We start from the raw sequence: 112,904 nt of genomic DNA, 5'->3' as shown, positions 1-112,904 counted from the left end.
CCAGTGCGCCGCCGAGGGGCCGGCGTTGAGCGCGTCGTAGTCGAAGAAATTCTCGGGATCATAGGGCACCAGGTGCGGCGCGAAGATTGCGATCGCCACCAGCAGCAGCACGAACACCCCGGCGCCCAGCGCCAGGTGCTGCTTGCGGAATTTGCGCCAGAACTCGGTCCAGGGCGTGCGCACGGCCTCCTGGGCGGTGGCGGGAGCGGCGGCGTTGCCGTCGGCGGGCGTGGAAAGCTGGGTCATGCCGGCCTCTCTTTATTTGTAGCGGATGGCGGGGTTGATGACGGTGTACAGCACGTCGACCACCAGGTTGATCAGGATGAACTCGAGCGAGAACAGCAGCACCTCGGCCTGGATGACCGGGTAGTCGCGCATCTCGACCGCGTCCACCAGCAGGCGCCCGAGCCCGGGCCAGTTGAAGACCTTCTCGACCACGATCGAGCCGCCCAGCAGGAAGCCGAACTGCAGGCCCATCATGGTGACCACCGGAATCATTGCGTTGCGCAGGCAGTGCTTGGCCACCACCAGGAACTCGCCCACGCCTTTGGCGCGCGCGGTGCGCACGAAATCTTCCTGCAGCACCTCGACGAACGAGGCGCGCGTGAAGCGGGCCATGACCGCGGCCACCGCGGCGCCCAGCGTGATCGAGGGCAGGATGTAGTGCTTCCAGGAATCGGCGCCGATGGAGGGCAGCCAGCCCAGCTGCACGGAGAACACTTCCATCAGCAGCATGCCCAGGGCAAAGGCCGGGAAGGAGATGCCGGACACCGCCAGCGTCATGCCCAGGCGGTCAGGCCAGCGGTTGCGCCAGACCGCGGAGGTGACACCGATCACCATGCCGAAGATCACCGCCCACACCATCGAGGCCAGCGTCAGGTACAGGGTCGGCATGAAACGGTCGCCGATCTCCTCGCTGACCGGGCGCTTGGTGCGCAGCGAATTGCCGAACTCCCAGCGCACGGCGTTCGAGAAGAATTGCACGAACTGCTCGGGCAGCGGCTTGTCCAGGCCGAGATCGCGGCGCACCAGCTCCACCGTGGCCTGGTCGGCCTCGGGGCCGGCCGCGAGCCGGGCGGCATCGCCGGGCAACAGGTGGACGAACATGAAGACCAGCACTGCCATGATCAGCAGTGTGGGAATCACGCCCAGGAATCGTTTGAGAAAGTAATTCAGCATGATGCACCGGAAAAATAAAAGACCGCGGGCCGCCCGCCCTGCCCCCGCATCTGTGGGCAGGCGGCCGTGCACGGCTTGCTGCGCTGTACTGCCGGGTTACTGCGGAGGTACTGCCGGGCCCGGCCACGGGCGCGGCGGCGAACCGGACGCGCCCGCATGCCGGCGACCCTTATTGCTTGATGTCGATCTCGTCGAAGTTGAACGAGCCATCGGGCATCACGTAGGCGCCGGTCAGGCGCTTGGCGCGCGCGAACAGCACCTTCTCGGTCACCAGGAAGGCCCACGGCGCGTCCTTCCAGATCTGCTCCTGCGCATCCTTGTACAGGCGTGCCTTCTCGGCGCGGTCCGTGGTGCGCAGGGCGCCGGCGATGTCGGCGTCGACCTGGTCGTTCTTGTAGTAGGCGGTGTTGAGCAGCTTGGGCGGCATCGATTCGGAAGCCAGCAGCGGGCGCAGCGCCCAGTCCGACTCGCCGGTCGACGACGACCAGCCCACGTAGTACATGCGCACGCCGGCGTCTTCCGGCTTCTGCACGCTTTCCACCTTCTCCACGCGCTGGCCGGCCTCGAGCGCCTGCACCTGCGCCTTGATGCCGACCTGCTGCAGCTGCTGCTGCACGAACTGGATCACCTTTTGCGCGGTGGTGTGGTTATAGGCGGACCACAGCGTGGTCTCGAAGCCGTTCGGGTAGCCGGCTTCCTTGAGCAGCGCGCGCGCCTTGGCCGGGTCGTACGGCCACGGGCCCAGCTTCTCGGCATAATCCACGCCCGCGGGCACCACGCCGTCGGACGGCGTGGCGTAGCCGGCGAATGCCACCTTGGCCAGTGCGTCCTTGTTGATGGCGTAGTTGATGGCCTGGCGCACCTTGGGGTCGTTGAACGGCTTGACCGTGGTATTCAGGCTCAGGTAGCGCTGGATGATCGACGGCGAGGCGATCAGGTCCACCTTGGGATTGCTCTTGAGCACCGCGGCCTGCTCGAACGGGATGCTGAAGGCGAAGTCCGCCTCGCCCGTCTGCATGATGGCCGCGCGCGTGTTGTTGTCCACCACCGGCTTCCAGGTGATGGTGTCGATCTTCGGATAGCCGGTCTTCCAGAAGCCGGCGAACTTCTTGCCCTTCAGGTGATCGGGCTGCTTCCACTCGACGAACTCGAACGGGCCGGTGCCGACCGGGTGGAAGGCGATGTCCTTGCCGTACTTCTGCAGCGCGGCGGGCGAGATCATCACGGCCGACGGGTGGGCCAGCACGTTGATGAACGGCGAGAACGGCTCTTTCAGCGTGACCTTGACGGTGTTGGCGTCGATCACGTCGGTCTTGGCCACGCGGTTGAACAGCGTGTAGCGCTTGAGCTTGTTGGCCGGGTTGGTGACGCGGTCCAGGTTGGCCTTGACGGCGGCAGCGTCGAAAGTGGTGCCGTCGTGGAACTTGATGTTCTTCTTGAGCTTGATGGTGTACGTCAGGCCGTCCTTGCTGGCTTCATAGCTTTCGGCCAGCACGTTGACCAGCTTCATGTCCTTGTCGAGGCCGAACAGGCCCTGGTAGAAGGACTTGGTGGCGGCCTGCGACAGTGTGTCGTTCGAATCGTACGGGTCCAGCGTGGTGAAGGTGGAGTACACCGCCATCACGGCGTCCTTGGCGGCAAAGGCGGGGCCTGCGCCGAGCGCGGCCAGGGCCAGGCCACCGGCGATCAGCTTGGAAGGGGCCAATCGGGTCATCATCCGGGTCATCTTGGATTCTCCTTGGGAAATGCGTTGGTTCACTTCGGTTCGGTTCAGTAGGCGCCGCCGATGGCGTGCCGGGCGACAAAATGGCGGGAGGCGTTGCTGCCGGCGACGGCCACCAGCGGCTTGACCAGCGGCTCGTCGCCAAGCGCGCGGATGGGGCTGGGAATCTCGTCGGACAGCGGCTCGCGCTGGAGGTGGCGGCGCGCCGGGTCGGCGATCGGCACCGCCGACATCAGCTTCCTGGTGTACGGGTGCTGCGGGTTCTCGAAGATCGCGCGGCGCGGGCCGATCTCGACGATCTGGCCCAGGTACATCACCGCCACGCGGTGGCTCACGCGCTCCACCACCGCCATGTCGTGCGAGATGAACAGGAAGGCGATGCCCATTTCGCGCTGCAGGTCGAGCATCAGGTTGACGATCTGCGCCTGGATGGAAACGTCGAGCGCGGAGACCGACTCGTCGGCCACCACCACCTTGGGGTTCAGCGCCAGGGCGCGCGCGATGCAGATGCGCTGGCGCTGGCCGCCCGAGAACTCGTGCGGGTAGCGCGACGCATGCGCGGCGGTCAGGCCCACCTTTTCCAGCAGCCATGCCACGCGCTGCTCGGCTTGCTTGCCGCTGGCCACCTTGTGCACCAGCAGCGGCTCCATGATCGAGTAGCCCACCGGCACGCGCGGGTCGAGCGAGGCGAACGGGTCCTGGAAGATGAACTGGATATTGCGGCGCAGGGTCTGCAGCGCGCCGCCCTTCATCTGGCTGATGTCCTGGCCGTTGAATTCGATGGTGCCGCTCTGGCTGTCGACCAGGCGCAGCAGCGAGCGGCCGGTGGTGGACTTGCCGCAGCCCGATTCGCCCACCAGCGCCAGCGTTTCGCCCGGGTACAGGTCGAAGCTCACGCGCTCCACGGCGTGCACGCGGCGCGCCACGCGGCCCAGCAGGCCGCCCGGCACGTCGAAGCGGGTCACCAGGTCGTGCACGCGCAGGATCGGCGAAGCGCCGGCCGGCACCGTGTCCTGCGGCACTTCGGGCGCGGGCGGCTCGCCCTGGTCGAGCTGCACCAGCGGGAACTTGGCCGGCCAGTCGGTGCCGCGCATGGCGCCGAGCTTGGGCACGGCGGACAGCAGCGCGCGCGTGTACGGATGCGCGGGCCTGGCGAAGACCTGCTCGGAGGCGCCCTCTTCGACGCTCTCGCCGCGGTACATCACCARCACGCGGTCGGCCACCTCGGCCACCACGCCCATGTCGTGGGTGATGAAGACCACGCCCATGTCCATCTCGGCCTGCAGATTGCGGATCAGCTGCAGGATCTCGGCCTGGATGGTGACGTCGAGCGCGGTGGTGGGCTCGTCGGCGATCAGCAGCGCCGGCTTGCACGACAGCGCCATGGCGATCATCACGCGCTGGCGCATGCCGCCGGAGAGCTGGTGCGGGAAACGGTCCAGCACGCGGCGCGCCTCGGGGATGCGCACGATCTCCAGCATGCGCAGCGCTTCGGCGCGCGCCTCGGCGCGGCTCTTGCCCTGGTGCAGGCGGATCGACTCGGCGATCTGCTCGCCCACCGGGAAGACCGGGTTGAGCGAGGTCATCGGCTCCTGGAAGATCATCGCCACGTCGCTGCCGCGCACGCCGCGCATGGTGGCACTGTCGGCGCTGGCGAGGTCGAGCACCTGGCCGTTGCGGCGGCGCAGTTCCATGCTGCCGCTGGCGATCTTGCCGCCGCCATGCTCGACCAGCCGCATCAGCGCCAGCGAGGTCACCGATTTGCCCGAGCCGGATTCGCCCACCACGGCCAGTGTCTCGCCGCGGTCGACGTGGAAGCTGAGGTTGCGCACGGCCTCCACGGTGCGTTCCGAGGTGGAAAAGCGCACGGTGAGATCGTTGACGGAAACCACCCGCTGCGGTGGCAGGACGATGCCCGACTTGGAAGAGGATGCTGCAGCCACTTGGCCCCCTTGATACCTGTTGATGCCTGTTGATGCCGAGGTTGTTGCTTCGCGCGCCCCGGCGTGCCGGCGCGCGCTGCCTGCCCTAGCCGTAGATCCACACGTTGACCGCCTCGCCCACCCGGGCGAAGCCGCGGTACATGCCTTCGGTATTGAACGGCAGCGTGACGTTGCCGGCGCGGTCCACCGCGATCAGGCCGCCGCGGCCGTCGATGGCCGGCAGCTTTTCCATCACTACGCGGCGCGCGGCTTCTTCCAGCGGCAGGCCCGCGTAGCGCATCTGCGCCGCCACGTCGTAGGCAGCCACGGCGCGGATGAACATCTCCCCGGTGCCGGTGGTGGAGACTGCCGCCACGTCATCGGCAAAGCAGCCGGCGCCCACGATGGGCGTGTCGCCCACGCGGCCCACCTGCTTGTTGGTGACGCCACCGGTGGAGGTGGCCGCGGCCAGGCGCCCCTGCGCGTCGCATGCCACCGCGCCCACGGTGCCGAACTTGTTGTCGGGGTCGATGGGCTCGGCTGCCCTGGTGGCGGCCAGCGTGGCGGCATCGTGGTCCAGCGTCGTGCCGGTGGTGGCGCGGGCGCGCTCCCATTGCTCGTGCCGCGCCTGGGTGAAGTAGTACGCTGGCTCCACCAGTTCCAGGCCCTGCGCCAGGGCAAAGGCCTCGGCGCCATCGGCGGCGAACAGCACGTGCTCGCTTTTTTCCATCACCGCGCGCGCGGCCAGCACCGGGTTGCGCAGGCGCTTGACGCAAGCCACCGCGCCGGCGCCCAGCGTGGCGCCGTCCATGATGGCGGCGTCCAGTTCGTAGGTGCCGGCGTGGGTCAGCACGGCGCCGCGGCCGGCGTTGAACAGCGGGCAATCCTCCAGCAGGCGCACGGCCTCGGTCACGGCGTCGAGCGCGCTGCCGCCATCGGCCAGCACGCGCTGGCCGGCTTGCAGCACGGCGGCGAGCGCGTCGGTGTATTCCGCCTCCTTGGCGGGGCTCATGGCGGCACGGGTAATGGTGCCGGCGCCGCCATGGATGGCGATCACGGGGGTGTTCATGGTGTTCACGATGCGTTCGGGGTTGTCTTCTTGCGGCGTGCGGGGGCGCTCCTGGCGCGCCCTTCGGCTGCTTCGTCGGGGCGTGGCTCGCGTGCGTCGCGGCCCTGCCCGGGCGGCGCGCCGTGCAGCCACGGCAGCAGGAATTCGGTCATCTCGGCGGCAGCCTTGACCGCATGCGCGGCGCGGTGCGCCACCGCGCCGCACAGGCCTTCGATAAAGGCCAGCACGGCTGCGTCCGAGTTGGCGGAGAGCTGGCGGCCGGTGTGCGCATACAGCGCGATGTCGGCCAGCGCCGCCAGCGGCGAAGTAGGTCCGTCGGTCAGCGCCAGGATGCGCGCGCCGTGCGAGCGCGCGCGCCGCGTGATGGTCACGGTGTCATACACATAGCGCGGGAAGCCGATCACGATCAGCAGATCGCTGGGCTGCAGCTTGAACAGCGCGCGCGCCGCGGTGGACGCGCCACCCGAGCCCGAGACCGAGATCACGGTGCGGCAGGACAGGTCCAGCCCATGCTGGAGCAGCCCGGCCAGGAAGCCGCTGGCGCCGAAGCCCACCACGAAGATGCGCTCGGCCGCCAGGATCGCTTCGACGGCGCGCTCGCAGGTCTCGGCGTCGAGCGCGCGGCGCGTGGCTTCGAGATTGCGCACGTCCTCGTCCAGCGAGGCGGCGATGACGGCGGCCACCGTGGCCGGCCGCTCCAGTCCGGTGCGCAGTTTCTCGACGGGTGCAAGCGTGGCTTCGAAACCGCGCACCAGCTCGGTGCGGAATTGCGGATAGCCCTCGAAGCCCAGCGCATGGGCGAAGCGATTGGCGGTGGCGACCGACACTTCCACCGCCGCGGCCAGCTCGTCGATGCGCATGGTGGCGGCGCGGAACTGATTGCCCAGCACGTATTCGGCCATGCGCTGGTGCGCCGGCGTCAGCGCGGGCAAGGCGCGGGCGATGCGCTCGGTGATCGAGCCGTTGCCGTTGCCGGTCTTGCCGGAAGTGCCGCTGTTACCGTGGTTGCCGAGGGACATGGGATGTTGCTGGGTTGGCCGGGATGCGTCATGCACGAAAACAAAGCATGCAAAGGATGCGCATCAATGTAAATAAATTTACACGCAAAACACGCGCCATGAAAATAGAGTTTTACGTGGCCAAGGGTTTGTACCTAGACGAACCCCCGTCCCGGGGCCCTTCCGGACCGCATGCGGGCCCTTGGCGTCACTGCCGGGCGGCGTGTCCGGCATGCGCCGTCCATTCGCGGGCATCGCCATGCGAAGCGGCTACAATGCCGGGTTGACCCGTGCCATGCCGGGCCGGACCGTCCGGCCACGCCGGCCATCGCTCCCTCTCCAGCTTTCCCCTCCCGTGATCCGAATCGACCAGCTTGTCCTCCAGCGCGGCACCAAGGTGCTGTTCGACCACACCAGCGTGACGCTGAATCCCGGCGAGCGTGTCGGCCTTGTCGGCGCCAACGGCAGCGGCAAGTCGACCCTGTTCGCCATGCTGCGCGGCGAGCTGCATGCGGATGGCGGCGACGTCTTCATCCCGCCGCAATGGCGCACTGCGCATGTGGCGCAGGAAACCCCGGCGGTCATGCGCAGCGCGGTGGAATACACCATCGACGGCGACACCCGCCTGCGCGACATCGAGGCACGCATCACGGCTGCCCAGGCCAGCGGCGACGGCACCGCTGAGGGCGACGCCCACGCGGCGTTCGCCGATGCCGACGGCTACACCGCGCCGGCGCGCGCCGAGGCGCTGCTGCTGGGGCTGGGCTTCACGCTGGCGCAGGTATCGCAGCCGGTGGCCTCGTTCTCGGGCGGCTGGCGCATGCGCCTGAACCTGGCGCAGGCACTGATGTGCCCGTCCGACCTGCTGCTGCTCGACGAACCGACCAACCACCTGGACCTGGACGCGATCGTCTGGCTGGAAGACTGGCTGGCCCGCTACCCGGGAACGCTGGTAATGATTTCGCACGATCGCGAATTCCTCGATGCGATCTGTAATGTCACGGTGCATATCGAGAACCAGCAGCTGCGCCGCTACGGCGGCAACTACACCCAGTTCGAGACCCTGCGCCTGCAGCAGATGGCCTTGCAGCAATCGGCCTACTCGCGCCAGCAGAAGGAGATCGCCCACCTCGAATCCTTCATCACCCGCTTCAAGGCCAAGGCCACCAAGGCGCGCCAGGCGCAGAGCCGGGTCAAGGCGCTGGAGAAGATGGAGCGCCTGGCGCCGGTGCATATCGCCGCCGGCTTTGCCTTCGAGTTCCGCGAGCCGGACGCCGCGCCCAACCCGATGATGGTGCTCGAGGGCGTGGACTGCGGCTACCCGCCGCCCGCGCCGGATGCGCCGCCCGTGACCATCCTGCACAACCTGTCGCTGTCGATCCAGACCGGCCAGCGCATCGGCCTGCTGGGCGCCAACGGCCAGGGCAAGTCCACGCTGGTGAAGACGCTGGCGGACACGCAGGAGCCGCTGGCCGGCAAGATGCGCCAGGGCAAGGGGCTGCAGATCGGCTACTTCGCCCAGCACCAGCTGGAAACGCTGCGCGACCATGACTCGCCGCTGCAGCACCTGGCGCGGCTGGCGCCGGACACGCGCGAGCAGGAACTGCGCGACTTCCTCGGCAGCTTCAACTTCCGCGGCGACATGGCTACCTCGCCGATCGAGCCGTTCTCCGGCGGCGAGAAGGCGCGCCTGGCGCTGTCGCTGATCGTGTGGCAGAAGCCCAATCTGCTGCTGCTCGACGAGCCCACCAACCACCTGGACCTCGACACCCGCGAGGCGCTCACCATGGCGCTGGCGCAGTTCGAGGGCACGCTGATCGTGGTCTCCCACGACCGTCACCTGCTGCGCGCCACCACCGACCAGTTCATGCTGGTGGGCGAAGGCACGATCAAACCCTTCGATGGCGACCTGGACGACTACCGCGACTGGCTGCTGCAGCAGGCCGCCGCCAAGCGCAACGCCGCCACCGCGGACCGTGCCCCGGCCGGCGGCGACAGCGCGGCGGGCGGCACCAACCGCCGTGACCAGCGCCGCGCCGAGGCCGACGAGCGCCAGCGCCTGACCCAGCTGCGCAAGCCGCTGACCAAGGAACTGGAAAAGGTGGAAAAGCGCATGGCCGTGCTACAGCAGGCCAAGGGCGAGATCGATGCCTTCATGGCCGACGAGGCCAGCTATGCCGAGGCCAACAAGAGCAAGCTGATGGAGATGCTCAAGCGGCAAGGGGAAGTCGGCGGCGAGCTCGATACGCTGGAGGAGCGCTGGCTCGAGCTGCAGGAGCAGATCGAACAGATCGTCTAGGGTCGCCTGGACGCGCAAGGGAAGGATCCCGGGGGCGCCCGCCCCCGGATACGCCGCGGCTGCGCGCCGTTGCGCAGACGATGCCGGCGCTCAGCGGTAGTTCTTCTCGCGCCGGATCATGCCGATCGCCAGCGTCGCCGTCAGGATGAACAGCCAGATCAGCGACCAGGCCGGAATCGACAGGCCAAAGATCGGGGGCAGCGGCGTGGTGCACATGCCGTCCGAGAAAAACACCTGCGGCAGCAGCTTGGCCGTCGGCAAGCGGTTGACCCAGTTCTCCAGCGGGTCGATGCCGCAGCTGGCCTTGGGGTTCAGCAGCAGCGACACGTGATAGCCGGCCACCGCGATGCCACCCACGCCGGACAACATGCCCAGCCCCTGCCACAGGCTGCGCGTGTTCTGCGCGATGGCGGCCAGCAGCGAGAACAGGCCGATGGCGACGAAGGCGAAACGCTGCATCACGCACAGCGGACACGGCTGGTAGCCTTCCACATGCTGCAGGTAGAGGGCATAGCCGACCAGCCCGAACGAGATCGCGGCGATCAGCAGGAAGAAACTGCGGGAATTGGCTTGCATGGTTCAGTAGCAAAAAGGGCCGGACGATGCCACCCGGGCTGATCCGTCGGGATCCGTTGCCGCGGGCCCGTCCATTGGTGCGCCGCCCGGCCATTTGCCGGACGTGCGCAATGCGAGGCTCATTATTACCGATTTTGTGTTGCACGCCTTGCCATTCCGGCGCGGCCGGCGGCGTGCCGCTTGCGGCGGATTGACGCAGATCATGGCCTTGCCGCGCGCGCTCGCACGCCCGCGCGCGGCGGGCTCAGGCGGACGTCGGGCCGCCTTGCGCCCGCCACCGCGCCGCGGCCAGGCGGTACAGCCAGTGCGCCCGCAACGGGCTGCCCTGCGCCACGGCCGGATGGTCGAAGGTGCCGTCGGGCACCATGCCGACCCGCTCCATCACAGCCCGCGAGCGGACGTTGGGCAGTGCCGTGAACGAAACGATTTCCGCCAGGCCCAGGCGCCCGAACCCGAAGCGCAGCGCGGCCCGCGCCGCCTCCGTGGCATAGCCCTGCCCCCAGTATGCATGCGCCAGGCGCCAGCCGATTTCCACGCAGGGCGAGAACGGCAGCGTGGCGGCGGGCTCGTGCAGGCCGACGAAACCGATGAATGCCCCGTCCGCCTTGCGCTCGGCCGCCCACAAGCCCCACCCGCGTGCCGCGATCAGGTCCTGGCAGCGCAATGCCATGGCATCGCTGGCAGCGCGCTCCAGCGGCGCCGGGAAGCAGGCCATCACCAGCGGGTCCGCATTGAGCGCGGCGAACGGCGCGAAATCCGCGTCGCGCCACTGGCGCAGGCGCAGGCGCGCGGTCTCCAGGGTCACCGGCCCGGCTCCGCTTGCGGAGCCGGCTGGCGCCTGATCGTGCTGGCCCGGCATGGCGTTCACTCGAGATGACGGACGCGGTCGATGGCCTGCTCCAGCCGCTCCACCGCCAGCACCTCGAGGCCGTCGATCTTCTGCTTGGGCGCATTGGCCTTGGGAATGACCGCCGTGGTGAAGCCGAGCTTGGCGGCTTCGCGCAGGCGGTCCTGCCCGCGCGGACTGGGCCGGATCTCGCCGGCCAGGCCGACTTCGCCGAACACCACCAGCCCGCGCGGCAGCGGCTTGTTGCGCATGGAGGAATGGATGGCCAGCAGCACGGCCAGGTCGGCCGCCGGCTCGGCGATCTTGACCCCGCCCACGGCGTTGAGGAACACGTCCTGGTCGAAGCAAGCGATGCCGGCATGGCGGTGCAGCACCGCCAGCAGCATCGCCAGGCGGTTCTGTTCCAGCCCCACGGCCAGGCGGCGCGGGTTGGGCACGTGCGCGGCATCGACCAGCGCCTGCACTTCCACCAGCAGCGGCCGCGTGCCCTCTTGCGTGACCAGCACGCAGGAACCGGGCACGACCTGCTCGTGCTGCGACAGGAACAGCGCCGAGGGATTGCTGACGCCGCGCAGGCCGCGCTCGGTCATGGCGAACACGCCCAGTTCGTTGACCGCGCCGAAGCGGTTCTTGAAGGCGCGGATCAGGCGATGCGAGGAGTGCGTGTCGCCCTCGAAGTACAGCACGGTGTCGACGATATGCTCGAGCACGCGCGGGCCGGCCAGCGCACCTTCCTTGGTCACATGGCCGACCAGGATGATGGTGATGCCGCTGCTCTTGGCGATGCGGGTCAGCTGCGCCGCGCATTCGCGCACCTGCGCCACCGAGCCGGGCGCCGACGTCAGCGCATCGGAGTACAGGGTCTGGATCGAGTCGATCACCGCCACCTCGGGCTTCTCCACCTCCAGCGTGGCCTGGATCTTCTCCAGCTGGATCTCGGCCAGCAAGGCGAGCTGCGGGCTGTCCACCCCCAGGCGCTGCGCGCGCAAGGCAATCTGCGCGCCCGACTCTTCGCCGCTGACGTAGAGCACGCGGCGCTCCGAGGCAAGGTTGGCCAGCGCCTGCAGCAGCAGCGTGGACTTGCCGATGCCGGGATCGCCGCCGATCAGCACCACCCCGCCGGCCACCAGCCCCCCGCCCAGCACGCGGTCGAATTCATCGATGCCGCTGGAGAAGCGCGGCACGTCGGCCGCGTCGATCTCCGACAGCCGCTGCACCATGGCCGAGGCCGCCAGCGGCGCGAAGCGCTTGGCCGACGGCGATTCCGCCACGCTCTCTACCAGCGTGTTCCATTGCTGGCATTGCGGGCACTGGCCCTGCCAGCGCGGCGAGGTGCCGCCGCATTCGGTGCAGGTATAGACGTTCTTTGGCTTGGCCAACTGGGGTCCCCGGAGAAACGATGGATAAGAAGCGGTGGATGAACAATGGCCGGCGCCCGGCAGGCGGCAGCCGATCGCAGGCTGGCTTGCAGGCGGCGCCCGGGGCAGCGCACGCCACCCGGATATCGCCAGGCGGCGGCCCGGGCAGGCGTCAGCCTGCCCGCCGGCAATCAGGCCAGCGCGGGCTGCTCCGGCGCGGTCAGGGTCGCCACCGTGACCGGCACCCTGGGCGCCAGGGCGCACATCAGCTCGTAGCCCACGGTGCCGCTGGCGGCGGCCACGTCGTCGATCGGCAGGCCCTGGCCCCACAGGGTGACGGCGCTGCCCACGCGGGCCTTGGGGCAAGGCGTGAGGTCGACGCAGATCATGTCCATCGACACCCGGCCCACCAGGTGCGTGCGCACGCCGTCGACCAGCACCGGCGCCGGGTTGTCGCCCCAGCCGGCGGCATGGCGCGGGTAGCCGTCGGCATAGCCGCAGGCCACCACGCCGATGCGCATCGGGCGCTCGGCCTTGAACAGCGAGCCGTAGCCGACGGTATCGCCGGGCTGCAGGTCCTGGACGGAGATCAGCTCGCTGTGCAGCGACATGGCCGGCTGCAGGCCGAAGCTGGCCACGTCGCCGGACAGGCCGGTGGGCGAGGCGCCGTACAGCACGATGCCCGGCCGCACCCAGGTGCGGTGGGCCTGGGGATGCCAGAGCGTGGCGGCGGAATTGGACAGGCTGGCCTCGCCCGGCAGGTTGGCCGTGGCGGCGTCGAAGACCTCGAGCTGGTGGGCGATGCCGCGCGGGCCGTCGGCGTCGGAGAAATGCGTCATATGCACGATACTGCCCACACAGGACAGGGTGCGCGCGCGTTCCCAGGCGGTGCGGTACTGGTCCGCACGGAAGCCGAGGCGGTTCATGCCGGTATTGAGCTTGAGCTGGATGCCCAGCGGCCCCTTGGGACGCGCGACTTCCAGCATGCGCAGCTGTTCTTCGCAATGGACGGCGGTGGTGAGGCGGTACTGCTCCAGCAAAGGCACGTCCTGGGATTGGAAGAAACCCTCTAAAAGAAGGATCGGGCCTTGCCAGCCCAGTTCGCGCAGCAGCACGGCTTCGTTCAGGTCGAGCAGGCCGAAGCCGTCGGTGGCGCGCAGGCCGGCGAAGGCGCGGCGGATGCCATGGCCATAGGCGTTGGCCTTGACGACGGCCCAGACGCGCGACGCGGGTGCACAGCGGCGCACGATTTCCAGGTTATTGGCCAGGGCCGGTTGATGGATAACGGCGTGAATGGGTCTAGGCATGGGATCGCTGTTGCTTCTGGAGGGGGCGGCGGCGGGTTGGCATGGCGGGGCTCCCGGCCGGCTGGCCGGTCCGCGCCCCGGGTCAGGGATGCACCATATAGGGGAAGACCCGGTGCGCGTGGCTCGCCGCACAGACGTTATTTGAACACACTCGAAGAATCATTTAGGGAATCGCAGCGCATCTGCGCTGTCAAACCGGCGGTCCGCAGATGCTCGGAAACGCCCTACTTTCGTGTTATAAAGCCGGACGTTCCGGCCATGTTTTAAAAGTGATGCAATATGTCAAACAGGGTCAGGCGGTTTGCGCGACACTCGGAAGACCGGCATGGGCATCACTTTGACAGCGGTGCGGGCCCAGGTTCCCTACAGGTAATGACAGTGGCAATGACAGCGCCCGGCAGCGTGCTGGCGCCCGTCTTGCAAGGCTTGAGCGATGGAGAAAGAGTCCAAAGTATGAAGAAGGGTTTTTATACCATCATGGCGGCGCAGTTCTTCTCCTCGCTGGCCGACAACGCGCTGCTGATCGCCGCCATTGCCCTTCTTACCGAACTGCACTCCCCGCAGTGGATGACGCCGCTGCTCAAGCTGTTCTTCGTGCTCTCCTATGTCGTGCTGGCCGCCTTCGTGGGCGCCTTCGCGGACTCCATGCCGAAGGGCAAGGTGATGTTCATCACCAAYACGATCAAGATTGCCGGCTGCGCGATCATGATGTTCGGGCTGCACCCGCTGCTGGCCTACGGCATCGTGGGATTCGGCGCCGCCGCCTACTCGCCGGCCAAGTACGGCATCCTCACCGAACTGCTTCCCCCGGAAAAGCTGGTCGCCGCCAACGGGTGGATCGAAGGCCTCACGGTAGGCTCGATCATCCTGGGCACGGTGGTCGGCGGCGCGCTGATCTCCGTGCATATCTCCAAGATGCTGCTCGGCTTCGACGTGCCCTTCGTGGACACCGGCATCAACACCCCGGCCGAGGCCGCCATGGTGGTCATCATGCTGTTCTACGTGATCGCCGCCATCTTCAACCTGTTCATCCCGGAAACCGGCGCGCGCTATCCGCAGCAGGAAAAGAATCCGATCAAGCTGATCGCCGAATTCGCCGACTGCTTCACCGCGCTGTGGCAGGACAAGCTTGGCCAGATCTCGCTGGCCGTGACCACGCTGTTCTGGGGCGCTGGCGCCACCCTGCAGTTCATCGTGCTGAAATGGGCCGAGAAGTCGCTCGGGCTGAACCTGTCCCAGGGCGCGCTGCTGCAGGCGGTGGTGGCCGTCGGCGTGGCGGTCGGCGCGATCCTGGCCGCCATGCGCATTCCGCTGCGCAAATCGCTGTCGGTGCTGCCCTTCGGCGTGGCGATGGGCGTGGTGGTGATGCTGATGGCCTTCTACACCAAGCACAGCCTTCCCGAGATCTCGTTCGACGTGCTCGGCATGCACATGCCGCTGTACATGGCCATTGCCTATCTGTTCCTGATGCTGGTGGGCGGCATGTCCGGCTACTTCGTGGTGCCGATGAACGCGCTGCTGCAGCACCGCGGCCATGTGCTGCTGTCCGCCGGCCACTCGATCGCCGTACAGAACTTCAACGAAAACGTCTCGGTGCTGCTGATGCTGTGCCTGTACGCCCTGCTGATCAAGCTCAACGTGCCCATCGGCATCGTCATCGTGGCGTTCGGGATCTTTGTCTGCGTCACCATGGTGCTGGTGATGCGCCAGCACCGCTACAACGTGCGCAACTTCAACTCGCTCGCCATGATCGGCGAGGACAAGCACCACTAGCACCACTAACACCACTGACGGCCGTCGCCCCGCGGCGCGGCCGCGGGCGGCTATTCCGGCAAGGCTGCAACGCGTTGCCGCGCCCGCTCCTCCCAGCCCGGCGGCACCACGAAGCCGCGCGAGCACTCGCGCCACAGCCCTGGCGCGCTCGCTCCGGCAGGTTCCAGTTCGCACAGCATCACCGGCGCCTCGCGCCGCCAGACCTTGTCGTGCTGGGTTTCGGCAAAGCGTTGCGCCAGCGCTTCGCGCACGGCCTCGAGCGGCTCCGTGTGGGCCTGGGCGACCATGGCCGGCGCCATCCAGGCCGAGCGCGGCAGGCGATACCAGCGCGAGCCCGTGCGCGTGGCGGCCCACGCCGACCAGTCCTGCAAGGCGGACCACCAGCCATGCAGGTGATCCGGCGCAATGCCGAGGTCGCGCACCCCGGCGGGGACGACGCCGTTGCGGTAGAACAGCCAGCCAAGCAGGTAGACCTCGCTGCGGTCCACGGTGCGCCCCAGCAGCGCCAGCGCCTCGGGCGCGCGCGACAGCGGCAACTGACGGTGGACCAGATGGCCGAGCTTGTCGCCCAGYCTGTCCACCAGGTTGGGACCGACGAAATGATGCAGGCGCGGCGGTGCGGCGTCGCCGTGCCCCGCCGAGGCGTCCGGCCCGACCAGCAGGTAGAACTTGGCCGCCATTTCCCAATGGACGGTCGCCCCGCTGCGCGTATCGCGCCAGACGAAGTCGAGTTCGCCCAGCGTCTGCACACCGTGCGCGGCGGCGCGGCGTACCGGCAGGTTGGCCGCCAGCAGTTCCAGGCCGGCAGTGTGTTCGAGCGTGAACTGGAGCAGGCGCTCGGCATGGCGGCCCAGCCGCAGGCTGGGCGCATGCGCGGGGCCACGCGCGCGCGGATGCTCGCGGCCCGCCGCCAGTTCGGCGATGGTCAGCGGCAGCGAGGCCGGATCGGCGCACAGCAGCCAGCGCTGCCAGGCGGCCAGCGCGCCATCAGGCCAGTGCGCCAGGCCAGCGGCGATATGCGCGGCCGGCGTATCCGCGCTGGCGCCCTGGACGATGCTGCCCGGACTGCCGTCGGGGACACCGCCGAGAGCGCCGCCGACGCTGAGATTTCCGTTGAAGTTGCCGTTGATGCTGCCATTGACGTGACCGTTGATGGCCCCATCGGCCCCATCGCTCCCATCGGTCCCGCCGCCCACATGGCCGGCCGGCAGGAACGCCAGCAACGGCGGCGACAGCGAGCACCACGCCAGTTCGCGCAGGCGCTGCGAGACGGCATGGCGCCACAGCGACGCCATCTCGATGGCGCCGCCGGGGCTCAGCGCGGCGTCAGGCCTTGGCTCCCGCACGGGCATGCACCTCGCGGGCCAGGCAAAGGTCTTCCCAGGCACGCGCCTTGTCGGTCAGCGTGCGCAACAGGTAGGCCGGGTGATAGGTCACCACCACCGGAATGCCCTCGTAGCTGTGGACACTGCCGCGCAGCTTGCCGATCGGCGTGGTGGTACGCAGCAGCGACTGCGCCGCGAAACGCCCGAGCACCACGATCAGCTTGGGCTGCACCAGCGCGATCTGGCGGCGCAGATAGGGCTCGCACTGCGCCACTTCGTCCGGCTCGGGATTGCGGTTGCCGGGCGGGCGGCATTTCAGCACATTGGCAATGAAGACATTGCGCCCGCGCGCCAGGCCGAGCGCGCCCAGCATATTGTCGAGCAGCTTGCCGGCCTGGCCGACGAAGGGCTCGCCCTGCTTGTCCTCGTTCTCGCCGGGGGCTTCGCCCACCAGCATCCATTCGGCCTGGCGGTCGCCGACGCCGAATACGGTCTGGGTACGATGGCCGCACAGGCCGCAGTCGGTGCAAGCCGAGACGCGCGCCGCCAGCGCTGCCCAGTCGAGCCCGGCGATGGCGGCGGCGCGCGCATCGGCGCCGGGCGCCGACGGCAGCGCCGGCACCGGCGCGAAGGCCGTCGCCGGCTCCGGCGTGGGTTCCGGCTCCATCACCGGCTCCATCACCGGTTCCGCCTCCGGCTGCGGCGCTACGGCCCGCGGCCCGACGGCAGGCTCCGCCAGGGCACGGGGCGCCTCCGCACTGGCAGCGGGCGCCCCCTGGACGATGGCTTCGGCCGCCATGTCCGCCACGACGGCGGCAGGCGGCGCCGCCAGATCCGCATCGGCCTCCACCAACGCCTCCTGCGCCGCGGCCGGCGCGCGGCGCAGCACCCACTCCTCGCCGATGCCGAGTACCTCGAGGAACCTGGCGCGCCGRCTCATGGCTGGGCCTCCGAGGGCGACCATGCGCGGCGCAGCACCAGGGCATCCTCGCGGACCTGTCCGGCCGCGGGGTAATAGCCCTTGCGCCGCCCGATTTCGGCAAAGCCCGCCTGCCGGTACAACTCGATCGCGCCGGTATTGGAGGGCCGCACTTCCAGCAGCATGGTGTGCAGGTGATGCGCGTGCGCCGTGGCCAGGGCGGCGGCCAGCATCAGCCGGCCTAGCCCGTTGCGCTGATGCACCGGGTCCACGGTGATGTTGAGCAGGTGCATCTCGTCGACGACCGGCATCAGCACGGCGTAGGCGATCAACACGCCGGCCGGGTCGCGCAGGGTCATGCCGAGATGGCCGGCCTTGACGGAATTCTCGAAATTGCCGCGCGTCCACGGATGGCTGTAGGCGCGCGCCTCGATCTGCGCCACCGCCTCTACGTCGAGCGCGCTCATGCGCCCGATCACCCAGCCGGCGCCCAGCGACGGCATCACCGGCACTTCCGGCCATGCGGCGGCGGCCGGCGCCGGCTGCGCGGCGACCTCGGCGGCGGGCTCGCTGCGGCGCGCGCTCACGGCCGCTCTCCCGCGGCGGCCAGCGCGGCACGCTGCTCGGCGATGGCCTGGCGCTCGGCAATGGTCTGGGCGACCTTGTCGCGCAGATAGATCGGCATGGCATCCTCCGGCGCGACAGTTGCGTTGCGCGCCAGCGCGCGCAGGGCGATCGATACCAGCGCCGGCGCAGCGGGCAGCGCGTCGGGCACGCTGTGCTGCGCCAGCGCCGCGGCGGCAAGGCGCTCGCCGAACACGGCGGCGGCGTTGCCGGCCAGCCAGAACGGCGCGGGCGGCAGGCTCACCGCTTCCGGCGCGCACACCTGCATTTCAGTGACGGGCTGCCATTGCTGCGCGGCATCGTCCCAGCGGAACGCACCTGCGTAGGCTTCATCCATGCGGGCATCCAGCGCCACCAGCACCGGGATGCCGGGCGGCAAGGCGGGCAGCCCCGCGCCGCCCAGGCGCACGCGTTCGGCGCAGGCCATCAGCGAATTGACGGGCACGACCGGCAGGCCGGCGCCAAAGGCCAGGCCCTGGGCCACGCCGCAGGCGGTGCGCAGGCCGGTAAAGGAGCCAGGCCCGGCGCCGAAGGCGATCGCTGCGCAGTCAGCCAGGGCAATGCCGGCCTCGGCCAGCAGTTCGCCGGCGGCCGGCAGCACGCGCGAAGACGAGCGCGGGCCGGTATGTTCATGACGCACCAGGCACTCCAGGGCGCCGCCATCGGCAATGCGCCCGAGCGCGACGGAGCACCACTCGGTGGAGGTTTCAACAGCAAGAATCCAGGACATGGCGAGATTGTATCCGTTGCGACCTCAAAAGCTGAACTTGCGCGGTGGCCGATCTGCCGGGATCGCCCGCGCGGCGGCCGGACCGAAGGCTTCTTCGGTTTCTTTCGGCTCAAACGCACGGTGCCGGGAGATATCATCGCGCTGTCCCGGGGCTGCTCCCGGCCCCTCGCCCCAGAAATCATCCAGGAGAACCCCATGAGCGACCTGCAGGCACGCTTCGCCCAAGCCCAGCTCGACGTCAAGCAACTGGCCGAGCGCCCCAGCAATATGACCCTGCTGCGCCTCTACGCGCTGTTCAAGCAAGGCAGCGAGGGCGATGCCCATGGCGACAAGCCCGGCATGACCGATTTCGTCGGCCGCTACAAGTTCGAGGCCTGGGAAACCCTCAAGGGCACCAGCCAGGAAGAGGCGATGGAAAAATACATCGCGCTGGTCGAAGAACTGCGCAGCGGCGCCACCGCCTGAGTGCGGGCCGGGGCTGGCGCCCCGGCCCCGCTAGCCCGGCGCGGCCGGCAGTTGCCGCGGGCGGATGCGCCAGGCCGCCAGGATGGCCGTGGCAATCACCAGGCCCACCGCCAGAAAGGTCTCGTCGAAGGCGCGGATGCGCGCCGCGGGATCGCCCTCCGGGCCCAGCACCGCGCCCTGCGCCGCCAGCCGCCATTGCAGTCCTACGCCCGCCAGGCTCACCCCGATGGCGCCGCCCAGCTGCCGCAGGAAGTTGATGCAGCTCGAGCCCTGCGCGATCAGCGAGTAATCCACGCCGCGCATGGCGCCCAGCGTCAGCGACGGCAGGATGCAACCCAGCCCGATGCGCCCCAGCACCGCCCACGCCACCAGCAACAGGTAAGGCGTGGCCTGCGAGCCCAGGGCCATCAGCAGGAAAGACGCCGCCAGCAGCGCAAGCCCGAACGACACCTGCCGGTGCGGCGCGACGCGGTTGATCAGCCGCCCCGAGGCGGCGATGGTGAGGGCCAGCGCCAGGCCGGCCGGCAGCAGCACCAGGCCGGCCCGCGACGGCGAATAGGCCAGCGCCATCTGCATGTAGACCGGCAGCAGGTAGGTCGAGCCGAACAGCCCCGCTCCGTAGATGAAGGCGACCACCGCGCCGGCGGCGAACTGGCGGTAGCTGTACAAGCGCATGTTCATCAGCGGATGCTGCGCGCGCAGCTGCCACAGCACGAAGACCACCAGCAGCAGCACCCCGAAGCCCGCCAGCGCCAGGCCCGCCGCCATGCTTTCGCGCAGCTGCACCAGGCCGTTGAGCAAGCTCACCGTGCCAATGCCGGCCAGGCCCAGGCCCTGCCAGTCGAGCGGCTTGCGCTCGCCCATCATGGCCGAGTCCACCGCCATGAAGCGGCGCGCCATGAACAGGCCGATCAGCGTCAGCGGCACCACCACGAAGAAGATCGAGCGCCAGCCGAAGGCCTCCACCAGGAAGCCGCCCACGCTCGGGCCCAGCGCCGGCGCCAGCACCACGCCGAAGCCGAACAGGCTGACCGCGCGGCCCTGCTCGCGCTCCTCGAATACCCGCAGGATGAGGATATTGGGCAGCGGCTGCAGGATGCCCGCGGCAATGCCCTCGGCCACCCGCATGGCGATCATCACTTCGTAGGACGGCGAGAAGCCGCCGACCAGGCCACCGGTGCCCAGCAGCAGCAGGCTGCCCACAAAGGTGCGGCGCAGGCCGTAGCGGTTGAGCAGCCATGGGGTGAGCAGCATCGACAGCGTCATGGCGATCATGAAGCTGGCCGCCACCCACTGCGCGCGCTCCTGCCCCAGCAAGAAATGCTTGCTCAGGGCGGGCACGGCCACATTGACGATGGTCGACGAGATGATCGACGAAACCGTGCCCAGCATCAGCGTCATCAGCACCAGCCAGCGCAGCCGGTCCCCATAGCGTGCGCGCAGCGTGGCCCGCGTCGGCCCGCCGGCCGGCTCGCCCGCCGAGCCGCCCGAAGGTCCGCCCGCGGCGGGTGGCGAGGGCTGCGCGCTCACCCCAGGCGCCCGGTGGCAGCCAGTTCGCGGATCTTGCGTACGGTGTCGATATCAGCCTCGTGATAGGCCGACTTGACGATCTCGGCGTAACGGTCGTCGCCGCTCGCGTCCACCGCCGGCATGGTGGTTTCGTAGACAAAGCGCAGCAGCAGCGCACCGGGTCCCGGCGTCTCGATCGCCATGGTCAGGGAGCCGCCGGCGTGGTCGGCGGTGGCCGCGGTCTCGTAGCGCACCTGGCGGCGCGGCGCGAAAACCACCCGATCGCGGATCGAAGCCTTGCCGAAGTGCAGCACCCGCACGACGTAGTCCTCACCCCGCTCCACGATCTCGGCACGGTCCAGGCCCAAGACGAACAACTCGGGCTCGCTGGTACGCAGCACCAGCCCTTGCCATAGCTGATCCGGCGTCAGCGTGTCCAACTGGATATTGTGTGGATCGTTGATCTCCACAAGGTGCTCGAAACGCAACTTTCCTCTCCCGATCTATCGTTAGCCGATATTATGAAGGCTCCGCGTCAAGGTCTACAGCAAAACTTCCCCCTCCCGCACATCCTCGCCCCCGACCCCGCCGCCTCCGGAGCCCATCCATGAACCAACCCATCATCGAACCCGCCATCGACGCCGTCGATCCGCTGCAGGTCCTGGTGTATGCCGATTCGCTGTCGTGGGGCATCGTGCCGGGAACGCGCCGCCGCCTGGCCTGGCCGGTGCGCTGGCCCGGCCGGCTCGAGCTTGCCCTCAACGGCTCCGCCGGCCAGCGGCCGGTCCGCGTGCTGGAAGACTGCCTCAATGGCCGCCGCACGGTCTGGGACGATCCCTTCAAGCCCGGGCGCAACGGCATCCAGGGCCTGGCCCAGCGCATCGAGATGCATTCGCCGCTGGCGCTGGTGATCCTGATGCTGGGCAGCAACGATTTCCAGTCCATGCATGCGCACAACGCCTGGCACGCCGCGCAAGGCGTCGGCGCCCTGGTCGACGCCATCCGCGCCGCGCCCATCGAGCCGGGCATGCCGACACCGCCCGTACTGGTGCTGGTGCCGCCCGCGATCACCACGCCGTGCGGGCCGCTGGCGCCCAAGTTCGCCGGCGGCGAGCACAAATGCGCGGGGCTGACGCAAGCCTTCGCGGAAGTCTGCAACACGCGCGGCTGCAAGTGGTTCGATACCGGCAGGGTGATCCGCAGCAGCGCGGTGGACGGGGTGCACCTGGATGCCGGCGCCCACCTGGCGCTCGGCGACGCGCTGGCGCCGGTGGTTCACAACCTGCTGGCGCCGCTGCGCGCCTGAAGTGTCCCGGGGGGGCGCCCGATGCAACACTCCTGACAGTACATGTCAGGAGCGCCGGCGCACAATCGCGGCTCGATCACGCCCCCAACACGGGCAGGAGACTGCGATGCAATTGCTGATCCAACTCGATGTCGACGACCTCGCGCGGGGCATCGGCTTCTACGAGCAAGGCCTGGGGCTGAGCCTGGCGCGCACGCTGTCCGGCGGCGCGGTGGCGGAGATGCTGGGCGGCGGCGCGCCGATCTACCTGCTGGGCGGCCGCGCCGCGAGCTGGCCCGGCAGCCGTGGCAGCGCGAGCCGCACCCCGCGCAGGCAATGGACCCCGGCGCAACTGGACTTCGTCGTGACCGACCTGGAGGCGGCCATCGAGCGCGCGCTGGAAGCCGGCGCCGAACTGGAAGACTGGCCGCAGGATTTCGCATGGGGCCGCCAGGCCCTGCTGTCCGATCCCTTCGGCCACGGGCTTTGCCTGGTCGAGTGGAACGCCCGCGGCAACGAAGCCGGTGCGGGCGGCCGGCCAGTGATGGCGGCAATGCCCGCGCGACCCGGGATGGCGCGGGACGCCGCCATGTCCGGCTGAGGCGCGCGGCGGGATTGCCCCTGCGCGCGCCTCCCCGCTACATCGTCAGCGGATCTGCAGGTCGCGCCTGACTTCCGCGCTGCCCTGCCTGACGGTGATGGTCAGGACATCGCCGCTCACCGGCGGCGTGGCCAGGCTGGCCAGGTACTGGAAGCGGATGCCGGTCTGGATGCTCTGGAACAGTCCGGCCAGGTCGGTGCCCTCGACGCGCTTGTACTCGCCACCGGTATCCGCGGCCATCTTCTGCATCTCGGGCTCGTTGACGTCGCCGCGCCTGCCGAACGCTACCGTGTAGAGCGGCACGCCCTTGCCCTGCGCCGCGCGGATGACGCCGTCCGGCGCGTAGGGCGCGACGTTGTTCTGGCCATCGGTCATCGCCACCACGATGCGGCGTGCGTTGACGCCGGCATCGAGCAGATCGAGGCCGGCCTGCGTGGCGCCGTAGAACGCCGTGGTGCCRCCATAACGGTAGCTGTTGCGGACCCGCCAGTCGCCGGTGGCGGGATGGACCGGGTCGGCCCCGCTGCCGTCATAGATCTGCGACGCGCGGTTGTACAGGTCCACTACCGGGCGCAGCGCGGCGATGTCCTGCGTCAGGCCGCTGGCGCTGAAGCGGTAGCCGGCCACCGCCGCGCCGCCGCGGGTCCACGTGTAGTAGCGGTCCAGGTTGGCGTCGTCGATCGTCTCGACCTTCTGGTCGAAGATCACCACGCCGGCTTCGTCGGCCGCGCTGCGCAGGCCGTCGAGCAGCACGTGCCCGGCCGCGCCGGCGATCTGCAGCGCGCTCTTGCCGGTGTTGCCGATCAGGGTGCCCATCGAGCCGCTGGCATCCATCACGATCGCCACGCTGGCGTTCTGCGCCGCGCTGGCGCCGTACGACAGCGAGCCCAGCGGCAGCGCGGTGCCGGCCACGGCGAACGCGAAGTCCGGCGCGGCCAGCCCCAGTACAGCCTTGCCGGTCTGGTCGTCGGTCACGGTCAGCGCCACCTTGCCGCCGCCCAGGTCCTGCACCACGCTGAGCACATAGGCCGCGTTGGCCGGCAGCGCCGACACCGGTGGCTTGCCTGCGCCCGCGCTGGCGATGAACGACGAGAGCGGGCGGCTGACCGGGCCCAGGCCGGCGGGCTGGGCATGCGCCTGCACGGCGGTCTCGGGCACGTTGCCGGCGAAGCCGCCGCAGGCATCGGTGGTCAGCGTGCCGACCACCGTGCCGTCGGCGCTGGCGAAGTGCACGTCGAGCGCGGCGAGCGGGTCATACCCGTCAGGCACTTCCGGACAGGCAGCGCTGGCGGGCGTGCGCAACACCGTGCCGGCCAGGCGCACGATCATGGCGCCGCGCGCGGCCGTGCCCTGCGGCTGCACCAGCACGCCGGCCACCGCCACGGTCTTGGGGACGGCCGGCGTGGACGGGGCCGCGGGACCGGAGCCCGCGCCGGGCGTGCCGGCGGAGGTGTCGTCGTCGGAGCCGCCGCAGGCGGCCAGTACCGCCACTGCCAGCACGCTCAGCATGGCATGTCGAAATTCGCGCATCGATTCTTCTCCTGAAAAATGCGGTCGTTGTTCTGCCGCGATGGTTCCATCGCCGGCGCGACAAAAGGCTCGGACGGATTTGTTTGAATCGGCGGAATCGTCCGGCGATGGTGACAAAGGGAACAAAGCTGGCCCGCTTGATCTTGCGCAACGGATCGATCCGGCCAGTGCGCTATGGCCACGCGAACGACGCGCCAAACGGATAAGCAAGCGCGCATTGCTTCGTTGGTGACGCAGGCGGCTTGTTCTATCGTGTCTCGGGTGCAAGAAACTCCAGCCCGCGCGGCGAGCCTTCGCCGCCCCAACACGCAATCCGCGCATATCGCATGACCTCCTTCGGCCCGGATCTGAACGATCCCTTCGTGGCCCGCGCAGTGAAGCTGCGCGAAGCCTTCCATACCGATGCCGTTGCCCGCGACAAGGCCGGCGGGCGTCCCACCGGACAGATCCGCCTGCTCAAGGAAAGCGGCCTGCTGTCGGCTGGCATTCCCGCCGCGTTCGGCGGTGGCGGCGCGTCATGGCTGTCGCTGCTGCGCGTGGTGCGCGAGTTCGCGCGCACGGACGGCTCGCTGGCTCACCTGTTCGGCTATCACCATCTTCCCGTGCACACCGTGCGCGCACGCGGCACGCCGGCGCAGCAGGCGCGTCTGCTGCATGCCTCGGCTTCCGGGCAATGGCTGTGGAGCAACTCGGGCAACGCCTTGTCGAAGACGTCGGCCGCGCAGCGCGCGCCCGGCGGCGACGGCTGGCTGGTCACGGGCTTCCGGCCGTTCTCGAGCGGCACCCATGTGGCGGACGTGATCCAGCTGGCGTGGGAGAACGAACTCGGCCAGCGCCTGACCGCCGTGATCCCGGCGGAGCGCGCCGGCATCCGGATCGAGGACGACTGGGACGGCATCGGCCAGCGCCAGACCGGCAGCGGCACGGTGACCTTCGACAACGTGCTGGTGCGCGACGACGAACTGCTGGGCCGTGCCGACGACGCGCTCACGCCGTTCGCCTCGCTGGTCACGCTGCTGCAGCAAAGCGTGCTGCTCAATGTCTTCGTGGGCGCTGCCCAGGGCGCGCTCGACGAAGGCAGCGCCTACACGGCGACGCAATCGCGCCCGTGGATCCACTCCGGCGTGGAGCGTCACGTGGACGATCCCTGGGTCCAGCGCAAGTATGGCGAGCTGGCCATCCGCACGCTGGCGGCCACCGAACTGGCCGACCAGGCGGCGCGCACGCTGGACGGGATCTATGTCCATGGCACGGCGCTGACGCCGGAGCAACGCGGCCGCGCCGCCATCGACATCGCGACCGCCAACCTCTACGCCGGCGAGACCGGGCTGGCCGTGTCCAGCGATATCTTCGAGGTGATGGGCGCGCGCTCGGCCACCAATGCGAACGGCTTCGACCGCTTCTGGCGCAACGTGCGCACGCATACGCTGCACAACCCGGCCGAGTACAAGAAACGCACGGTGGGCACCTGGCTGCTGACCGGCGAATTTCCCTCGCCCGCCATCTATCGCTGATTGCGCYTATCCCGTTGACTTCCGCCGGCTGCGCCAGCCGGCTTCAACCGAGTCCCCATGTCCGCCAACGTCGCCTACCTCCATGCGCCGGCCGATGCCGCGCCCGCGCTGTTCGAACCTGACCGCAGCAACCCGTTCATCGCACGCGCCGCCGCATTGCGCGACCGCTTCGCCGAGGACGCCATCGCGCGCGACCAGGCCGGCGGCAAGCCGGCCGAACAGATCCGCCTGCTCAAGGAGCACGGCTTGCTGGCGCTGCTGCTGCCGCGCGAATACGGCGGACAAGGCGAGCGCTGGTCCACAGTGCTGCGCATCGTGCGCCTGTTCGCGCAGGTGGACGGCTCGCTCGGCCATCTGTTCGGCTATCACTACAGCAGCCTGCTGAGTCCGCGCCTGCGCCGCGCGCCGGAGCAGGCCGCCAGCCTGTGGCGCCGCTCGGCCGAAGGCAACTGGTTCTGGGGCAATACCGCGAACAGCTTTTCCAGGAGCCTGTCCGGCCGCCGCGACGGCGAGTATTTCGTGCTCGACGGCTACCGGCCCTTCACCTCGGGCTCGCACGTGGCGGACTTCCTCGCCATTGCATGGGAGGATGCCCACACCAATGAACGCCGTTTCGCCGCCATTCCCGCCGACCGCGCGGGCATCGTGATCGAGGACGACTGGGACGGCATCGGCCAGCGCCAGACCGGCAGCGGCCGCGTCACCTACCGCGGCGTGCGCGTGCACGAAAGCGAGGTGCTGGGGCCGCCGGTGCCGCTCGACCCCACCAGCGCGCCGGCAGAGCCGTGGCGCACGGTCACGCCGCTGCAGCAGCAAAGCGTGCTGCTCAACGTGTTCATCGGCACCGCGCAGGGTGCGCTGCGCGCCGGGCGCGAATACACGCTGGGCCAGTCGCGCCCGTGGGTCCACTCCGGCGTCGAGCGCCATGTCGACGACCCGTGGGTCAAGCGCCAGTACGGCGAGCTCTGGGTCAGGACCCAGGCCGCCACCGCGCTGGCCGACCGCGCGCTGGCCGCGCTCGACCAGGTGGCGGCGCGCGGCGAGGCGCTCACGGCCGGGGAACGCGGCGAAGCCGCCGTGGCCATCGCCGCGGCCAATGCGCTGGCCGGCGAGGTGGCGCTGCAGGTATCGAGCGAGATCTTCGAGCTGACCGGCGCGCGCTCGGCGGTACGCAAGTTCGGGCTGGACCGCTTCTGGCGCAACGCGCGCATCCACACGCTGCACAACCCGGCCGAGTACAAGACCCGCAATGTGGGCCGCTGGATGCTGGGCGAAGGCCATCCGCAACCGGGAACCTATCAATGAGCGCAACCTCGGCTTCGCGTCCGCGCCAGCTTCACCTCAATATCAACATCCTGCACTCGGGCTTCGTGCCCTCCGCCTGGCGGCTCGCCGACAGCGACCCGTACGCCTTCGCCGACGTGCGCCACTATGTGCGCGTGGCGCAGATCGCCGAGGCAGGCAAGCTCGATGCCGTATTCCTGGCCGACAACGCCGCCATCGTCGACCAGATCCACTTCCGCCCGGTCACGGCGCTGGAGCCGACCGTGCTGCTGGCCAGCATCGCGGCCGCGACCACGCATATCGGCCTGATCGGCACGGCCTCCACAAGCTACAACGAGCCCTACAACATCGCGCGGCGCTTCGCCACGCTGGACCATGTGAGCGGCGGGCGCGCGGGCTGGAACGTGGTGACCACGGCCGATGTGCCCTCGGCGCGCAACTTCGGGCGCGACGCCGCGCCCGACCACGCGCAGCGCTACGCGCGCGCGGACGAGTTCACCACGGTGGTCAAGGCGTTGTGGGATAGCTGGGAGGATGACGCCTTCATCGGCGACAAGGCCGGCGGGCGCTTTGTCGATGCCGACAAGGTGCAGCCGATCGCCCACCGCGGCGAGCACTTCAGCGTGCAGGGGCCGCTCAACCTGCCGCGCTCGCCACAGGGCCACCCGGTGGTGGTGCAGGCCGGCGGCTCCGCCGACGGGCGCGAGCTGGCCGCGCGCCATGCGGAGGCCGTGTTCTCGGCCTCGCAGTCGTTCGAGGAATCGCTCGCCTACGGGCGCGAGCTCAAGTCGCGCGCGCAGGCGCTCGGGCGCGGGCCCGACGCGGTGCAGGTGCTGGCCGGCCTGACCACCATCATCGGCGCCACCGAGGCGCAGGCGCGCCGGCGCCGCGACGAGCTGGTCGACCTGATCCCGTGGGACTACAGCCTGACGCGGCTGGCCGGCACGCTCGGCATTGCGCCGGACCGCCTCAAGCTGGACCAGCGGCTGCCCGACAATCTCGCGCTGCCCGCCGGCGGCAACGGCAACCACACCTTCTTCAACGCCACCCTGGCGCTGGCGCGTCGCCATGGCTACACCGTGCGCGAACTGATCCGCGAGCTGGCTGGCGGCGGCGGGCACCGCGTGATCGTCGGCACCCCGGAGCAGATCGCCGACGACATCGGGCACTGGTTCCGGCACGGCGCCGCCGACGGCTTCAACCTGATGCCCGACGCCCTGCCCGGCGGGCTGCAGGATTTCGTCGACGGCGTGGTGCCCATCCTGCAGCGGCGCGGCATCTTCCGCACCGCATACGAAGGCAATACGCTGCGCGACCACCTCGGGCTGGCGCGCCCGCAGGGCCGGCAAGGCACGCGCAAGGCCGCCTGACATTCAACCCAAGGACCAACCATCATGGCTCAACGTAGCGGTTTCCTCAGCCTGGGCGCTTTTCTCTACCCCAGCGGCCACCACATCGCCGCCTGGCGCCACCCCGACGCCAAGGCCGATGCCGGCATCGACTTCAAGCACTACGTGGCGCTGGCGCAGGCCGCCGAGGCGGCCAAGTTCGACCTGATCTTCCTTGCCGACGGCGTCGGCACGCGCGGCGACGACGTGGAATTCCTCAGCCGCACCGCGCACAGCTACCAGGCACAGTTCGAGCCGATCACGCTGCTGTCCGCGCTGGCCGCGGTGACCGAGCGCATCGGCCTGGTCGGCACCGCCTCCACCAGCTTCAACGAGCCGTATCACATCGCCCGCAAGTTCGCCTCGCTCGACCATATCTCGGGCGGGCGCGCCGGCTGGAACCTGGTCACCTCGTCCAGCGAGCACGAGGCGCACAATTTCAACCGCGAGCACCACTTCGCGCATGCCGACCGCTACGAGCGCGCCGCCGAGTTCGCCGACGTGGTCGACGGCCTGTGGAACAGCTGGGAAGACGACGCCTTCCTGCGCGACAAGGCCAGCGGCCGCTACTACGATCCGGCGCGGCGCCATGTGCTCGGCCACAAGGGCAAGCACTTCTCGGTGCAGGGCCCGCTTAATGTCTCGCGCACGCCGCAGGGCCATCCGGTGGTGGTGCAGGCCGGCTCGTCCGAAGCCGGCAAGGAACTGGCCGCGCGCACCGGCGAGGCGGTCTTCACCGCGCAGCAGACCGTGGAAGACGCGGTCGCGTTCTATGCCGACGTGAAAGGCCGCCTGGCGAAGTACGGCCGCGAGGCCGACGACCTGAAGATCCTGCCAGGCGTGTTCCCGGTGGTGGGCCACAGCGAAAGCGAGGCACGCGAGAAATTCGAGCAACTGCAGTCGCTGATCGATCCGGTGGTGGGCCTGGCGCTGGTGTCCGGCCTGAGCGGCGGCTTCGACCTGTCCGGCTACCCGCTCGACGGACCCATCCCCGAGCTGCCCGAGACCAATGCCAGCAAGAGCCGCCAGCGCCTGGTGATCGACCTTGCGCGGCGCGAGAACCTGACCATCCGCCAGCTCTACCAGCGCGTGGCCGGCGCGCGCGGCCACTGGCAACTGGTCGGCACGCCGGCACAGATCGCCGACCAGCTCGAAGAGCGCTTCCGCAAATACGGCGCCGACGGCTACAACATCATGTCGCCGGTGCTGCCTGGCGGGCTGACCGATTTCATCGCGCTGGTGTTGCCGGAGCTGCGCCGCCGTGGCCTGTTCCGCACGGATTACGCGGGCACCACGCTGCGCGACCACCTGGGCCTGAAGCGCCCCGTGCATCCGGCGCGCGCCGCCGGTGCCGCCACGACCAACCAGAACATCGCTGCCATCGCCGCATGACCGACCCGACCTCCACCGCCCGGGCGGGCGCATCGCCCGACCCTGATTTCCTCGCGCGCGAAACGCTGCGCCTGCTCGGCCCCGCGCCCGACGACTGGGTGCCCGGCCATGCCGGCATCGACCACAATGTCGCCATCATCGGCGGCGGCCAGAGCGGCAGCGCCTATGCCTTCGCGCTGCGGCGCGCCGGCATCGGCCGCGTCACCGTGCTCGACGCCGCGCCGGACGGCGCGCGTGCAGGTGTGTGGCGCACGCGCGCGCGCATGCAAAAGCTGCGCACGCCGAAGAGCCTCGTCGGGCCTGAACTCGGCCTGCCGGGGCTCGGCTTCCAGGCCTGGTACGAAGCCCGCCACGGCGCGCAGGCCTACGCCGCGATCGACCGCATCCCGCGCCTGGCCTGGGGCGATTATCTCGACTGGTTCCGCGGCTTCCTTGGCGTCGAGGTCCGCTATGGCACGCGTGTGATCCGCATCGAGCCCGTGACCGGCAGCGCCGTGCCGCACTTCCGCCTGCACCTGGAGAGCGACGGCCAGACGCGTATCGAAACCGCGCGCAAGGTCATCCTTGCCAGCGGCGTGGCCGGCAACGGCGCACCCTTCGTGCCCGCCGCGCTCAAGCCGGCCGTGGCGGCGGGGCTCGCCGCGCACACCGCCGACGCCATCGACTTTGCCGCGCTGCGCGGCAAGACCGTGGCCGTGCTCGGCGCCGCCGCTTCCGCCTTCGACGCCGCCGCGGTCGCGCTCGAAGCGGGTGCCGCCGCCGTCCACCTGTTCGCGCGGCGCGGCCACATCGCCGCCACGCCGGTCTCGCGCATCCGCGCCTATCCCGGCCTCTACGACAACTACCACGCCCTGCCCGACGCCACGCGCTGGGAACAGGCCCTGCGCTACCGCCGCGCCGGCTCCACGCCCCCGGCCGATTCGGTCGAACGGGTGCTCGGGTTCCCGCAGTTCCACCTGCACCTGAACGCGCCCTGGACCAGGGCCGACGTCGACGCGGGACGCATCGTCACGCAGGTACGAGGCGAGGTGCTGCGCTTTGACTTCGCGATCGCCGGCACCGGCTATCTCGTGGATCCTTCCGCCCGGCCCGAACTGGCCGACATCGCGCCACATGTCCTGCGCTGGCGCGACCGCTACCAGCCTCCGGCCGATGCGCGCGATGACGAGCTGGGTGCGTCGCCCTACCTCGGCAGCGGACTGGAGTACCTCGAGAAGACACCGGGCAGCGCGCCATGGCTGCGCGATATCCATGTGCATAACCCGGGCGGATTCGCCAGCACCGGCGTGCCGCTCGGCGACGTGCCCAGCATGCGGCGCGATATTCCCGGCGCGGTGGCGCGCATCAGCCGGGATCTGCTGCTGGCGGACCTGGCGCTGCATGAGCTGCGCATCCGCGCGGATGTGCCGGCGGATTTCGGGCCGGAGCTCTACGCGAGCGCCGTGCGCAAGGCTGCCGACGAGGATACGCAAGCCGCCGCCGCGTGAGGGTGGCGGACGCTGCCGGCCCGGTGCGCGGCGCTCAGTCCTTCACCGTGACGATGGTCACGCGCCGATTCTCCGGCGCTGAGGGATTCTGCAGATTCATCGGTTCGGCGGAGCCCTTGCCGACCGGCGTCAGCCGGTCGGCGGCAATGCGCCCCTCCAGCGTGAGGTACTCCACCACTGCCGCGGCACGGCTCTCGGAGAGCTTCAGGTTGGCATTTGCCGGTCCGCGCGGGTCCGCATGCCCTTCGACACGAAACTTGTACGGCGAGAGTTTTGCCGACTGCAGTCCGCGGGCGACCTTGCCTAGCGCGGCACGCGCACTGTCGGTCAGTCTCGATGAATTGCTGTTGAATGTGATCAGCAGCTGGGCGGACGGATCTTTCGCCGGGCTGGCGGCCTCCTGCGCCGCATAGACATCGCGATGCGTGATGCCGAGCGTCTCGGTCCTGGCGCTGGCATCCTGCGGCGTCAAGGCATTGGTGATGGCTTCCACGCTGATGTCCTGCTCCCGCATAAGGTTGTCGCCGGCGTGGGCGACAGGCCAGGCAGCCAGGATGCAGAGCGCAGTGAGCGACAAGCGCAGCAAGCAATGCATTGCGATCGTGACTTGCGTAGTCTTTGCCATGTTGGATCTCCAGAGATTTGCGCGTTTCCACGCCGGTGCGGCTCGCCGTCGCGATCGCCGCCAGTCCTCATCGGTTTCCAGTTTCCATATCCGTCGCCCCCCGCCAGAGCACGCCTATTCCAGGCATTGGACGAGAGCCGAAATCTGGCGCAGCCTTGCGCCCGGCTTCATTTCCGGCGCCTGGGGCACGACAGGCGCCGGCGCGCCCGGCCTCGCATCGACGAACCGGGCAAGATCCTGCGCGCAGACCGCAACGCTGAGTTCCGGGTTGTCCGTGTACCGCCCCACGATCATGCCGAGCAGCGCCCCCTGTGCGTCGACGACCGGGCCTCCGCTGTTGCCCTCATGCAAGGCCGCGCGCAGCACCAGCAGCCGGTGGCCCCTAGGCTGGGCGGTGCCGCGCACGTCTCCGCGCGTCATGACAGGCACGAGCGGCGACGACGGCGTGAGACCGAAGCCGATCGTATAGACCGACATGCCTTGATGGACGGAAACGGCGAGAGGCCGCGCAGCCATCTTCACGGCACGGTTGGTTGCGAGCAGTGCCACGTCCAGCTGGTCGTCGATCGCCACCAGGGAGGCGGGCATGCTCGCCATGTCGCGCGGCCAGACGTTGATCCGCTGGCAGCCGCGAACGACGTGCGCGCTGGTGAGCATGTCGCCTGACTGGGTCACGAAGAACGCCGTACCGCTGCGCAGCATCCCCTCGTGGCCCTTGCCCTTTGCACCGGCATGCTTGCCGGCACCCGCGGCTTTCATGTCGCCGCCGAGATGCCCGATGTCGACCGATCCGGTGCGCTGCGCTTGCGCGCACGCAGGCCAGATGCCGGTCAGCGTCAGGGCCAGGGCCAAGGCCAGCAGCAGGCACAAGCGCAGGGCGCGTTCGCGTCGGTCCATGGTCAGATCCGGGAAATCGCTAGGGGTTGGCAAGCTCCCACTCCCCGTTTGCGTTACGGCATGCCCGCGAAGACTGCTCGTATGTCTTTCCTTCCTTCACATAGGTCTCGTTGAATTTCCGGCACGTCTGGGCAGTCGGTGACTTCGTGTACCCGGAGAGCGGCTTGATGGTGCCGGAGTTCCCCGTCTTCGCGTTGCGCCAGGTCTTGGGCTGGTTGTTCTCGCTGGTCTGCAGGGCTTGCTTGAGCGCGGCCTGGCGCGCTTCGCGGTCGCGCTCGTCCATCTCCCGGCCAATGATGCCGCCAAGCAGCGCACCGGCCATGCCGCCGGCGACAATGGCGCCCGCGTTGCCATGGCTGAAAAGCCCACCGAGCGCCGCGCCCGTGCCGGCACCGATGAGCGCGCCCGACGTGGTCTTGTTCATGCCGCTCGAATCGCCCGTCGCACACCCCGCGATCGCGCTGGCCACCGCGGCGCAGCCGATCGCCATAGTCCATCTGTTCATCGCATCTCCCTTTGACGATCAGGCGCGATCGCCCCAATGACTACATTGCCCAGACCCCGGCGCGAGCACGTCGTGCCTCCTGCTCGGCAGTGGCATAGCGCGCCGGCGCGCCGTCCCTTGTGCGAGCCCAGCCATTTCTGAGGGCGTGCTCGCCGATGTCTTCTCCGCCCGCGAAGCACTGGAAGGCCTTGTCTTTTGCAAAACACTGAAGCTGGTTGCCCTTGCCTTTGAGGTACCGCTGCATGGCCTGGGCCGGCTTGCCGTCTTCGCCGTGTATGGAGGACAGGTTGACGATCTTCCCGGAGACGATCAGCGCGCCCGAATCGAGCACCTGGGCGACCGTTCCCTCGAGGTCCGGCCTGGCTTGCGATGCCGGACTGCCACCGTTCTGTCCTGCCGGGGGGGATGCCGGGTTCGCCGGGGCCGGCGGCGTCGGAACCAGGGCGATCGGCGGGAGATTGATCGGCTGCTCCTGCGCCGGCGGCTCGGGTACGGATACCTGCGGCCTCGCGCTCGCCGCCGGCGGGGGCGACTGGGGCTGGTCTTGCGAATGTCGCGTCAGTGCCATGAGGAGGATGCCCGCGCCGATGACCAGCCCGGCGGCAGCCGCGCCGAGGCCGATGACGCGCGAGCGCGGGCGCGCCGGCGGCGGCTCCGGCCTGATGGCCGTGCCGGGCGCCGGAGCATGCGCGGCTGGCCGGGACTGCGAGGCGAAAGCGGCCGGCGGAGGTACCGGCGGTGCCGCGGCGCGCGCGGTGCCTTGCGCGGAATCGGCATGGCCGGGCAGCCGCGCTCCCGGGAGCAGGCTCGGGTTCGCCCGCGTGCTCATGCTGGGATTCGCGATCGTGCTGACGCCCGGGTCCGGGTTCGGGTTGGCGCTCGTGCTGGTGCTGGTGCTCGTGCTCGTGCTCGTGCTCGTGCCTGTATATATCGCGCCTGCGACAAGGGTTTCCTGAAGATCGAGCGCGCTGTAGGTCTGAAGCACGCCGTCGCGCACGATGTCGGGCGCATCCGCAAGCAGCGGCGAAGCCCCCAATGCGCGGCCAAAGTCTTCTGCCGTGAAGAACCGTTCATCAGGAGCCTTGGCAAGCGCCTGCATCAGCGCGCGCTCGATGCCGGGGTCGAGGTCCGGGCACCATGCGGCCAGTGGCGGCGGTACCGTCTCCACCTGTGCGCGGATCAGCTCATAGTCGCTGGTCGCGTTGAACGGCAGTCGCCCGGAGATGAGTTCGTACAGCACCGTCGCCAGGCTGTACAGGTCACTGCGGCCGTCGCCTTCGTGGCCGCGCAGTTGCTCCGGCGAGGCGTATGCGAGCGTGCCGACGACATCGCCTTGTTGCGTGAGGCGTTGCGAACCCTGGATGCGCGCAATGCCGAAATCCATGATCTTCAGCGTGCCGCTGTCCGTGAGCATCAGGTTGGACGGCTTGATATCCCGGTGAATCACGCCCATCTTGTGCGCATAGCGCAGGCCCATGATGGCCTGGATGACCACCGCGAGGCTGTCGCGCACGGGAAACTTGCCAATGCGCTGCAGGATCGTCTCGAGCGTGTGCCCGTGCACCAGCTCCATCACCATGCACATGGTGTCGCCATCCTTGAACAGCGCATACAGCGTGGTGATGTTGGGATGGTTCAGCTTGGCAAGGCTGGTCGCCTCTGCGCGAAAGCGCTCCAGGAATCCCCTGTCGAGGCTGAACTCGGGCCTCAGGGTCTTGATGGCCACCTCGCGTTCGAGCTCGGTATCGAAAGCGCCATAGACTTCGCCGATCCCGCCACGTCCAAGCAGGGTGCGGATTTCGTAGTGGCCTATCTGCCGGACTGACATGGCGAATCCATCAACCCATTGCGTTCAGAAAGCGCTGGTCTCGCGCGTCGAGCGAACCGGCGCGCCGCCCGCGGCCGGTTGCTGCTGCACGCGACAGATCGCGACCGATGCGTTATCCACCCCTCCCGCCATGCGGGCCAGCTCTATCAGTTTCTGGCAGGCGTCGACCGGCTCGAGCGTCATGATCACCGATGCAATCGTCGCGTCGTCGATCTGATCGCTAATGCCGTCGGTGCACAGCACCAGGACATCGTCGTGCGCCAGCGGAAAGCCATCCGGTGAAACGACCGGCTCCTGGCCCGGCGTTCCCAGCGCCCGCAAAAGTACATTCTTGTCGGGGTGCCTGCTTGCCTCTTCCGCCGTGAGCAGCCCTTCACGGTACATCTCGCGGACCAGGGAGTCGTCCTCCGTCAATTGCCGGAATTCCCCCTGGCGAAGGAGGTAGATCCGGCTATCCCCGACGTGGGCGATATAGGCGAGGTCGTTGACGATGGCAAGCGCGCTGCAGGTGGTTCCCATGCCATTGCAGCTCGGGTCGGCGGCGGCATGTTCCCCGATCGCCCGATTGGCGATGACAAAGGCGTTTTTCAGCGCATCCGTGGGCGGGCCCGGATTGCGGTAGTACTCGCGAAGCACCGTACGCAGCGCGATCTGGCTCGCCACTTCACCTGCCGCGTGCCCGCCCATGCCATCCGCCACGACGGCAAGCGCACCGGCACGCGCATAGGGATCGTCCTCGCGTGGAATCATGCAGCCGACCGCGTCCTCGTTCAGGCTGCGCACGCATCCTGCGTCGCTGAGCATCGCGCACCTGACCATCAGCCGGGATCGATCTTCTTGGCGAGCCTGGTCGGCGCACATGGCGAGCTTCCCCGTTGGACTCAGTTAAGCAGCAGGTCAAGTCCGTACTTGATCGGGACCGCGAATGTCACGCGCTCATCGCCCATCGAGCGGGAATAGGTGAACAGCCCGATCACCTTGCCGTCGCGGTCGAACACGGGGCCGCCGCTGTTGCCATGGCCGGTCGCGGTGACCGTGAGCTGGTAGACATCGCCCAGGTCATCGTAAGTCTGGACGTTCTTCTCGGACTTGACCGTGTCGCCGACCTTCGCGATGATGCCCTCCGTCACCGTGGGCTGCGGAATCAGTTCAACGAAATTGGCGATATTCCCGCCTTCGCTCGACTGAACGATGGCGTGCTTTTCCTCGGATATGCCCGGATAGCCGAGCACGGTCACCCGCTCGCCCACGCGCGGCCGCGAACCGACCGAGGCAAGGTTGATCGTGGGCAATTTCCGTGTCGCGTCGATCTTGATCTCCGCTACATCTGCTTCGGCGGAAGACTTGACCAGTCGCGCCTCGATGCTTTCCCGCGTGTCGGGGAAGCGCACCGCCAGGCTTTCGTTGCGCCCTTCGAGAACGGCCAGGGACATGGGGCCAAGCGCCATGCCCCCCGGCACGGCGAAGTTCGGCCTGATCAAGCGCACCGGGTGGTCGAAGTCCCAGCCATTGAGATGGCGGTAGGCCTTCGGGTTGATGCGCGCCATGCTGACTTCGCCCTGGCCGCCCGTGGAGATCCGGATCAGGATGCCGCCGCTCGCGTCGAAGTCCATCCAGCCCGGCACCTTCCATCCTTGCGCGACGTGCTTGTTGGTCAGGATGAAACCCTGGTCCTTGACCACGAAGCCACTGCCGCGTCCGCCCACCTCGATCGGGATGCCACGATGGTCATCGTCGTCCGTCGTCAGCCAGCGCTGGACGGGATTGCTGTCGATCTGGATAAAGCACGGAAGCCGCAGGTTTTCGACGATGCAGATGCGCTGATAGACCTGGCGGCCCGTACTCTTGTCCACGATGTGCCAGCGGGCCTCCACGACCACCGTCGCTCCGCCGAATTCCGCGATGATTGCCTCGGGGCTTTTGCCGAACAGGATTCCGAAATGCGCAAACGCGCCGACCACGATGGCTGCCAGCAGGGCCACGGCGCCCGCGCCGATGATCACCCTGCGTCCGATGGAGCGCCGTTCCTGATTCATCATCCGCAGCACGGTTTCTTTGCCCACGCGATCATCCGTGGCCCGGGCCGGGCCCGCCGGCGGCTGGCCACCCCGGGCTTCCTGCATCGCACCGTCGTGCGCGCTGGCGCGCCCCGTCGAGGGGACCGCGGCGGCAGGCGCGGCCGCGGGCTGGGCCATGCGCGTTTCAGCTACCGCTTTCGCGTTCAGGCGTGTCGGCGCGGGAGCCGACGTGGGCCGGGGCTCCAGGTCGAATGTCAGGCGCGGTCCGCCTTCGCCCAGTTCGATGGTGTCGCCCGGCGCCAGCTGCGCCTCGTCCTTGACCGGGTGGCCGTTATGGAACGTGCCGTTGCTGCTGCCCAGGTCGACCAGCATATAGCGGGCCGGCCCCTCTTTCCTGATCTCGATGGCGGCGTGCTGGCGGCTGACCAGGTCGTCGCGCTGCGGGTCGAAGGCGACGGTAGCGGCCGGATCGCGGCCAAGGATCAGCTTGTCGAAACGGTCTGCCTCGAACTGCTCGATCTGGTGCGCCTTCGAGCCGGACAGATGCGTGATGATGATGCGGGTCATCCCGGTCTCCCTGCTGGTGCCCGGGTAGCGTTTCCAAGGCCATCGATATCGCGAGGATGGCCGGGGCCGGAGCTGGCTCTTGTTTTTCTCTGCCTGCGTTCGGCCACACCGGCTGGCGCCCGTGCACGCACGGCGGGAGGCGGCAAAGCCTCGCCCCGCCCCATGGCAATGGAACGCAGGCGAAACATGGACAAACGCGAGGACCGCCAACGCATATGCGCCCCTGAACGGTGCCGGCGCGCCTCGTCCGAGCGCACTGCTGGCAGCCTTCCCCCCGGGCACTCGAAATGCGCTTTTTGGCGCTGGATGTGACGCTAAAGTGGTTCTTCTCGAAAGAGTATAGGTAATGCGCAATGGCTTCGCAAAAGCGCGAACCGCCCCGCAAGCCACCCCGGAAAGCCACTGACCGCGAGGTGGAATGAAAGCCTCCCGGCGGTGCCTGGCCATGCCCGGCCCTGCCTCTGCCCGCTCCTGCGGCTTGCTACAACGGCCGCCCGGCAGCGGCCGCCCGGCAGGCCGGCGGGTCAGCCCTGCGTCACATGCGCCGCGATGGCGTCGCCCAATGCCGCCGTGCTGGCCGTACCGCCGAGGTCCGGCGTACGCGGGCCGTCGCGCAGCACGTGCTCGATGGCGGCCACGATGGCGTCATGCGCCTGCCGCAGCGGTGCGGGGTCCTGCGCCGCGCCGGCCAGGAAGTCGAGCATCAGCGCGCCGGACCAGATCATGGCGATGGGATTGGCGATGCCCTTGCCGTAGATGTCCGGTGCCGAGCCGTGCACCGGTTCGAACAGCGACGGGAAGCTGCGGCCCGGGTTGAGGTTGGCCGAGGGAGCCAGGCCGATGGTGCCGGTACAGGCAGGGCCGAGGTCCGACAGGATGTCGCCGAACAGGTTGGTGGCCACCACCACGTCGAAGCGGTTGGGCTGCAGCACGAAACGCGCGGTCAGGATATCGATGTGCTGCTTGTCCACCGTCACCTCCGGGTAGTCCTTGGCCACGGCGTCGGCGCGCTCGTCCCACCACGGCATGCTGATGGCGATGCCGTTGGACTTGGTGGCCACGGTGAGATGCTTGCGCGGGCGCGCGTTCGCCAGCTCCAGCGCGAACTTCAGCACGCGGTCGGTGCCGTGCCGCGAGAACACCGACTCCTGGATCACGATCTCGCGCTCGGTGCCTTCGAAGATGCGGCCGCCCAGGTTGGTGTACTCGCCTTCGGTGTTTTCCCGCACCACGAAGAAGTCGATGTCGCCCGGCTTGCGGTTGGCGAGCGGGCACGGCACGCCCTCGAACAGGCGCACCGGCCGCAGGTTGATGTACTGGTCGAACTCGCGGCGGAACTTGAGCAGCGAGCCCCACAGCGACACGTGGTCGGGCACGGTCGCCGGCCAGCCGACGGCGCCGAAATAGATCGCATCCTGCGAGCCGAGCTGCGCCTTCCAGTCTGGCGGCATCATCTCGCCGGTACGGGCGTAGTAGTCGCAGCTGGCCCACTCGTGCTCGCTCACCGTCAGTTCGAAGCCGAAGCGGCGCGACGCCGCGGCCAGTACCTTCATGCCTTCCGGAAGCACTTCCTTGCCGATGCCGTCGCCGGGGATGGCGGCGATCTTGAAGCGTTGTGTCATGGCTGATTCTCTCCAAACGATGTCCCGGACGATGCTAGCATTGCCTATACGTGAATATTTATGCCTTACGTGAATCCAGAATTTACGAATCATGCACAGTACGGGTAGTGCCCCCCTCCATGAAGACCTGCGCGTCTTCGTCGCCGTCACCCGCCAGGCCAGCTTCGCGCGGGCAGCCCAGGCGCTCGGCGTGTCGCCGGCCTACGTCACCAAACGCGTCAAGGCCCTGGAGGCGACGCTGGGGGTCCAGCTGCTGCTACGCAGTACGCGCACGGTCGCGGTCACCGAGCAGGGCGAGCGCGTCTACCAGTCGGCACTGACCGTGCTGGATGCGGTCGACCGCCTGCTGGACGATGTGCGCGAGACCAGTGCCGCGCCGCGCGGATTGATTCGGATCTGCAGCAGCTTCGGCTTCGGCCGCAATATCGTGGGGCCGGCGATCTCCGGGCTGGTGGCCCGCTATCCGGAACTGCAGGTGCGCTTCGAGATCTTCGACAGGCTGGTGGACGTGGCTGCCGAAGGCTTCGACCTCGATATCCGCGTCGGCGACGAGATCGCGCCCAGCCTGATCGCCCGCAAGCTGCTGCCGAACAGCCGCGTGCTGTGCGCGGCGCCGGCCTATCTGGCGGCCCGGGGCATGCCGAGGTCGGCGGCGGACCTTGCCCGCCACGATTGCCTCGTGATCAAGGAACGTGACCATCCCTTCGGGCTGTGGCGCCTGCGAAATGCGGCTGCCGAGGTCCTTTCGGTAAAGGTCACCGGGCCGCTCTCGGCGAACAACGGCGAAGTGGCCACGCAGTGGGCCATTGACGGCCGGGGCATCGTGCTGCGCTCGCTATGGGACGTCGGCCATCTGTTGCGCACCGGCAAGCTCGTGCAGGTCCTGCCCGCGCTGACACAGGAGGCCAACGTCTACGCCGTGTACCCGTCCAAGCTGCCCGCCACGGCCAAGACGCGGGTGTGCGTCGAGTGGCTGCACGCGGCCCTGCCTGCGCTGGTCGAGCAGCACCGGCGCGGCGGCTCCTGCCTCTCGTAGGACAAGCGCGGCGTCGTCCGCAATGGATGCGCCGCTGCGGGCTTTGCCTGCGACGCGTGTCATCGCCTCACTGCCACGAAGGCAGCGCAAGCCTGGCAAGCACGCGCGCCATGGGCAAACCCCGCCGGAACGCAAGGTCTGCTGGCCTGGCGGCCGCACTCGCACTCGGACCGTTTTGCCTGTCCGATCCGGCCATGCTTCATGGCCTCTTCAATAGCGGCCCGCGCCATGGAGGCAGTCCAGAAACGCCTGGGCAAGCGCCGGCACCGCGCGTTGCTGGTTGTGCAGGACGTAGCTCTGGAACGCGATCGCCGGCTCGAACGGGATGGCCTTCACCGCGGGCAGCTTCAGGCTGCGGACGACCACGGGATTGACCACGCTGACCCCCAGGCCCATGCCCACCATGGTGCAGATGGTGGCCGCATAGGGCGTCTCCAGTGTCAGGACGCGTCCGTCGGGCACGAATGCCGCGTCGACGGTGGCGCGCGTGCCATCCCCGTGCGTCAGCGAGATAAACCGCTCACCGTCGAGGTCGCTGGCCCGAATCCGGCGCTTCTTCGCCAGCCGGTGCGTGGCCGGCACGATGCACACGCCGTCTTCCTGCCGCAGCAGCGCGCTCTCGATGCCCGAGGTCTCCACCACGTAGGAGACCAGCCCGAAATCGCAGAACTGGGTGGCCGTCCACTTGGCAACTGTCGGCGAGTCATTGGTATGCACCGCGATGGGCACGTCGGGGTACTGCTCGCGGAAGGCCAGGATCGCCTCCGGCATGACCGTCATGGCAATGGAAGGCACCGTGCCGATGCGCAGCGTGCCCACCCCGAGTTCGCGTATCGCGCGAGCGGAGGCGCGCAGGCTGTCGAGGCCCGCAAATGATCGCTCCACGTCCTTGAACAAGGCTTCGGCTTCCGTCGTCGGCGTGAGCCGGCCCCCGATGCGAGCAAACAGGCGGAAGCCGACTTCCCGCTCCAGCTGGCCGATCACGCGGCTGATATTGGGCTGCGATGTGTGGAGCTGCGCCGCGGTGACCGTCATGGAGCGGCTCAGCATCACCGCCCGGAACGCTTCGATCTGTTTGAAGTTCATGCCTTTGGGAGTGCTTTCGGCCCGGATGGGCGTGCCGTCGATGGTATATCAAATCTGCATGCTCACGGCCAAACTACTGATTTGACGATATATCGTCGAGATTCCCATACTGTGTTCAACGCCCCTGGAGAAACACGTATGGAATCCAAAGTCAGCCGCCGCCTGACGCAGCCCACGGCCGCGGAAGTATGCGAGCACATCTACCTGCCCCGACTGATGCGCGAGTTCGGCAGCGGCTTTCCCTATCTCACCGAAATCAACCAGGCACACCTGCTGATGCTGCACGGCGCAGGCCTGATACCGTCGGAGGTAGCCGCCGTGCTGGCGCGGGCCCTGATGCGGATCGAGTCGGCGGGGCCGGACGCCGTTCCCCTGGACCCGGCGCGCGAAGATGCCTACTTCAACTACGAGGCGCACCTGATGGCGGTTGCCGGCGCCGACGCCGGCGGCAGGCTGCACGTGGCGCGCAGCCGCAACGACATCCTGGCCACCCACGACCGCCTGCGGGCGCGCGACAAGGCCATGGCGATCCTGGAGGGCCTGCTGGCCACACGCGGCGTGGTGCTGGACAAGGCCGCCGAGTACGCCGACGTGGTGATGCCCGGCTACACCCACCTGCAAGCCGCCCAGCCCATCACGTACGGCTACTACCTTGCCGGCGTGGCGGAGGCGCTTGGCCGCGACATCACCCGCCTGCGCCAGGCATTGGCGGGACTGGACGCTTGCCCGCTGGGCGCCGGCGCGCTGGCCGGCACGGCCTTCCCGATCGACCGCGATGCCACGGCGCGCTGGCTCGGCTTCTCCAGCTACGTGGCCAACTCCCTCGACGCTGTGGCCTCGCGCGACTTTGCGTGGGAGATCCAGTCCGCCATCACCATCGCAACTGTCACCTGGGGCCGGTTTGCGCAGGACCTGTTCGTCTGGTCCACGCCGGAGTTCGGCCTGATCGAGTTCCCGGACAGCGTGGCGGGCACCTCGAGCATCATGCCGCAGAAGAAGAATCCGGTCGTACTTGAGTATCTCAAGGGCAAGGGCGGCCATATGCTGGGACTGCTCACCGCGTCGCTCGCGGCGGTCAAGGGCAGCCACTTCACGCATACCGGCGACGGCAATCGCGAGAGCATGCGTGGATTCTGGGAGTCCATGGACGAGTGCCAGCGCTGCATCGCGCTGCTGCGGCTGGTGCTCGAGCACGCGACGCCGTTGCGGGCGAACATGGTGGCGCGCGCGCGCCGTGACTTCTCCGCGGCGACCGATCTCGCGGACGCGCTGGTGCGCGAGGCCGGCGTGTCCTTCCGCGAGGCGCACCACATCGTGGGCGCCGTCGTGCGCGAAGCACTCGACAAGCGCATTCCTGCCGACGAGATCGACACAGACATGGTTTGCGCCGCGGCGCTGCGCCATACCGGCCGGGCCATCGTACTCGCGCCTGCCGTAGTCGCTCGCTGCCTGGATCCAGAACAGGGCGTCGCGGCCAGGACCGCCGCCGGCGGCCCTTCGCCCTCGCTGGTGCGCGACAACGCTGCCGCGCAGCGCCGCGAGCTGGCATCGGCCGGGGAAGCGCTCGACATCTTGCGCCAGGGCGTTGTCGGCGGCCGCGCCGCCTTGAAACAGGCTGTGGCCGGCCTCGCCGGCCTGCACTAGCCGTGGCCGCCATCCGCGGCCTGCCCTCCCCTCGATACCGTATCCTTGTCCGACGGAGATATCTGCCCATGAAACCGATTGCGCGCATGCTCGCCGCCGCCTGTCTATCGCTGGGGACCACCCTGGCGCTGGCCGGCCCCTTTCCCGACAAGCCGATCAGGCTGGTCGTGCCCTTTCCGCCGGGCGGCACCACCGACCTGCTTGGCCGGGTGCTGGCAAACCGCCTGTCGGAAACCCTGGGCCAGCAAGTCATCGTCGACAACCGGCCCGGCGCCGGCGGCACGATCGGCTCGGATGTCGTCGCCAAGGCACCCGCGGACGGCTATACGCTGCTGTTCGGCACGGTGGGCACGCAATCCATCAACACCTCGCTCTACAAGCGGCTGCCGTTCGACGCGCAAAAGGACTTCACGCCGGTAGCACTGTTCGCCGGGGTGCCCAACATCCTGGTCGTCAACCCCAAGGTGCCTGTCAAGTCCGTGAAGGAACTCGTGGACTACGCCAAGAGCCACCCCAACGCGCTCAATATGGGATCGGCAGGCAACGGCACGACCAACCATCTCTCGGGCGAACTGTTCAAGTCGATGGCCGGCGTGCAGATCGTCCACGTGCCGTACAAGGGGAGCGGCCCCGCCATGGCAGACCTGCTGGCCAATCAGGTGCAACTGATGTTCGACAACCTGCCCGGCTCGCTGCCGCATGTCAAAGCCGGCAGGCTGCGCGCCCTGGCGGTGACCAGCGCCACGCGATCCCCCGCACTCCCCGACGTCCCCACCATGGCCGAAGCCGGCATCGCCGGCTATGAGGCAGACGTCTGGTTCGGCGTGGTCGGGCCGAAAGGCCTGCCTGCAAGCGTCGTCGCAAAGCTCTCGGCCGAGATCTCGCGCATCGCGCAGGACAAGCCGATGCGCGACAAGCTGATCCGGCAAGGCGCGTCGCCGCTGACATCGACGCCGGAGCAGTTTGCCGTGCTGATCCACCGCGACACCGACAAGTGGTCGAAGCTCGTCAAGGATTCCGGCGCGGCCATCGACTGAGGCCACGGATGGCAGTGCCGGCAGCGGATCTCCCCGGTCCGCCGGGACCCGGCAATTGATCCCCGTCAGTTAAGCAGGGCGGCCGCGGGATCGGCGGCGCGGCTTCAGCGCACCAGCCCCCAGCCCGACATCAAGGTGTGCAGTTGCGCATGCTGGTGCTGGGTCAAGGGCCACGCCGATGGCGGCCGCGTGGCACCGCAGTCGTTGCCCATCATCTGCAGCGCGGCTTTCACGACCGTGACATTGGCGCCGTTGTTCTCTTGCGCGCGCAGTTCCTCGAAGGGAAGCATCTCGTCGATGAGGCGCATCGCCCTGGCGTAGTCGGCGGCTTCGAGTGCGGCATGAATGGCAACCGAGCGCTCGGGCATCACGTTGATCAGGCCCGAGGTAAAGCCGCGTGCCCCGACCGCGTAGAGGGGCGGCGCCCACACTTCCGCAAGCCCGCCCACCCAGGCCAGGCCGAGATCGGCCGTGCGGCGCATCGCCTGCGCCAGCACCAGCGGCGTGGGTGAGGCCCATTTCACGCCGATCACCTCAGGGATGCGGCACAGTTCCTCGATGGCAGCCAGCCCGATGTTCTCGTTGCGCAGGTAGAGCACCAGCGGCAGGCCCTCGCCGGCCTCCGCGATCTTGCGCACGTAGGCCGACACCCCGCGCGGCGCCACGAACGGATCGGGCGGCTGGTGCACCATCAGCGCATCGGCGCCGGCGCGGCGCGAGGCGCGCGCCAGCGCGCAGGCTTCGTGCACGCTGCGGCCCACGCCGGCAAGCAGCGGCACGCGGCCGGCCACGCATTCGGCGGCCACGTGCACCATCCGCACGGCCTCCTGCTCGCGCAGGCCGTAGAACTCGCTGGTGTTGCCGTTGGCAACCAGCACATGCACGCCGGCCTTGACCGCGCGGTCCACGACGGGCGCGAGCGGTGCCGGCGAGACGGTATCATCTGCATCGAATGGCGTGACCAGGATGCCGGAAATGCCATCAAGCGCGGTGCGCAGCGCGGAACCTTCGAAAGTAGCCACCTTCATCTCCCCGGGGAAAAGACACAAGAGGTGCCACTCTAAGGAGGAACCGGCCGCAGCGTCCAATCCAAACAGGCGATGCCGCAATACAAGAATTGAATCGTGCTTCAGCTCTCGCATCTTCGCAGCTTCGTGGCGGTGGCCACGGAACTGCATTTCGGCCGGGCCGCCGCGTTGCTGAACATGACGCAACCGCCGCTTACCCGGCAGATCCAGCTGCTCGAACATGAGGTCGGGGTCCGCCTGCTGGAGCGCTCGGGCGGAAACGTGCGCCTGACCCTGGCCGGCGCCACGTTCTTGCGCGAAGCGGAGGACATCCTGCGCCGCAGCCAGGCCGCGACGCTTGCGGCACGACGCGCCATGCGGGCGGACGCGGGCACCGTGACGATGGGGTTCATCCCTGCCGCCAGCTTCACCTTGCTGCCGCAGATCCTGGCCGCGATCGGCACCAGGTACCCGGAGGTCCACGTGGCACTGCGCGAAATGCAGACGGATGCCCAGCTCGAAGCCATTGGCGCCGACCGCATCGAGCTTGGCATCGTCCGGCCGTTCGCGCCACGCAGCTTTGCGCTGTCCGCGCCGCTGCTGCGCGAACCGTTTGTGCTTGCGGCGCCGGCCGGGCATCCCTTGATGCGCTGCAGTTCGCTGACCCTCCAGTCCCTGGAGGCGCAGCCCTTCATCGAGTTCTGCCCGTCGGAATCCCGCTACCTGTACGAGATCGTGGCGGGCCGGCTGCGTGCCGAAGGCGTGGCGCCCGAGACCGTCCAGACGCTGAGCCACACGCATTCCATCCTGTCGCTCGTCGACGCAGGCATGGGCGTCGCGCTGGTCCCCCAGTCCGCGCACAGGCTGGGGTACGCGGGTGTTGCCTTCCGCCCGCTCGAGAAGGCCGCCGGGCTGGATGTCGAGTTGCATCTGGCGTGGCGCCGCGGCAGCCAGCACGGCGTCGCGGACACCGTGCGCACGCTGTTGCAAGAGACCTTCCCGGCCTCGGCCTAGCCGTCGCGGGTTCGCCGCCCTCGCCTCTTTCCTCTGCACGCCGCGCCGCGCACGCGCACACGCATACGCAAGCCCCCAAAAAAACCGCGCCGCCTCTTCTGCAAGAGGCGGCGCGGCTTCATGACGGCTTCATGACGGCGACCCGCGGCGGCGAGCACCCGGGCAGGCCCGGGTGCTCTCCGCGCATGGGAACTGTCAGATCTCTTCGTATAGCGGTAGCGTCAGGAATTCAGCGAAGTCTTCCGACGTCGACATCTGCTCGAAGATCTCGGCGGCACGGTCATAGGTCCTGGTGTCGCCACCGACGAACTCCTTGATCTTGCCCAGTTCTTCCGGGATCAGGCCACGCACCATCTCGGCGGTCACCTTGCGGCCGTCTTCCAGCTTGCCCTTGGGCGAGCGGATCCACTGCCACACCTGCGAGCGCGAGATCTCGGCGGTGGCGGCGTCTTCCATCAGGTTGTGGATGGGCACGCAGCCGTTGCCGGCCAGCCAGGAGCCGAGGTAGTGGATGCCGACGTTGATGTTCATGCGCAGGCCGGCTTCGGTGATCGGGGTTTCCGGCTGGAAGTCCAGCAGGTCCTTGGCCGCCACGTTGACGTCGTCGCGCTGCTTGCCGAACTGGTTGGGCGCGTCGCCCAGCACTGCCACGAATTCCTTCATGGCCGGCTCGACCAGGCCCGGGTGGGCCACCCAGCCGCCGTCGTAGCCGTCGGTGGCGTCGCGCTTCTTGTCGTTGATGATGCCCTGCATGGCGATGGCGTTCTTCTCCGGATCGTTCTTGATCGGGATCAGTGCGCTCATGCCGCCGATGGCGGGCGCGCCGCGCTTGTGGCAGGTCTTGAGCAGCAGCAGCGCGTACGAGCGCATGAACGGCGCGGTCATGGTGACCTTGGCGCGGTCGGCCAGGCAGAAGTTCTTGTCGACCTTGAACTTCTTGATGCACGAGAAGATGTAGTCCCAGCGGCCGGCGTTCAGGCCGGCGCTGTGCTCGCGCAGCTCATACAGGATTTCTTCCATCTCGAATGCGGCCAGGATCGTCTCGATCAGCACGGTCGCCTTGACGGTGCCCTGCGGCAGGCCGATTTCGTTCTGGGCCATGACGAAGACGTCGTTCCACAGGCGGGCTTCGAGGTGGCTCTCCATCTTCGGCAGGTAGAAGAAGGGGCCGGCGCCGCGCGCGATCTGTTCGCGGGCGTTATGGAACAGGAACAGCGCGAAGTCGAAGATGCCGCCGGAGACGCGCTGGCCGTCGATGGTGACGTGCTTTTCGTCGAGGTGCCAGCCGCGCGGGCGCACCTGCAGCGTGGCGATCTTGTCGGCCAGCTTGTAGTGCTTGCCGTTGGAGTCCAGCGTCAGCGTGCGGCGCACGGCGGCCTTGAGGTTGACCTGACCCTGCAACTGGTTGTGCCAGTTGGGAGTGTTGGAGTCCTCGAAGTCGGTCATGTAGCTGTCCGCGCCCGAGTTGAACGCGTTGATGACCATCTTGGCTTCGACCGGGCCGGTGATTTCCACGCGGCGGCAATGCAGCGCGGGGGGCACCGGCGCGACCTTCCAGTCGCCTTCGCGCACGCTCTTGGTCTGCGGCAGGAAGTCGGGCAGCTCGCCGGCGTCCAGGCGCTTGGTGCGCTCGACGCGGGCCGCCAGCAGCTCCTGGCGGCGCGGCTCGAAGGCGCGATGCAGCTTGTCCACCAGGGCCAGGGCCGCCGGCGTGAGGATGTCTTCGTAGGCCGGCAGGATTTCGCCGGTGATCTTCATGCCCGCAGGCAGCGTGATGGCCATCTGTGTTCTCCTGTGTTCGATGGTTGGTTTGGGTTACCCGCTGTCAGAGCGCCGCGCCGCGGGCGCGGGCGAATTGCAGCAGGTCGTTCATGTCGTGCCCGGTGCCGGCAGGGCTCACATCGAGCCGCTCCGCCGGATGACCGGCACGATTGATCCAGAAAGTCGTGAAGCCGTACCACGTTGCCCCGCATGCGTCCCAGCCGTTGGACGAGACGAACAGAATCTCGCCCGCCGGCAAGCCGAACGCCTGCGGCGCCATCGCGTAGGCGGCCGGCGCGGTCTTGTAGAGGCGCACCGGGTCCACCGACAGCACATGGTCGAACAGGCCGTGCATGCCGGCGCTCTTGACCGAGATATCGAGCATCTCCGGGTTGCCGTTGGAGAGGATGCCCAGCGGCAGCCCTGCGGCGCGCAGGCGCTTGAGCGCACCGAGGTTCTCCGGGAAGGCCGACAGGCAGGCGTATTCCTTGAGCAACTGCGCTTCCGTGGCCGGGCCAAGATCCAGTTGCAGCCGCTCGGCGGCGTAGCGCAGCGCATCCACCGTGATCGCCCAGAACGATTTGTAGTATGCGCCGTCGGGACCGGCCAGGGAGCGGATGCGGGTGTAGTCGATCTGGCGCTCGCGCCACAGCATCGCCAGCGCCTCGCCCTTGCCGGGAAAGAGCTGTTCTGCGCGCGCGGTGACGGAATACACGTCGAACAGCGTGCCGTAGGCATCGAAGACGACTGCGCGGATCTTTTGCATGAGCCAGGAAATTCCTCAGGGTGAATCCTGCAGGCCCGCGTGCATCGCAGGTCTGCCAATGCGTGGGCCTGTACACCAATGAATGCATGCATTGTAGGTAGACGTTGCAGTGCGGCAAAGCCGTTGCGGGTCACTTGATCTTTTACTTTTACCCCACTAATCTTCGCTAACGCTCAAGAGAATAGACACCAAATCCACTCCATTGCCCTGCACGCTTGCTGGCAAGGGCGGCATGAGGCACAAACCGGCGAGATTCGTGGATCATTTCAAGCAACTGGAGACCTTTGTGTCGGTGGCGGCACGCGGCAGCCTGTCTGCCGCCGCAACCGCCGAGGGCGTGGCGCCCGCGATCATCGGGCGCCGCATCGACGCGCTCGAAGAGCGCCTCGGCGTGAAGCTGCTGCTGCGTACCACCCGCAAGATCAGCCTGACCTTCGAGGGCTCGGCCTTCCTGGAGGACTGCCAGCGCATCCTCAACGACCTGCACAACGCCGAGGCCAGTGTTTCGGCTGGTGGCGTCAAGGCCAGCGGCCACCTGCGCGTGACGGCGCCGGCCGGCTTCGGGCGCAAGCACGTGGCGCCGCTGGTGCCGTTGTTCATCGAGTCGCACCCCGACGTGACCATCACGCTGGACCTGTCCGACCGCGTGGTGGACCTGGTCAACGAGGGCTTCGACTGCGCCATCCGCCTGGGCGATCTGCCCGATTCCAGCCTGGTGTCCATCCGCCTGGCCGAGAACCGCCGCGTGGTGGTCGCCGCCCCAGCGTACCTGGCCCGCGCCGGCACCCCGGCCGTGCCCGAGGACCTGGCCCGGCACAACTGCCTGGCGTTCGGCGCCAGCGCCAATGTGCAGCGCGGCTGGGCCTTCCAGCAGGACGGGCGCCCGGTCACGGTCAAGGTCGGCGGCTCGATGGAGTGCACGGACGGCGCGGTGCTGCATGCCTGGTGCCTGCACGGGCACGGGCTGGCGTGGCGTTCCTGGTGGGAAGTCGGGCAGGAGATCGCCAGCGGCCGGCTGGTCACGGTGCTCGACGAGTTCCAGGCGCCGCCGATCGGCATCCATGCCGTATTTCCCCAGCGCAAGCACCTGCCGCTGCGCGTGCGGCTGTTTATCGATCACCTCAAGAACACGTATGGCAATCCGGGCTACTGGCGAAGGGCCGAGCAGGCGCGCGCGCACGCGCCGGAACGCGCGCCCGCAGGAGAGGAATTTGATTTAAGCCAATGACGCATGCGCCACCCCTGCCTACAATGAATCAGGCGGGCGCTGTCCGGCCCGCCTCTGGCGCATCGCCATCCACTGCCTCTTTGCCCCAAAGGAGTCCAGCATGTTCAAGCACATCCTGCTACCCACCGACGGTTCGGAACTGTCCAAGAAAGCCATCGACGGCGCGCTGGAACTGGCCAAGACAATCAATGCGCGTGTCACCGGCTATGTGTGCCTGGAGGAATATCCCTACACGCCCTTCAGCGAGATCGTGGTGGAAGCCCCGCAGGCGTTCAAGGACCGCATCGAGAGCCAGGCCCGGCTGTACCTGAAGGAAGTGGAAGCCGCTGCCCTGGCCGACGGCATTTCCTTCGATGCGGACATGTCGACGTTCGCCGTGCCCTACCTGGGCATCATCGATGCCGCCGAGCGCCATGGCTGCGACGTCATCTTCATGGCCTCGCATGGCCGGCGCGGCCTCTCGGGCCTGCTGCTGGGCAGCGAGACGCAGAAGGTGCTCACCCATACCGACATTCCGGTCATCGTGTATCGCTGACGGTGTATCGCGCTGCCGCGCTCGCATCTGCATTCGGATGCCGGGCAGGAAAGCAAGGATAAGAAAAAGAATAAGGAAAAGGCTGGCCGCCCCCGCGGGATGCCAGCCTTTCCTTGCATGCACGGCCGATGCCGGCGAGCGCAGGCTCGGGCCGCTTAGCTGGCGCTATTCTTGATGCGGTCCTCGATGTGCTTGGCGCGGTCGGCCGAGCCCGGGTGCGAGGAGAACATGCTGGACTTGCCGCCGTCGAGCTTGGCCAGCTTCTGGAAAGCCGTTACCAGGCCGCGCGTGTTGGCCTTGTTCCTGGCGAGCACGTCGAAGGAGTAGTCGTCGGCGGCGCTCTCCTGTGTCTGCGAGAACTGCGCGTTGATCAGCTGTTCGCCGAGCTCTCCCAGTTGCGAGGACGACAGCGCGGCCACGGTGCCGTTGCCGCTGGCAACCAGCGCGCCGCGTGCCGCCATGGCGGCATAGGCCACCTGCATCTTGTTCCTGGTGTGGCCCAGCGCCACATGGCCCAGTTCGTGGCCCACCACGCCGCGCACTTCGTCGTCGGTCATCATGTCCATCAGGCCGCTGAGCACGCGCACACAGCCGTTGGCCATGGCCCAGGCATTGACGTCCTTGCTCAGGTAGACCTTGGCGTTGATGTTGGAGACGTCGATGGATTGCAGGCCGGCCATGATCTTGGTCAGGCGTTTGCCATAGGCGCTGTTGGCCGCCGCAATCTTGTTGGTCTTGTCGGACTCGGCGCAGGCCTGGTCGGACATGGACTTGACGTCCGCGTCGCTGAGCGAGGCCGCCTTGAGCATCGAGCTACCGGCACCCACCATGCCGTCGACATTGGTGCCGGCGCAGCCGACCGCGAGGGCAGAGAGGCCGATGGCAGCCGCCAGGGAGAATTTGCGCTTCATGAATGTATTTCTTATCGGATGAGCACCGGCCAGGAACGTCCGCCAGTGGGCTCGCATGGACATGTGCCGGTGGCTCACCGGCGGTTCTCGATGTACCGTTTCTGGCACACACCGGGAAATCATATCGTCGAAATCATCCAAAATGATCGCGAAATATCCGAATCAATACAGACATTATTTTTGACATTTACCGGAAATTTCTCGCGCCCCTCCCGGATTCCTAGCCTGCCGCCCTCGCCTACGCCTACGTGGCCCGCCAGAAAGCAAAAAACCGCGCCGTCCCTGCGGGAGACGGCGCGGCGCCTAATTGAAGGGCGCGATGGTCGCACGCCCTTCACGATGACCAGGAGTCGATCTGGCTATCCTGTCTATCTGAAGTCCGGAGATCCGGGGATGCCGGAGCCTCAGGCTACTTTCTTGTCGAAGAACTGCTCGTCTTCGGTCGAACCCTTGAGGGCGGTCGTGGACGACTGGCCGCCTTCGATGGCCTGGGTCACGGCGTCGAAGTAGCCGGTACCGACTTCGCGCTGGTGCTTGACGGCGGTGAAGCCCTTCTCGGCCGCGGCGAATTCGTTTTCCTGCAGTTCGACGAAGGCGCTCATCTGGTTGCGGGCATAGCCGTAGGCCAGGTTGAACATCGAGTAGTTCAGCGAATGGAAGCCGGCCAGCGTGATGAACTGGAACTTGTAGCCCATCGCGCCCAGTTCCCTCTGGAACTTGGCGATGGTGGCGTCGTCCAGGTTCTTCTTCCAGTTGAACGACGGCGAGCAGTTGTAGGCCAGCATCTTGCCCGGGAACTTGGCGTGCACGGCTTCAGCGAACTTCTTGGCGAACTCCAGATCCGGCTTGCCGGTTTCGCACCACACCAGGTCAGCCACTTCGGCGTAAGCCAGGGCACGCGAGATCGACTGATCCAGGCCGTTGCGCACGCGGTAGAAACCTTCGACGGTGCGCTCGCCGGTGCAGAACGGCTTGTCGTTGTCATCCACGTCCGAGGTCAGCAGGTCGGCGGCTTCGGCGTCGGTACGGGCGATCACCAGGGTCGGCACGCCGGACACGTCGGCGGCCAGGCGCGCCGCGGTCAGCTTGGCGACGGCTTCGCGCGTCGGCACCAGCACCTTGCCACCCATGTGGCCGCACTTCTTGACCGAAGCCAGCTGATCTTCGAAGTGCACGCCGGCGGCGCCCGCTTCGATCATGGACTTCATCAGTTCGAAGGCGTTCAGCACGCCGCCGAAGCCGGCTTCCGCGTCAGCCACGATCGGCGCGAAGAAGTCGGTGTCGCCCTTGCCTTCGCTCCACTGGATCTGGTCGGCGCGCTGGAAGGTGTTGTTGATGCGCTTGACCACCATCGGCACCGAGTTGGCCGGGTACAGCGACTGGTCGGGGTACATTTCGCCGGCCAGGTTGGCGTCGCCCGCGACTTGCCAGCCCGACAGGTAGATGGCCTTCAGGCCGGCCTTGACCTGCTGCATGGCCTGGTTGCCGGTCAGCGCGCCCAGCGTGTTGACGAACGGCTCGGTGTTCAGGAGGTGCCACAGCTTTTCAGCGCCGCGGCGGGCCAGGGTGTGCTCGATCTGCACGGAGCCCCGCAGGCGGACCACGTCTTCCGCCGTGTAGTTGCGCTTCACGCCCTTCCAGCGCGGGTTGGTTTCCCATTCCTTTTGCAGCTTCTGGATTTCTTGTTCGCGGGACATGTGCACTCTCCTGGTGATTGAGACGGATATGGCGTAAGAAAGCTTGCGGCTGGCTTGCCGGAACGTGCTGCCGGGCAGCCGACCGAGGCGCTGTCGGGGTGATTTCCGGAGGCAGTTGCCTGCTTCCCGGTGGCCCTGTTTTTCGCGCCTCGGGTCATGTGTCTTATATAAGAGTGTAGGGAAGCGTTCCGCGTCGCAACAGCCCGGAATGCAGTCGTCGCTTAGTTTTTTTATTCAACAAAATCATATAGTTACTGCGTTAATTTCACAATGCGGCAAGTTATACCCCATCATGAGAGATGCCCCTTGTGCTTCGCAGTTACATTTTTTGTGGCTCAAAACAACATTCCACATCGTGAAATATAAGGGGTGACACGTATCCCTGCCGGGCTGCCGGCGCTCTCGCGCCCTGCCCGTCTGGCCTGCGTGCGCGTTGCAGCGCTTGTCACTCCGGAGCGCCATCGGCAAGGCATGCGCGAACCCAGGACACTGGGTGATGGCATGGTTGCCGATGCTCCGCCAGGCGTCGTTGCGCGGCGGGCATCGGTCATGCCGCTTGAAATACCTGAGGGAATGCCGGCGCTGCGCCGGCGGCGATGTCCGGGACGATGCCCGGGGCGAACCGGATCGCTCAGGCCGGCGACAGCCCGGCCTCGCGCTCGCGCCGGTAGGCCACCCAGTCGCCGGAGGCGATACGTGGCAGGCCGGCCACCGCGTCCTGCCCAACCGGATAGAGCAGGCAACTGAGGGACTGCCCGCCGGCGACAATGCTGCGCTCCTCGCGCACGAACAACGATGCCTGGCCGGGGTAGACCTCCTCGATCTCGTCGAGCACCGGCACCAGCGCGGCATCCACCTCGTAGAGATCGCCGGCCACGCCAGGCGCGCCGGCATCCAGCACCAGGCCGGGATAGGTGCCGAAGTCATAGAGCCGGCCAGGCACCGTGGCGCTGCCCAGCAGGCGCGGTGTCGCGATGCCGTGCTTGCGCGCGGCGGCGTTGAGGTCGTTGACTTCGCCGGCACGCAGCGTGCCGTAGACGAATACCACCGGCATGCTCAGCTCCCCAGCTTGGTATCGGCCACCAGCACGCCATCGGCATCGGCGTAGATCCAGTCGCCAGGACGCACCACCGCGCCGGGCATCTGCACCGTGACTTCGCGTTCGCCCACATTGCGCCTCTGGCTTCTCTGCGGATGCAGCGCCAGCGCGCGCACGCCGATATCGCACACATCCAGCTCGGCGCTGTCGCGCACGCAGCCGTTGACGACAATGCCAGCCCAGCCGTTCTTTTCCGCCAGCACGCCGAGGTTGCCGCCCACCAGCGCGCAGCGCAGCGAGCCACCGCCGTCCACCACCAGCACGCGGCCGTTGCCGGGCGACTCCACCGCTTCGCGCACCAGCGAGTTGTCCTCGAACACCTTCAGCGTCGCCGCCGGGCCGGCAAAGGCCGCGCGCTTGCCGAAATGGCGGAACACCGGCGCCAGCACGCGCAGCGTGCCGTCGGCCAGCCGTGCTTCGTTGGCATCGCAGAGGTCGGCGGTGGCAAAGTTCATGGATGACTCCTGAATCATGAGAGGGAAAGAATCCGGTGAAATCCGGTGAGATTCGGCGCCCGCGCATGCACCGCCAGCCACCTGCCGGGGAGCGCCCGCTCTCAGCCGGCGGGCGCGCCCCGCGCCCCGGCCTCGCGGCGCGAGCGGTTGCCGTTGCCGACGGTGACGGCGGTGAAGATCGCCAGCATCTGGAAGGCACCGATCATGAAGAAGACCCAGCTCGGCCAGCGCGCGTCCATCAGCGCGCCGAAGAACAGCGGGCCGCTGGCCAGCCCGATGTCCAGGCCGGAATAGACCACCCCATAGACCCGGCCGGTGGCGCCCGCCGGCGCGGCCGCGCGCACCAGCAGGTCGCGCGAGGGCCCGGCGGTGCCCGCGCCGAAGCCGATCACCCCCATCAGCACCGGCACCATCACGGCCGGCAAGACGCCCAGCCCCACCACGATGGCGACCAAGCCGGACAGCGTGAAGCTCATCGCGATCAGGCGGTCATGGTTGCTGGTGCGYCCGGCGGCGAAGCCGCCCACGATCATGCCCCCGGCGCTGCACAGCATGTAGACCGTGTAGGAAGCCGTGGCCAGCGCCAGCGGCATGCCGTAGAGCTGGGTCAGCGCGGTCGGCGCGAAGCTCTGGATGCCCGAGAACGAAAACGTGGTGACCAGGAAAAAGGCCCAGCAGATCCAGACCTGCGGCAGCCTGAGGAAGGCCAGCATGCCGCCGCCGGCCGCCTTGCCTGCCGGCGCGCCCGCCTTCGCCGCCATGGCGGTGCGGGGATCGAGCACCCGGCGAAACACCAGCAGCACGGCCAGCACGCCGAACGCCACCACCGCCGCGCAGGCCAGCGCCGTGCGCCAGCTGCTCAGTTCGGCCAGCGTGACCAGGAATACCGGGGCCGCGGCCCAGCCGAGGTTGCCGGAGATGCCGTGCACCGAGAACGCATGTCCCAGCCGCGGCTGCGACACATGCTTGTTGAGCAGGGTGAAATCGGCGGGATGGAACACGCCGTTGCCGATGCCGGCCACGCCGGCGCCGAACAGCAGCATGGCGTAGCTGGGGCTGAATGACAGCAGCAAGGCCGCCGAACCCAGCAGCGCCAGGCCGCCGAACAGCACGGGCGAAGCGCCGAAGCGGTCCACCACGAAGCCCGAAGCGGTCTGCACCAAGGCCGAGACGGCAAAGAACACCGTCATCAGCAAACCCAGCTCGGCATAGCTCAGGCCGAACTCGGCCTTGATCCACGGGAACAGCGGTGCCAGCAGCAGGTGGTAGAAATGGGAAACCCCGTGCGCGAGCCCCACCAGGCCGATGACCTGGGCGTCGTGGCGCAGCGGATTACGGACGGGATCGAGAGTGGCGGCGGTCATCGGGCGGCTATCCGTACAGTGCGGTGCATGGGCGCGCCTGCCGCTGCTGCCTGGCATGGGACGCGCGCTGCGAATATCGCATCATAGAGGAAAACCACGCCCGGCTGGCGTGGCCCGAGCGCTACATCTGCTTGAACAGATAGGCGTACTGGCGTGCCACCGGCAGGGTCTCGGCGCGGTTGCGCAGCTTCAGCGCGAGCCGCCCGAGCGACTGGTTCACGGCGCTGGCCACGCAGTCGATGTTCACCACCGTGCCGCGATGGATCTGCCAGAAGCGTTCCGGGTCGAGCTGCTGGGACAGCTCGCGCAGGCTGGTGCGGATCAGCGCCTCGCCGCTGGTAGACACCACGTTGACGTACTTGTCGGTTGCCTCGAGGTAGATCACCTCGTCCACCGGGATGATGCGGATCTCCTGCCCGACCAGCGCCTTGATGAAACGCAGGTAGCCGTGCTGGCCCGCGCCCGCGGCCGGCTGCTGCGGGGCGCCGCCGCCTGGCGGCTCCAGCGTCTCGAGCCGCGCCAGCAGTTGCGCCAGGCGGCCGGTATCGAGCGCCGCGCCACCCTCTTCGCCAGCCTGGGCATGCTCGGCCAGCCGCCCCTTGAGGCGTTGCACGGTGGCCTCCAGCCGCTCCGGCTGCACCGGCTTGAGCACATAGTCGACCGCCTCGCGCTCGAAGGCTTCCAGCGCGAACTGGTCATAGGCGGTGACGAACACCACCAGCGGCGGATGATCGAACTCCATCAGTTCACGCGCCACGTCCATGCCGCTCATGCCCGGCATGCGGATATCGAGGAAGGCCACTTGCGGCGCATGCTGGCGTGCCGCCTCCAGCGCGGACACGCCGTCATGCACCACGGACACGACCTGCGCCTCCGGCCACAGGCTGCTCAGTTCTGCATGCAGGGCGCGCGCAAGCAACGGCTCATCGTCGGCGATCAACAAGGTCGGGGACATGGGAACGGTAGTGGACGGTCGGGACAGTCGGGACGGCAGGGATTGCCGCAGCGCTCAGCGCTGCGTCAGGCTTGCGGGGCGCCATGCGCGGCGGCACTGGCAACCGGGGCGATGCCGATCCCCGCCGGGATCGTGCCCGCCGGTGCCGCCGTACGCGCGATGATGGCGGTCACCGTAGGACGCATGACCGGCAGCGTCAGCCGCACGACCACGCCGCGCGGCGAATTTTCTTCCATCTGCATGCTTGCCGCGGCGCCAAAGATGCGTGCGAGGCGCTCGCGCACATGGGTCAGGCCCAGGCCCGACCCCTTCGTCACGGCATGGCCGAAGCCCACGCCGGTATCGGCGATCACCACCTGCACCGCCGCGTCGCCCAGCGCGCGCGCCGACAACACGATGCTGCCGCCGTGCATGCACGGCTCGATGCCATGGCTGACCGCGTTTTCCACCAGCGGCTGGATCAGCATTGGCGGGATCTCCACTTCAGCCAGTTCCGGCGGCAGGTCGACGCTGTAGCTGAGCCGGGTGCCGAAGCGCAGGCACTGGATATCGAGGTAGCTGCGCAACAGTTCGAACTCCTGGCGCAGTGTGCACTGCTCGGCGCGCGTGTGCGCCAGCGACATCCGCAGGAAGCCGATCAGCCGCTGCAGCAGGCGCCGCGCGGCCTGCTGGTCAGTGGCGATCAGGCAGTCCAGGTTGGCCAGCGAATTGAACAGGAAGTGCGGCTCGATCTGCGCCTGCAGCGCCATCAGCTGCGCGCGCACCAGTTGCTTCTCGGCTTCCTCGCGTTGCAGCGCATCCAGCGCGGCCTGCCGCTCCAGGTGCGCCAGCTTCTCGCGCGACCAGTAGAAGTAGATCATGCTGGCCGAGGCAAGCATGCCCACCACCAGGCACATGCGCAGCATGTCGGTGGCCTCTTCGAAGGACTTCGCCGGCTCGTTCAGCACCACCCGGGTGGCCCAGCTACCCATGATGACCCCGAGCGGCACGGCGATCGCGGCCAGGCAGATGAACGGCCAGCGCGTGGGCCGCTCGTTCCACCAGATCACCACGCGGGCAACATCGATCAACAGCCAGATCGACAAGCCGATGAGGTGGCTGTAGACGAAGTTGTGCCACATCGAGCCGCCGGTGCGGAAGCCATAGTTGAGACTGACGGCAATCACGGTGTTCATGCACAGCACGAACACGAGGTCGCGCCCGAGAATCGTGAGGCGCGAGGGAATGGCGGCGGGACAGCGGCCCAGCGATTTCATAGGGACGGAAGCTCCGTACAGGGCAGATGCGTCTTGAAAGGCAAAAGTGGCAGGCGCGCCATGTGCTGGACACGCGCGGACATCGGGCGGCTGCCTGACGGGCTATTGTAAAGGCCGCTCATCGGCTCGGACGGCCGTCGGCCGGCTCGCATGTGCGCTGGGCCACCTTTGCGGCCCCGCCTTCCCCGGCCGGCCTGCCGTGCAGCGCCGCCCACCATTGCCCCGACAGCACAAAGCGCGGAAATGTGATCCACTGCTCGGCCAGGATGCGCCCGGCGATATCGAGCGGGCCGGCAAACGGCTCCGGTCGCTCGGCCTCGAGCCGGTGGCCCCGGCCCTGCAGCATCATCGATACGCCCATGCAGAGCACGCCCAGCCCCACCGCCGGCACGGACAGCGTCAGCACGCCGTAGACCAGCAGCACATTGCCTGCCATGAATATCGGCACGGCCACGATATGCAGCAGCAGGCTGCGCGGGTCGGTGTGATTGCGGGCGTAGCCGCGCCATTGCCAGGCCAGCAGGCCATCAGGGCGCGGGCTCATGGCCGCGGCCCCCGCTGCGTCGCACGGCGGATCGCCAGTCGGCGCACCAGCAGCACGGCGCCGAGCGCGATCAGGATGAGAGGCCAGCCCTCGCGGGTGATATACGCGGGCAGGACGCCGGCGTTGTGCGCCAGGAACAACCCGCCCAGCGCAATAAGGATGATCGGGGCCAGGAGCCCCCTGCCGCTACGGCCTTGTTTCATGTTGCGCTCTCCTCGCAGCCTTGTCGCTCCGCTCGCCATCGCCGGCACGCCGTCTGATGCGGCGCATCACGCCATGTGACGGCACCGAGGTGATCCGCCACGTACTGGACGAACTTTACGCCTGCCCCGCGCGAGACGGAAGCAGCGTGCGACGAACGGGGAGTGAGCGGCGCGAAACGCGAGGATGCGGTGCCACCGGCACCGCCGCATGGCAGCCCGCCGCCGGAATCCCGGCGGCGAATGTGCCCGGAAGAGCATGCCAGCTTGCGCTGGAACAGCGCAAATCAGGCCTCGACCACCTGCCCGCCGGCCGGCTCGGACAAGGCACTGCTGACGGTGTCGCGCGACAAATGCGGCGCGAACATATTGATGAAGGCATGCGCATAGCCGCGCAGGTAGGCACCGCGGCGCACGGCCACGCTGGTGGTATTGGCCTCGAACAGATGGTCGGCCGAGATCCTGACCAGGCCGGCATCCTTGCGCTCGTCATAGGCCATCGAGGCGATGATGCCCACGCCCAGATCCAGTTCCGCGTAGGTCTTGATCACGTCGGCGTCCATGGCGGTCAGCACGATCTCCGGCTGCAGCCCGGCGGCGGCGAACGCGCCGTCGATCTTGCGGCGGCCGGTAAAGCCCGCGTCGTAGGTGATGATCGGAAAGCCGGCGATGTCTTCCAGCGTCGGCTCGGGCAGGCGGGTCAGCGGGTGCTCCGGCGAGACCACCAGCACGTGTTGCCAGCTATAGGCCTCGAACGAAGTCAGCCCGGCCTCGCTGGCCACGGCCTCGGTGGCGATGCCGATATCCGCCTGCCCGGTCAGCAGCAGTTCCACGATATGCGCCGGCGACGCTTCCTGCAGCGCCAGCGTCACATGCGGATAGGCGCGGCGGAAGCTCTGCACTACCTTGGGCAGCGCGTAGCGTGCCTGGGTATGGGTGGTCGCCACGGTCAGGCGGCCGGTATGCCGCCCGGCGAATTCGTCACCGGCCTGGCGCAGGTTCTCGGCCTCGAGCAGCAGGCGCTCCACGATCCGCACGATCTCGCGGCCGGGCTCGGTGAGGCCCGTGAGGCGCTTGCCATAGCGCTCGAAGATCTCGACGCCAAGCTCCTCTTCGAGCTCGCGGATCTGGCGCGATACGCCGGGCTGCGAAGTGTAGAGCGCGTTGGCGACCTCGGTCAGGTTGAACTGGCGGCGCACCGCCTCGCGGATCGAACGCAGTTGCTGGAAGTTCATTGTGCGGCTCCTGCCGGCGCCGCCTTGGGCTGGGCGCGGGCTGATGAATTGGGTTGGACGAAGACGCGCAACTGACGCGGCCGCACGGCGAGCAGTTCGCCCTCGCGGAAGCCCTGGTGGCGGAAGCGCTCCAGCGGCAACGCCACCTCGATCACCTCCTGGTTGTCCTCGCGCTCGAGTTCGAGCTGGGCCACGGGACCGAGCGTGAGCGCACGGCGCAGCGTAACGGCGATGCCGTCGGCGCCCGGCGCATAGCGTTCGAGATCGAGGTCGTGCGGGCGCACGTAGGCCACCGCATCGCCGGCCGTCTCGTGGCCGTTGCCGACCACCGGCAGTATCGCCTCGCCGGTATGCAGCAGGCCGCCGAGCTCGCCGACCTCGAGCCGGCCGTGGAACAGGTTGACGTTGCCAAGAAAGCCGAACACGAACGGCGTAGCCGGATGGTTGTAGACCGCTTCCGGCGTGCCGGCTTGTTCGACGTGGCCGCGGTTCATCAGCACCACCTGGTCGGCCACTTCCAGCGCCTCTTCCTGGTCGTGCGTGACGAACACGCTGGTGACGTGCAGTTCGTCGTGCAGGCGGCGCAGCCAGCGGCGCAGCTCCTTGCGCACCTTGGCGTCGAGCGCGCCGAACGGTTCGTCGAGCAGCAGCACGCGCGGCTCCACCGCCAGCGCGCGGGCCAGCGCGATACGCTGGCGCTGCCCGCCCGAGAGCTGCGGCGGATAACGGTCGGCCAGCCAGTCGAGTTGCACCAGTTCCAGCAGCGAGCGCACCTTCTCGCGGATCTGCGCCTCGCTCGGGCGCTCCGCGCGCGGCTTCACGCGCAGGCCGAAGGCCACGTTCTCGAACACCGTCATGTGCTTGAACAGCGCATAGTGCTGGAACACGAAGCCCACCTGGCGCTGGCGCACATGCTGGTTGGACGCGTCACGGCCCTCGAGCAGGACCTGGCCCGCGTCCGCGCGCTCCAGCCCCGCGATGATGCGCAGCAGCGTGGTCTTGCCGCAGCCCGACGGCCCCAGCAGCGCCGTCAGCTGGCCTTCATCGAAATCGAGCGAGACGTCGTCGAGCGCGACGAAATTCCCGAAGCGCTTCTGCACATTCCTGACCTGGATGCTCATGATGCCTGTCCTTGCAATTTGCCTGCGCCCGGATTCTCCGGCGCAAAGTTCTCGTCGTCGGCGTGCTCGCGGCGCGCCCGGTGTTCCACCAGCGTCTTGATGCCGAGCGTCACCAGGGCCAGCAGCGTCAGCAGCGAGGCCACCGCGAAGGCCGCCGCGAAGTTGTATTCGTTGTAGAGAATCTCCACGTGCAGCGGCATGGTGTTGGTCAGCCCGCGGATATGGCCCGACACCACCGAGACCGCGCCGAACTCGCCCATGGCCCGCGCATTGCACAGGATCACGCCGTACAGCAGGCCCCAGCGGATATTGGGCAGCGTGATGCGACGGAAGGTCTGCCAGCCGGACGCGCCCAGCACGATGGCGGCTTCCTCTTCCTCGCTGCCCTGTGCCTGCATCAGCGGGATCAGCTCGCGCGCGACGAACGGAAAGGTGACGAAGATGGTGGCCAGCACGATGCCCGGCACGGCGAACATGATCTTGATGTCGTGCGCCTCGAGCCATGGTCCCAGCCAGCCCTGCGCGCCGAACAGCAGCACGTAGACCAGGCCCGAGATCACCGGCGACACCGAGAACGGCAGGTCGATCAGCGTGGTCAGCACGCTCTTGCCACGGAACTCGAACTTGGCGATGGCCCAGGCCGCCGACACGCCGAACACCACGTTGAGCGGCACCGCGATGGCGGCCACCAGCAGTGTGAGCTCGATCGCGGCCACGGCATCGGGCTCGACCAGCGAAGCGAAATATGTCTGCACGCCCTTGCGCAGCGCCTCGTAGAAAACCGAAGCCAGCGGCACGAACAGGAACAGCGCGAGGAACAGGACCGCGACCGCGATCAGCGTGTAGCGCACCCACGGCGCTTCCCCGGTGGCATCCGCGAAGCGCGCCGCGGGAGCGGCGCGGCCACCCAGGCCCTTGGTAACGATACCGGCCATCTCAGCTCTCCTTGTCCTGCGCCACGGCGGCGCGCCCTGCCGTGTGGTGGCGGCGCGTCCATGCCTGCAGCAGGTTGATCAACAGCAGCAGCGCGAAGGAGATCACCAGCATCACCACGGCCATTGCGGTGGCGCCGGCGTAATCGTATTGCTCCAGCTTCGAATAAATCATCAGCGGCGCGATCTCGGAGACCATCGGCATATTGCCGGAGATGAACACCACCGAGCCGTATTCGCCGGTGGCCCGCGCGAACGACAGCGCGAAGCCGGTCAGCAGCGCCGGCAGGATGGTCGGCAGGATCACGCGGGCAAAGGTCTGCAGGCGCGTGGCGCCCAGGCTGGCGGCGGCCTCTTCCAGTTCCTGCTCCGCATCTTCCAGCACCGGCTGCACCGTGCGCACCACGAACGGCAAGCCGATGAAGGTCAGCGCCACCACCACGCCCAGCGGCGTGAAGGCGACCTTGATGCCCATCGGCTCCAGGTAGCGGCCGAGCCAGCCATTGCCGGCGTACAACGCGGTCAGCGCGATGCCGGCCACCGCGGTGGGCAAGGCAAACGGCAGGTCCACCAGCGCATCGATCAGGCGCTTGCCGGGAAAGCGGTAGCGCACCAGCACCCACGCCACCACCAGGCCGAACACGGTATTGATGATGGCGGCGATCAGCGAGGCGCCGAAGCTCAGTTGCAGCGAGGCCACCACGCGCGGCGCGCTCACCGCACCCCAGAACGCTTCCCAGCTCATGGTGAAGGTCTTGAGGAAGGTGGCCGACAGCGGGATCAGGACGACCAGCGTCAGGTAGAACAGCGTGAAGCCCAGCGACAGGCCGAAGCCGGGGAGCACGGTAAAGCGCTGCTGGCTGGCCTTGCCTGACGCGCTTTCGCGTGCCTGGGGGGCATCCGGTCTGGCCGGGGGCGGGTTGTCCGCCAGGGAAATCGAGGGTGGCATATCGTCTCGTCAGTGCCGTCTGTGCCGCACCCGCCACCCACGCACAGAGTCCGGAAGACTGGCGGATACGGCGGCCAGGCATCCGGCTAGCGGAATCGGGGGACTACGGGGAGGGCTCTCTTTATGACGCCGGCGCATAACGCACCGGCCTACGAGACAAATTCTGCAGATACGCCCTTATAAACAGAACGAATCTTTACGCATTTTCTTAGACGTTTTAGATATAAGGGAACGTCGAGGACACTTCCACCTCGGCATCCCACGGCCCGGCACGGTCTCCAGCCAGGCCGGCACTGCCGTCGGCCTCGATGCGCTGGATCAGCGTATCGAGCAGGGCGAGGCCTGCCGGCCACTGATCCAGGCCCGAATCGGCGTTGATGTGCCCTAGCATGCCCGCGTCGTGCAGCTCGCTGCCCCACAGCGTGCCCCAGCTGAATGCCGTGCGCTGCTGCATCCAGGGATCGTTGCGGCTGGCCACGAGGATGGTCGGAAACGGCAGCCGGTGCGCGGGAAGCAATCCGGCCACGCCGAATTTGTCCGGATCGGCCGGCGCCACCAGCAAGGCACCGGCAATGCCCTCGGCATCCAGCGCGGCCTGGCGCAGCGTGGCCAGGCAGCCGAAGCTGTGCGCCACCAGGATGGCGCCGCGCGGCGCCACTCGCTGCGCCCGCATGATGCTCTCCGAGACACGCTCGGCCCACAGCGGCAGGCTCGGGCGCGACCAGTCGTGCTGCTCCACGCGCTGCCAGTCCGGGAAACGCTGCTCCCAGCGGCTCTGCCAGTGACCGGGACCGCTGCCGTGCAGGCCGGGTACCGTGAGGATCTGCAAACCCTTCGGCACTTTCAGCCACACCTCGGCGGCGGCTGGTGCGGCCATGCCCGCCGGCCTCTTCGTCCGCGTCATATCGGCTCCTTGCTGAATTCCAGCGGCGCGCGGCCCGGACCGGAACGCGCCACCCCGCCGCCATCCCGCGCGGCATCGCCGGGCGCCGCCCGGTGGTCCGGTTGCACTTCGTGCAGCCGGCGCGCGCTCACCGCCTCGCCGGTAAACACCCCCTGCCCCAGCACGATCCCGGCCGCCTGCAGCCGCTCGGCGTGCTCGGCGTTCTGCAGGCGGCGCCCGATCAGGGTCACGCCGGCGCTGTCGGCACTGGCCTGCAGGCCGGCGAGCTGGCGGTCCGTCCAGCTGCGGCGCATATCGAGCTTGAGCCAGTTGGGCAGTGCGTGCGCCATCAGCGCGCCCGCCTCTGCCGGATCCGATGCCTGCAGGCTCACCGCGAAGCCGTTGCGCCGGTAATTGCCCACCACATGGAGCAGCAGCGGCAGGTCGTCGTTGGCGCTGGCCGGCACCTGGATCACGAAACGATCGATCGGCAGGCCGAGCGATTGCAGCGCGCGCCGGAATGCCGCGCCGTGATCGTCCGCGACCGCCGCCAGCAGCCGGTTGTGCACGTTGAGCACCAGCTTGCGGTCGCCATCCGCCGCGAAATAGTTGATGGCATGCACCAGGCGCGAGAGGCGATCCAGCGATACCAGCGAGGCATCGTCGGCCGCCATCGCGAACAGCTTCCACGCCGCCAGCCCCACGCCGCCACCAGCATAGGTGCGCAGCGTGCCTTCATGCGCCACCACGTCGCGGCTCGACAGGGTGATGAGCGGCTCGAAGGCACTGGTCAGCGAACAGTTGAAGAACTGGCCCTGCACCTGGCCATGCTCGTCACGCCACAACTGGCGATCGCTGCCGGGTTGCCGCGGCAGTCCGTCCAGGTAATGCGCGAGGGCTGCCAGCCCCGCGCCTGCCCCGCCTGTTTCATGCGCGCTTGCCATGGCGAATTCCTTTGCGGACTCCTCTACGTTGTGCCTGCCGTTCCGGACCATGCATCAAAGCTTGGCCAGCGAAACCTCGGTCGCCTTCACCAGCGCAACCACTTCGCTGCCGATGGTGAGGCCGAGATCCTTGACCGAGCGGGTGGTGATGACCGAGGTGACGATGCCGGCCGGCGTCTCGACGTCGACCTCCGAGACCACCGGGCCTTCGATGATGGCGGCGACCTTGCCGCGGAACTGGTTGCGTACGTTGATGGCTTGAATGCTCATGATAGAAGCTCCCTTGCGTGAGTGAAAATGAAGATTGCGTAAAAGATGGTGAGTGGCGCTCGCGGCGGTTTGCTGCCTTCCGCGCACGCCTGGCACGGGTGTTTGATGCACGCCATGCCCTTTGCCTCGATGCCTGCCTTCGTTATTGCCTTTTGTGCTGCCTTTGTGTTGCCTTCGGTGCTGCCTTTTGTGCTGCCCTTTGCGTTGCCTTCGGTGCTGCCTTTCGTGTTCTTCGCTGCCTTGTCTGCTACATGGCGCTAGATCGCCCAGCGCACCGAGTCGGCGGTCCGCGCCACCGACCAGTCGACGGCGGGGCCGGCTTCGTGCTGGCCCTGCGCCTGCCCGTCATCCTGCGCATCGCCTGCGCGCTGCATCACCCGGCGCAGCACCGCGTCCTCCAGATGCGCGAAGGCCGCCGAGCCGCGCTGGCGCGGCCGCGGCAGCGCCACACGCTGGTCCAGCGCGATGCGCCCGTCCTCGATGAGCACCACGCGGTCGGCCAGCGCCACCGCTTCGGACACATCGTGGGTCACCAGCAGCGCGGTGAAGCCATGGCGCTGCCACAGTCCTTCGATCAGGCCTTGCATCTCGATGCGCGTCAGCGCGTCGAGCGCGCCCAGCGGCTCGTCCAGCAACAGCAGGCGCGGGTGATGGACCAGCGCGCGCGCCAGGGCCACGCGCTGGCGCTGCCCGCCCGACAACCGTGCCGGCCATTCGCCGGCGCGTTCGGCCAGGCCAACCTGCCCCAGCACACGAGCCGCATCGGCACGGCGCGCGCGCGGCAAGCCCAGCGCCACGTTGTCCAGTACCTTCTTCCAGGGCAGCAGGCGCGCGTCCTGGAACATCACCCGCACCGCGTCCTGCTGCGCGCGGCCCGGCGTGTCGCCGAGCCTCACCGCGCCGCCGTCGCTGTCCTCCAGGCCGGCAACCAGCCGCAGCAAGGTGCTCTTGCCGCAGCCGCTGCGGCCAACGATGGCCAGGAACTCGCCCGGCGCGGCGTGCAGGTCGATGCCGTGCAGCACCTCGCGCCCGCCGTAGCGCTTGACTACCTGCTGCACATGCAGCGCCAGGCCCTTGCCAGGCTCGCCGGCAGGTGGCACCTCCGCCAGCGCCGCCTGTTCGATCGGATTGCTTTGCATATCGTGTTCTCCTTGGCCGGTGGCGCTCAGTGCGCCTGGTAGCCGGGATGCCAGCGCAGCCAGAAACGCTCCAGCCCGCGCGACAGCAGGTCCGCCAGCTTGCCCAGCAAGGCGTAGAGCAGGATGCCCACCAGCACCACGTCGGTCTGCAGGAATTCGCGCGCGTTCATCGTCATGTAGCCGATGCCCGATTGCGCGGAGATGGTCTCCGCCACGATCAGGATCACCCACATCAGGCCGAGCGAGAAACGCACGCCCACCAGGATGTTGGGCAAGGCGCCCGGCAGGATCACCTCGCGGTACAGCCGCCAGCCCGACAATCCATAGCTGCGCGCCATCTCGATCAGCCCCGGGTCCACCGCGCGGATGCCGTGGTAGGTGTTGAGGTAGATCGGGAAGAACACACCCAGCGAGACCAGGAACAGCTTGGCGGTCTCGTCGATGCCGAACCACAGGATCACCAGCGGAATCAGCGCCAGCGTCGGAATGTTGCGCACCATCTGCAAGGTGCTGTCGAGCAGCGTCGCGGCCGGGCGGAAGGTGCCCGTGAGCAGGCCCAGCGCCAGCCCGAAGCCGCCGCCGATGGCAAAGCCGAGCACGGCGCGCCAGCTGCTGACCCACACATGGCGCCACAGCTCGCCCGTCACCGCCAGGCCCCACGCGGCCTTCAGCACGTCGAGCGGCGCCGGCAGGATGCGGCTCGACAGCCAGCCGCCCTGCGAGGCGATCTGCCATGCCAGCACCAGCAGCACCGGCACCACCCAGGGCGCGGCCGAGCCGGCGGCCTGGTTCAGCCACGCGGCGCGGCGCGGCGGGAGAGTCAAGGGAGCGGTCATGGCATGCCCCCTCAGCTCTGCGACGCACGCGGCACGATGCCGGTCGCCATCACTTCGCCGAACGGGCCGGACAACACCTTGCCCGGCAGCTTGTCGCGCACCGAGCGCGGCAGCAGCGGGAAGACCAGTTCGGCGAAGCGGTACGCCTCTTCCAGGTGCGGGTAGCCGGACAGCACGAAGGTGTCGATGCCCAGCTCGGCGTACTCCTGCATGCGCGCCGCCACGGTCTGCGGGTCGCCCACCAGCGCCGTGCCGGCGCCGCCGCGCACCAGTCCCACGCCAGCCCACAGGTTGGGGCTGATCTCCAGTTCCGCGCGCGAGCGCTTGCCGCCGCCGGCATGCAGCGCGGCCATGCGGCGCTGCCCTTCCGAATCCATCCGGGCGAAGTCCGCCTGCGCGCGCGCCACGGTGTCGTCGTCGAGGTGGCTGATCAGTTCGTCGGCCGCGGCCCAGGCCGCGGCGTCGGTCTCGCGCACGATCACGTGCAGGCGGATGCCGAACTTCACGGTGCGTCCGTGGCGCGCCGCGCGCTCGCGCACGTCGGCCAGCTTCTGCGCCACGTCCTGTGGCGGTTCGCCCCAGGTCAGGTAGGTGTCTACCTGCTCGCCGGCGAGCTCGTGCGCCGCGGCCGACGAGCCGCCGAAGTACACCGGCGGATGCGGCCGCTGCAGCGGCGGATACAGAACCTTGGCCCCCTTGACCTTGAGGTGCTTGCCCTCGAAATCCAGCTCGGCGCTTTCATGGCTGGCGGCCAGCACCTCGCGCCAGATGCGGATGAACTCGGCCGAGGCTTCATAACGTTCGGCATGATCGAGGAACAGGCCATCGCCTTCCAGTTCCGACGCATTGCCGCCGGTCACCAGATTCACCAGCAGCCGTCCGCCGGACAGGCGGTCGAACGTGGCCGCCATGCGCGCGGCCAGCGTCGGTGCCATCAGGCCGGGACGCACCGCCACCAGGAAGCGCAGCCTGCGCGTGACCGCGGCCAGCATGGCAGCCGCCACCCACGGGTCCTCGCACGAGCGGCCGGTAGGAATCAGCACGCCCTCGTAGCCGAGGTTGTCGGCAGCGGTGGCGATCTGCTTCAGGTAGTCGAAATTGACCTCGCGCGCCCCTTCCGAGGTTCCGAGATAGCGGCTGTCGCCGTGCGTGGGGATAAACCAGAAAACCTGCATGTCTTCACCTCTTGTGCTTGTCGTGCTTGTCGTGCTTGTCGCGCTTGTCGTGTCGCTTCTTGTCGCTTCCCGGCGGTGCTTCGCGACCAGCCGTTCGCAGCGACCGCCTCGCGGAGTCGCGTGTGCGGGCGGCGGCCGCGTTCGCGCTCAGTGCTGAGCCTGCCAGGCAGCGTCCGCTACCTTGACCGGCCTGGGAATCAGCTTGAGCGTGTAGAACACGTCGGCAATGCGCTGCTGCTCGCCCAGCACCGCCGGCGTCACGGCGCGGGCGCCGTACGAGAAGCGGGACACCGCAAGCGCCACCACGGCCGGGTCCAGACCGAGCTGCGGACCCAGCACGGCCACCGCCTCCTTCTGGTTCTTCTCGGCCCAGGCGCCCAGCGCGGCCAGTTCATCGAGGACGAGCTTGACCACGTCAGGCCTGCTTTGCGCGTACTGGCGCGACGCCAGGTAGAACTGGTGGTTGCTGACCACATCCTTGCCGTCGGCACCGCGGCCATCGGCCAGCACGCGCGCGTCGAGCTGCTTCTCGGCGGCAGCCAGGAACGGGTCCCAGATCACCCACGCATCGACCGCGCCGCGCTCGAAGGCCGCGCGCGCGTCGGCCGGGGCCAGGTAGACGGGCTGGATCTCGCTGTATTGCACCCCTGCCTTCTCCAGCAGGCGCACCAGCAGGTAGTGCACGTTCGAGCCCTTGTTCAGCGCCACGCGCTTGCCGCGCAGGTCGGCCACCGACTTGAGCGCGGAGCCCTTCGGCACCACGATGGCCTCGGCCGTCGGCGCCGGCGGCTCGTTGCCGATATAGGCCAGTTGCGCGCCGGCCGCCTGCGCGAAGATCGGCGGGGCTTCGCCCACGGTGCCGAAATCGATCGCGCCCACGTTCAGGCCTTCGAGCAGCTGCGGCCCGGCCGGGAACTCGGTCCACTTGACCGTGATGCCCTGCGGCGCGAGGCGCTTCTCCAGCGTGCCGCGCGCCTTGAGCAGGGTCAGCGTGCCGTACTTTTGGTAGCCGATGCGCAACACCTTGCTGGCGTTGTCCTGCGCCTGCGCACGGCCGGGCAGCAGCGCGTAGGCAAGCCCGGTGGCGGCGACCAGCGCGGCCAGCAGCAGGCGGCGCTTGAGCGCGGTGCCGGCAGCCGGCGTCTGGTGTTTATCGGAAAGCGTGGAGACTGGTGCGGTCATGTCGATCTTCCTGAGTGACGTTGTGTTCTGGCGTGGCGGACGTGTGCCCGCCTGCCGGCCCGTCGGCGGGCGGCATCGCGATCACGAAGCGGGCAAGTGTGCGGGGCGGCGGCGGCGCCGCCCGCTTCAACTCAGGCGGAACATCGCTCGGCCAGTGCGGGGCGCGGGGCCGGGCGCGAGAATGCCGCTGGCGCGACGGCAGCCGCGGCAGCACCGGGCAACAGGTCCAGCGGCACTTCGATGCGTGCATGGGCCAGCGCCTCGCGCAGGCGCAGCACGCCCTCGGCCAGGCGCGCCTCCAGGGCGGGATCGAGGCTCAGGCCGTGCGTCTCGGAGAAAACGATCTGCTGGTCCACGGCGAAGATGCCGGGCAGGATATGGCGCGCTCCAAGCGCGGACAGCACCGGGCGCAGCGCGTAGTCGATGGCCAGCGTATGGGCCAGGCTGCCGCCGGTGGCAATCGGCAGCACCACCTTGTCGCGCAGCCCGGATTGCGGCAGCAGGTCCAGGAAGGTCTTGAGCAAGCCACTGTAGGCAGCCTTGTAGACCGGCGTGGCGAGAATCACCACCTGGGCGTCCGCCACCGCGCGGGTAGCCGCGGCAATGTCGGGATCGTCCACCCTGGCCGCCAGCAGCGCGGCGGGCGGAAGCTCCCGCAGGGCCAGGTGGCTGGTGCGCTCGCCAGCGGCTTCGAGCACGCCGCGCAGATGCGTCAGCAGGCGTGCGGAACGCGACGGGGCGGACGGGCTGCCGGACAGGGTCAGGATGGACATCGGGCTTCCTTCTTGGCTGGTTGGCGCGGCGGACGCGGCTCGCGCCACGCCCGCGCCGCTGTTTATTTCTTGCCGGGCTGGTAGACCTGGTCGAACGAGCCACCGTCGGCGAAGTGCGCCTTCTGCGCCTTCTGCCAGCCGCCGAACGCTTCGTCGATGGTGAACAGCTTGACCTTGGGGAAGTTGGCCGCGTACTTCGCCGCAACCTTCTCGGAGATCGGGCGATAGTAGTTCTTGGCCGCGATTTCCTGGCCTTCGTCGGTGTACAGGAACTGCAGGTAAGCCTCGGCCACCTTGCGCGTGCCCTTCTTGTCCACCACCTTGTCGACCACCGCGACCGGCGGCTCGGCCAGGATCGAGACGGAGGGAGCGACGATGTCGAACTTGTCCGGCCCCAGTTCCTTGATGGCCAGGATCGCCTCGTTCTCCCACGCGATCAGCACGTCGCCCAGGCCGCGCTCGACGAAGGTCGTGGTGGCGCCGCGCGCGCCGGAATCGAGCACCGGCACGTTCTTGAGCAGCGCGCCCACGAATTCCTTCGCCTTCTGTTCATTGCCGCCCGGCTGGCGCAGCGCGTAGCCCCATGCGGCCAGGTAGTTCCAGCGCGCGCCGCCCGAGGTCTTCGGGTTGGGCGTGATCACCTGCACGCCGGGCTTGACCAGGTCGTTCCAGTCCTTGATGCCCTTGGGGTTGCCCTTGCGCACCAGGAACACGATGGTGGAGGTATAGGGCGAGGCATTGTGCGGCAGGCGTTTTTGCCAGTCCGGCTTGAGCAGGCCCTTCTCGGCGATGGCGTCGATGTCATAGCCCAGCGCCAGCGTCACCACGTCGGCATCCAGGCCGTCGATCACGGAGCGCGCCTGCTTGCCCGAGCCGCCATGCGACTGGCGGATGGTCAGCGCATCGCCACCCTTGGCCTTCCAGGCCTTGGCGAAGGCGGCATTGACGTCCACGTACAGTTCCCGCGTGGGGTCGTACGAGACATTGAGCAGATTGGTGTTGGCCCAGGCGGTCTGGGTGGAACCGATCACGGCGAGTGCCGCGAATCCGATGGCCAGCTTGCGAATCATGTGTCTTGCTCCCGTCATCTGTCGTGAAATGGCGCGCTTGCGCCTCGTTTCATGGCCCTCCTTGTGTGGGAAGGCTTGTGTCAGGGAAGAAGACTACCGACCGGTCTATCTGAAAGGAACGAATGGTTTCGCCGATCCTTGCACGTTTTCCGCATAAGATTTGGCGGAAATATGGACATGCACGGCAGGCCATGCGCGCGCTGCGATGAGCCGGGGTTGAGCGTGACGCGATGCGTGCCGCTGTCGCGCATTTCACCGAACACGGCCAGCAAGCCGCGCCGCACGGAGCGATAACCGAGGGAAACTTGCCGCCGCACGACTGGACATCGCAACAGTCCTGCGCGACATCCTGTGGCGCGCGAACGGAATCCGGGGAACCGGCGGGCCAGGCACCGGCACCACCGGAACATCCGCGGCCGGGCCCTGGATCCTTGGGCAACGCCTTCTGTCTGCGCGTCGGCGCACAGAAAAAAGCCCGCCCCACTTGCGTGGCGCGGGCCAAGTTTCCGTATTTGGAAACGGGTAGACAAGTCATGAAGAGCGCCCCCGCATCTCCATGACAGAAACCATCTTAGCGGGCCCGCATGCCGCGGCACTTGACCCATGTCAAACGCGCGACAGGAGCAGAAAATTCTGTCGTGACGGCGCCCCCGGTGCGACCGCCGCGATGGCAGCGGCGACAGCCCCTACAGCGCCTCTGGCACGCCCGGCTCGGCCTCGAGCGGCGCGGGCGGCGCACCGGGCGGTGCCTTGTAGCGGTTGTAGCTCCACAGGTATTGCTGCGGGAAGCGCCGGATCAATGCTTCCATCGCCGCATTCAGCAAGGCCGCCTGCGCCGGCGCATCGGGCGGCAGCGGTTCGGGCAGCCGCACATAGTGCATGCGCCAGCCGCGCCCGTTCGGCAGCCGCTCACCCGCCGCAAGAACGATCGGCACGCCGGTCTGCGCGGCCAGCTTGCCCGGCAGCGTCATGGTATAGGCCATGCGGCCGAAGAACGGCACCCACACCCCGTCGCCGAAGCTCGGCGCCTGGTCCGGCAGCAGCCCGACCGCATTGCCCTGGCGCAGCGCCCGCACGAAGGCGCGCACGCCCTGCGAGGTCGCCGGCACCACCTGCAGGCCCGACATGCCGCGCGCCGCGTCGAGCAGCGGCGCGAGGATGTCCTTGCGCGGCGGGCGGAACATGACGGTGAGGGGCAGCCGCTGCGCGGTATAGCGCGCGGTAATCTCGAAGCAGCCCAGGTGCGGTGTCAGGAAGAAAATGCCACGGCCGTCATCGATGGCGCCCTGCACCACGTGCCAGTCGTCCGTGACCACCTGCGCCACGCTTTGCCGGGTGCGAAACCAGACCCGCGGCAACTCCATGATCATGGCGCCCGATTCGCCGGCGGCGCGGCGCGCAAATGCGGCATCCGGGTAGCCCGCGATCGCGGCGTTGGCGCGCAGGCGCTCGCGGTACTGGCCCGGGACGGCGTAGGCAAGCCGCCCCAGCACGCGGCCGGTGCCTTGCAGCAGCGGCAGCGGCAATGCGGCAATCAGCCGGAACAAGACGGGCAGCGCACCTGCCCCATGCCGAAAATGGTCATCCATCTTTGTATCAGTTCATCGGTGCGTGGCCTGGCGCCACGCGCATTCATGCTTTGCTGCGTTGGTTCGGTTCGGGAAAACGTGCCGCGCCGCTCAGGGCGCCACGATTTCGATGCTGTCGACCCGCGCCGGATCGAACGCCATGTAGCCCGCGATCTGCGCCATGGCCGCGTAGGGGTGCTCGTAAGTCCACACAGCATTGATGCCGCGCTGGCCGGCCGCGGGAATGCTGTAGTAGCTGCATTCGCCCTTGTACGGGCAGTACGTGGCATGGTCGCTGCGCTGCAGGCGGGACAGGTCGACATCCGTGCGCGACACGTACTGCACCGCGGCGTAGGCGGCCTCGCGCAGCGTCAGCGCCGCGAGCGTATCGGCCACCACCACGCCGCCGGCCTTGACGACGACGCGCCGGGGATTTGGCTCGATCGTGATCGGGTGATCGGGGCCGGGAATCTTGATTGGCTTGGTGTTCATCCTGGCGGTCTCCGGTGTGTGGCTGGCGCAATGCCCGCAATGTTACTTCGATGCCGGAAACGGCGCAGGCCGAGGGCGCCCGGCCAGCCTCCCGGACCACGCCAGGAAACATATTCGCCACTTTTGCGGCGAGCCGGGCGCCTTGCCTCAGCGCGTCGCCACGATGAAGAAGCGCGGGAACGGCAGCAGCACGGAGCCGTCGGCCAGCGCCGGATAGGCGCGCGCCACCTCGGCCGTGTAGCGCTCGAGATAGGCGCCGCGCTCGGCCTCGTCGAGCGGGTCGATGAACGGGCGCAGCCCGGTGCCCTTGAACCATTCCACAATGGCCGCCGGGCCGCCTTCCAGCGCGTGGTGGTAAGTGGTCTGCCACACGTCGACCGTGCTGCAGTGTGCGCGCAGCAAGGCGTAGTACCAGGCCGGACGAGCCAGCGTCGTGCGTGCCTGCGCGGCGGCGGCGAGCTTGCCAGCCCACGGGCCGTCCGCGGCGACCTCGCGCATCAGCCGGTGGGCGGGGGTGTCTAGGGTATCGGGCACCTGGATCGCCAGGCTGCCGCCGGGCGCGAGCTTGGCGGCCAGCGCGGGCAGCAGGCGGTCGTGCTCGGGCAGCCACTGCAGCACGGCGTTGGCGAGGATCAGGTCGTACGGGCCCGGGTTATCCCAGGACTCGATGCCGGCGACTTCGAACTCCAGGTCCGGCAGGCGCTTGCGCGCGGCCTCGATCATGTCGGGCGAGCTGTCGAGGCCGGCCACGCTGGCGCCCGGGAAGCAGGCTGCCAGGACCTCGGTCGAATTGCCGGGGCCGCAGCCGATGTCCACCGCGCGGCGCGGCTCGCGCCCCGGCACGGCGGCCAGCAGGTCGCGTACCGGGCGGGTGCGTTCATTCTCGAATTTCACGTATTGCTTGGCTGACCAGGTCATTGCTGCTCCTTTGCAGGATCGGGGCCAGTGTCCGGTTCTGGTGTCCGGCTCTGGCGTTTTGGTGTTCGGTTGTTCAGTCCGGGCGGTCCGGGCGGTCCGGCGGGTTCGCGGCCGGCCCGCACGCCGAGGCCGGCAGGCGCGGCTCGCGCAAGGCCGCCCTGCCCCTGGCGGTCAGGTGCACGATGGCCTGCGCGCGCGGCAGGCCCGGGCGCAGGTCGAGCCCCACCAGGCCGGCCGCGGTGGCGTCTTCCCACGCGCTCAGCCGCGGACAGGATGTGCGCCAGGCGTCCATGGTGTCCTCGAAGGTGCGGGGGCCGGCCTCCACCCACGCGAGGAATTCCAGCAGATTGCCGGACCAGGCTGGCGCGACGACGCTTTCGCCCGGGTTGCTGTCTTGTTCCATCGCTGCGCTCCGCCGTCTCGCCTGACACGCCGACAGCATAGGCGCGAACTGCTATGATTTCCAATGCATCTTTAGTACAAACCCCATACCTTGAGAGTATTGCAATGATCGAACTGCGCCGGCTGCGGGCCTTCGTCGTCCTTGCCGAGGAAGGGCATGTCACCCGGGCCGCCGAGCGCCTGGGCATGCAGCAGCCGCCGCTGACACGCCTGCTGCGCGGGCTGGAGGAGGAACTGGGCGTGGTGCTGATGCGCCGCCTGCCGCGCGGCGTGCGGCCCACCGAGGCCGGGCTGGCGCTGCTGGAGGAAGCGCGCGCGGTGCTGGCACGCGCCGCGGGCGTGGCGGACGCGGTGCGCCGCGCGGCGGCCGGCGAACAGGGCCGGCTGGCGGTCGGCTTCACCAGCTCGGCCGCCCTGCATCCCTTCGTGCCCGCCGCGCTGCGCCGCTTCCGGGAGGCCGTGCCAGGCGTGGCCGTGACGCTGGAAGAAGCCGGCACCAGCGAACTGGTCGACGCGCTCCTGCATGAGCGGCTCGACGCGGCTTTCGTGCGCTCGCCGGTCGGCAGTACCGCCGGCCTGCTGCTCGACGCGGTGCTGGAGGAGCCGATGCTGGCCGCACTGCCCGCGGCGCATCCGCTCGCGGCGGATGCCACGCCGCTCCCGCTTGCGGCCCTCGCGCACGAGCCTTTCATCCTCTATCGCCGTCCGGCCGGACCCGGCTTGTACGACGCCATCCTGGGCGCATGCCGCGAAGCCGGCTTCAGCCCGCTGGTAGCGCAGGAAGCGCCGCGCCTGCCGGCCACGCTGAGCCTGGTCGCGGCGGGCCTCGGCGTGTCGGTGGTGCCGGCGTCGATGCGGCGGCTGGGCGGCGAGGACATTGTCTATCGCGCGCTGGCGGATCACCCGCCGCTGAGCGCGCCCCTGCACCTGGCCATGCGTGACGACGGCCTCTGCGCCGCGGCCGCGCGATTCCGCGCACTGGTGCGCGACATCGCCGGCGCGCAATGCGGCGACGACCCCAGGCCGCTCCCCCGCGCGGCGCCCAAACCCGGCATAATCGGCTGAAACTCCAGCGCGGGCCGACGCGATCATGAACCACCGGGTCATTCTCATCTGCGTCATCGGCGCGGCCGCCGCGGCCGCCCTGGTTGCCAGCGCCGCTCGTGCCGCGGATCCGCCCGCACCTGCCGGCACAATCGCCACTGCGCCCGGCTGACACGCCGGCGAGCGGGCCGCGCAGGCCTGAAGCGGAACAGCCGGCCCTGGTCATCGAGCAGCGCCCGCTGCCGCCGCAGCAACTGTTCCCGCCCACCTACGAAGAAGCCATGACCGCGCTCGTGCGCGCGCTCGACATCGATGCGCTGCTGGCTTCCGGGCTGAAACTGGCCTTTGCAAAGCTCCCCGCGAAGATCGGCCCGATACCGAAGGAGCGCTACGTGGAATGCACGCGCACCAAGCTTTCCGCGCAGATCATCGAGACCGCCGTCAGGCCCGCGCTCGATGCGGAGATCGGCGATGCCGACCTGGCGACCAGCCTGGCACGCCTGCTCAACTCGCCGGTCGGGCAGAAGACCAGGCAGGCCGCACTGGCGGGCCTGGCACTGCGCGACGCGGGCATCACGGGTGCGGACGCGCTCGAATTCAATCGGTATATGGAGAACGCCGCCCTGAAAGCCTTCCTGGAAAACGGCGGGCTGCGCCGCGTGAAGAATGCCGTTTCCCGGACGCTGGATGCGGAGGGCAAGCGCGCGGCCAACGCTTGCGCCAGGGAACTGGTGCCCTTGTACCGGCTGCGCAACGAGCGCTCGGCGTGAATGGTCGCGGCGGCCGAATGTCGCGGCGGGCAGAGGCACGCGCCGGCGGGCGGCCTCGTGAAATACCGTTACAGTTGTATCCCCCCCTGGGCTCGCGGCAGGACTAAAGTCAGGTCACGGCTATTGCATGACGAGGACAAAAAATGAAGCAAGGTTTCTGCTACGCGCTGGGTATCGGAGCGCTGGCCTGGGCGGTCTCCCAGCCTGCGCTGGCACGTGTCGATGTCGACCTGAACATCGGCGTGCCCGCGCCGGTGGTCGTGGCGCCGGCACCGGTCTATGTCCCGGCGCCGGTCTATGCGCCGCCCCCGGCCCCGGTCTACGGGCCGCCTCCGGGCTACGGGCCGCCGCCCGGCTATGGTCCGCCTCCGGCCGTGGCCTACCCGGCGCCGCCGGTGGTCTATGGACCGGCACCCGTGGTGGTCGCGCCGGGGCCCGCGATCGTGATCGGCTGGCACGGCGACAGGTACTGGGACGGTGGCCGCTGGTGGGCGCGCCGCGACTGGTACGCGTATCACCATCAGCACGGGTACCATCGCTGAGCGGGCCGCGCTGCTGTTGCGCTGTTGCGCTGTCACGACATCGGCACCTGGCCCAGGCAGCAAATCGTTAGTTCTTATTACAAAGAAAAACCGCCCCATGCAGGGCGGTTTTTCTGTTTGGGCAACACCTTGCCTCAAGGGATGCGGCCGCCAGGCGGCCGGCACCCTTGCCGGCATCCCGGACCTCACTCCACCTTGGCGGCGCCGAGGGTGAACTCACCATCGCGGTAGTCCACCGGCACCACGTCCTTGGCGGCAAACCGGCCTTCCAGGATGGCGCGCGCCACCGGATTCTCGATCTGCTGCTGGATCGCGCGCTTGAGCGGACGCGCGCCGAACACCGGGTCGTAGCCTGCGCTGGCGATCTTGGCGACCGCCGCCTCGCTGACTTCGAGCGCCATGTCCATGCGTGCCAGCCGTGCCCGCAGCCGTTCGAGCTGGATGCGTGCGATCGACTCGATATGCTGCTGGTCGAGCGAGTGGAACACCACCACCTCGTCGATCCGGTTGAGGAACTCGGGGCGGAAATGGGTCTTCACTTCCTGCCATACCGCGCCCTTGACCGCCTCGTGCGGCTCGCCGGACATCGCCTGGATGATCTGCGAACCGAGGTTCGAGGTCATCACGATCACGGTGTTCTTGAAGTCCACCGTGCGGCCCTGCCCGTCGGTCAGGCGGCCGTCGTCCAGCACCTGCAGCAGCACGTTGAAGACGTCCGGGTGGGCCTTCTCGACTTCGTCGAGCAGCACCACGCTGTACGGCTTGCGGCGCACCGCCTCGGTCAGGTAGCCGCCCTCTTCGTAGCCCACGTATCCCGGCGGCGCGCCGATCAGCCGGCTCACGCTGTGCTTCTCCATGAATTCGCTCATGTCGATGCGGATCAGGTGGTCCTGCGAATCGAACAGGAACTCCGCCAGCGCCTTGCACAGCTCGGTCTTGCCCACGCCGGTGGGGCCGAGGAACAGGAACGAGCCATAGGGCTTGTTCTCGTCGGCCAGGCCGGCACGCGAGCGGCGGATGGCGTCGGACACCAGGCGCACGGCCTCGTCCTGCCCCACCACGCGGCGGTGCAGGTAGTCCTCCATCTTGATCAGCTTCTCGCGCTCGCCCTGCATCATGCGCGAGACCGGGATGCCGGTCGCGCGGCTGACCACCTCGGCGATTTCCTCGGCGCCGACCTGCGTGCGCAGCAGCTTGTTGGGCTGCTTCTGCTCGCTGGCTTCGGCCACCGTGGCGGCCTTGAGCTTGCCTTCGAGCTCGGGCAGCTTGCCGTACTGCAGCTCGGCCACCTTGTCGAGCTTGCCTTCGCGCTGCAGGCGCGTGATCTCCAGGCGGATCTTGTCGATCTCTTCCTTGAGCGCGGCCGCGCCCTGGGCGGCACCCTTCTCGGCCTTCCAGATTTCCTCGAGATCGGCGTACTCCTTCTCCAGGCGCGTGATTTCCTGCTCGATCAGCTCGAGCCGCTTCTTCGAGGCCTCGTCGGTCTCCCGCTTGACGGCCTCGCGCTCGATCTTGAGCTGGATGGTGCGGCGCTCGAGCTTGTCCATCACCTCGGGCTTGGAGTCGATCTCCATCTTGATGCGCGCGCCGGCCTCGTCGATCAGGTCGATGGCCTTGTCCGGCAGGAAGCGGTCGGTGATGTAGCGGTGCGACAGCTCCGCCGCGGCGACGATGGCCGGGTCGGTGATCTCCACGCCGTGGTGCAGTTCGTACTTCTCCTGCAGCCCGCGCAGGATGGCGATGGTGGCCTCCACGCTCGGCTCGTCGACCAGCACCTTCTGGAAGCGGCGCTCCAGCGCGGCGTCCTTTTCGATGTACTTGCGATACTCGTCCAGCGTGGTGGCGCCGATGCAGTGCAGCTCGCCGCGCGCCAGCGCGGGCTTGAGCATATTGCCGGCGTCGATGGCGCCCTCGGCCTTGCCCGCGCCCACCATGGTATGGATCTCATCGATGAAGACGATGGTCTGGCCTTCGTCCTTGGCGATGTCCGACAGCACGGCCTTGAGGCGTTCCTCGAACTCGCCGCGGTACTTGGCGCCGGCCAGCAGGCCGGCCATGTCGAGCACCAGCACGCGCTTGTTCTTCAGGCTCTCGGGCACTTCGCCGTTGACGATGCGCTGGGCCAGGCCTTCCACGATGGCGGTCTTGCCCACGCCCGGCTCGCCGATCAGCACGGGATTGTTCTTGGTGCGGCGCTGCAGGATCTGGATGGCGCGGCGGATCTCGTCGTCGCGGCCGATGACCGGGTCGAGCTTGCCGATGCGGGCACGCTCGGTGAGGTCCACGGTGTACTTCTTGAGCGCTTCGCGCTGGGTTTCCGCATCGGCGCTGTTGACGGCATCGCCGCCGCGCACGGTCTCGATGGCGGATTCCAGCGACTTGCGCGACAGGCCGTTCTCGCGCGCGACGCGGCCGGCCTCGCCCTTGTCGTCGGCCACGGCGAGCAGGAACAGTTCGCTGGCGATGAACTGGTCGCCGCGCTTGATGGCTTCCTTCTCGGTCGCATTGAACAGCGCGTTGAGTTCGCGCCCAACCTGGACTTCGCTGTTGCCCTGGATCTGCGGCAGGCGCTTGATGGCGGCGTCGAGCGCGGTGGTCAGGCCATTCACGTTGACCCCGGCGCGCGCCAGCAGGCCGCGCGCGGCACCGTCATTCTGCGCCAGCAGGGCGCGCAAGACGTGCAGCGGATCGATGTATTGGTTGTCGTTGCCGATGGCCAGGCTTTGCGCATCTGCCAGCGCTTCCTGGAATCGGGTAGTCAGTTTGTCTAGTCGCATTTAGGATGCCCTCTTTCTCGGATGCGTGTCCTGATGCGGGAGGCGGGGCGGATGCGCCCCGGCCTGCCGATCCCCCTGGGGTCCGGACACTGGATGTCTTTCCGAAAGATAAGGCTCAGCGCCGACTTTTCAAGGGCCGGCGGCCCGTTTTTGGGGCACCGGGGTGTGGCGCGGGAGATACTCCGTCGCGCGTGCCCGGAGGGCCTCCTCAGGCTGCGACCGGCGCCCGCTTGTCCTCCAGGTTGCGCACCAGCACCAGCGCTTCGCCGGCCAGCACCACGCGACCGTCGTCGCCCGAGATCACAGTGGCCAGGTTGACCAGATCCTTGTCGCCGCGCAGGCGCACGATGCGCACCGAGGCGGTCAGCTGCTCGCCCAGCCGCGCCGGCGAGCGCAGCCGCAGCGACTGCTTCATCCAGCCGGTGCCCCGGCCCGGCAGGCGGGTGCCAAGCAGGTCGGAGAACATCCCGGCCAGCAATGGCAGCGGCACGATGGCGCCGCCGAAGCCCCGGCTGCGGGCAAACACCGGATCGGTGTAGAAGCGATTGCCGTCGTCGGTCAGGGATACGTACTCGTCGATATCCGCGGCACTGAAGGTACGTATCGCCGACGCCTCCTGGCCCATGCTGAGATGGTAGAGCGTGCCGTCGCCGGCGACGGCGGACTGTACGGCATCGTCCCCATCATGGCGCTGGGCCTCGGCCAGCGCGGCGGCCGTGGCGTCGACCAGCAGGACGGCGTCGCCCTGTGCCGTAACCTGCTCATCGGACTCGGGCGTGCGCGCACGCCCGCGCTGCACGCAGCGGATCTCGGTATCCAGGGCAATCCGGTCGCGCCCCGGCGTGTCGTCGAGCACCAGCACGGCCGCCACGCCGTCGCCGACGAAGGTGGGCCGCGGGAACATCAGCGTCTGCCCGATCGGCAGCACGGGACGCGGGTTGCTGCGCCGCATCTGGGCGCACAGCAACGAGAACAGCAGCATGCCGTGCGCCACCGTGGCGCCGAAATGCGTGGTGCTGGCGAACGCCGGGTCGCAGTGGATGGGATTGTCGTCGCGCGAGAGCCGGGCGAAGCGATCGAAGTCCTCCTGCGTCAGGATGCGCGGGCTGGATGCCTTCATCAGTTGGGTACCTCTACGGTGCCGCCGGTGACCGTGATCCGGTCGGCATTGGCCGGGACGGCGGCGAACGGCGGCAGATTGGTGGGCAGGATGGTGGGCGCGGGAGAGAGGGTGCCGCCACGCGCGACGGTGCGCACGACCTGCGACGGCGGCAGCGCAGTGCCGGCGGTGAGGTTGGCGTACACCGCATCCAGCGCACGGTTCAGGTAGACGTGCAGCGGGATGAAGCGGTTGTCATAGCCGGCCACCGCGCCGATGAAGCTATCGAAGTGCTGGCCGTTGGTCACCTCGATATAGGACAGCTTGCTGGCGCCGCCCTCCTGCAGGTTGTTGTAGCCAAGGTAGGGCCGCGAGGTGTGGTTGACCGGCAGCAAGGCGTCACTGCGGCCATGCACGATGATGGCCGGCTTGCCGTGCAGGTTGCCCGAGCGCAGCGTCTGCGCCAGGCCCGCCTGCAGCGCCTGGGACTGGGCATCGGCGCCGCTGAGCAGCCCGCGCAGGCAGCGCGCGCCGTCGAGGTTGGCGTCGGCCACGCCGTTGCCGGGCGACTTGGAATAGATGTCGCGCAGCGGGCCGCCCGGGTTGTTGTCGTTGATCAGTTGCACGCCGGCCGCGGGTGGCACGCCGTTGCCGGTCGCGTACAGGATATTGAGCACCTCGGGCGCGATGACCGCCGGCGTCAGCACCGCCGTGCCGGTGGCGGCGAAGCTCAAGCCGCACAGGCGGTCCGTCACGCTGGCCCGCGCAAGCGCATTGGCGAAGGTCACCGAAACCGCATTGGCCACTTCGAACAGGGCCAGCGAGGGATGGAGCACGTCCGACTCGGCCTCCCAGCCCGCGTCGTGCAGCGCCTGCAGCGCGTTGGCGGCCTGGGTGGCGGTGTCGGGGCCGGTGATGATGCCTGCGCTGACCAGCGACTGGCAGCGGTTGAGCGCCGGCTGGGCCAGCGCCACGGCAGGCAGGCCGTACAGGCTCACGGCCGGCGCGTTCACCAGTGCCACCGCCTGCGACGTGCACAGCTGCAGCAGGTTGGCCGTGGTGGTGTAGTCGTAGAGCGTGCGGCCCGACGCAAGGACCGGCGCGCCGCCGCGCGTGACGGTCACGCCAGTGACGGCGGGCAGGTTGAGGTTGGGCTCGCCCACGGCCACGCCGTCGATCAGGCCCTGGGTGTCCTGCTCGGCCGCCGCAATGGCTGCGCCGCCGCCGTTGGAGACGCTCGACGCGATCACCACCACCGTCTCAGGGGCGAACGAGCGCTCGCGCGTGCCGTCGGAGGCCACCGTGCCGAAGCGGTCGTTGAGCGCCCACAGGGCAAACTGCGCGGCCTGCAACGTGAAGGCGCCCCAGTCCTTTTCGGGATTGCGCTGCGAATGCGCATGCTTGAACGCCAGGCGGTGCGGCGCGAGCGCGTTGAACGCGGCCAGGGTGGTGGTCGGGAACGGCGCGGCGAACTGCGCATTGGCGCCGGCGGTGCTGCGCGGTGCGCGCGTGCCGTCGATCAGCGGCACGGTATCGGTATCCAGGTCGTGCGGTGCAGCACCGGTGCCTTTGTCGGTGTAGGCCACCGCGCAACCGCGCTTGAGCGCCCATTCGCCGGTGGAGATGGCGCCATAGACGCCGCGCGAGCCGGACGAGGTGGCGGTGATCAGGCAGGGCTTGGCGACGTTGAAGCTGTCGGGGATCTGCACCAGCATCGTGACGTTCTGCTTGCCGCTGCCGTCGTCCGAGAACGCCAGGTACTCGCGCCCCGCCACCTTGCCCTGGCTGGCGGTGACGTTGCCCTGGGCGTCCACGTTGGGGCCGTACAGCGAGCCGAAGCCGCCGCCCGTGGTGGTATCCACCAGCGCGCGGTAGTTGGTGTAGATGGCATAGCGGCGCAGTTCGACCGCAGTGGGCGCCGCCGGGTTCAGCGGCAACGGCGCGGTGGCCGATGCCAGGCCGTCCTTGCCGAGGCCGGCGGTCAGCAGGTCGTCGGTGTTGCCGTCGTAGCTCTTGATGGTCACCGTGCCGATATTGACCGGCTTGATATTGGGATTGCCGTTGCCGCTGTTGTTATTGTTGCCGCCACCGCACGCGGCCAGCAGAAGGCCGGCCGCGCCGGCCAGCGCGAGCCGCGCCCGCGTTGCGCTCCAGACTGGCCGAACGGTACCACCGATACTCACTGCAAACTCGCGCCACATATCGTGCCCCTTTTTGCATGCTTGCTTGATCGGATAACGCATTACGCCAACTGCTTTCCCAATACTGCAACCCCTTGCCGCGCGAGCCCCTGGCCGCTCAGGACGGCGCGAAGCGCGCGCGCAGCTTGTGCTTCTCCACCTTGCCGGACGGGGTGCGCGGCAGCGCCTCGATCAAGCGCACGTGCCGCGGCACCTTGTATCCGGCCAGCGTGGCGCGGCAATGCGCGAGCAGCGCCTCGGCATCGAGCGCCTGGCCGGGCCGGGCCACTACCAGCGCCATGCCGACCTCGCCCCAGCGCGCGTCCGGCACGCCGATGACAGCGGCCTCGGCCACCGCGGCGAGCTGGAACAGCGCGTTCTCCACTTCGGCAGGATAGACGTTCTCCCCGCCGGAGATAAACATGTCCTTGGCGCGGTCGATGATGTAGTAGTCGCCCTCTTCATCCATATAGGCGATGTCGCCCGAGTACAGCCAGCCGTCGCGGATGGCGGCAGCCGTGGCCTGCGGCAGGTTCCAGTAGCCGGGTGTGACGCCGGGGCCCTTGATCAGCAGCTCGCCGCGTTCGCCGGGCGCCACGTCGTAGCCGAGCGGGTCCACCACGCGCGTGAGCATCGAGCCTACCGGCTTGCCGATGGTGCCGATCTTGCGGCGCGCGGTGGCCTCGTCGCAGACGAATACGGTGGGCCCGGTCTCGGTCATGCCGAAGCCGAAGCAGATCGTCACGCCCTTGGCGAGGTAGGCCTCCAGCAGCGGGCGCGGCACCGGCGAGCCGCCGGCGGACATATTGCGCACGCGCGAGAAATCCGCCGCGGCGAAGCCCGCGTGCTGGCTCAGGAAGAGGTAGACCGCGGGCACCGCGAAGAACATCGTGATGCCCGCCCCCGCGTGCGTGCCGGCGGCCGCATCGAGCTTGCGCAGGGTCACCGCGGCATCGAACTGCCGCATGATGTGCACGGTGCCGCCGGCATGCAGCACCGGGTTGGCGTAGAGGTTGAGCCCGCCGGTGTGGAAGAACGGCAGCACGTTCAGGAACACGTCGTCGCGCGTGATCTTGTTGGCCAGCATGGCGTTCACGGCATTGAAGAAAACCATGCCGTAGGTCTGGATCACGCCCTTGGGCCGGCCGGTGGTGCCGGAGGTGTAGAGCAGGTGCCAGATTTCGTGTTCGTCGCGGCAGGGCATCTCGATGACGCGGCCGGACGCGCGCGCCAGCACCGTCTCGTACTCGGTCCAACCGCCGGGCACGTCCGCGCTTTCGTCGTCGGCCATATGCAGCACGGCGCGCAGCGGCATGGCGCGGCTCAGGGCGATGGCGGTGGCGAGAAAGCCGTCGCCGGCGACCAGCACCTCGGGCGAACAATCCTCCAGGATGGGCAGCAGCTCGGCCTCGGGCAGGCGCCAGTTCAGGCAGACCATCACCATGCCCGCCTTGGCGCAGCCATACAGCATTTCGAGGTAATCCGAGCTGTTGTGCGCCAGCACCGCCACGCGGGCGCCGGGCGCCAGCCGCAGATGCTCGCCGAGATACTCGGCAAAGCGGCTGGCGCGCTCGTCGAACCGGCGGTACGTCACCGTGCGGCCGCTCTGCACGTCGACCAGCGCGATCTTGTCCGGGGTGTGCCGGGCGTTCTTGTGCAGCCAGTCGACGACGTACATGTGCAGGGTCTCCCGTTGTCTTTTATCTTGCGCGCAGTACCAGTCTAGGAGGCTACCTCGTGTTCGGCCCGGTCGCCGCGCAGGCGGCCGACGATGCCCTGCGGGAAGTAATACACGCTGAGGATGAACAGCAGCCCCAGCCACAGCAGCCAGCGATCCGGGTGCAACAGGCCGGACAGCAGCGGGATCGCCGCGGTGCCGTCGCTGGCCAGCTTCATCACGTCCTGCAGGTAGGTCTGCGCCACCAGGAACAGCGTGGTGCCGATGATAGCGCCGTACAGCGTGCCCATGCCACCGATCACCACGATCAGCAGGATATCCACCATGATCTCGAACGACAGCGAGGTGTCCGGACCGTTGTAGCGCAGCCAGAGCGCCATCAGCACGCCGGCCAGCGTGGCGAAGGCGGCCGACAGCACGGTGGATACGGTGCGGTAGACCACGGTGCGGTAGCCGATCGCCTCGGCCCGGAAGTCGTTTTCGCGGATGGCCTGCAGCACGCGCCCGAACGGCGAGTTCACCACGCGCAGCAGCAACAGGAACAAGGCCAGCGCGCCGGCGAACACGAAGTAGTAGGAGAACAGCTTGCCGTTGAGCGGCACGCCGAACCACTCGGCGTCTCCCAGCGTGAAGCCCGGCGTGAAGATCTCGGGCACCTTGAAGGTGATGCCGTCCTCGCCGCCGGTCCACTCGGACAGCTGCGATACCAGCGTGGCAAAGGCGGTGGCCACGGCCAGCGTGATCATGGCGAAGAAGATCGCCCTCACCCGCAGCGAGAACAGCCCGATCAGGAAAGCCAGCGCCATCGACACCAGCAGCGCGCCCACGGTGCCGAGCGCCAGCGCGCCCCAGCCCGGCTCGAGCCGCGACATGGCGATCGCCACGCCGTAGCCGCCGATGCCGAAGAACATGGTGTGGGCGAAGGAGACGATGCCGGTATAGCCGAGCAGCAGGTCGTAGCTGGCCACCAGCACCACGAAGACACAGATCTTGGCCGCCATGTTGAGCGCGCGCGCGCCGGGGAACAGGAACGGCGCGCAGGCCAGCGCTAGCAGCATCGCCACCAGGATGACGGTCAGCACGCGGCTGCGCGGCAGGTCGCCGGAAAGGAGTCGGGTCATCGCATTTTCCTCGGGGCTCAGCGCCTGGCTACCGGATACAGTCCCTGCGGACGCCACAGCAGGATCATCACCATCAGCAGGATGTTGGAGAACAGCGCCAGCTTGGGGAACAGAAAACCAGTGTAGTTGGCCATCAGCCCCACCAGCAATGCGCCGACGAAACAGCCGGTGGTCGAGCCGAGCCCGCCGATGATGATGACGATGAAGATCAGCACGTTGACCTGCGCGCCGATCGACGCCGTGATGTTCTGCTGGTACAGCCCCCACAGCACGCCGCCCATGCCGGCCAGGCCGGCACCGACCACGAACACGCCGATGAACAGCAGGCGGATGCGGTAGCCGAGCGACTCCACCATCTCGCGGTTCTCCACGCCCGCGCGGATCAGCAGGCCGATGCGCGTGCGGTTGAGCACCAGCAGCATGGCGATGAAGACCGCCAGGCCGAGCACCACTGCGATCAGGCGATATTTCTCGATGGCGGCGTCGCCCAGCAGCACCGCGCCGCGGAAGGTGGTGGGCACCTGCAGCGCGATGGTCTCCGCGCCCCAGATGGCCTTGATCAGCTGCTCGGCCACGATCATGCCGCCCATGGTGATCAGGATCTGCTTGAGATGCTGCCCGTACACCGGACGCACTACCACGCGCTCGAACAGGAAGCCGACAATGCCCGCCGCGACCATCGCCGCCACGATGGCCAGGCCGAACACCGCAAGATTGAGCGCCAGGCTGTCGGCCTCGACCCAGCCGCCCAGCGGCAGCAACACCGATGCCGCCACATAGGCGCCGAGCGCGATGAAGGCGCCGTGGCCGAAGTTGAGCACGTCCATCAGGCCGAACACCAGCGTCAGGCCGGACGACACCACGAACACGATCATGCCCATGGCCAGGCCGGCGATGGTCAGCGTCAGCCAGGTCGAGCCGCTGCCCACCAGGGGATAGGCCAGCAGCATCAGCAGCGGCGCCAGCGCCAGCGGGGTCCAGTCGAGGCGGACCTTGGGCAGGTCCGCCGGCGCGGCCGGCGTGGTGGGTAAGGTGCTTGTACTCGCCATTGTCTCGGTCCCGATCTCTACGTTCTGGCATGAAGCCGGCAATGGGCCGCCGCCTCTCACGCTGCTATTGTCCGCGCCCCGCTTGAAGTGCCCCGCTTGACACGGTTGCTCTCCCCTGCCCCGCTCCCGCAGGCGGGAGCGCGGACAGGAAAAGCCTACTGATGCGCCGCCAGCGACAAGCCCAGCAGGCGTTGCTGCAGCGCATCGTCATCCGCCAGCGCCGCCATGCTGCCGGTGTGCACCACGCGGCCGTCGTCCATCACCGCCACCGTATCGCCCACCGACTTGGCCATGTGGAAGTTCTGCTCCACCAGCAGGATCGAGACGTCGGTCTGCTTGAGCTCGCGGAACACCGTGATCATGTTCTGGATGATGGCCGGCGCCAGGCCCTTGGTGGGCTCGTCGACGATCAGCAGCTTGCGCGGCTCGATGATCGCGCGCGCCACCGACAGCATCTGCTTCTGGCCGCCGGAGAGCACGCCGGCGCGCTGGTGCCAGAAGATCTTCAGCGCCGGAAACATGCGGAACACCCATTCCAGGCGTTGCGTGTCGATGGCGCCGCTGCGCGCGGCCAGGCGCATGTTTTCCGCCACGGTCAGTTCGGCGAACACGCTCATGTTTTCCGGCACGTAGGCAATGCCGGCCTGCGCCACGCGCGGGGTGCCCCGGCGCGTGATGTCGGCGCCGTCGAAATCGATGCGCCCCTCGCCGGCCTGCCACAGGTTCATGATGGTGCGCAGCGTGGTGGTCTTGCCGGCGCCGTTGCGTCCCAGCAGCATGGTCACGCCGCCGCGCGGCACCGCGAAGCTCACGCCGTGCAGGATGTGGTACGGGCCGATATGCGTGTGTACGCCATCCAGGCTCAGGATGGGAGATGCCGCCTGCTCAGCCATGGCTGCCCTCCTGCGCGGGTGCCATCTCGTCGCCCTGCGCGCCGGCGATGCCGAGATAGGCCTGCTGCACGATCGGCGAGGCGATCACCTCGGCAGGGTCGCCGTCGGCCATCAGGTTGCCGTTGTGCAGCACGATGATGCGGTCGGCCAGCGAACGCACCACGTCCATCTTGTGTTCCACCAGCAGCACGGTCTTGCTCCTGTCGCGCCGGATCTCCTGGATCAGGTCGAGGATCACCGGCACCTCGTCCACGCTCATGCCGGCGGTGGGTTCGTCGAACATGAAGATGCGCGGCTGCAATGCCAGCAGGATGCCCACTTCGAGCTTGCGCTGGTCGCCGTGCGGCAGCGAGGCCACCGGCACATGGCGCTTGTCGGCCATGGCCACGCGCTCCAGGCAGGACTCGGCCTCTGCACGCACGGCGCGGTTGCCGCTCCACACCGACCACAGGTCCAGCCCCACGCGCTGGCGCGCCTGTACCGCCAGCCGCACGTTCTCGAACACCGACAGGTTCGGGAACAGGCTGGTCAGCTGGAAGGCGCGGCCGATGCCGCGCCGTGCCTTGTGCGGCACCGGCAGGCGGGTCACGTCCTCGCCACCCAGCAGGATCTGGCCGGCGCTGGGCGGCAGTTGCCCGGAGATCAGGTTGAAGTACGTGGTCTTGCCCGCGCCATTGGGACCGACGATGCAGGTCAGCTCGCCGGGGCGGAATGCGCATGACACCGCATTCACGGCCACATGGCCGCCAAAGCGGATGGTGAGGTCGCGCGTCTCCAGCGCGGGCGGCCCTGCCGCCGCGCGCTGCAGCGCTGCCGAAGTGCCGGCGGAAATGGCGCCCACCGTCATCACCGCTTGTTGCGGACCGGCACGCTCATCTCCTCGGGCTTGATCTCGCGGACCAGCTCGGGCACGCCCCACGCGAACGCCGGATCGACCTTGATCTTGAAGTGATACATGGACTGCAGGGCCTGGTGGTCCTCCTTGCGGAAGGTCATCTTCCCCTTGGGCGTCTCGAACGACATTCCCTCCATCGCACCGATCAGCTTTTCCGTACCGGTGTCGCCGTTGGTCTTCTTGAGCGCCTCGACCAGCGCGATGCCGGCCGCCATGCCGCCTGCGGTGAAGAAGTCGGGCGGGGTCTTGAACTTGCTGTAGTGGTTGGAGACCAGCCACTCGTTGGCCTTGTTCTTGGGAATGCCGAAGTAGTAGTAGGTCGCGCCTTCCATGCCCGGGAAGTTCTTGTAGCTGGTCATGGCCGGCAGGATGTTGCCGCCGGTGGCGATCTCGATGCCGTAGCGCTTGGGATCGAGGTCGGCGATCTTGAACGGGTTGCCGGCACCGGCCCAGATGATGAAGATGACCTTGCGGCCCGGCTTGTCCTTGAGCGAGTCGAACAGGCGCTGCGCGCCGGCGGTGAAGTCCGTGGTGTTGGTGGGCAGGTATTCCTCGTGGACGATCTTGGCGTTCTTGAGCGCGCCCTTGAAGGCCTTCACGCCGTCGCGGCCGAAGGCGTAGTCCTGTGCCAGCGTGGCGATCTGCACGCCGGGCTTGTCCAGCGCCACCGCGTTGGAGATGGCGTCCTGCGAGGAATTGCGGCCGGTGCGGAAGATATAGCGGTTCCACTTCTCGCCGGTGATCGAATCCGCCACGGCGGGCTCGACCAGCAGGATCTTCTTGTACTCCTCGGCCACCGGCAGCATCGCCAGCGCCGTGCCCGAGGAGGTCGGGCCGACGGCGATGTCGGCGCGGTCGTCGCTATAGGCGGCGGCCAGCTGCGCCTTGGCCACGTCGGGCTTGCCCTGGGTGTCCTTCTCCAGCACCACCAGCTTGTTGCCATTGACCGCCATGGTGCCGTTGGTGGCGTACTCCAGGCCCATCATCAGCCCGGTCTGGGTCTGCTTGGCATAAGCTTCGAGCGCGCCGGTCTTGTCGTAGACGTGGGCGATGCGGATGTCCTTGGCCTGGACGCCGACGGCGGCCAGCAGGCCGGCCAGGGCGAGCGCGCCGGCGGCTTGGTGCTTGCGTTGCATTCCTGTCTCCTCTTTGGATGTTTCTTCTTGTTGCTGGTGCGGATCGGGCTGCCGACCGACGATCGGCGACGGTATTGCCTGACGTTACAGCTTGTTCTTCTGCTTCTTGCCTTGCGGTGCTTTCAGCTTGTTGCTTGCTGCTTGCTGCATTCCTGCGCGCGTGCCGCTCAGCACGGGGTCGTGGCACCGAGGAAGCGGCGCATGCCGGCCGCGGCCTCGGCGCTGGCGATCTGCGCCACGAAGGCCGCGCGCTCGCGCTCCAGGCCGTGCGCCAGCGCCTCCGGGTCCCAGCGCAGCAGCGCGCGCGTGTGCGCCACGCTGCCGGCGACCTTGTCCTTCAGTGCGGCCGCCAGCGACAGCGCGCAGGCCTCGGCCTGGCCACCAGGCGCCAGGTGCGTCGCGATGCCGAGCGCCGCGGCCTGGCTGGCGGTCAGCGTGGTGTTCTCGAGCTGGATCGCACGCGCCCGGGCGTGGCCGATCATCTGCGGCAGCATCGCCGTCCAGCCGCCGTCGGGACTGAAGCCCACCACGGTGTAGTACGGCGCGATGCGCGCGCCCTCGCCGAGCACCGTCATGTCGCAGGCCAGCGCCAGGCCCAGCGCGCCGCCGGTGAGCCAGCCCTCCACTGCCGCGATGACCGGGCAGCGCAACGCCGCCAGGCGCAGGATGCACGTATTGAGCAAACCCAGCAGGCGCTGGGCGTAGGCCTCGAGCGCCGTGCGCTGCGCCGCATGGGCGGCGAAGGCGGCCACGTCGCCGCCCGTGGAAAACGAGCGGCCGGCATGCCCCAGCACCACCGCGCGGACATCGGCATCGGCCTCCACGCGCTCAAGCGCGGCCAGCAATTGCTCCAGCAACTCCGGCACCAGGCTGTTGTGGCGGACGGCGCGGTTGAGCCGCACCACGGCCGTGCCGCCGACGCGCTCGACCAGCACCAGCGCGCTCATCGCGCCTCCAGGCCGTGGGAAATCATGTCGAAGGCGGTATCGACCACCTTGTCCATCGACGCCGGACGTTTCCACAGCGCGTAGCGCATGCCGAGGAAGTTGCTGATGCCGATCAGGCACCAGGCGCGCACCTCGGCATCGCCCGGCGAGATCTGGCCCTGCTCTTCGGCCTTGCCCAGGCGCCGGCTGTAGACGTCGGCGAAAACCTGGAAATAGCTGCTGTAGATGGTTTCGTCCACCGAATAGGAATCCAGCACGATGCGGTACAGGTTCTTGTGGCGCGAGACGAAGGAGAGAAAGGCCTTGAGGCCGAGCCGCTCGGCTTCGATCTGCGTCTGCGCCGGCCCGACGTGCTTGCGCAGGTGGGCGCGCACCAGTTCCAGCATGTGCTGCACTAGCGCCCGGAAGATGTCTTCCTTGTCCTTGAAGTAGAGGTAGAAGGTGCCCATCGCCACCTCGGCCTCCTGCGTGATCTCGGAGATCGACGCCACGTAGTAGCCCTTCTCCCCGAACACCTTCTCGGCGGCGCGCAGCAGCGCCTCGCGGGTCTTCTGGCCGCGCGCGGTCTTGGGCTGGCTTGCGCCGGATTCGGTCAGGGACATCAGAGCTCCGGGATCATGAAACATGATAGCTGATTCATGTTTCATGATATAAACGTGGCAATCCGAATGTCAATACATCGCTTTCCCGAAGCCAGAGCCTGCCACGGCCGCGGGTTCGAGACAAGCCAGCTCAACGACCGGGAACTCGCCCTTGGATGATTCGCGCACGGCGTTGCTCGCCCATCCTGCCGCATCGGCCCCGCCCGACTTCGACGTCCATCCGGCCCGCGGCGGCCTGCCGGGCTGGCGGGAGGCGGGCAACGGCCCGGCGCTGCTGCTGCTGCACGGCTGGTCGCTGTCGGGCGAAGCCTTCGACGGCCAGCGCGCGCTGGCGCAGGCGGGCCTGCGGGTGATCGCGCCGGACCACGCCGGACATGGCCTGTCTGCTGCGCTGCCGCAAGCAGCCCGGGCCACGGTGGCGCGGCTGGCGGCGGACGTGGCGGCGCTGGTCCGCCACCTGGGCCTGCGCGAGGTGACGGTGGCGGGATGGTCGATGGGTGCGATGGCGGCGTGGGAGTTGCTGCGCAGCCATGCCGCGCTGCCGCTGGCGGCGGTCGGCGCCATCGATATGACGCCGTGCCTGGTAACGGGCCCGGACTGGCAGCACGGCCTGCACGGGCGCTACGACACGACCCTGGCCGCGCAGATGGCCGCGCGCGTGCGGCAGGACTGGCCCGCGACGGCCGCTTTGGTGCGAGATGGACTGTGGGCAGCGGGCAGCCAGCCCGATCTGGCGCGGGCCACCTGGCTGGAGGCCGTCATGGGGCAATGCGCACCGCAAGCGCTGGCCTCATTGTGGGAGGACATGGCCCGCAGGGACTACCGGCAGACCCTGGCGCAGACCGGCGTGCCGCTGTTCCACCTGTATGGAGAGCGCAGCCGCCTCTATGCGCCGGCCGTCGGCCAGGCCACGCAGGCCCTGCAACCGGCCGCGCGGCTGGCCATCGTGCCGGGGACGGGCCATGCGCCGCATATGGAGCGGCCGGAAGCATTCAACACGGCCCTGCTGGCGATGCTGTCCGGCGCGGCCGCAGGCTGGCGCCCGTGACGATGCGCCGGCAGGACGCTCAGGCCAGCAGGCGGTAGGTCCACAGGCCAAGCACGGTCAGCGCCAGCGAGCCGCCGAGGTGCAGCAGCAGATGTACCACGGCCCAGCCATAGTCGCCGGCCATCAGGTTGGCCACGACCTCGCTGGAGAAGGTGGAGAAGGTGGTCAGTCCGCCGAGAAAACCGGTCACTGCCAGCAGCCGCCATTCGGCCGGCAGTCCGGCATGCGAATCGAAAAATCCCACGGCAAGGCCGATCAGGTAGCCGCCCACCAGGTTGGCGGCCAGCGTGCCGTAGGGCAGCGCGGGGTTGACCGCATTCCACATGACCGAGAACAGCCAGCGCAGCCACGCGCCCGCCGCGGCGCCGACACCCACCGCGACAAATCCGAGCGGGCCCATCAGTTCCCGGCTTCCTGATCTTGCCGCTGCGCGTCGGGCGCGCCGGTGGCCGCCTCCCCGCTGGCATTGAGCGAGCGAATGCCCCAGCGCTGCAATGCAGCCTCGTCGGTGACCCGCGCGTCGACCCAGCGCGCGCCCTCCGGGGTCTGCTCCTTCTTCCAGAACGGCGCCTCGGACTTGAGGTAGTCCATGATGAATTCGCAGGCGGCGAAGGCGTTGCCGCGGTGCGCCGAGGCCACCGCCACCAGCACGATCTGGTCCAGCGGCAGTAAGGGCCCGACCCGGTGCACGATGGTGACGCCGAGCAGCGCCCAGCGCTCCCGGGCCACCGCCTCGATGCGGGCCAGCGCCTTCTCGGTCATGCCCGGATAGTGCTCCAGCTCCATCGCGCTGACCGCAGCGCCGTCGCTGACATCGCGCACCGTGCCGATGAAGCTGGCCACCGCGCCCACGCCCGGCTGGTCCTGGCGCAATGCCGCCACCTCGGCGCCCAGGTCGAAATCCTCGCGCTGTACCTTGACGCTCATCTCAGCCTCCCGTGACCGGCGGAAAGAAGGCCACTTCGCAGCCTTCGGCCAGCACGCTGCCAGGACTCGCCACGTCGTGGTCAACCGCCATGCGCAGCGCACGGCCTTCCGCCAGCACCTCGGCCCAGGCGCCGCCGCGCTGGCCGAGCCATTGGCGCAACTCGCCCACGGTGGCCACCGTGGCTGGTACTTCGACACGTTCCTGCCCCAGGCCCAGTTGCTCGCGCACGCTGGCAAAGAAGCGCAGTTCGATCTTCATGGCAGCCGCTCTCCTCAACCCACCAGTCCATCGAAGGCGATGTACTGCACGGTGTCGCCGCGCGCGATCGACTGGCCCGGCGGGTTGTCGACCAGGCCGTCGCCCCACACGGTGGAGGTCAGCACGCCCGAACTCTGGTTGGCGAACATCTCCAGCCCGCCGGCCTGGTTGATGCGCACGCGCAGGAATTCGTTGCGGCGGTCGCCCTTGGGCAGGTCGAAATCCGCGCGCAGCAGCAGGCGGCGCGGCATCACGTCCTGCACGCCCTGCAAGCGCAGGATGAAGGGACGCACGAACAGCAGGAAGGTCACGAAGCTGGACACCGGGTTGCCCGGCAGGCCCAGGAAGTAGACCGGGGCCTGCCCGTCGCGCGCGACCTCGCCAAAGGCCAGCGGCTTGCCCGGCTTGATGGCGATCTGCCACAGGTTGAGGCGCCCTTCGGCTTCCACCGCCGGCTTGATATGGTCTTCCTCGCCCACCGAGACGCCGCCCGACGTGATGATCAGGTCATGCCCGGCTGCGGCGCGCCGCAGCGTGTCGCGCGTGGCGGCCAGGGTGTCGGGCACGATGCCGAAATCGCTGACCTCGCAGCCGAGTTTTTCCAGCAGGCCGCGCAGCGTGAAACGGTTGGAGTTATAGATGGCGCCCGGCTTGAGCGGCTCGCCGGGCATGGCGAGCTCGTCGCCGGTGAAGAAGACGGCGACCTTGACGCGCCGCACCACGTCGAGTTCGGCCTGCCCCACCGAGGCCGCCAGGCCCAGCGCCTGCGGCGTCAGCCGCGTGCCGGCCGGCAGGATCACGCTGCCCGAGCGGATATCCTCGCCGGCGCGGCGTATCCATTCGCCGGGTTGCGGCGCATGGTTGACGATCACCTCGTCGCCCTCCGCCACGCATTGCTCCTGCATGACCACGGCGTCGGCACCCGGCGGGATCAGGCCGCCGGTGAAGATGCGCGCGGCGGTTCCGGCAGCCAGCGCCGTGCCGACATGGCCCGCGGGAATGCGCTGCGCCACGCGCAGGCGCGCCCCGGGCGCCGCCACGTCGGCGCTGCGCACGGCGTAGCCGTCCATCGAGGTGTTGTCCGCCGGGGGCACGTCCAGCGAGCTCGCCACGGGCGTGGCCAGCACGCGGCCATTGGCGTCCAGCGTGGCGATACGCTCGGCTTGCGCGAGCGGCGTGGCGCCGGCCAGCAGGGCTTCGAGGGCCTGGGCCATGGTCAGCATGGGGGGACGGGCTTGCGCGGCGGCTTGGGTCATGACGAAAGCGGTTAGGTGGGACGGCAACCCCACGGTCGCCCATGGGAAACGGCCCGCGTACCGCCCCCGGTACATGCGGGGCGATGCGCGGGCCGTGCGGTTCAGCTCGGCAGATCCGATTGTAGCGAGTTGCCGCCGCCCCGGCCAACGGGCCGGCGGCGGCATGGTCTTTACAAGCCGGTATGGCCGGCGATGAAGGCCTTGATCTTGCCGGCGTCGGCCGGCATGACCTCGAAACGCTGGGGCAGCTTTTCGATGCCGTCGAAGCTGGCCGGCCGCTCCGGCTCGTGGCCGAGCGCCTCGCGGATGGTGTCGGCGAACTTGGCCGGCAGCGCGGTTTCCAGCACGACCATCGGCACGCCGGGGGTGAGGTGCTCGCGCGCGACCTTGACGCCGTCGGCGGTGTGCGTATCGATGGTGATGCCGTAGCGTCCGGACAGGTCGCGGATGGTGGCGACGCGGTCCTCGTGGGTGCTGCGGCCCGAGACGAAGCCGAAGGCGCGGATGCGGTCGAATTCCGGCGTGCCGGCCAGGTCGAAGCCGCCCCTGGTGTCCACATCGCGGAACATCTCGGCCAGCTTGCCGGCATCGCGGCCGAGCAGGTCGAACACGAAGCGCTCGAAGTTCGAGGCCTTCGAGATGTCCATGCTCGGGCTGGAGGTGTGATACGTCTCGGCCGACTTGCGCACGCGGTAGGTGCCGGTGCGGAAGAACTCGTCGAGCACGTCGTTCTCGTTGGTGGCCACCACCAGCTTGTCGATCGGCAGGCCCATCATGCGCGCGATATGGCCGGCGCAGACATTGCCGAAATTGCCCGATGGCACGCAGAAGGAGACCTTCTGGCCCGGGCCGTCGGTGGCCAGCAGCCAGCCCTTGAAGTAGTACACCACCTGGGCCACCACGCGCGCCCAGTTGATCGAGTTGACCGTGCCGATCTTCTGGCGGGCCTTGTAGTCCAGGTCGTTCGACACGGCCTTGACGATGTCCTGGCAATCGTCGAACACGCCTTCGACCGCCAGGTTGAAGATGTTCGGGTCCTGCAGGCTGAACATCTGCGCGGTCTGGAACGCGCTCATCTTGCGGTGCGGGCTGAGCATGAACACCCGGATGCCTTGCTTGCCGCGCATCGCGTACTCGGCGGCGCTGCCGGTATCGCCGGAGGTGGCGCCGAGGATGTTCAGCTCCTGCCCGGCACGCGCAAGCGCGTACTCGAACAGGTTGCCGAGCAGCTGCATGGCCATGTCCTTGAAGGCCAGCGTGGGGCCGTTGGACAGGCCCAGCAGCTGCAGGGGAGTACCGCCCTCCTCACCCAGCGTGCGCAGCGGGGTGATGTCCGCGGTGTTGTCGCCGGGGCGGGCATTGCAGTACACCTCGGCGGTGTAGGTCTTGCGCGTGAGTGCGCGCAGGTCCTCGGCCGGGATGTCGTCGCAGAACTTCGACAGGACTTCGAAGGCGAGATCGGCGTACGACAGCTTGCGCCAGGCTTCGAGCTCGTCGGTGGTGACCTGCGGGTATTCCTGCGGCAGGTACAGGCCGCCGTCCGGCGCCAGGCCGCCCAGCAGGATCTCGGAGAAGGTTTGCGGCATCTCGTGGCCGCGCGTCGACTGGTATTTCATCGCTCGCTCAGTTCAGTTCTTCCATGCGCAGGCGCGTGACCGCGGACAGCACGGTGGGGAGTGCCTCGATCTTGGCGATGGCGGCATTGACCTGCTTCTCGCGCGTGAGGTGCGACAGCATGATGATGTCGGTCTGCGGCTCGCCCTCGCGCGATTCCTTCTGCAGCATGGCATCGATGGAGATGCCGGCGTCGGCCAGGATGCGGGTGATGTCGGCCAGCACGCCGGTCTCGTCCGCCACGCGCATGCGCAGGTAGTACGAGCTGGTGACTTCCTCGATCGGCAGCACCGGCACGCTGGAGAGTTCGTCCGGCTGGAACGCCAGGTGCGGCACGCGGTGCTCGGGGTCGGCGGTGTGCAGGCGGGTCACGTCGACCAGGTCGGCGATCACGGCCGAAGCGGTCGGCTCGGCGCCGGCGCCCTTGCCGTAGTACAGCGTGGCGCCGACGGCGTCGCCCTGCACCAGCACGGCGTTCATGGCGCCTTCCACATTGGCGATCAGGCGCTTGGTCGGCACCAGGGTCGGGTGCACGCGCAGCTCGATGCCGTTTTCGCGGCGGCGCGTCAGGCCCAGCAGCTTGATGCGGTAGCCCAGCTCTTCGGCATAGCGGATATCCACGGCCGACAGCTTGGTGATGCCTTCCACATAGGCCTTGTCGAACTGCACCGGCATGCCGAAGGCGATCGAGCTCATCAGCGTGATCTTGTGGGCGGCGTCGATGCCTTCGATGTCGAAGGTGGGATCGGCCTCGGCATAGCCCAGCGCCTGGGCTTGCTTGAGCACGGTGTCGAAGTCCAGGCCCTTGTCGCGCATCTCCGACAGGATGAAGTTGGTGGTGCCGTTGATGATGCCGGCGATCCACTCGATGCGGTTGGCGGTCAGGCCTTCGCGCAGCGCCTTGATGATGGGGATGCCGCCGGCCACCGCGGCTTCGAAGGCCACGATCACGCCCTTCTTGCGCGCGGCCTCGAAGATCTCGTTGCCGTGCACGGCCAGCAGCGCCTTGTTGGCGGTGACCACGTGCTTGCCGTTCTCGATGGCCTTGAGCACCAGCTCGCGCGCGATGCCGTAGCCGCCGATCAGTTCGATGACGATGTCGATCTCGGGACGGGTGACGACCTGGTGCGCGTCGGCCACCACCTCGACCTGCCCACCGGTCAGCTCGCGGGCGCGTTCGGTGTTGAGGTCGGCGACCATGGCGATCTCGATGCCGCGTCCTGCGCGGCGGCGGATTTCTTCCTGGTTGCGCTGCAACACGTTGAACGTGCCGCTACCGACGGTACCGATGCCAAGCAGGCCTACTTTGATGGGATTCATGGACGATCTGACTCAGAGTTGCGGAAAAATGAATTGCGCCGCGCGCCGGCTCAGGCCGCGAGGCCGTGGCGCTTGCGGTATGCCTCCAGGAAGCGGCCTACGCGGCCGATGGCCTCGCGCAGGTCTTCCTCGTGCGGCAGGAAAACGATCCGGAAGTGGTCCGGCTTGTCCCAGTTGAAGCCCGTGCCCTGTACCAGCAGCACCTTGGATTCCTGCAGCAGTTCGTAGATGAACTCCTGGTCGTCCTGGATCGGATACATCGACAGGTCGAGCTTCGGGAACAGGTATAGCGCGGCCTTGGGCTTGACGCAGGTGACACCCGGGATCTGCGTGATCAGCTCGTGCGCCAGGTCGCGCTGGCGGCGCAGGCGGCCGCCTTCGGCCACCAGGTCGTTGATGCTCTGGTAGCCGCCCAGCGCGGTCTGGATGGCCCACTGGCCGGGCACGTTGGCGCACAGGCGCATCGAGGACAGCATGTTGAGCCCCTCGATATAGTCCAGCGCCGGACGCTTGTCGCCCGACACGATCATCCAGCCGGCACGGTAGCCGCAGGAGCGGTAGTTCTTGGACAGGCCGTTGAAGGTCACCGTCAGCACGTCGGTCGACAAGGCGGCGATCGACGTGTGGGTGTGCCCGTCGTAGAGTACCTTGTCGTAGATCTCGTCGGCGAAGATGATCAGGCCGTGCTCGCGCGCGATCGTCACGATGCTCTTGAGCAGTTCGTCCGAATACAGCGCCCCGGTGGGGTTGTTCGGGTTGATGACGACAATGGCCTTGGTATTGGGCGTGATCTTGGCGCGGATGTCGTCGAGGTCGGGCATCCACTCGTTGGCCTCGTCGCATACGTAGTGGACCGGGGTACCGCCCGAGAGGCTCACCGCGGCGGTCCACAGCGGATAATCCGGCGCCGGCACCAGCACTTCGTCGCCGCTGTTGAGCAGCGCGTTCATCGACATCACGATCAGCTCCGAGGCGCCGTTGCCCACGTAGATGTCGTCCAGCCCCACGCCTTCGATGTTCTTCTGCTGCGTGTAGTGCATGATCGCCTTGCGCGCGGCGAAGATGCCCTTGGAATCCGAATAGCCCGCCGAATTGGGCAGGTTGCGCATCATGTCCTGCTGGATCTCTTCCGGCGCGTCGAAACCGAACACGGCCAGGTTGCCGATGTTCAGCTTGATGATCTTGTGTCCTTCCTCTTCCATCTGCTTGGCCTTCTCCAGCACCGGGCCGCGGATGTCGTAGCAAACATTGTTGAGCTTGTTGGATTTCTGGATCGGTTTCACGGCGATGTCGGCAGGAGGCAAGGGCCGCCGGGTGAACGGCGGCTGGCTAGAGAATCTGGGTGGGAAGGAGCGGTCCGCGAGCGCCTGTCCGCTGCAATGCAACGCAAAACGTGGCAGGCAGGGAGGCAAAAGCTATAATTTATCGGATTATGACAGACTTCGGCAGGGATTCTTGCATTGCAGCGTATGCCGCCGGCAGCCGCCGCGCGCGGCGCGGCCTGCCCTGCCGGCCGGCCTGCAGTACCCGCCCGCTGCCACCGACACTGCCCTCAACCCGCCCCGCGCGGCCCGGCCCCGCCGCCGCGCCCGCGCCGGCGCCGCCCCGAAAGGTTTCCCCTTGAAACTCCACGCTGACCAGCCCAATGCCCTCAATACGGTGACCGCCTACGGGCCCGGCTATATCGAAATCAACATGGTGCGCTACACGGACTCCGTGCTGGTCATGCCCGAAGGCGAGGTCCGGCCATGGCCGGTACGGCACTTCGAAGACCTCGAGCCGGCCCATTTCGAGGGGCTGCTCGAGCACGCACCCGAAGTGGTGCTGCTCGGCACCGGCAGCCGCCTGCGCTTCCCGCACCCGCGCCTGACCGCCTCGCTGGCGCGCCGGCATGTAGGGGTCGACGCCATGGACCTGCAGGCCGCATGCCGTACCTACAACATCCTGATGGCGGAAGGCCGCAAGGTGGCGGCCGTGCTGCTGCTCGAAGACCCGGCCTGAGGCCGGCCCGGCGCCATGCGCCCGCCCAGGGACGAAACGACAAGTTACGCGGGCGCCACGCTTGAAGTTTGCCGGGCAGCCCCCATCTGCCGCCACCATGGTGGCAGCACTCATGCAGCCGCCCCCTTCCTGCCCCTCCCAGGAGCCATAAGAATGACAGTCAGTCTCGACCAGGCCGTATCCGACTTCAGCGCGCCCGCCACCGGCGGCGCTTTCCGCCTTGCCGGGCAGCGCGGCAAGACCGTGGTGCTGTATTTCTACCCCAAGGACAATACGCCGGGTTGCACCACCGAAGCCATGAACTTCCGCGACCAACACGACGACTTCGTCAAGGCCGGCGCGGCGGTGTACGGCATCTCGCGCGACAGCATGAAGTCGCACGACAACTTCAAGGCCAAGCTGGAGCTCCCCTTCGAGCTGATCTCGGACGGCGACGAAGCCGTCTGCAATCAGTTCGATGTCATCAAGATGAAAAAGATGTATGGCAAGGAAGTGCGCGGCATCGAGCGCAGCACCTTCATCATCGACGGCAAGGGCATCCTGCGCCACGCCATGCGCGGCATCAAGGTGCCCAACCATGTGGACGAGGTCCTGCAGATCGTGCGGGATCTCTGAGCGCAAACGCCCTTCGGGGCGGCGGCTGGATCGCCGCAGCAACACCTTGGCCCCCGGGTCCTGCCAGCGATTGCAAAACAGAAATCGTTCGGATACATTGATCCGTAATGAGTTCAGAATCCGGATGCCACGCTGTTTCATCGTCCCGGCCCAGGCGCCTCGAGCCCCGGGCCGGTAGCGGACCTGCCGTGTCTCCGGTCCGCAAGAAAGCCGTCAAACCTGCTGCACAGGTCTGGCGGCTTTTTTGTTTGTACGCACAGGACACGATCGGCAACTTCGCGGCCCAGCGCGGCCGCACTCGTGCCCTGCGCCGTTTTCCAGCCGTCTTCTCCCCCTGAAAGGAAAGCCAAGCATGCCGCTGCCGACCATGCCCGCCAAGCCTGCTCAATTGCTTGACCCGAGTGAATTCGCCCCGGTGACCAAGCTGCCCAAGGCCAGATCAGCGACACAGGCCAAGAAACCTGTGCCGGCGCTGGAGCGCGTGGCCTTGCTGGAAACCGGAAACAGCACGGCGCAAGACGCCTCGGGCGTCGAGACCCGCATCGGCGGCACCACGCGAGCGCGCAACAAGGACGCGCCGACGCCGCTGACGCCCGTGCCGACCCTGGCCTCGGTGCCGAAGACCCCGGCCAAGACCGCCGCCGGCACCACCAGCCGCCGCGCACCCAAACACACTGGCCCGGCCAAGCTGTTCGTGCTGGACACCAACGTGCTGATGCACGACCCGACCTCGCTGTTCCGCTTCGAAGAGCATGACGTCTATCTGCCGATGATGACGCTCGAGGAGCTGGACAACCACAAGAAGGGCATGAGCGAAGTCGCGCGCAACGCGCGCACCGTCAGCCGTACCCTCGACGCGCTGGTGGGGGGCACCGACGGCGTGCTCGACGACGGCATGCCGCTGGCCAAGCTCGGCAACCGCGATGYGCAGGGCAAGCTGTTCCTGCAGACCAAGCTCAACGAGATCAAGCTGCCCGACGGCCTGCCGCAAGGCAAGGCCGACAACCAGATCCTGGGCGTGGTCAGCGCGCTGCAGCAGCAGTTTCCGGACCGCCAGGTCGTGCTGGTGTCGAAAGACATCAATATGCGCATCAAGGCCCGCGCCCTGGGGCTGCCCGCCGAGGACTACTTCAACGACCAGGTCCTCGAGGACAAGGACCTGCTCTACTCGGGCGTGATGATCCTGCCCAACGACTTCTGGGCCAAGCACGGCAAGGGCGTGGAGAGCTGGCAGGATCCGAAGTCCGGCGCGATGTTCTATCGCCTGACCGGACCGCTGGTGCCCTCGTTCCTGGTCAACCAGTTCGTCTACCTGGAGCCCAGCGACGGCAGCCTGCCGCTGTACGCCCAGGTCAAGGAGATCAACGGCAAGACCGCGCTGCTGCAGACGCTCAAGGACTACACGCACCACAAGAACAATGTGTGGAGCGTGACCGCGCGCAACCGCGAGCAGAACTTCGCGCTCAACCTGCTGATGCATCCGGAGATCGACTTCGTCACGCTGCTGGGCCAGGCCGGCACCGGCAAGACCCTGCTGGCGCTGGCGGCGGGCCTGGAGCAGGTGCTGGACCAGAAGCTCTACAACGAGATCATCGTCACCCGCGCCACCGTGCCGGTCGGCGAGGATATCGGCTTCCTGCCCGGCACCGAGGAAGAGAAGATGCAGCCCTGGATGGGCGCATTCGACGATAACCTCGAGGTGCTGCAGAAGAGCGACGACAGCGCCGGCGAATGGGGCCGCGCCGCCACCCAGGAACTGATCCGTTCGCGCATCAAGGTCAAGAGCATGAACTTCATGCGCGGCCGTACCTTCGTCAACAAGTTCGTCATCATCGACGAGGCGCAGAACCTGACGCCGAAGCAGATGAAGACGCTGGTGACGCGTGCGGGCCCGGGCACCAAGATCATCTGCCTGGGCAATATCGCGCAGATCGATACGCCCTACCTCACCGAAGGATCGTCCGGGCTCACCTACGTCGTCGACCGCTTCAAGGGATGGAGCCATAGCGGCCACGTCACGCTGGCGCGCGGCGAGCGCTCGCGCCTGGCGGACCATGCCGCGGATGTCCTGTAGGCGTTGCACCAAGCCGGCAAGCCCGCTTCCCGTGTAGGACCGCGCCCGGCAGCATTGTCTGCCGGCGTGGCCTAGCATCAAGGTAACCGGAGCGCCCGCCAAGTTCGGCACCCTGCGTGCCGGCGCCTGGCGGGCGCTTTTTCATCTTGGCTCTGGATCGACGGAGGCACTTGAATGGATACCCAGCATCCTCGCCTGGCGCATGCCAGGAACAAGGTCAGGGCGCGGCTTGCCCTGGCCGGCGGCCTTGCCCTTGCGGCACTTTCCCTGCCATGCGGCTCCGCCCTCGCCGCGGACGAAATGGTGATCCGCACCATGGGGCCGGTCAGCTATGTGTGCGGCGGCATTGCCGCGGACGAGCAGCAGCAGCTCGCCGCGCAGCAGAAGAATTTCAATATGGGCGTGCTCTTCACCCAGGGCGAACGCGGCGAATTCCTGGCCGACGTGGCCGTGCGCATGATGCGCGAAGGCCACGAAGTTGCCAGCTTCACGGCGGCCGGGCCGAAGTGCCTGATCAAGGCCCCGCAAGGCAGCTACAATATCGAAGCGACTTATAAGGGTCAGGCCAAGTCGGTCAATGTGAGCACCGGCACGTACAACGCGCAGTTGCGCTGGTAAGCGGTGCCACCGGACGGCTGCTTTCGCGGCTGTTGCGCGGCTGTCTGCGCGGTGCTTGGCGCCCGGCCCGCAATCGATCAGAACAAGAATGCCAACGCGCCAGACAGGCCAGACAGCCAAGTCACCCGAACCCGGGCCCGTATCATTACCGGCGCGCGTTGCCTGCCGGGCCCGCCTGCCCTTGCTGTGCGCAGCCGCGCTTGTGCTGGCCGCCTGCGCCTCCGCGCCGCCGACCCGCAACGCCGGCCAGACCCGCCCTGGCGGCACCCCCATGGTGGACCCCAGCGCCGGGCTCGAGGAAGTCTCCATCCAGGCCATGTCCCTGGTCGGCACGCCCTACCGCTATGGCGGCAACACGCCCGACTCCGGCTTCGACTGCAGCGGCCTGGTGCGCTACGTGGTGCTGCGCGCCGCCAACGTCAGCCTGCCGCGCACCACCGAGGCAATGGGCGAGCGCGGCGTGGCGCTGGATCGCGGCCAGGTAGCCTCGGGCGACCTGGTGTTCTTCAACACCACCGGCCGCGCCAACTCGCACGTCGGCATCTACGTCGGCCAGAACCGCTTCGTGCACGCGCCGTCCACCGGCGGCACCGTGCGCCTGGAGGACATGGGCAAATCCTATTGGGCGTCGCGCTACAACGGCGCCCGGCGCGTGGCCAGCGCGGCCGTCCCGCCACCGATGCCCGCGCGGCCTCAGCCGCAATTGCCGACGCCGGAGGCTCCTGCCGCCCCGCCGGCCGGGGACGACGACCCCATCGCCGCCTTCGCCAATCGCTAGGTTCGGCGTGCCGGGCATCCCGCGCCCAACAAAAAACCAGGCATGACGCCTGGTTTTTTTGGGGCAGTGCCGACAGCGGGATGTCGCCTCAGAGCACGTGCAAGCCGATCCACCATGCAATCGCCGCCATGAAGGCAGACGCAGGAATGGTCAGCACCCAGGCCCAGACGATATTGCCGGCCACGCCCCAGCGCACGGCCGAAGCCTTCTGCACCGAACCTACGCCGACGATGGCGCCGGTGATGGTGTGGGTGGTGGAGACCGGCACGCCCAGCGCCGAAGCGATGAACAGCGTGATCGCCCCGCCGGTCTCGGCGCAGAAGCCGCCCACCGGCTTGAGCTTGGTGATCTTCTGGCCCATGGTGCGCACGATGCGCCAGCCACCGAACATGGTGCCCATGCCGATCGCCACGTAGCAACTGACGATGACCCACACCGGCGGTTCGCCGCCGCCCTGCGCCACATGGCCGCTGGCGATCAGCAGCATCCAGATGATGCCGATGGTTTTCTGCGCATCGTTGCCGCCGTGGCCCAGGCTATAGAGCGAGGCCGAGATCAGCTGCAGCCGGCGGAACCAGCGGTCCACGCGGGACGGCGGCGTGCGGAAGAAAGTCCAGGCCACGATCACCATCATCAGCGAACCGAGCACGAAGCCCAGCAGCGGGGAGATCACGATGAACGCAACGGTCTTCGCCAGGCCACCGCCCACCAGCGCGCTGGTGCCGCCCTTGGCCACCGCGGCGCCCACCAGCCCGCCGATCAGCGCGTGCGACGACGACGAGGGAATGCCGTAGTACCAGGTGATCAGGTTCCAGGCGATGGCGCCGACCAATGCGCCGAAGATGACGTGGTGGTCGACGATATGGACGTCGATGGTGCCCGTTCCCACCGTGGCCGCCACCTTGAGGTGGAAGATGAAGATGGCCACCACATTGCACATGGCGGCCATGGCCACGGCGTGGTGCGGCTTGAGCACGCCCGTCGATACCACCGTGGCGATCGAGTTGGCGGCATCGTGGAAGCCGTTCATGAAGTCGAACAGCAAGGCGAGGCCCACCAGCAAGGCGATCACCCACAAGCTCATTTGTATGGTCTGCATGCCGATTCGTGCCTCAGGCGTTTTCCAGGACGATGCCTTCGATGATGTTGGCGACGTCCTCGCACTTGTCGGTGATGGTTTCCAGTTGCTCGTAGATGGCCTTGAGCTTGATCAGCCGTTTCACGTCGGTCTCGTCGCGGAACAGCTTCGACATGGCCGAGCGCATCACGCGGTCCGCCTCGGACTCGAGCTGGTCGATCTGCTGCGCCGTCTTGAGGATGGCGCTGGCATTGCTCATGTCTTCGAGCAGCCCGACCGCGATCTTGACCTGGTCGCAGCACTGCACGCAGATCGAGGCCAGCTTGCGCGCTTCGTCGGTCAGGCTGGTCACGTCGTACAGCGAGATGGTCTCCGCCACGTCTTCCATCAGGTCGAGGATGTCGTCCATGGTGGTGATGAGCTTGTGGATCTCATCGCGGTCCAGCGGCGTGATGAAGGTCTTGTGCAGCAGGTCGATGGTGTCGTGCGTGATGCGGTCGGCCTTCTTTTCGGTGGCCTGGACGCGGCGCGCGTGTGCCTCGGCATTGGGCAGGTCGTTGACCAGCACTTCCAGCTCGCGGGCGGCGGTCACCGCGCAATCGGCATGCTGGTTGAAGTATTCGAAGAACTTGCCCTCCGTGGGCATGAATCGGCCGAACATGGGTTGTTCCTTGTCACGACGCGTTAGCGCCGCTGGTTGTTGCTGAGTGGGTTGCTGGATCAGCCAGTCGTGCATTGAATGACAGCCGCCTCGCGGCGGCTGTCATCAAAACGCAATATTTTACAGGCATGTGGGGCGAAGCCGCGCCTCTTTGATGTGCGGCGCCGGCGATCCGCCTTCCCGGCGGCGCCGGCTGCCCGGCAAGCCGCGCCGGGCCTGGGCTTCAGTTGTCGTTGTCGAAGAAGGCGGGGCCGCCGCTGAAGTTGTCGAACTTCGTGAACTGGCCCAGGAATGTCAGCCGCACGGTCCCGATCGGGCCGTTACGCTGCTTGCCGATGATGATTTCCGACGTGCCCTTGTCCTGCGAGTCCGGGTTGTAGACCTCGTCGCGGTAGATGAACAGGATCACGTCGGCATCCTGTTCGATAGCGCCGGATTCGCGCAAGTCGGACATCACCGGCCGCTTGTTGGGGCGCTGTTCCAGGCTTCGGTTCAACTGCGACAGCGCAATCACGGGGCAGTTGAGCTCCTTGGCCAGGCCCTTGAGCGAACGCGAGATTTCCGAGATCTCGGTGGCGCGGTTTTCACCGCCGCCCGAGCCCGACATCAGCTGCAGGTAGTCGATGATGATCAGGCCGAGCTGGCCGCACTGGCGCGCCAGCCGGCGTGACCGGGCGCGCAGCTCCATCGAGCTCAGCGCCGGGGTTTCGTCGATGAACAGCTGGGCATCGTTCATGCGCTGGATGGCATGCGTCAGGCGCGGCCAGTCTTCGTCGAGCAGGCGGCCGGTACGCAGGCGGTGCTGGTCCAGCCGGCCCACCGAGCCGAGCATACGCATGGCCAGCTGCGTGCCCGCCATTTCCATGGAGAACACCGCCACCGGCAGGCCCTGCTCCACCGCCACATGCTCGCCGATGTTCAGCGAGAACGCGGTCTTGCCCATCGAGGGCCGGCCCGCAACGATGATCAGGTCGCCGGCCTGCATGCCGCTGGTCATGCGGTCCAGGTCGATAAAGCCGGTCGGTACGCCGGTCACATCGGTGCTGGAATCCCGGTGGTACAGCTCGTCGATGCGCTCCACCACCTGGGTCAGCAGCGGCTGGATCTCCTGGAAGCCCTTCTGCCCGCGCGAGCCTTCCTCGGCGATGGCGAAGACCTTGGATTCGGCCTCATCGAGCAGTTCCCGCACTTCGCGCCCCTTGGGCGCGAACGCGGCGGTGGCGATGTCGTCGGCCACGGTGACCAGCTTGCGCAGCACAGAGCGCTCGCGCACGATCTCCGCATAGCGGCGGATATTGGCTGCGCTGGGCGTGTTCTGCGCCAGCGAATTCAGGTAGGCCAGTCCGCCCACCTCCTCCGCCTTGCCGGCTCCCTGCAACACCTCGTAGACGGTGATGACGTCGGCAGGCTTGGTAGCAGCGATCAGCCGGGAGATGCTCTGGAAGATCATCCGGTGATCGAAGCGATAGAAGTCCGCTTCGGACAGGAAATCGGCGATACGGTCCCAGGCGGCGTTGTCCAGCAACAGGCCACCGAGTACCGATTGCTCGGCCTCGATGGAGTGTGGTGGAACCTTGAGATTATCTAGTTGGGGGTCTGCGACGGGCGCGTTCATGGGGAGGGATTATAACGGTGGCCGGGCCCCCGTCGCAGGAGAAATCGCGGCTGTCAGCCATCGTCCGCGATGAAGTGACGGCGGGACGACCAGCCTGTCGCAATGAAGCCCAAAGCAAAAAAGGCAGGAGCGCTTGGCCCCTGCCTTTTTTGTTGTTGCCAGCAATCGATGCCCGCCGCCAGCCCCTGAGCGGGGCCCGCGGTGGCATCGAATCCGGTCTTAGACGTGCTCGCCCAGGACGGCGATGGTCACATCGACCAGCACGTCCGTGTGCAGCGAAACGCTGACCGGATGATCGCCAACGACCTTCAGCGGGCCGTTCGGCAGGCGCACTTGCGCCTTCTCGATCTTGAAGCCTTGGCCTTCCAGGGCTTCGGCGATGTCGGCGTTGGTGACCGAACCGAACAGGCGGCCGTCCACACCCGACTTCTGGGTGATCTGCACGGTCAGGCCGTTCAGCTTTTCGCCTTCGGCTTGCGCAGCGGCCAGCTTCTCGGCGGCGGCCTTTTCCAGCTCGGCGCGCTTGACTTCGAACTCGCTGATGGCGGTCTGGGTCGCACGGCGGGCCTTCTTGTTCGGGATCAGGAAGTTACGGGCGTAGCCGTCCTTCACGCGAACGATGTCACCCAGGTTGCCCAGGTTGATGACTTTTTCCAGCAGAATGATTTGCATCGTGTTTTCTCCTTGACGGACCTAGGGCCGATCAGTTCTTGTGCAGGTCGGTGTAGGGCATCAGCGCGAGGAAACGCGCGCGCTTGATGGCCGTATCGAGCTGACGCTGATAGTGAGCCTTGGTACCGGTCAGGCGGGCCGGCGTGATCTTGCCGTTGTCGCCGATGAAATCCTTCAGGGTGTCCAGATCCTTGTAGTCGATCTGTTCCACGCCAGCCACGGTGAAGCGGCAGAAGCGCTTGCGCTTGAACAGCGGGTTCTGCTGTTGGAAGCGCTTCTTGTTCTTGTTGTCACGTTTGACGAATGCCATGATTCAATCCTTTTCGAATGCTTTACATCCAGTGATGTGAAAGACGAGAGCCTTGCTGTTGCGGTGCTTGCGAGCGAGGAATCCTTCGCAGTCGAGCATCGCGCCGAGCGGGGTACGCTCGAGCCGTTGCCCAACCTGGCCGATTCCCATGGCGGCGATGGCAAATTCCACCTGCCTGGGCGTTTGCGCCTCGACGGTCTGGCCCGCGTACTGCAAGATGCAGTTGACGACGGGGACGCCTGCCGGGGTGTAGCGCAAGGCATCGCGTTCGGCGAGGGTTGCGCAGAGCCTTAACTGGTTCAACGCTGCCTCCCTTCCCGATGCCTGTACCCATGCCCGCCCGCGCCGCCGCGACGCCTCACGTACTCAGCGTCTGCGGCAACCGCAACGGTCCGCACTTACGCGGCCGGGGCTTCGCTGGTCTGTTGCGCGGCCTTGCGGGCTTCTTCGCGCTGCACTTCCTTCATCATCGGGGACGGTGCGGTTTCGGCCTTCTTGGTCTGAACGATGAGGTGGCGCAGCACCGCGTCGTTGAACTTGAACGCGTGTTCGAGTTCAGCCAGGGTTTCCTTGCCGCATTCGATGTTCAGGCAAACGTAGTGAGCCTTGGCCAGCTTCTGGATCATGTAGGCCATCTGACGGCGGCCCCAGTCTTCCACGCGGTGGATCTGGCCTTCCTGCGACGTGACCAGCGTCTTGTAACGCTCGATCATGGCCGGAACTTGTTCACTCTGGTCCGGATGGACGATAAATACGATTTCGTAATGACGCATTGACGCTCCTTTTGGATAAGCCACCCGGGCGCCATGTCCGGTGCGGCAAGGTTGGATAGCCTTAAAGTATAGCGCGCTTTCGCCTTACTCGGCAAGTCGCTTCAACTCCCCGCGAACAGCGCCTGCAGCGCGACCGGATCGGACGCCAGCGCGGGAGTCCCCGCCAGGGCAAACAGCAGGAGCACGCGTGCCTTATAAGGATTCAGGTTGCCGGCCGCAACGAAAACACCGGACGCCGGCCGCGGCGCCACCGGAATCGCCACATGACCCGCACCGGTGCGCGAACTGCGCACGACCGCCACGCCGGCCGCGGCCGCCTCGGCCAATGCCTCGGCCAGCGACTGGTGGATCGAGCCGTTGCCCGCGGCCGCCACGACAAGACCGTTCACGCCCGCCCCGACCAGCGCGTCGACGACCACCCGGCCCGGCTCCGCATAGCTGGCGAGAATCTCCACCTTGGGCCAGGCCTGCGGCATCGGCATGGCCGCGGCCGGCAACCGCGCCGGGGCGCGCGTGAAGCCCACGAAGTCATCCTGCACATAACCGACCGGCCCGCCCGCTGGCGAAGCGAAGGCGTTCACTGCCGACGTGTGCGCCTTCACAACGTCGCGCGCGGCGTGGATCTCCTGGTTGATGACCAGCAGCACGCCCTTCCCCACCGCCTGCGCGTGGCTGGCCACACGCACGGCGTCGAGCAGGTTCAGCGGCCCGTCGGCCGACAACGAGGTCGAAGGCCGCATGGCCGCGGTCAGCACGATGGGCAGCCCGACGGGACAAGCGAGGTGCAACACCATCGCCGTCTCTTCGAGCGTGTCGGTGCCGTGCGTCACGACAATGCCGGCAACGTCGGGTTGCGCGGACCAGAAGCGGATGCGCTCGACCAGCCTCGACCAGAGCGCGAACGACATGTCCTTGCTATCTACCTGGGCGACCTGCTCGGCCTCGATGCGGGCCACACTGCCGAGCGCCGGCACCGCGCCAAGCAAGGACGCCACCGGCACCGTGGCCGCCTGGTATTTGGCGCTACTGGCCGGATTGGAGGAGGAACCTGCGATGGTGCCGCCGGTGGCGAGCACGACGACGCGACGCAATAGGGACATGGCGGGGGACGTGTTGGAATCCGGATTCAAAAGACACGAAATCAGCGATTTGCGTGCCGCGGATTGTAACTCGCTTACCGCCCCACACTTGCGACCAGCACAACCCGCCTGGCGTGCGACAAAGCGCCTGTCGATGAGCAGCCTCCCAAAATTCCGCTTGCACTTCACTCGATACTGTATAAAATCACAGCATACTGTTTAAACATACAGTGCTTTCACATACGGCGACCATGGCGACCCTGACACCGCGACAGCAGCAGATTTTCGACCTGATTCGCAGCACCCTCCAGCACACCGGCTTCCCGCCCACCCGTGCCGAGATCGCCGCCAAGTTCGGCTTCTCCTCGCCCAACGCCGCAGAAGAACATCTGCGCGCCCTGGCACGAAAAGGCGTGATCGAACTCACGCCTGGCGCGTCGCGCGGCATTCGCCTCAAGGTATGGCGCAGCGACTCGGAACTGCCCGACCAGTTCTCCCTCCCCATGGCCGGCGTGATGCAACTGACGCTGCCGCTGGTCGGGCGTGTCGCCGCAGGTAGCCCAATCCTTGCGGCCGAGCATATCGACCGCCAGTATCAGGTCGATGCCTCGGTATTCGAAGTCCAGCCCGACTACCTCCTTCGCGTCCGCGGCCTGAGCATGCGCGACGCCGGCATCCTCGACGGCGACCTACTCGCCGTCAAACGCGCCAGCGAAGCCGCCAACGGCAAGATCGTCGTAGCCCGCCTCGGCGACGACGTCACTGTCAAACGCCTCAACCGACGGGGCGACACCATCGAACTGATCGCAGAGAACCCCGACTTCGCCAGCATCATCGTTGAGCCCGGCCGCGAAGAGTTCTCGCTCGAAGGCATTGCCGTCGGCCTGATTCGTACCGGCGCCTTCTGACGATTCAACAAGTGCGGCTGGAGCGGGCCTGCCCCGCATCAAGCTGCACCCGTTTGTGCCAACGCCACCCGCGCCGCGGGTGCCGCCAACTGTTGTTGCAAATTACCAGGTGTAGCCATGCTGCCAGCCAACCGCTTCTCCGCCCGCCGCCCCGTCAAGCCCGTCCCGTTCCGCCAGTCCAAGGGCGTGCGTATCTATCAGGGCGCGCAACGCCGCACCATGGTCGGCAGCATGGCAGCCATCTGCCGCATGCTCGAACTGGAAGATCTCCCCAAGCTCTCCGCGTGAAATCGCGTTGCGTATCCCTCGATTCAACGGCGCCCTGGCATCACGAAAAAATTTGAGCGAAGTACTAGCCATCCGCGAATGAAGTTTGTATAATCTTGTTTTTCGTCGATCAGCACTCAGCTGAAAGACTACGACGGTGGCTGTAGCTCAGTTGGTAGAGTCCAGGATTGTGATTCCTGTCGTCGTGGGTTCGAGTCCCATCAGCCACCCCAGAATTGCATTGCAAAAACAGCGAGCTGCGAAGCTCGCTGTTTTTGTTTGTGGGTCTGTTATTTGTCTCAGGCCCGATCGCAAGCCGATTCCGGCGCCCTCTCCCCTCCCCATTTCGTCTACGCACTCGCGTTATTTGCCTGGCTCAACGAGGCAATAGCGGTATTCTGACGACGCCGTATGCTCCATGCGCGCGGCAAATGCGCGACGTATCTGCTTTCTCGCTACCCACCCGGGAGATCTGGATATGGCTGGCTCGAGCCTGCTTCTGCTGATCGACGACATCACTACCATGCTTGACGACGTGGCGGCCTTGAGCAAATTGGCCGCCAAGAAGACCGCGGGCGTGCTCGGCGACGATCTCGCCCTCAATGCCCAGCAGGTCAGCGGTGTCAACGCTGAACGCGAGTTGCCGGTGGTTTGGGCTGTTGCGAAGGGATCCCTGCGCAACAAGGCCATCTTGGTACCATCCGCGCTGGCCATCAGTGCCGTCATCCCGTGGGCGATCGTGCCGCTGCTGATGGCCGGCGGCGCCTTCCTCTGCTACGAGGGTTTCGAAAAGATTGCGCACGGCTTCATGCATCAGGACGGGCAGGAGACAGCAGCAAGCCCGGCGCCGGAGACGGCGGACCCCACCGCTCTCGAAAGGTCGAAGATCCGCGGCGCAGTGCGTACGGATTTCATCTTGTCGGCTGAAATCATCGTCATTTCCCTCGGCACCGTTTCGAGCGCCGCGTTCGGGACGCAGGTTGCCGTGTTGACGGCGATTGCCCTGATCATGACGGTAGGTGTCTATGGCCTGGTGGCCGGCATCGTCAAACTGGACGACGCCGGACTCTATCTGCACCAGCGCTCATCGGCCGCGGCGCGCGCTGCGGGCCGCGGCATCCTGCGCATGGCGCCCTGGCTGATGCGGGCGCTCTCGGTGGCGGGTACCGTGGCGATGTTCCTGGTTGGCGGCGGGATCCTGGTCCACGGATTCCCCGGCGCGCATCATTTGACGGATCTCGTGACCGGCGTTCTGGCGGATGTACCAAGCGTGGGAAGCAGCCTGGAAATGCTCGGACCGCTGCTGCTCAACGCGGTAGCCGGCATGCTGGCCGGTGCGCTGGTCACTGCCACGGTTGCCGTGGCCAGGTTCGGGATGCGGATGTTTCGGCCCTCCTCCGACTGATCACTCCGAGCCGCGGACCGGTCGCTGCGGATCGGTCACTACGAATCGGCCGCCCAAAAAGCAAAACCCCCCAGTACGTGCGTACTGAGGGGTTTCAAGGGAGAGCCTGGCGATTACCTACTTTCACACGGGTAATCCGCACTATCATCGGCGTGGAGTCGTTTCACGGTCCTGTTCGGGATGGGAAGGCGTGGAGTCGTTTCACGGTCCTGTTCGGGATGGGAAGGGGTGGTTCCAACTCGC

109 protein-coding genes, 1 tRNA gene and 1 rRNA gene (1 of these 111 running past the window's edge) are annotated in these 112,904 nt (G+C 67.8%); 30 read left to right on the top strand and 81 right to left on the bottom strand.

The window, feature by feature from the left end:
• From gsiD to AB4Z48_RS08280, 6 genes are all read right to left on the bottom strand, one after another.
• Positions 1-246: the 5' end (the start) of a glutathione ABC transporter permease GsiD gene (gsiD, locus tag AB4Z48_RS08305; RefSeq protein WP_441613434.1), read on the bottom strand. Its footprint begins 666 nt before the window's first position; only the first 246 of its 912 coding nucleotides appear in the window; the start codon lies at positions 244-246; the stop codon falls past the left edge of the window.
• Positions 247-258: 12 nt separating this feature from the next.
• Positions 259-1,179, bottom strand: a complete 921-nt coding sequence (gene gsiC, locus AB4Z48_RS08300) for a glutathione ABC transporter permease GsiC (RefSeq protein ID WP_441613433.1) — start codon at positions 1,177-1,179, stop codon at positions 259-261.
• A gap of 169 nt (positions 1,180-1,348) precedes the next feature.
• Entirely contained in the window at positions 1,349-2,896 is a 1,548-nt protein-coding gene (gsiB, locus tag AB4Z48_RS08295; protein ID WP_441613574.1) for a glutathione ABC transporter substrate-binding protein GsiB, read from the bottom strand.
• Between the two features lie 53 nt (positions 2,897-2,949).
• Entirely contained in the window at positions 2,950-4,845 is a 1,896-nt protein-coding gene (locus tag AB4Z48_RS08290; RefSeq protein WP_441613432.1) for a dipeptide ABC transporter ATP-binding protein, read from the bottom strand.
• A gap of 85 nt (positions 4,846-4,930) precedes the next feature.
• Positions 4,931-5,893, bottom strand: coding sequence for an isoaspartyl peptidase/L-asparaginase family protein (locus tag AB4Z48_RS08285; protein WP_441613573.1), 963 nt, complete (start codon positions 5,891-5,893; stop codon positions 4,931-4,933).
• Between the two features lie 5 nt (positions 5,894-5,898).
• Positions 5,899-6,912, bottom strand: a complete 1,014-nt coding sequence (locus AB4Z48_RS08280; protein WP_441613431.1) for a MurR/RpiR family transcriptional regulator — start codon at positions 6,910-6,912, stop codon at positions 5,899-5,901.
• A 334-nt stretch (positions 6,913-7,246) separates the two neighbouring features.
• Between AB4Z48_RS08280 and AB4Z48_RS08275 the strand changes: the two genes are divergently transcribed.
• A complete protein-coding gene (locus AB4Z48_RS08275; RefSeq protein WP_441613430.1) occupies positions 7,247-9,190 on the top strand; it encodes an ATP-binding cassette domain-containing protein in 1,944 nt (647 codons plus the stop codon).
• Between the two features lie 90 nt (positions 9,191-9,280).
• Here the strand turns inward: AB4Z48_RS08275 and AB4Z48_RS08270 are convergent, their stop codons facing one another.
• The 4 genes from AB4Z48_RS08270 to alr all read right to left on the bottom strand — a co-directional run bounded on the left by AB4Z48_RS08270 (position 9,281) and on the right by alr (position 13,278).
• A complete protein-coding gene (locus AB4Z48_RS08270; protein WP_441613429.1) occupies positions 9,281-9,766 on the bottom strand; it encodes a disulfide bond formation protein B in 486 nt (161 codons plus the stop codon).
• 244 nt (positions 9,767-10,010) lie between these two features.
• Positions 10,011-10,625, bottom strand: a complete 615-nt coding sequence (locus AB4Z48_RS08265) for a GNAT family N-acetyltransferase (protein WP_441613428.1) — start codon at positions 10,623-10,625, stop codon at positions 10,011-10,013.
• Positions 10,626-10,630: 5 nt separating this feature from the next.
• Complete coding sequence (radA, locus tag AB4Z48_RS08260) at positions 10,631-11,992, bottom strand: DNA repair protein RadA (protein WP_441613427.1); 1,362 nt, start codon at positions 11,990-11,992, stop codon at positions 10,631-10,633.
• Between the two features lie 170 nt (positions 11,993-12,162).
• Positions 12,163-13,278 carry an alanine racemase gene (gene alr, locus AB4Z48_RS08255; protein ID WP_441613426.1) on the bottom strand — a complete coding sequence of 372 codons (1,116 nt, stop codon included), beginning with the start codon at positions 13,276-13,278 and terminating at the stop codon, positions 12,163-12,165.
• Positions 13,279-13,731: 453 nt separating this feature from the next.
• Between alr and lplT the strand changes: the two genes are divergently transcribed.
• Positions 13,732-15,051: a lysophospholipid transporter LplT gene (lplT, locus tag AB4Z48_RS08250; RefSeq protein WP_441613425.1), complete on the top strand. Its 1,320-nt coding sequence runs from the start codon at positions 13,732-13,734 to the stop codon at positions 15,049-15,051.
• Positions 15,052-15,101: 50 nt separating this feature from the next.
• Here lplT and AB4Z48_RS08245 read toward each other — a convergent pair whose 3' ends face one another.
• From AB4Z48_RS08245 to tsaB, 4 genes are all read right to left on the bottom strand, one after another.
• The gene (locus AB4Z48_RS08245) at positions 15,102-16,397 is read right to left on the bottom strand and encodes a DUF1853 family protein (protein ID WP_441613424.1); all 1,296 of its coding nucleotides are present in this window, start codon (positions 16,395-16,397) and stop codon (positions 15,102-15,104) included.
• A complete protein-coding gene (locus tag AB4Z48_RS08240; protein ID WP_441613423.1) occupies positions 16,378-17,316 on the bottom strand; it encodes a uracil-DNA glycosylase family protein in 939 nt (312 codons plus the stop codon). The genes AB4Z48_RS08245 and AB4Z48_RS08240 overlap by 20 nt, the downstream gene beginning before the upstream one ends.
• Positions 17,313-17,798 carry a ribosomal protein S18-alanine N-acetyltransferase gene (gene rimI, locus AB4Z48_RS08235; protein WP_441613572.1) on the bottom strand — a complete coding sequence of 162 codons (486 nt, stop codon included), beginning with the start codon at positions 17,796-17,798 and terminating at the stop codon, positions 17,313-17,315. The genes AB4Z48_RS08240 and rimI overlap by 4 nt, the downstream gene beginning before the upstream one ends.
• Positions 17,799-17,878: 80 nt before the next feature.
• Positions 17,879-18,649, bottom strand: coding sequence for a tRNA (adenosine(37)-N6)-threonylcarbamoyltransferase complex dimerization subunit type 1 TsaB (gene tsaB / locus AB4Z48_RS08230; RefSeq protein WP_441613422.1), 771 nt, complete (start codon positions 18,647-18,649; stop codon positions 17,879-17,881).
• A gap of 195 nt (positions 18,650-18,844) precedes the next feature.
• On the opposite strand from tsaB, the gene AB4Z48_RS08225 reads away from it, so the two are divergent.
• The gene (locus AB4Z48_RS08225; RefSeq protein WP_441613421.1) at positions 18,845-19,114 is read left to right on the top strand and encodes an acyl-CoA-binding protein; all 270 of its coding nucleotides are present in this window, start codon (positions 18,845-18,847) and stop codon (positions 19,112-19,114) included.
• A gap of 30 nt (positions 19,115-19,144) precedes the next feature.
• Here AB4Z48_RS08225 and AB4Z48_RS08220 read toward each other — a convergent pair whose 3' ends face one another.
• Both AB4Z48_RS08220 and AB4Z48_RS08215 read right to left on the bottom strand, forming a co-directional pair.
• The gene (locus AB4Z48_RS08220) at positions 19,145-20,557 is read right to left on the bottom strand and encodes a DHA2 family efflux MFS transporter permease subunit (RefSeq protein ID WP_441613571.1); all 1,413 of its coding nucleotides are present in this window, start codon (positions 20,555-20,557) and stop codon (positions 19,145-19,147) included.
• 83 nt (positions 20,558-20,640) lie between these two features.
• Positions 20,641-21,111 (bottom strand): SRPBCC family protein, encoded by a 471-nt coding sequence (locus AB4Z48_RS08215; RefSeq protein WP_441613420.1) that lies wholly within the window; start codon positions 21,109-21,111, stop codon positions 20,641-20,643.
• 119 nt (positions 21,112-21,230) lie between these two features.
• On the opposite strand from AB4Z48_RS08215, the gene AB4Z48_RS08210 reads away from it, so the two are divergent.
• Positions 21,231-21,929, top strand: coding sequence for an SGNH/GDSL hydrolase family protein (locus AB4Z48_RS08210; protein ID WP_441613419.1), 699 nt, complete (start codon positions 21,231-21,233; stop codon positions 21,927-21,929).
• A 106-nt stretch (positions 21,930-22,035) separates the two neighbouring features.
• Positions 22,036-22,509, top strand: coding sequence for a VOC family protein (locus AB4Z48_RS08205; protein WP_441613418.1), 474 nt, complete (start codon positions 22,036-22,038; stop codon positions 22,507-22,509).
• Between the two features lie 45 nt (positions 22,510-22,554).
• On the opposite strand, the gene AB4Z48_RS08200 is transcribed toward AB4Z48_RS08205, so the two are convergent.
• Positions 22,555-24,039 (bottom strand): VWA domain-containing protein, encoded by a 1,485-nt coding sequence (locus AB4Z48_RS08200; protein WP_441613417.1) that lies wholly within the window; start codon positions 24,037-24,039, stop codon positions 22,555-22,557.
• A gap of 326 nt (positions 24,040-24,365) precedes the next feature.
• Between AB4Z48_RS08200 and AB4Z48_RS08195 the strand changes: the two genes are divergently transcribed.
• Genes AB4Z48_RS08195 through AB4Z48_RS08175 form a run of 5 tightly spaced genes read left to right on the top strand, consistent with a single transcriptional unit; the run spans position 24,366 to position 31,104 of the window.
• Positions 24,366-25,553, top strand: a complete 1,188-nt coding sequence (locus AB4Z48_RS08195) for an acyl-CoA dehydrogenase family protein (protein WP_441613416.1) — start codon at positions 24,366-24,368, stop codon at positions 25,551-25,553.
• A 57-nt stretch (positions 25,554-25,610) separates the two neighbouring features.
• Complete coding sequence (locus AB4Z48_RS08190) at positions 25,611-26,858, top strand: acyl-CoA dehydrogenase family protein (protein WP_441613415.1); 1,248 nt, start codon at positions 25,611-25,613, stop codon at positions 26,856-26,858.
• Positions 26,855-28,207: an LLM class flavin-dependent oxidoreductase gene (locus AB4Z48_RS08185; RefSeq protein WP_441613414.1), complete on the top strand. Its 1,353-nt coding sequence runs from the start codon at positions 26,855-26,857 to the stop codon at positions 28,205-28,207. Before AB4Z48_RS08190 ends, AB4Z48_RS08185 begins: the two co-directional genes overlap by 4 nt.
• Before the next feature lie 24 nt (positions 28,208-28,231).
• Positions 28,232-29,617, top strand: coding sequence for an LLM class flavin-dependent oxidoreductase (locus tag AB4Z48_RS08180; protein WP_441613412.1), 1,386 nt, complete (start codon positions 28,232-28,234; stop codon positions 29,615-29,617).
• Positions 29,614-31,104, top strand: a complete 1,491-nt coding sequence (locus AB4Z48_RS08175) for a SidA/IucD/PvdA family monooxygenase (RefSeq protein ID WP_441613411.1) — start codon at positions 29,614-29,616, stop codon at positions 31,102-31,104. The genes AB4Z48_RS08180 and AB4Z48_RS08175 overlap by 4 nt, the downstream gene beginning before the upstream one ends.
• A gap of 34 nt (positions 31,105-31,138) precedes the next feature.
• Here AB4Z48_RS08175 and AB4Z48_RS08170 read toward each other — a convergent pair whose 3' ends face one another.
• From AB4Z48_RS08170 to AB4Z48_RS08140, 7 genes are all read right to left on the bottom strand, one after another.
• Positions 31,139-31,729, bottom strand: coding sequence for an OmpA family protein (locus AB4Z48_RS08170; protein ID WP_441613410.1), 591 nt, complete (start codon positions 31,727-31,729; stop codon positions 31,139-31,141).
• Between the two features lie 114 nt (positions 31,730-31,843).
• Positions 31,844-32,626 (bottom strand): S1 family peptidase, encoded by a 783-nt coding sequence (locus tag AB4Z48_RS08165; protein ID WP_441613409.1) that lies wholly within the window; start codon positions 32,624-32,626, stop codon positions 31,844-31,846.
• A gap of 19 nt (positions 32,627-32,645) precedes the next feature.
• Positions 32,646-33,116: an RT0821/Lpp0805 family surface protein gene (locus AB4Z48_RS08160; RefSeq protein WP_441613408.1), complete on the bottom strand. Its 471-nt coding sequence runs from the start codon at positions 33,114-33,116 to the stop codon at positions 32,646-32,648.
• A gap of 55 nt (positions 33,117-33,171) precedes the next feature.
• A complete protein-coding gene (locus AB4Z48_RS08155) occupies positions 33,172-34,959 on the bottom strand; it encodes a protein kinase domain-containing protein (protein WP_441613407.1) in 1,788 nt (595 codons plus the stop codon).
• 24 nt (positions 34,960-34,983) lie between these two features.
• Positions 34,984-35,820 (bottom strand): protein phosphatase 2C domain-containing protein, encoded by an 837-nt coding sequence (locus AB4Z48_RS08150; protein WP_441613406.1) that lies wholly within the window; start codon positions 35,818-35,820, stop codon positions 34,984-34,986.
• A gap of 20 nt (positions 35,821-35,840) precedes the next feature.
• Complete coding sequence (locus tag AB4Z48_RS08145) at positions 35,841-37,544, bottom strand: trypsin-like peptidase domain-containing protein (RefSeq protein WP_441613405.1); 1,704 nt, start codon at positions 37,542-37,544, stop codon at positions 35,841-35,843.
• A gap of 524 nt (positions 37,545-38,068) precedes the next feature.
• Positions 38,069-39,166: a tartrate dehydrogenase gene (locus AB4Z48_RS08140; RefSeq protein ID WP_441613404.1), complete on the bottom strand. Its 1,098-nt coding sequence runs from the start codon at positions 39,164-39,166 to the stop codon at positions 38,069-38,071.
• A gap of 91 nt (positions 39,167-39,257) precedes the next feature.
• Between AB4Z48_RS08140 and AB4Z48_RS08135 the strand changes: the two genes are divergently transcribed.
• Complete coding sequence (locus tag AB4Z48_RS08135) at positions 39,258-40,202, top strand: LysR substrate-binding domain-containing protein (RefSeq protein ID WP_441613403.1); 945 nt, start codon at positions 39,258-39,260, stop codon at positions 40,200-40,202.
• 210 nt (positions 40,203-40,412) lie between these two features.
• Here AB4Z48_RS08135 and AB4Z48_RS08130 read toward each other — a convergent pair whose 3' ends face one another.
• Entirely contained in the window at positions 40,413-41,288 is an 876-nt protein-coding gene (locus AB4Z48_RS08130) for a LysR family transcriptional regulator (protein ID WP_441613402.1), read from the bottom strand.
• Between the two features lie 138 nt (positions 41,289-41,426).
• On the opposite strand from AB4Z48_RS08130, the gene argH reads away from it, so the two are divergent.
• Positions 41,427-42,932 (top strand): argininosuccinate lyase, encoded by a 1,506-nt coding sequence (gene argH / locus AB4Z48_RS08125; RefSeq protein ID WP_441613401.1) that lies wholly within the window; start codon positions 41,427-41,429, stop codon positions 42,930-42,932.
• Between the two features lie 68 nt (positions 42,933-43,000).
• The gene (locus AB4Z48_RS08120; RefSeq protein ID WP_441613400.1) at positions 43,001-43,969 is read left to right on the top strand and encodes a Bug family tripartite tricarboxylate transporter substrate binding protein; all 969 of its coding nucleotides are present in this window, start codon (positions 43,001-43,003) and stop codon (positions 43,967-43,969) included.
• 104 nt (positions 43,970-44,073) lie between these two features.
• Here the strand turns inward: AB4Z48_RS08120 and AB4Z48_RS08115 are convergent, their stop codons facing one another.
• Positions 44,074-44,997 carry a dihydrodipicolinate synthase family protein gene (locus tag AB4Z48_RS08115; RefSeq protein WP_441613399.1) on the bottom strand — a complete coding sequence of 308 codons (924 nt, stop codon included), beginning with the start codon at positions 44,995-44,997 and terminating at the stop codon, positions 44,074-44,076.
• Positions 44,998-45,093: 96 nt separating this feature from the next.
• Here AB4Z48_RS08115 and AB4Z48_RS08110 point away from each other — a divergent pair, with 96 nt between their 5' ends.
• Positions 45,094-45,990 carry a LysR family transcriptional regulator gene (locus tag AB4Z48_RS08110; protein WP_441613398.1) on the top strand — a complete coding sequence of 299 codons (897 nt, stop codon included), beginning with the start codon at positions 45,094-45,096 and terminating at the stop codon, positions 45,988-45,990.
• 195 nt (positions 45,991-46,185) lie between these two features.
• Here AB4Z48_RS08110 and aceB read toward each other — a convergent pair whose 3' ends face one another.
• Together aceB and AB4Z48_RS08100 are read right to left on the bottom strand one after the other, a co-directional pair.
• A complete protein-coding gene (aceB, locus tag AB4Z48_RS08105) occupies positions 46,186-47,772 on the bottom strand; it encodes a malate synthase A (protein ID WP_441613397.1) in 1,587 nt (528 codons plus the stop codon).
• 43 nt (positions 47,773-47,815) lie between these two features.
• A complete protein-coding gene (locus tag AB4Z48_RS08100; protein WP_441613395.1) occupies positions 47,816-48,517 on the bottom strand; it encodes a haloacid dehalogenase type II in 702 nt (233 codons plus the stop codon).
• Positions 48,518-48,773: 256 nt separating this feature from the next.
• On the opposite strand from AB4Z48_RS08100, the gene AB4Z48_RS08095 reads away from it, so the two are divergent.
• Positions 48,774-49,745 (top strand): LysR family transcriptional regulator, encoded by a 972-nt coding sequence (locus tag AB4Z48_RS08095; RefSeq protein ID WP_441613394.1) that lies wholly within the window; start codon positions 48,774-48,776, stop codon positions 49,743-49,745.
• 100 nt (positions 49,746-49,845) lie between these two features.
• Entirely contained in the window at positions 49,846-50,280 is a 435-nt protein-coding gene (locus tag AB4Z48_RS08090; protein WP_441613392.1) for a universal stress protein, read from the top strand.
• 155 nt (positions 50,281-50,435) lie between these two features.
• Here the strand turns inward: AB4Z48_RS08090 and AB4Z48_RS08085 are convergent, their stop codons facing one another.
• The 16 genes from AB4Z48_RS08085 to AB4Z48_RS08010 all read right to left on the bottom strand — a co-directional run bounded on the left by AB4Z48_RS08085 (position 50,436) and on the right by AB4Z48_RS08010 (position 65,095).
• Complete coding sequence (locus AB4Z48_RS08085) at positions 50,436-51,191, bottom strand: M48 family metallopeptidase (RefSeq protein WP_441613391.1); 756 nt, start codon at positions 51,189-51,191, stop codon at positions 50,436-50,438.
• A gap of 404 nt (positions 51,192-51,595) precedes the next feature.
• Complete coding sequence (gene aceA / locus AB4Z48_RS08080; protein ID WP_441613390.1) at positions 51,596-52,888, bottom strand: isocitrate lyase; 1,293 nt, start codon at positions 52,886-52,888, stop codon at positions 51,596-51,598.
• Positions 52,889-53,519: 631 nt separating this feature from the next.
• Positions 53,520-53,942 carry a gamma-glutamylcyclotransferase family protein gene (locus AB4Z48_RS08075; RefSeq protein WP_441613389.1) on the bottom strand — a complete coding sequence of 141 codons (423 nt, stop codon included), beginning with the start codon at positions 53,940-53,942 and terminating at the stop codon, positions 53,520-53,522.
• A 2-nt stretch (positions 53,943-53,944) separates the two neighbouring features.
• On the bottom strand, positions 53,945-54,442 hold the full coding sequence (gene rraA, locus AB4Z48_RS08070; RefSeq protein ID WP_441613388.1) for a ribonuclease E activity regulator RraA: 498 nt from the start codon (positions 54,440-54,442) through the stop codon (positions 53,945-53,947).
• Positions 54,443-54,543: 101 nt separating this feature from the next.
• A complete protein-coding gene (locus tag AB4Z48_RS08065) occupies positions 54,544-55,806 on the bottom strand; it encodes an MFS transporter (RefSeq protein WP_441613387.1) in 1,263 nt (420 codons plus the stop codon).
• Positions 55,807-55,927: 121 nt separating this feature from the next.
• Positions 55,928-56,761 carry a LytR/AlgR family response regulator transcription factor gene (locus AB4Z48_RS08060; RefSeq protein ID WP_441613385.1) on the bottom strand — a complete coding sequence of 278 codons (834 nt, stop codon included), beginning with the start codon at positions 56,759-56,761 and terminating at the stop codon, positions 55,928-55,930.
• A 65-nt stretch (positions 56,762-56,826) separates the two neighbouring features.
• Entirely contained in the window at positions 56,827-58,017 is a 1,191-nt protein-coding gene (locus AB4Z48_RS08055; protein ID WP_441613384.1) for a sensor histidine kinase, read from the bottom strand.
• 118 nt (positions 58,018-58,135) lie between these two features.
• On the bottom strand, positions 58,136-58,561 hold the full coding sequence (locus AB4Z48_RS08050) for a terminase (protein ID WP_441613383.1): 426 nt from the start codon (positions 58,559-58,561) through the stop codon (positions 58,136-58,138).
• On the bottom strand, positions 58,558-58,764 hold the full coding sequence (locus tag AB4Z48_RS08045) for a LiaI-LiaF-like domain-containing protein (protein WP_441613382.1): 207 nt from the start codon (positions 58,762-58,764) through the stop codon (positions 58,558-58,560). The genes AB4Z48_RS08050 and AB4Z48_RS08045 overlap by 4 nt, the downstream gene beginning before the upstream one ends.
• Positions 58,765-59,048: 284 nt before the next feature.
• Positions 59,049-59,996 carry a CysB family HTH-type transcriptional regulator gene (locus tag AB4Z48_RS08040; RefSeq protein WP_441613381.1) on the bottom strand — a complete coding sequence of 316 codons (948 nt, stop codon included), beginning with the start codon at positions 59,994-59,996 and terminating at the stop codon, positions 59,049-59,051.
• Positions 59,993-61,117 carry a sulfate/molybdate ABC transporter ATP-binding protein gene (locus AB4Z48_RS08035; RefSeq protein ID WP_441613380.1) on the bottom strand — a complete coding sequence of 375 codons (1,125 nt, stop codon included), beginning with the start codon at positions 61,115-61,117 and terminating at the stop codon, positions 59,993-59,995. Before AB4Z48_RS08035 ends, AB4Z48_RS08040 begins: the two co-directional genes overlap by 4 nt.
• A complete protein-coding gene (gene cysW / locus AB4Z48_RS08030) occupies positions 61,114-62,052 on the bottom strand; it encodes a sulfate ABC transporter permease subunit CysW (RefSeq protein WP_441613379.1) in 939 nt (312 codons plus the stop codon). Before cysW ends, AB4Z48_RS08035 begins: the two co-directional genes overlap by 4 nt.
• A gap of 1 nt (position 62,053) precedes the next feature.
• Positions 62,054-62,998, bottom strand: a complete 945-nt coding sequence (cysT, locus tag AB4Z48_RS08025; RefSeq protein WP_441613378.1) for a sulfate ABC transporter permease subunit CysT — start codon at positions 62,996-62,998, stop codon at positions 62,054-62,056.
• A 217-nt stretch (positions 62,999-63,215) separates the two neighbouring features.
• The gene (locus AB4Z48_RS08020) at positions 63,216-63,902 is read right to left on the bottom strand and encodes an RBBP9/YdeN family alpha/beta hydrolase (protein ID WP_441613377.1); all 687 of its coding nucleotides are present in this window, start codon (positions 63,900-63,902) and stop codon (positions 63,216-63,218) included.
• Positions 63,899-64,825, bottom strand: coding sequence for an EAL domain-containing protein (locus AB4Z48_RS08015; protein ID WP_441613376.1), 927 nt, complete (start codon positions 64,823-64,825; stop codon positions 63,899-63,901). Before AB4Z48_RS08015 ends, AB4Z48_RS08020 begins: the two co-directional genes overlap by 4 nt.
• Positions 64,826-64,879: 54 nt before the next feature.
• Positions 64,880-65,095: a TOBE domain-containing protein gene (locus AB4Z48_RS08010; RefSeq protein ID WP_006161487.1), complete on the bottom strand. Its 216-nt coding sequence runs from the start codon at positions 65,093-65,095 to the stop codon at positions 64,880-64,882.
• 105 nt (positions 65,096-65,200) lie between these two features.
• Here AB4Z48_RS08010 and AB4Z48_RS08005 point away from each other — a divergent pair, with 105 nt between their 5' ends.
• Complete coding sequence (locus AB4Z48_RS08005; RefSeq protein ID WP_441613375.1) at positions 65,201-65,356, top strand: hypothetical protein; 156 nt, start codon at positions 65,201-65,203, stop codon at positions 65,354-65,356.
• Here the strand turns inward: AB4Z48_RS08005 and AB4Z48_RS08000 are convergent.
• The 10 genes from AB4Z48_RS08000 to AB4Z48_RS07955 form a co-directional block, all read right to left on the bottom strand.
• Positions 65,353-66,234 carry an ATP-binding cassette domain-containing protein gene (locus AB4Z48_RS08000; protein ID WP_441613374.1) on the bottom strand — a complete coding sequence of 294 codons (882 nt, stop codon included), beginning with the start codon at positions 66,232-66,234 and terminating at the stop codon, positions 65,353-65,355. The genes AB4Z48_RS08005 and AB4Z48_RS08000 overlap by 4 nt on opposite strands.
• Positions 66,235-66,260: 26 nt before the next feature.
• Entirely contained in the window at positions 66,261-67,070 is an 810-nt protein-coding gene (gene ssuC / locus AB4Z48_RS07995) for an aliphatic sulfonate ABC transporter permease SsuC (RefSeq protein WP_441613373.1), read from the bottom strand.
• An 11-nt stretch (positions 67,071-67,081) separates the two neighbouring features.
• Positions 67,082-68,245, bottom strand: coding sequence for an FMNH2-dependent alkanesulfonate monooxygenase (ssuD, locus tag AB4Z48_RS07990; protein ID WP_441613372.1), 1,164 nt, complete (start codon positions 68,243-68,245; stop codon positions 67,082-67,084).
• Between the two features lie 147 nt (positions 68,246-68,392).
• Positions 68,393-69,427: a sulfonate ABC transporter substrate-binding protein gene (locus tag AB4Z48_RS07985; RefSeq protein ID WP_441613371.1), complete on the bottom strand. Its 1,035-nt coding sequence runs from the start codon at positions 69,425-69,427 to the stop codon at positions 68,393-68,395.
• Between the two features lie 131 nt (positions 69,428-69,558).
• On the bottom strand, positions 69,559-70,200 hold the full coding sequence (gene ssuE, locus AB4Z48_RS07980) for an NADPH-dependent FMN reductase (RefSeq protein ID WP_441613370.1): 642 nt from the start codon (positions 70,198-70,200) through the stop codon (positions 69,559-69,561).
• A 62-nt stretch (positions 70,201-70,262) separates the two neighbouring features.
• Entirely contained in the window at positions 70,263-71,270 is a 1,008-nt protein-coding gene (locus AB4Z48_RS07975) for a sulfate ABC transporter substrate-binding protein (RefSeq protein ID WP_441613369.1), read from the bottom strand.
• 686 nt (positions 71,271-71,956) lie between these two features.
• The gene (locus AB4Z48_RS07970; RefSeq protein ID WP_441613368.1) at positions 71,957-72,859 is read right to left on the bottom strand and encodes a lysophospholipid acyltransferase family protein; all 903 of its coding nucleotides are present in this window, start codon (positions 72,857-72,859) and stop codon (positions 71,957-71,959) included.
• A gap of 90 nt (positions 72,860-72,949) precedes the next feature.
• Positions 72,950-73,330, bottom strand: coding sequence for a DUF427 domain-containing protein (locus AB4Z48_RS07965; protein ID WP_441613367.1), 381 nt, complete (start codon positions 73,328-73,330; stop codon positions 72,950-72,952).
• 147 nt (positions 73,331-73,477) lie between these two features.
• Positions 73,478-74,248: a trans-aconitate 2-methyltransferase gene (gene tam / locus AB4Z48_RS07960; protein ID WP_441613366.1), complete on the bottom strand. Its 771-nt coding sequence runs from the start codon at positions 74,246-74,248 to the stop codon at positions 73,478-73,480.
• 73 nt (positions 74,249-74,321) lie between these two features.
• Complete coding sequence (locus tag AB4Z48_RS07955; protein ID WP_441613365.1) at positions 74,322-74,651, bottom strand: hypothetical protein; 330 nt, start codon at positions 74,649-74,651, stop codon at positions 74,322-74,324.
• Positions 74,652-74,755: 104 nt separating this feature from the next.
• On the opposite strand from AB4Z48_RS07955, the gene AB4Z48_RS07950 reads away from it, so the two are divergent.
• The 3 genes from AB4Z48_RS07950 (at position 74,756) to AB4Z48_RS07940 (ending at position 77,006) form a co-directional block, all read left to right on the top strand.
• Positions 74,756-75,715 carry a LysR family transcriptional regulator gene (locus AB4Z48_RS07950; RefSeq protein WP_441613364.1) on the top strand — a complete coding sequence of 320 codons (960 nt, stop codon included), beginning with the start codon at positions 74,756-74,758 and terminating at the stop codon, positions 75,713-75,715.
• Between the two features lie 98 nt (positions 75,716-75,813).
• Positions 75,814-76,464 (top strand): hypothetical protein, encoded by a 651-nt coding sequence (locus tag AB4Z48_RS07945; RefSeq protein ID WP_441613363.1) that lies wholly within the window; start codon positions 75,814-75,816, stop codon positions 76,462-76,464.
• Between the two features lie 143 nt (positions 76,465-76,607).
• Positions 76,608-77,006, top strand: a complete 399-nt coding sequence (locus AB4Z48_RS07940) for a hypothetical protein (protein WP_441613362.1) — start codon at positions 76,608-76,610, stop codon at positions 77,004-77,006.
• Positions 77,007-77,191: 185 nt separating this feature from the next.
• Here the strand turns inward: AB4Z48_RS07940 and clpB are convergent, their stop codons facing one another.
• The 11 genes from clpB to AB4Z48_RS07885 all read right to left on the bottom strand — a co-directional run bounded on the left by clpB (position 77,192) and on the right by AB4Z48_RS07885 (position 91,383).
• A complete protein-coding gene (gene clpB, locus AB4Z48_RS07935; RefSeq protein ID WP_441613361.1) occupies positions 77,192-79,783 on the bottom strand; it encodes an ATP-dependent chaperone ClpB in 2,592 nt (863 codons plus the stop codon).
• Positions 79,784-79,991: 208 nt separating this feature from the next.
• Positions 79,992-80,903 (bottom strand): MaoC/PaaZ C-terminal domain-containing protein, encoded by a 912-nt coding sequence (locus AB4Z48_RS07930; protein WP_441613360.1) that lies wholly within the window; start codon positions 80,901-80,903, stop codon positions 79,992-79,994.
• Complete coding sequence (locus AB4Z48_RS07925) at positions 80,903-83,059, bottom strand: D-(-)-3-hydroxybutyrate oligomer hydrolase (RefSeq protein ID WP_441613570.1); 2,157 nt, start codon at positions 83,057-83,059, stop codon at positions 80,903-80,905. Before AB4Z48_RS07925 ends, AB4Z48_RS07930 begins: the two co-directional genes overlap by 1 nt.
• Positions 83,060-83,180: 121 nt before the next feature.
• Positions 83,181-84,740: an acyl-CoA synthetase gene (locus tag AB4Z48_RS07920; protein ID WP_441613359.1), complete on the bottom strand. Its 1,560-nt coding sequence runs from the start codon at positions 84,738-84,740 to the stop codon at positions 83,181-83,183.
• Between the two features lie 44 nt (positions 84,741-84,784).
• Entirely contained in the window at positions 84,785-85,861 is a 1,077-nt protein-coding gene (locus AB4Z48_RS07915) for a branched-chain amino acid ABC transporter permease (protein WP_441613358.1), read from the bottom strand.
• Between the two features lie 17 nt (positions 85,862-85,878).
• The gene (locus tag AB4Z48_RS07910) at positions 85,879-86,910 is read right to left on the bottom strand and encodes a branched-chain amino acid ABC transporter permease (RefSeq protein ID WP_441613357.1); all 1,032 of its coding nucleotides are present in this window, start codon (positions 86,908-86,910) and stop codon (positions 85,879-85,881) included.
• Positions 86,911-87,065: 155 nt separating this feature from the next.
• Positions 87,066-87,803 (bottom strand): ABC transporter ATP-binding protein, encoded by a 738-nt coding sequence (locus tag AB4Z48_RS07905; RefSeq protein ID WP_441613356.1) that lies wholly within the window; start codon positions 87,801-87,803, stop codon positions 87,066-87,068.
• On the bottom strand, positions 87,796-88,635 hold the full coding sequence (locus AB4Z48_RS07900; RefSeq protein WP_441613569.1) for an ABC transporter ATP-binding protein: 840 nt from the start codon (positions 88,633-88,635) through the stop codon (positions 87,796-87,798). Before AB4Z48_RS07900 ends, AB4Z48_RS07905 begins: the two co-directional genes overlap by 8 nt.
• A gap of 14 nt (positions 88,636-88,649) precedes the next feature.
• The gene (locus AB4Z48_RS07895) at positions 88,650-89,834 is read right to left on the bottom strand and encodes a substrate-binding domain-containing protein (protein WP_441613355.1); all 1,185 of its coding nucleotides are present in this window, start codon (positions 89,832-89,834) and stop codon (positions 88,650-88,652) included.
• Between the two features lie 167 nt (positions 89,835-90,001).
• Complete coding sequence (locus tag AB4Z48_RS07890) at positions 90,002-90,781, bottom strand: enoyl-CoA hydratase/isomerase family protein (RefSeq protein WP_441613353.1); 780 nt, start codon at positions 90,779-90,781, stop codon at positions 90,002-90,004.
• Positions 90,778-91,383, bottom strand: coding sequence for a TetR/AcrR family transcriptional regulator (locus tag AB4Z48_RS07885; RefSeq protein ID WP_441613352.1), 606 nt, complete (start codon positions 91,381-91,383; stop codon positions 90,778-90,780). The genes AB4Z48_RS07890 and AB4Z48_RS07885 overlap by 4 nt, the downstream gene beginning before the upstream one ends.
• Before the next feature lie 151 nt (positions 91,384-91,534).
• Between AB4Z48_RS07885 and AB4Z48_RS07880 the strand changes: the two genes are divergently transcribed.
• A complete protein-coding gene (locus AB4Z48_RS07880; RefSeq protein WP_441613351.1) occupies positions 91,535-92,431 on the top strand; it encodes an alpha/beta fold hydrolase in 897 nt (298 codons plus the stop codon).
• A 19-nt stretch (positions 92,432-92,450) separates the two neighbouring features.
• Here AB4Z48_RS07880 and crcB read toward each other — a convergent pair whose 3' ends face one another.
• The 7 genes from crcB to AB4Z48_RS07845 form a co-directional block, all read right to left on the bottom strand.
• Positions 92,451-92,831 (bottom strand): fluoride efflux transporter CrcB, encoded by a 381-nt coding sequence (gene crcB / locus AB4Z48_RS07875; RefSeq protein WP_441613350.1) that lies wholly within the window; start codon positions 92,829-92,831, stop codon positions 92,451-92,453.
• Entirely contained in the window at positions 92,831-93,358 is a 528-nt protein-coding gene (gene moaE, locus AB4Z48_RS07870) for a molybdopterin synthase catalytic subunit MoaE (RefSeq protein ID WP_441613349.1), read from the bottom strand. The genes crcB and moaE overlap by 1 nt, the downstream gene beginning before the upstream one ends.
• 1 nt (position 93,359) lies before the next feature.
• Positions 93,360-93,617 carry a molybdopterin converting factor subunit 1 gene (gene moaD / locus AB4Z48_RS07865; protein ID WP_441613348.1) on the bottom strand — a complete coding sequence of 86 codons (258 nt, stop codon included), beginning with the start codon at positions 93,615-93,617 and terminating at the stop codon, positions 93,360-93,362.
• A gap of 14 nt (positions 93,618-93,631) precedes the next feature.
• The gene (locus tag AB4Z48_RS07860) at positions 93,632-94,873 is read right to left on the bottom strand and encodes a molybdopterin molybdotransferase MoeA (protein ID WP_441613347.1); all 1,242 of its coding nucleotides are present in this window, start codon (positions 94,871-94,873) and stop codon (positions 93,632-93,634) included.
• Positions 94,874-95,043: 170 nt separating this feature from the next.
• Positions 95,044-96,489, bottom strand: a complete 1,446-nt coding sequence (thrC, locus tag AB4Z48_RS07855) for a threonine synthase (RefSeq protein ID WP_441613346.1) — start codon at positions 96,487-96,489, stop codon at positions 95,044-95,046.
• Between the two features lie 7 nt (positions 96,490-96,496).
• Positions 96,497-97,807: a homoserine dehydrogenase gene (locus tag AB4Z48_RS07850; RefSeq protein WP_441613345.1), complete on the bottom strand. Its 1,311-nt coding sequence runs from the start codon at positions 97,805-97,807 to the stop codon at positions 96,497-96,499.
• A gap of 50 nt (positions 97,808-97,857) precedes the next feature.
• Positions 97,858-99,090 (bottom strand): pyridoxal phosphate-dependent aminotransferase, encoded by a 1,233-nt coding sequence (locus AB4Z48_RS07845; protein ID WP_441613344.1) that lies wholly within the window; start codon positions 99,088-99,090, stop codon positions 97,858-97,860.
• Positions 99,091-99,427: 337 nt separating this feature from the next.
• Here AB4Z48_RS07845 and AB4Z48_RS07840 point away from each other — a divergent pair, with 337 nt between their 5' ends.
• From AB4Z48_RS07840 to AB4Z48_RS07820, 5 genes are all read left to right on the top strand, one after another.
• On the top strand, positions 99,428-99,808 hold the full coding sequence (locus tag AB4Z48_RS07840) for an Mth938-like domain-containing protein (protein ID WP_441613343.1): 381 nt from the start codon (positions 99,428-99,430) through the stop codon (positions 99,806-99,808).
• A 153-nt stretch (positions 99,809-99,961) separates the two neighbouring features.
• The gene (locus tag AB4Z48_RS07835) at positions 99,962-100,423 is read left to right on the top strand and encodes a peroxiredoxin (RefSeq protein ID WP_441613342.1); all 462 of its coding nucleotides are present in this window, start codon (positions 99,962-99,964) and stop codon (positions 100,421-100,423) included.
• A gap of 352 nt (positions 100,424-100,775) precedes the next feature.
• Positions 100,776-102,497, top strand: a complete 1,722-nt coding sequence (locus tag AB4Z48_RS07830) for a PhoH family protein (RefSeq protein ID WP_441613341.1) — start codon at positions 100,776-100,778, stop codon at positions 102,495-102,497.
• A 174-nt stretch (positions 102,498-102,671) separates the two neighbouring features.
• Positions 102,672-103,115, top strand: coding sequence for a hypothetical protein (locus AB4Z48_RS07825; protein ID WP_441613340.1), 444 nt, complete (start codon positions 102,672-102,674; stop codon positions 103,113-103,115).
• Between the two features lie 88 nt (positions 103,116-103,203).
• Complete coding sequence (locus AB4Z48_RS07820) at positions 103,204-103,893, top strand: C40 family peptidase (protein ID WP_441613339.1); 690 nt, start codon at positions 103,204-103,206, stop codon at positions 103,891-103,893.
• 88 nt (positions 103,894-103,981) lie between these two features.
• Here the strand turns inward: AB4Z48_RS07820 and AB4Z48_RS07815 are convergent, their stop codons facing one another.
• The 8 genes from AB4Z48_RS07815 to AB4Z48_RS07780 all read right to left on the bottom strand — a co-directional run bounded on the left by AB4Z48_RS07815 (position 103,982) and on the right by AB4Z48_RS07780 (position 110,102).
• Positions 103,982-104,992 carry an anion permease gene (locus tag AB4Z48_RS07815; protein ID WP_441613338.1) on the bottom strand — a complete coding sequence of 337 codons (1,011 nt, stop codon included), beginning with the start codon at positions 104,990-104,992 and terminating at the stop codon, positions 103,982-103,984.
• Between the two features lie 13 nt (positions 104,993-105,005).
• Positions 105,006-105,632, bottom strand: a complete 627-nt coding sequence (locus AB4Z48_RS07810; RefSeq protein ID WP_441613336.1) for a DUF47 domain-containing protein — start codon at positions 105,630-105,632, stop codon at positions 105,006-105,008.
• 223 nt (positions 105,633-105,855) lie between these two features.
• A complete protein-coding gene (locus tag AB4Z48_RS07805) occupies positions 105,856-107,247 on the bottom strand; it encodes a replicative DNA helicase (protein ID WP_441613335.1) in 1,392 nt (463 codons plus the stop codon).
• Between the two features lie 219 nt (positions 107,248-107,466).
• The gene (gene rplI, locus AB4Z48_RS07800; protein ID WP_441613334.1) at positions 107,467-107,919 is read right to left on the bottom strand and encodes a 50S ribosomal protein L9; all 453 of its coding nucleotides are present in this window, start codon (positions 107,917-107,919) and stop codon (positions 107,467-107,469) included.
• 31 nt (positions 107,920-107,950) lie between these two features.
• Positions 107,951-108,229 (bottom strand): 30S ribosomal protein S18, encoded by a 279-nt coding sequence (gene rpsR / locus AB4Z48_RS07795; protein ID WP_006163606.1) that lies wholly within the window; start codon positions 108,227-108,229, stop codon positions 107,951-107,953.
• A gap of 3 nt (positions 108,230-108,232) precedes the next feature.
• Positions 108,233-108,532 carry a primosomal replication protein N gene (priB, locus tag AB4Z48_RS07790; protein WP_441613333.1) on the bottom strand — a complete coding sequence of 100 codons (300 nt, stop codon included), beginning with the start codon at positions 108,530-108,532 and terminating at the stop codon, positions 108,233-108,235.
• 95 nt (positions 108,533-108,627) lie between these two features.
• Complete coding sequence (gene rpsF, locus AB4Z48_RS07785; protein ID WP_441613332.1) at positions 108,628-109,002, bottom strand: 30S ribosomal protein S6; 375 nt, start codon at positions 109,000-109,002, stop codon at positions 108,628-108,630.
• 101 nt (positions 109,003-109,103) lie between these two features.
• A complete protein-coding gene (locus AB4Z48_RS07780; protein WP_441613331.1) occupies positions 109,104-110,102 on the bottom strand; it encodes an asparaginase in 999 nt (332 codons plus the stop codon).
• 230 nt (positions 110,103-110,332) lie between these two features.
• Between AB4Z48_RS07780 and lexA the strand changes: the two genes are divergently transcribed.
• From lexA to AB4Z48_RS07760, 4 genes are all read left to right on the top strand, one after another.
• On the top strand, positions 110,333-110,989 hold the full coding sequence (lexA, locus tag AB4Z48_RS07775; RefSeq protein ID WP_441613330.1) for a transcriptional repressor LexA: 657 nt from the start codon (positions 110,333-110,335) through the stop codon (positions 110,987-110,989).
• Positions 110,990-111,106: 117 nt separating this feature from the next.
• The gene (locus tag AB4Z48_RS07770) at positions 111,107-111,277 is read left to right on the top strand and encodes a hypothetical protein (protein ID WP_441613328.1); all 171 of its coding nucleotides are present in this window, start codon (positions 111,107-111,109) and stop codon (positions 111,275-111,277) included.
• A 136-nt stretch (positions 111,278-111,413) separates the two neighbouring features.
• Positions 111,414-111,489 (top strand) — tRNA-His (locus tag AB4Z48_RS07765).
• A gap of 245 nt (positions 111,490-111,734) precedes the next feature.
• A complete protein-coding gene (locus tag AB4Z48_RS07760) occupies positions 111,735-112,661 on the top strand; it encodes a DUF808 domain-containing protein (protein ID WP_441613327.1) in 927 nt (308 codons plus the stop codon).
• Between the two features lie 104 nt (positions 112,662-112,765).
• Here AB4Z48_RS07760 and rrf read toward each other — a convergent pair.
• Positions 112,766-112,904, bottom strand: a 5S ribosomal RNA gene (gene rrf, locus AB4Z48_RS07755); the annotation flags it as partial.

Source organism: Cupriavidus sp. 2TAF22, assembly GCF_052115045.1.
Taxonomy (GTDB): Bacteria; Pseudomonadota; Gammaproteobacteria; order Burkholderiales; family Burkholderiaceae; genus Cupriavidus.
The sequence above is the reverse complement of the archived record's forward strand: the minus strand, read 5'-3'. Positions and strand labels throughout refer to the sequence as shown.

Coding starts and splice junctions, on each gene's coding strand:
- AB4Z48_RS07920 (WP_441613359.1), bottom strand. CDS start 84,740: ATGTACGTCGTCGACTGGCTGCACAAGAACGCCCGGCACACCCCGGAC.
- AB4Z48_RS08035 (WP_441613380.1), bottom strand. CDS start 61,117: ATGAGCATCCAGGTCAGGAATGTGCAGAAGCGCTTCGGGAATTTCGTC.
- AB4Z48_RS08020 (WP_441613377.1), bottom strand. CDS start 63,902: ATGACGCGGACGAAGAGGCCGGCGGGCATGGCCGCACCAGCCGCCGCC.
- AB4Z48_RS08155 (WP_441613407.1), bottom strand. CDS start 34,959: ATGTCAGTCCGGCAGATAGGCCACTACGAAATCCGCACCCTGCTTGGA.
- AB4Z48_RS07955 (WP_441613365.1), bottom strand. CDS start 74,651: ATGGAACAAGACAGCAACCCGGGCGAAAGCGTCGTCGCGCCAGCCTGG.
- AB4Z48_RS08045 (WP_441613382.1), bottom strand. CDS start 58,764: ATGAAACAAGGCCGTAGCGGCAGGGGGCTCCTGGCCCCGATCATCCTT.
- AB4Z48_RS08205 (WP_441613418.1), top strand. CDS start 22,036: ATGCAATTGCTGATCCAACTCGATGTCGACGACCTCGCGCGGGGCATC.
- AB4Z48_RS08285 (WP_441613573.1), bottom strand. CDS start 5,893: ATGAACACCCCCGTGATCGCCATCCATGGCGGCGCCGGCACCATTACC.
- AB4Z48_RS08160 (WP_441613408.1), bottom strand. CDS start 33,116: ATGGCGATCGGCTGCGCCGCGGTGGCCAGCGCGATCGCGGGGTGTGCG.
- AB4Z48_RS08170 (WP_441613410.1), bottom strand. CDS start 31,729: ATGGCAAAGACTACGCAAGTCACGATCGCAATGCATTGCTTGCTGCGC.
- AB4Z48_RS07805 (WP_441613335.1), bottom strand. CDS start 107,247: ATGAACGCGCCCGTCGCAGACCCCCAACTAGATAATCTCAAGGTTCCA.
- cysT (WP_441613378.1), bottom strand. CDS start 62,998: ATGCCACCCTCGATTTCCCTGGCGGACAACCCGCCCCCGGCCAGACCG.
- gsiC (WP_441613433.1), bottom strand. CDS start 1,179: ATGCTGAATTACTTTCTCAAACGATTCCTGGGCGTGATTCCCACACTG.
- clpB (WP_441613361.1), bottom strand. CDS start 79,783: ATGCGACTAGACAAACTGACTACCCGATTCCAGGAAGCGCTGGCAGAT.
- crcB (WP_441613350.1), bottom strand. CDS start 92,831: ATGGGCCCGCTCGGATTTGTCGCGGTGGGTGTCGGCGCCGCGGCGGGC.
- aceA (WP_441613390.1), bottom strand. CDS start 52,888: ATGTCCCGCGAACAAGAAATCCAGAAGCTGCAAAAGGAATGGGAAACC.
- AB4Z48_RS08135 (WP_441613403.1), top strand. CDS start 39,258: ATGCACAGTACGGGTAGTGCCCCCCTCCATGAAGACCTGCGCGTCTTC.
- AB4Z48_RS07760 (WP_441613327.1), top strand. CDS start 111,735: ATGGCTGGCTCGAGCCTGCTTCTGCTGATCGACGACATCACTACCATG.
- AB4Z48_RS07835 (WP_441613342.1), top strand. CDS start 99,962: ATGACAGTCAGTCTCGACCAGGCCGTATCCGACTTCAGCGCGCCCGCC.
- AB4Z48_RS08180 (WP_441613412.1), top strand. CDS start 28,232: ATGGCTCAACGTAGCGGTTTCCTCAGCCTGGGCGCTTTTCTCTACCCC.
- AB4Z48_RS08150 (WP_441613406.1), bottom strand. CDS start 35,820: ATGTGCGCCGACCAGGCTCGCCAAGAAGATCGATCCCGGCTGATGGTC.
- AB4Z48_RS08130 (WP_441613402.1), bottom strand. CDS start 41,288: ATGAACTTCAAACAGATCGAAGCGTTCCGGGCGGTGATGCTGAGCCGC.
- rpsF (WP_441613332.1), bottom strand. CDS start 109,002: ATGCGTCATTACGAAATCGTATTTATCGTCCATCCGGACCAGAGTGAA.
- AB4Z48_RS07885 (WP_441613352.1), bottom strand. CDS start 91,383: ATGTCCCTGACCGAATCCGGCGCAAGCCAGCCCAAGACCGCGCGCGGC.
- rpsR (WP_006163606.1), bottom strand. CDS start 108,229: ATGGCATTCGTCAAACGTGACAACAAGAACAAGAAGCGCTTCCAACAG.
- rimI (WP_441613572.1), bottom strand. CDS start 17,798: ATGCCGTCGCTGGGCGCCGGCTGGGTGATCGGGCGCATGAGCGCGCTC.
- AB4Z48_RS08015 (WP_441613376.1), bottom strand. CDS start 64,825: ATGGCAAGCGCGCATGAAACAGGCGGGGCAGGCGCGGGGCTGGCAGCC.
- AB4Z48_RS08060 (WP_441613385.1), bottom strand. CDS start 56,761: ATGTCCCCGACCTTGTTGATCGCCGACGATGAGCCGTTGCTTGCGCGC.
- AB4Z48_RS08210 (WP_441613419.1), top strand. CDS start 21,231: ATGAACCAACCCATCATCGAACCCGCCATCGACGCCGTCGATCCGCTG.
- AB4Z48_RS08075 (WP_441613389.1), bottom strand. CDS start 53,942: ATGCCGGTGGTATTCGTCTACGGCACGCTGCGTGCCGGCGAAGTCAAC.
- moaE (WP_441613349.1), bottom strand. CDS start 93,358: ATGAGCGTCAAGGTACAGCGCGAGGATTTCGACCTGGGCGCCGAGGTG.
- AB4Z48_RS08190 (WP_441613415.1), top strand. CDS start 25,611: ATGTCCGCCAACGTCGCCTACCTCCATGCGCCGGCCGATGCCGCGCCC.
- rraA (WP_441613388.1), bottom strand. CDS start 54,442: ATGAACTTTGCCACCGCCGACCTCTGCGATGCCAACGAAGCACGGCTG.
- AB4Z48_RS08055 (WP_441613384.1), bottom strand. CDS start 58,017: ATGAAATCGCTGGGCCGCTGTCCCGCCGCCATTCCCTCGCGCCTCACG.
- AB4Z48_RS08265 (WP_441613428.1), bottom strand. CDS start 10,625: ATGCCGGGCCAGCACGATCAGGCGCCAGCCGGCTCCGCAAGCGGAGCC.
- AB4Z48_RS07890 (WP_441613353.1), bottom strand. CDS start 90,781: ATGAGCGCGCTGGTGCTGGTCGAGCGCGTCGGCGGCACGGCCGTGGTG.
- alr (WP_441613426.1), bottom strand. CDS start 13,278: ATGCCTAGACCCATTCACGCCGTTATCCATCAACCGGCCCTGGCCAAT.
- AB4Z48_RS07965 (WP_441613367.1), bottom strand. CDS start 73,330: ATGAACACCAAGCCAATCAAGATTCCCGGCCCCGATCACCCGATCACG.
- AB4Z48_RS07930 (WP_441613360.1), bottom strand. CDS start 80,903: ATGAAGGCATCCAGCCCGCGCATCCTGACGCAGGAGGACTTCGATCGC.
- AB4Z48_RS07815 (WP_441613338.1), bottom strand. CDS start 104,992: ATGCAGACCATACAAATGAGCTTGTGGGTGATCGCCTTGCTGGTGGGC.
- AB4Z48_RS08195 (WP_441613416.1), top strand. CDS start 24,366: ATGACCTCCTTCGGCCCGGATCTGAACGATCCCTTCGTGGCCCGCGCA.
- AB4Z48_RS08085 (WP_441613391.1), bottom strand. CDS start 51,191: ATGAAGCGCAAATTCTCCCTGGCGGCTGCCATCGGCCTCTCTGCCCTC.
- AB4Z48_RS07770 (WP_441613328.1), top strand. CDS start 111,107: ATGCTGCCAGCCAACCGCTTCTCCGCCCGCCGCCCCGTCAAGCCCGTC.
- AB4Z48_RS07860 (WP_441613347.1), bottom strand. CDS start 94,873: ATGACCCAAGCCGCCGCGCAAGCCCGTCCCCCCATGCTGACCATGGCC.
- AB4Z48_RS08100 (WP_441613395.1), bottom strand. CDS start 48,517: ATGCAAAAGATCCGCGCAGTCGTCTTCGATGCCTACGGCACGCTGTTC.
- AB4Z48_RS07780 (WP_441613331.1), bottom strand. CDS start 110,102: ATGTCCCTATTGCGTCGCGTCGTCGTGCTCGCCACCGGCGGCACCATC.
- AB4Z48_RS07850 (WP_441613345.1), bottom strand. CDS start 97,807: ATGAATCCCATCAAAGTAGGCCTGCTTGGCATCGGTACCGTCGGTAGC.
- AB4Z48_RS07825 (WP_441613340.1), top strand. CDS start 102,672: ATGGATACCCAGCATCCTCGCCTGGCGCATGCCAGGAACAAGGTCAGG.
- AB4Z48_RS07940 (WP_441613362.1), top strand. CDS start 76,608: ATGAAGCAAGGTTTCTGCTACGCGCTGGGTATCGGAGCGCTGGCCTGG.
- AB4Z48_RS08040 (WP_441613381.1), bottom strand. CDS start 59,996: ATGAACTTCCAGCAACTGCGTTCGATCCGCGAGGCGGTGCGCCGCCAG.
- AB4Z48_RS08120 (WP_441613400.1), top strand. CDS start 43,001: ATGAAACCGATTGCGCGCATGCTCGCCGCCGCCTGTCTATCGCTGGGG.
- argH (WP_441613401.1), top strand. CDS start 41,427: ATGGAATCCAAAGTCAGCCGCCGCCTGACGCAGCCCACGGCCGCGGAA.
- thrC (WP_441613346.1), bottom strand. CDS start 96,489: ATGAAATACCAGTCGACGCGCGGCCACGAGATGCCGCAAACCTTCTCC.
- AB4Z48_RS08165 (WP_441613409.1), bottom strand. CDS start 32,626: ATGGACCGACGCGAACGCGCCCTGCGCTTGTGCCTGCTGCTGGCCTTG.
- AB4Z48_RS07915 (WP_441613358.1), bottom strand. CDS start 85,861: ATGACCCGACTCCTTTCCGGCGACCTGCCGCGCAGCCGCGTGCTGACC.
- rplI (WP_441613334.1), bottom strand. CDS start 107,919: ATGCAAATCATTCTGCTGGAAAAAGTCATCAACCTGGGCAACCTGGGT.
- cysW (WP_441613379.1), bottom strand. CDS start 62,052: ATGGCCGGTATCGTTACCAAGGGCCTGGGTGGCCGCGCCGCTCCCGCG.
- ssuE (WP_441613370.1), bottom strand. CDS start 70,200: ATGTCCATCCTGACCCTGTCCGGCAGCCCGTCCGCCCCGTCGCGTTCC.
- AB4Z48_RS08115 (WP_441613399.1), bottom strand. CDS start 44,997: ATGAAGGTGGCTACTTTCGAAGGTTCCGCGCTGCGCACCGCGCTTGAT.
- moaD (WP_441613348.1), bottom strand. CDS start 93,617: ATGAAGATCGAACTGCGCTTCTTTGCCAGCGTGCGCGAGCAACTGGGC.
- AB4Z48_RS07970 (WP_441613368.1), bottom strand. CDS start 72,859: ATGGATGACCATTTTCGGCATGGGGCAGGTGCGCTGCCCGTCTTGTTC.
- tam (WP_441613366.1), bottom strand. CDS start 74,248: ATGACCTGGTCAGCCAAGCAATACGTGAAATTCGAGAATGAACGCACC.
- AB4Z48_RS08185 (WP_441613414.1), top strand. CDS start 26,855: ATGAGCGCAACCTCGGCTTCGCGTCCGCGCCAGCTTCACCTCAATATC.
- AB4Z48_RS08145 (WP_441613405.1), bottom strand. CDS start 37,544: ATGACCCGCATCATCATCACGCATCTGTCCGGCTCGAAGGCGCACCAG.
- ssuC (WP_441613373.1), bottom strand. CDS start 67,070: ATGACCGCTCCCTTGACTCTCCCGCCGCGCCGCGCCGCGTGGCTGAAC.
- AB4Z48_RS08090 (WP_441613392.1), top strand. CDS start 49,846: ATGTTCAAGCACATCCTGCTACCCACCGACGGTTCGGAACTGTCCAAG.
- ssuD (WP_441613372.1), bottom strand. CDS start 68,245: ATGCAGGTTTTCTGGTTTATCCCCACGCACGGCGACAGCCGCTATCTC.
- AB4Z48_RS08270 (WP_441613429.1), bottom strand. CDS start 9,766: ATGCAAGCCAATTCCCGCAGTTTCTTCCTGCTGATCGCCGCGATCTCG.
- AB4Z48_RS08050 (WP_441613383.1), bottom strand. CDS start 58,561: ATGAGCCCGCGCCCTGATGGCCTGCTGGCCTGGCAATGGCGCGGCTAC.
- AB4Z48_RS07950 (WP_441613364.1), top strand. CDS start 74,756: ATGATCGAACTGCGCCGGCTGCGGGCCTTCGTCGTCCTTGCCGAGGAA.
- AB4Z48_RS08140 (WP_441613404.1), bottom strand. CDS start 39,166: ATGACACAACGCTTCAAGATCGCCGCCATCCCCGGCGACGGCATCGGC.
- AB4Z48_RS07975 (WP_441613369.1), bottom strand. CDS start 71,270: ATGATTCGCAAGCTGGCCATCGGATTCGCGGCACTCGCCGTGATCGGT.
- AB4Z48_RS07895 (WP_441613355.1), bottom strand. CDS start 89,834: ATGCAACGCAAGCACCAAGCCGCCGGCGCGCTCGCCCTGGCCGGCCTG.
- lexA (WP_441613330.1), top strand. CDS start 110,333: ATGGCGACCCTGACACCGCGACAGCAGCAGATTTTCGACCTGATTCGC.
- gsiB (WP_441613574.1), bottom strand. CDS start 2,896: ATGATGACCCGATTGGCCCCTTCCAAGCTGATCGCCGGTGGCCTGGCC.
- AB4Z48_RS08280 (WP_441613431.1), bottom strand. CDS start 6,912: ATGTCCCTCGGCAACCACGGTAACAGCGGCACTTCCGGCAAGACCGGC.
- AB4Z48_RS07810 (WP_441613336.1), bottom strand. CDS start 105,632: ATGTTCGGCCGATTCATGCCCACGGAGGGCAAGTTCTTCGAATACTTC.
- AB4Z48_RS07905 (WP_441613356.1), bottom strand. CDS start 87,803: ATGGCTGAGCAGGCGGCATCTCCCATCCTGAGCCTGGATGGCGTACAC.
- tsaB (WP_441613422.1), bottom strand. CDS start 18,649: ATGTCCTGGATTCTTGCTGTTGAAACCTCCACCGAGTGGTGCTCCGTC.
- aceB (WP_441613397.1), bottom strand. CDS start 47,772: ATGGCCATCACGCTGCCTGCGGGCATGAAGATCACCGGCGAAATCCTG.
- AB4Z48_RS08175 (WP_441613411.1), top strand. CDS start 29,614: ATGACCGACCCGACCTCCACCGCCCGGGCGGGCGCATCGCCCGACCCT.
- AB4Z48_RS08000 (WP_441613374.1), bottom strand. CDS start 66,234: ATGCAAAGCAATCCGATCGAACAGGCGGCGCTGGCGGAGGTGCCACCT.
- AB4Z48_RS08005 (WP_441613375.1), top strand. CDS start 65,201: ATGCACGCCATGCCCTTTGCCTCGATGCCTGCCTTCGTTATTGCCTTT.
- AB4Z48_RS07910 (WP_441613357.1), bottom strand. CDS start 86,910: ATGGCGAGTACAAGCACCTTACCCACCACGCCGGCCGCGCCGGCGGAC.
- AB4Z48_RS08225 (WP_441613421.1), top strand. CDS start 18,845: ATGAGCGACCTGCAGGCACGCTTCGCCCAAGCCCAGCTCGACGTCAAG.
- AB4Z48_RS07985 (WP_441613371.1), bottom strand. CDS start 69,427: ATGACCGCACCAGTCTCCACGCTTTCCGATAAACACCAGACGCCGGCT.
- AB4Z48_RS08010 (WP_006161487.1), bottom strand. CDS start 65,095: ATGAGCATTCAAGCCATCAACGTACGCAACCAGTTCCGCGGCAAGGTC.
- AB4Z48_RS07820 (WP_441613339.1), top strand. CDS start 103,204: ATGCCAACGCGCCAGACAGGCCAGACAGCCAAGTCACCCGAACCCGGG.